Below are 115343 nucleotides of genomic sequence, written 5' to 3' on the forward strand. Positions count from 1 at the left end.
AGAAGCTTGCTAATGACTAAGCGAACACATGCATCACCCAAAGCCCCACAACGAGGAATACGATTAACCACACTACTTGCAACGTTCTGTTCGGCTTGTCTTGCTGACGAGTGGGGTGATCTTTAAACGCACGGCCCTTCATTTTGCCCATTAAGCTCTTCCCTAGAGCACGTCGATAAAATTCACGTCTCTTATGAGCGGCGTTGGCAACTTCGGTAAAGCGCTGTCTTTGCTCATTGGTGAGATCTTTATCCTCGTAACGAGGAGGGAGATCAGAATGCTTGCGTTGTACTGCCATCACTTCCTCCCTGGTCGATGGGTACATTTTTATTAAGTATATACCCAAATAACCAAAAAGATGCGTTATAAGTGAAGCACATAGACGAAAAAACCACCCGAAGGTGGTTTTATGACGAGCAACAAATGAACGCTAGAAGTACTCACATAAATACGCAGTCGCTTCTTTCACTTGAAGCTCAAATGAAGAATTACCTTCCACTTCAAAAAACTCACCACTTTGATAAGTCGTCCAATCGCTCTCGCCAACACGCTTGACCACAAGCGCACCTTTTACAACCGTCATACGCTCTGGTGCTTGAGTACCAAAAGTGTACTCACCAGGAAGCATCACACCAACGCTAACATCCTGATCTTTCTGGTTAAAGCCTAGTGATTTTACACTACCAGCAAAATAGCTATTTTCCTTAATATTCATTATTGGTTTCCTTATCAAAAGTCCGCTCTTTTTTACCTTGTTTCTTTCCGTTACTCAAGCTTTGAAAGCCATTAAACTCAACGTAGTAACGCACATCCTTTGCTACTGAGCGAGAACCTCTTTTCGCGAGGATTAATCAGGCGACCTAAACCGAGCAAGAAAACCTGCGAAGTAATGAATGTGAGCAAACAACAAAACCATCAATAAGATGTGTATCTGAATGTAAAAGTGGACATTAGATCATAGTTTCGTCGTCTCAATGGCGGGATTGTTTGTTTTTAAAAAGGAAGGTTTCCACCATGTTAAAAAAGTGGAGAAAATTAGATCTATGACGGACTCAACTCGCCGAAGGCGAAAAGCACGACAAGAACCAAAACTTTCATTTTTGGCTCGCCACCAATCCAAAATCTTCAAGAGTACATTTGTCTGCTTCGGGATGGGTCTGTTGACGTTTTTTGGCTATCAAATCCACCTCTCCTATCAACACCACATTGATCCGGAAAAGGTGTACGGCGAATGGATTGAGATTGGCGCGCCACCCTACCAAACAGAACGTCTCGTTTTCACTGAAGATGGGGTATACCGAAACCATCGACTTATTACGACGGAATTTGAATTCGATGGCAAGGTCATCACGTTGAATACCGGATTAGGAAAGACAGCGTATCAGATCTCGGGTTCTCATCTTTCACCTCAAATACGCCGTATTGAGCCTCTTATTCCAGATCAGCGATTCATTCGTAAAGGATTTGAGCATACCGTTCAGGGCTCAGAAACCGGCGCAGCCTCTAAACGTCGTGCCGCGTTGAGTGAACACTTCAGCCGTGACTAGTACGTCTTCACGGCTATTTTTCCTTTCAATTCTCTTTCTATATCAATGAAACAAAACCTTAATAAACAACAAAATAAGGCCTTCATCGCATTTAACTAACTCGTTACTGAGTAAACAATAATTTTAGTTTCTGCTGAGATTTTATAAATTATTGACTCAGTCTGACACTTTCTGTGTAACAGAGTGCGAGTTTTAGTTAAGTTCTCTCAAGTGCCTCGAAAACCGTCTTAATTTTTTTTGACGAAAAAAAACTCTCTGAAATGCTGAGTGTGATGCTTTTGCACGTGGAGTAAATCCAATCATCTTATCTGGTGCAAGAGCAGCCTATGTTCTAGGTAGAACATGAATCCAAGGATTGAGAGAGAAGTTATGATTCGATTTAACCTATGTGCAGCTGGAGTTGCTTTAGCGCTATCAGGTGCTGCAGTTGCGGCTCCAACCGCACCAAGTATCGATATGTACGGTTCCAACAACCTTCAGTTTTCTAAAATTGAACTCGCGATGGAAACCACGTCAGGCTACTACGACATGGTGAAATACCATGAGCAAGCGAAGATCACTGTTAAATTTAACCAGTGGAGTGGCACACCTGGTGACACTTACAACGTCTATTTTGATGGTGTAAAAGTAGCAAGCGGCCCTATCACTGGTAGCCAAACGACAGCTTCGTTTGAATACGGCCAAGGTGGCTTATACCAAATGGAAATCGAAGCATGTGATGCGACAGGTTGTGCGAAAAGCGCACCAGCTGAAATCACGATTGCAGATACCGATGGTTCTCACCTGAAGCCACTAACGATGAATGTTGATCCAAACAACAAAACCTACAATACCGATCCAAGCGTCGTGATGGGTACGTATTTTGTTGAATGGGGCATCTATGGCCGTGACTACACAGTCGATAATATGCCGGTCGACAACTTGACTCACATCCTTTACGGTTTTATCCCAATTTGTGGCCCAAATGAGTCTGTGAAGTCTGTTGGCGGCAACAGTTTCAACGCGCTACAAACTGCTTGTACAGGTGTGCCTGATTATGAAGTCGTTATCCATGACCCTTGGGCTGCTTATCAGAAGAGCTTCCCACAAGCTGGTCATGAATACAGCACGCCTATCAAGGGTAACTACGCAATGCTAATGGCATTGAAACAACGTAACCCTGATCTAAAAATCATCCCATCGATCGGTGGTTGGACACTGTCTGACCCATTCTTCGATTTCGTGGACAAGAAAAACCGTGACACATTCGTCGCATCAGTTAAGAAGTTCCTGAAAACTTGGAAATTCTACGACGGTGTTGATATCGACTGGGAATTCCCTGGCGGCGGCGGTGCAGCAGCCGATAAGGGCGACCCTGTAAACGATGGCCCAGCATACATCGCACTGATGCGTGAACTGCGCGTAATGCTTGATGAATTAGAAGCTGAGACAGGCCGTACTTACGAGCTAACGTCCGCTATCGGTGTCGGTTACGACAAGATTGAAGACGTAGACTACGCAGATGCAGTTCAGTACATGGATTACATCTTCGCAATGACTTACGACTTCTACGGTGGTTGGAATAACGTTCCTGGTCACCAAACTGCGCTTTACTGTGGTTCATTCATGCGTCCTGGTCAGTGTGACGGTAGTGGCGTTGATGAGAACGGCGAACCGTACAAAGGTCCTGCTTACACAGCAGATAACGGCATCCAACTTCTTCTTGCTCAAGGCGTTCCTGCAAACAAGCTAGTACTTGGTACAGCAATGTACGGTCGTGGCTGGGAAGGCGTAACTCCAGATACGCTAACCGCTCCAAACGACCCAATGACAGGTACTGCTACAGGTAAACTGAAGGGCAGCACAGCGCAAGGTGTTTGGGAAGATGGCGTAATTGACTACAAAGGCATTAAGTCATTCATGCTAGGTGCAAACAACACTGGTATTAACGGCTTCGAGTACGGCTACGATGCACAAGCTGAAGCACCATGGGTATGGAACCGTACTACGGGCGAGTTGATCACATTTGATGACCACCGTTCAGTGCTAGCAAAAGGTAGCTACGCGAAGTCTCTTGGTCTTGCTGGTCTATTCTCTTGGGAAATTGACGCGGATAACGGTGACATTCTAAACGCGATGCACGAAGGTATGGCTGGTGGTGTGGTTCCTCAACCAAACCGTAAACCAACCGCAGCCGCTGGCGCAGATCAATCGGTAACAGGTCCTGCAAATGTGGTTCTAGATGGCAGCCTGTCAAAAGACTCTGACGGCACCATCGCAAGCTACGCTTGGGAACAAGTATCTGGCACAGCAGTGGTACTAACAGGTGCAAACACAGCGAAAGCAAGCTTTGATGCAGCAGAAGTTACTGTTGAAGAGCAATTAACTTTCAAGCTGACGGTGACTGATAACGAGGGTGCAACGGCATCTGACCTCGTTGTAGTAACAGTGAAACCAGCAGGTGTTGTTGACCCAGTGAACAGCGCACCAGTAGCACAAGTTGTTGCTCCAGCAACAGCAAACGCTGGTGACGTTGTGGTTGTAGATGCATCTGCGTCTAGCGATGCAGACAACGATACCCTGACATTCAACTGGACTCTACCTCAAGGTCTGAATGCAACGGTTGAAGGCTCTAAAGTCACGTTCACTGCTGCGGAATACCCGCAAGACACAAGCTTAAGCTTCACTGTAAGTGTGAGCGACGGTAAAGCGTCTTCATCGGCAAGCGCGACAGTGGTTGTTGCACAGCACACAACCGATCCGAACCCTGGTACTTGTGACAACGCATGGGATGCGAGCGCAGTGTACACAGGTGGTAACCAAGTGACTCACGCAGGTAAAACGTGGGAAGCGAAATGGTGGACTCAGGGTGACGATCCTAGCCAATCTGGCGAATGGGGCGTTTGGAAAGAAGTTGGCGTAGCTAACTGTAACTAATTTCAGCCTTGCAGACGTTCTGCTAAATAAACAAAGGACAGCTTCGGCTGTCCTTTTTGGATTTAACCTCTTAACGAGGAGAGCAACACCAGAGACGAAAAAGTCTGAGGTGTTACTTTCAAACCGAATTAGCGCAAAACGGAGCGAATCAATCAGTAAAAGTAAGGGTTACCAAGCACTATCGAGCAAACGGTCAAAACTACTGAAGACTTGCTCACACTTCATCACTCGACCATGCCCCTGACCTTGTGTTGTCACTAACTCAACGTTTTTAATCTCTTCAGCCGCTTTTGCCGAGACACTGTATTTGGTGAACTTGTCTTGCTCATCATGAATAATAATGGTGTGAGACGGACGCTCAGACAAACGCTTCATCGGATCAATGGACTGTAACGGATAACCAAATTGGTCTTCAACTTCTGAAACCACAGCATTAAAAAGCTTCATCGAGTAACCGGAACGTGCAATGCTACCGAATAAGTTCTCTACGTAATTTAATACCGGAGCAATAAGCAGCAAAGGCTTGTTTTCTAACTTACTGTGCCTACACTCAAGAGCAGAAGCGGTGCCCATGCTGTGCCCAACTAGGCCAACAATATCCTCGACCGTATCCAACACATCTTCTAATCCTCTGACAAACCCCGGAATGTGCCCATACTGCCCCTCACTCTCACCATGTGCCGGATGATCGTACGCCAAAGCAGTAAACCCTTTCGACGCAATATGTTCCATCAGTGGATAAAACTGACTTGCCGTGCCAGACCAACCATGAGTTAGCACCCAAATAGGTCCAGAGCCCAAAGTATAGGTTTTGATGATGCCTGCATGCCCTTTAATTTCACCTTTGATAAGCCCTTGAGGTTCAATATTTTTAGGTTGCGTACGAGCAGGTGTCAGAAGAAGCTTGCGCGCGGTCTTCTTTGCATGTGACGGGGCCAGTGTATGGTGTAACCGAGTACTAATGTTCACCAAACTGCGCTTAATACTGAAACGTTGCGATGTATTAAAGTAAATTTTTTCACTCATAATCATGTCCTTAACTATCAGCTTTGCACAAAATAGAACGGTCGTGCTTTTTATGCTGATAAGAAAGAGCGAACTCAGCCGCTCTTGTGATTTTATGTCTACGAATCTGGGAAGCGATTAACCGATATTAGTCTTTCCAGCGAGAAAACAAGTTGTCGATCCCTTGCCAAAACAGACGCAAGCTTTCTTGCTCACCTTTAATTGAGTAAAAAACATGCGCACTCAAATAGAGACCGTACAAATCAAACGTTGCTTGGCGTGTATCTAAGTCTGCTGCAAATTCTTGCTTCTCTTTGCCTTTCGCTATTTGGATCTCCAAATAACTCAGCCAAGTGTCTATGGATTTACGCAGTCCGGCCTGAAGCGGGCAATCTTTATCTGCCGTATCATTCCAAGCGTCAAGAAACATACAACTTCCTTGGAATGCGTGATTCCAAGTCATCCAAGAGTCGAGCAACCCTCGAATTTTACGCTCGATATTGCCATCCCCGAGTTCTCGAGCAGGCTCAATAACCCGATCAGCGAACACTTTATTGGCGTGATCAAGCACCGATAGCTGTAAATTCAACTTCGAATTAAAGTGGGCAAACAGACCACTTTTCGACATACCGCATTGCTTGGCTAACTCTCCAATCGTAAGACTTTCTAATCCGTCTTCGCTGGCGATCTCAAAAGCCCGCTGCAGAATAAACTCTTTTGTCACTTTTCCTTTTTGCATAATCTTATTTTTAGCACGATCGTTCTTTTTTGCAATCTCGAGTTAACTGGTCTAACCATTATTCAGTGCTATTTTCGACTCACGAATCAGGTATTAATTGCGTTAATAGGTTAATAATTAAGAAGTTTGAAGTAAGTCTTAATTTTCAAAACAGCTTCAATGTAAGCGCAAGTCTGTTGACTTTTTCACGTATTACTTCAGTAACAACCTGCTATTTTCACCTAAGTTTTTTATTTAGGTAAACAATGTAATGGCAAAGAAACAAAAAATAGCCAGCTTAGAGTTTGCACGTATCATTGCGATGCTTGCGATTGTGGGTTTGCATTGCCAGATGGCACTGACTTACTGGCAGTGGAATGGGATACCATGGGTTGGCTATATGCTCAACCAACTGGCTCGTTTTGCTGTTCCGCTGTTCTTTCTCATCTCGGGTTATCTAATCCAGCCGAAGTTGAGTCACTCACCTATCGATACTCTTAAGAACTACGCCAAACCGTTAATGAAGGTTTGGCTCATTTGGAGCATGATCAGTTTACTGATGCCATTCCAATGGCAGACGGTCGCTGAGGCAGGGTATCTCGCCGAAAGGCAAGGTTATTGGGGGTACTTAATGTCAACCCCGATCAATTCACTCATCGAAGGCGGACTCGTTCATCTGTGGTTTATTCCGGCTCTGGTCATTGCCGTAGCGTTAATTGCCTTTCTCGTGCATATCAATATGGCGCAAATGATACTGCCAACTGCAGTATTGCTATACATATACGGGGTCTTTGCTGGCAGTTACGCGACCATTACCGACCTGCCAGCGCCTTTCTTTACTCGTAATGGGCCTTTTTTCAGCACGTTGCTAGTTGTTCTGGGTTATTTCGCACGAGAAGCGCAGTGGCGGTGGTCGCGAAACAATACGGTTCGATGCATTATTCTTGGCATGGCACTGCATTTTGGTGAAGCTTACTGGCTGATGCAACATGACATCGCTTTCAACTCGCACGACTTCCTATTCGGTACCGTTATCTGGGCTGTAGGTGTCTTTATGTGGCTTTTGGCTCACCCTCATTTTGGCGACATGCCTTGGATCTTCAAACTATCTCCTAGCGTGTTAGGGATATATGTTAGCCATCTGCTTATCATAATTGTCATGATGAATGTCGCTGGATTTATCGGGCTGCAACACCTCGCAAAAGATGTGTTTATTTATCCTGCAACGATTGTTGCAACCATACTGCTTGTGAAAGCAATCGACGCTTCACCGTTGAAAAAATGGCTCCTACGCTAAATGCATTCAGCTCTAGATATAGCTAGCTTTAACTCAAAAGGATTAGAGCTAGCCAGTTAAAAATGAGATTTCTCTCTCACTGACCAATTTTTGACTTTCTAATCCTTCAGAATTTGCTTTCACTCACAAAAAACATTGTTCATTTCCTTTAAATTGGCTCGACTATTACAACATTGCTCATTAAACGGAGGCTGTATGTGGGCAGGTCAAGGACTCGTTCCTTTTTTAGAGATTAGTCACTGGTTAACTTACGGTTTATATGCCGCTGCGGTTTTATTCGGCGCAGCAAGCATTGCGTCACTCAGAAAATAGTGGCGCACACTATCATTTCCTAACTCCTACTGTTAATTCGAGCTCTCTCACAACTAACTCATTCATTTGTGGCTAATATTTCTCCAACCAGACAAAGGAGAAATGTCTATGCCAATCTATCCAATTGTGGCTTTCTGCTGTTTGTTGTTCTCTAGCGCCACCTTTGCTGCATCAACCAATGAACTGAACCTTGTTAATTCTGGTGTCGGTTACGCGGCTCTGATTATCTTTTCGATCGCTTACATACTGGTTATGTTGGAAGAGTATCTGAAAATGAGAAAATCCAAGCCAGTGCTGCTCGCTGCAGGATTAATTTGGATTCTGATTGGCTACACCTTTGCTCAGCACAACCAGCCTGAAATCGCCAAATCCGCACTAGAACACAACTTGTTGGAATACGCCGAGTTGCTGCTGTTTTTGCTCGTGGCGATGACTTACATCAACGCAATGGAAGAACGCAAACTCTTCGATGCCTTACAGGCGTGGATGGTTGGTAAAGGTTTTGGATTCAAAAAGTTGTTCTGGCTGACGGGGTTTCTCGCTTTTGTCATTTCACCGATTGCCGATAACTTAACTACGGCCCTTTTGATGTGCGCTGTAGTGATGAAAGTCTCTGGTGATAATCCTAAGTTCGTCAATCTTGCTTGTATCAACATTGTTATCGCAGCCAACGCTGGCGGTGCATTCAGCCCATTTGGGGATATTACAACCCTGATGGTGTGGCAAGCTGGTCATGTCAGCTTTGCTGAGTTCATTCCGTTGTTTGTACCGTCATTGGTGAACTACTTGGTTCCCGCGTTTTTGATGTCACTGTTTGTTCCAAACACAAAACCGAATACGATTCACCAACACGTTGAGCTAAAACGCGGGGCAAGGCGTATTGTCGCGTTGTTCATTCTGACGATTGCCACCGCAGTCTCTTTCCACGCCTTGCTGCACTTCCCACCCGTTATGGGCATGATGATGGGCTTGGCCTACTTACAGTTTTTCGGATATTTTTTGCGTCAAACTCTTAAACACTCACTCGCAAAAAAAGCAGCTATGGCAATTGCCAATGGCGATGATCAGGCATTGAAGCGCTTAGGCTCAGTGGTTCCGTTTGATGTGTTTCATCGTGTGTCTCGAGCCGAATGGGACACCTTGTTGTTCTTCTACGGTGTTGTGATGTGTGTTGGCGGTTTAAGTTTACTTGGCTACCTCGAACTGGTTTCAAACGTCATGTACACGCAATGGAACCCAGTCTGGGCAAACGTAATGGTTGGTGTCCTATCTGCAATTGTCGATAACATTCCGGTTATGTTTGCTGTACTGACCATGGAACCAAGCATGTCGATGGGCAACTGGCTACTCGTCACATTAACCGCAGGTGTCGGGGGCAGTTTGCTTTCCATTGGCTCCGCGGCAGGCGTCGCTTTAATGGGAGCCGCGCGTGGACAATACACCTTCTTTGGCCACCTAAAGTGGGCTCCCGTCATCGCCTTGGGTTATGCCGCCAGTATTGCGGTACACTTGTGGATGAATAGCGGTTTATTTACTTAAAAACACCTAGAATTAGTCACTTAACTTGCAATGTAACCTAACGGTCGGATGGATGGTTAACGCCATCCATCACTTCAATCGCTCCCAACTCATATGGGTTGACGCCCTCTAAGCAGCCGACATTATAGCCATACTCACTCGGGTCAGAACGACGCTGATGGTGCGTATAAATACCGCACTCGCCACAGAAAAAGTGCTTCGCAGTGTGTGTATTAAATTGATACTGCTTCAAGACTTCTTCGCCTTGCACAATACGAATACCGTTCAAAGGTACAGACGCGACAATCGCGCCACGACGTCGACACATAGAACAGTCACACCGTCTCGGCTTCTCAATACCATTGGGTAACGCCAGTTCCAGCTCAACTTTTCCACAGTGACAACTCAGTCGATGTAATGTGCTGATTTGGGTGTTGCCAACTTTCTTAATCATAACTTTTCCTTGTTGTTTTTCTATCTGTGTACATTATGTTAAACAGGTTAATATCATCATAATCTCGTCCAAAAACTCGACATCCATCACTTTTCGCGACATTTTATTGGCCGATTTGTTAGTTGCTATTTTGGCGACTGTCTATCGCGTCCGTGAGACGTGTTATCTCCGGCGCGGTTTTTAAACCAAGGAAATTAATTTATGGACAAAGATCATAGCCTAAGAGAGAACCTCTTGGCTCTGACGCTCGGCAGTGCGTTGGTGTCACTTGGGGTGATATTTTTTAGCAAAGTAGGATTGCTCACTGGCGGTACGGCTGGTTTGGCGATCTTCCTAACCAAAGTGAGTGACTTCAGTTTTGGTCAGATATTTTTCGCGCTTAACCTCCCTTTTTATATTTTATCTGTGATGCGCATGGGTTGGCGCTTCACTATCAATACCTTTATTGCGGTTTCGATTGTCTCTTTTGCGGTCGATCATCTGCATCATGTGATTGAGATTTCACGAATCGAACCTTTCTATGCGGCACTTTTGGGTGGTGGGCTGATTGGAATCGGTATGTTGGTAATTTTCCGTCACAAAATGAGTTTGGGTGGCTTTAACATTCTAGCGTTGTACCTTCAGGAACGTTTTGGAGTTCGAGCGGGTAAAGTTCAAATGGCGTTAGATTGTGCCATCGTGGTGATGTCACTGTTGATTGTAGATGTGCACCTTATCGCTCTATCTGTTCTAGGTGCCATCGCTACGAACTTGATTTTGGCGATGAACCATAAACCAGGACGATACCAAGCAAAAGCGCAAGCAGCATAATCATCGCTGCATAGTCAACAACCCTAAAGCCCCCAGCCAGTCGCTCGGGGCTTTTTTCATTCAACGCGAAGATCACGTCAACGAGCTCGTTTTGCAGTGCTGCTGCATCTCTTCATCCAATTTAGCTTTATATTTCTGGCTAAGATGGAAGTGTACTTGCATCAGCAAGTCATGTGCGTGGAACAGCTCAAGCGCGTCGCTACCATGTTGCTGACAAATATCTTCACAGCGCTCAGCATGCACTTTGGCTTCTTGCGGTTTATCCGCTTTAAGCAAGCTCATCGCTAAGCGATACTCTGCGCGCTCTTCTTGCATCCAACCCCCAGCCACTTTCCAATAGTCTAGCGCGAGTGTTGCTGCTTCTAACATCTTCGATTTTTCCATGGACGTGCGCTCAGCCAGCGCTTCGTACTGACATGCTAAGTTGTTTGCAGTGATCGCTATAGCGCGCGCTAATGGCCCTTCTGCATCGTTCGGCGTCATTCCTAACGCTGCTTTCACCAACCATTGACTCGCCAGTTCAAGCTGAGCAAGTGCAGAAAGTTCATTCGAAATCAAAGCGTAAACTCGGCGTTGTTCTTGCTCTTCCAATAATTCCATATTGTCAGTGCCATCTACGAAATAGCGCGCAACGGCAATACTGCGTTGAAATGCCAAACTCTCAGCAACCTTGCGTTCATCAAAGTGCTCTAAACAAGTAAGAAACTGTTCTGGGCACTGGAGATGCCCAATAGCGGTATGCAGCATCAATGCGAATATTCGCTCGATTTGGGTAACGTCTTCCACCTCGCTCAGAGCCGTTTCTAGCTGAGCATAAACTTGTTCGGGATTTTCCTCGTGATGCTGCCAACACTCACTCATGAAGGCATCAAAATCCGTTTTGAAAGGCATGTCCTTATTGTCCTTTTTCTATTCGTATAACGAATATGAAACTCTATACTATCGTTACCCCTGTGTAGCACGCTTAATCCCAATATGAGAATCGCCTCACTTAAAGCGGTGTACCTTGCTCCAGCGCGAGCAAACGTTGCTTGCGCTCCACTCCACCTGCATACCCAGTCAGTTTTCCGCTTTTGCCAATAACGCGATGACAAGGTACCACGATAGAAATCGGATTCTTCCCGTTTGCTAACCCAACAGCACGCACAGCTTTAGGGTTACCTATCGCATTCGCGAGATCTTGATAGCTCCACGTTTCCCCATATGGAATGGTCGTTAGTGCCTGCCAAACTTGATTTTGAAAATCAGTGCCTGTCGCTGCAAGGGGCAAGTCGAATTCGTTGCGCAGACCAGCAAAGTATTCATCCAGTTGGGTGACAGCTTGGCGCAAGACCGGATGCTGCTCGTCTCGCACCCCCAGCTCACTCGGCTTAGTGGTGCATGTTTCAAACCAAATGCCAAGTAAGCCCTCAGCGTTCGATTGGATAGTCACCGTTCCTAGTGGACTCGGCATTTCGGTATAAAATGTTTTCATGATTGATTCCATAAGTGAAACGTCGCGTAGCTTCCCCAAGGGGCCGCAGTGTGCGTATTCAGTGATGGGTAACGCTGCATCGCCTTTTTCACCACTAAGTCTTTATCTAGAAAGCAATCGGGTTGAGATTGCCCTCGCAGTTGAGCATAACTGACGGTCCAAGGTCCAATGCCTTTCAAAGCTAGCCACTGTTGGGGGTCAGCTTCTGAGTTGTCCTGCATAAACTGGGCGAAGCGCACTAGCGTCTCTTTACGGCTTTGCGGCATGCGCAAAAAGCTCACGTCGGCGTTCGCAATATCACTGGGAGTCGGGAAAAAACGTTTTTCTGACTCTCCACTAAGTGTGGCCACCAATAAGTTAAGTTGACCAATCGCAGCTTTAACCGACACTTGCTGGCCTAAAATCGCTCTAACCCCTGCTTCCCATGCACTCCATACACCTGGAATACGAATACCTTTACTCGACACGAGCCCAGGCGCGACATACTCCAAATGCTGCTCAACAGTACAAATATCAGCGTCAAGATCGAACATACGACGAATGTCAGACACCAAGTTTTGCAGCTTCGTTACGTCTTCAATTTCAAACGCCAGTTCTAAGTATCCTTCACCTTTTGTCGCTTTAAACCAGGCTTTGCTGTTATCCAAAAAAACGTTGCGCTGATAACTCTCATCCCTCACCAGCTCAACCCCCTCAACCGCTCGCAAACGATAGAAGTCCAACATGTGCGACCAATTCAACTCACCTCGATAAGGTAAGGCAATTCGATTGCAACCCGCACCATCAAACTCTTTACGGCGTACTTGAGAAGGCGTTAGTTTGAGAAACTTTTGAAAAGCATCGTTAAAGCGGCGCGTACTGTTAAAACCTGACGCAAACCCCACGTCGGTGACCGACATAGAGCTGGAGTGAAGCAACTGTTTGGCGAACATTAGTTGCTGATATTGCGCATACTGCTTGGGTGACATTCCTAGATACTGCTCAAATAACATACGTAAGTAACGGTCAGAAATCCCAACACGCTCAGCCAACTCAGACACCGAATGGTGATGCAACTCCCCTCTATCAATTAACGAAATCGCTCGTTGAAAGGTCGTCTCGACACCTTTCCATGCCCAAGATCCAGGCGCGCTATCAGGTCGACAGCGTAAACACGGACGGTACCCTGCTTGAAGGGCTTGCGTCTTATCAGCGAAATACTCAACATTTTCTTCTTTAGGCAAATTTGCCGGGCAAATCGGACGACAAAAGATTCCCGTTGTTTTTACCGCCACATAAAATCGCCCATCAAAACGACTGTCTCGCGCGACTCGCGCCTTGTGACACTGCTCGAAGGTCAGTGAGGTATGGGGGTGAATAAACATAGTGCTTTCCTTGCTCATGCCTTTTGTCATTTATTGTTCATAGGCATCGTTCAATATAGTGTTATTGTAGCTTGCTTAAGCGCCCACAATTAGCCATTTTCGGAACTCAATATTGAGATTTATTGGCATTAGCGCTTTTGTACACTAAAGTTAGATCCAGAACATCACAACAACGTCGGCTAAAGGGAATTGGCATGGACTTACATACTTGCGTAATTGTATTAAGAAACCAAAAGGTTATTACCAGTAAATCCGTAGATCATTCTATTGGAATTATCGAACGAGACTCAGATAACGAGATCTCAGAAATTCAGATTAATGCGACGGATGGACGTAATATTCGAACTTATCACTACAACAATGTAGAGGAGTCATTAGAGAGCTTAATGAACCTCTGACGGTTTTCTTTAACACACCTTTCTCCCTTGTTAAAAGCGAAAGCAATAGAGCACAGTACATGTGCTCTTTTTTTGTTTAACAGAAAAAATGTTTATCGAAAATAATGACAGACCTTGATTTAAAACAGACAATAATCTGCAAATAAACACTCGAATATAAAAATCAAGGCATTGATTTAAATAAATAAAAACCAACTATTCAATTTTTTAGAACGAGTTTATCAAAATCCTCCCGTTATTTTTATGTTCGCCTCTACCTAAACTGTTCTCAACAGCACGGGAGCACACGCTTCCCACTCATTGAAAAGAGTCAGAGGACAGAATCATGAAAGCACTATTACAGAAAATTACCACGTCAAACGCAGGTTACAGCGCACTATCACTTCGCGTTCCAATCGGCATTATCTTTATGGCGCACGGCGCACAAAAACTATTTGGCTGGTTTGGTGGCTACGGGCTAGAAGGCACAGGTCAGTGGATGGCATCTATCGGTTTAGGTCCTGGCGTGCTCATGGCGTTACTTGCGGGCAGCGCAGAGTTCTTTGGCGGCTTGTTCATTTTACTTGGTCTGCTAACTCGACCAGCAGCGGTTGCTTTGGCGTTCACGATGGTGGTAGCGATATTCTCTGTCCACTTTGAAAATGGCCTATTCATGGCAAACAACGGTTACGAGTTTGGCTTAGCATTACTGGCAGCAAGCGTTTCTCTGGCGTTCTCTGGCGCAGGTAAAGCAGCGTTAGATAACTTTTTAAACAAAAAGCTCTCTTAAGGAGGCCTTATGATTACGGTAAGACATGCAGCAGACCGAGGTCGAGCAAACTTTGGCTGGCTTGATAGCAAACATACGTTTTCTTTTGGTAGCTACTACGATCCTCAACATATGGGCTTTTCTGAGCTGAGAGTCATTAATGACGATGTAGTCAAGCCTGGCGCGGGTTTTGATACACATGGCCACCGTGATATGGAGATCATCAGCTATGTGTTGGAAGGTGTTATCGCACACAAAGACAGTGAAGGTAACGTCAAAACACTACCTGCAGGTGAATTCCAACTCATGTCGGCAGGGAAAGGGATTTACCACAGTGAGTACAATGCATCGAACCAAGATACGCTGCGGTTTCTACAGATTTGGATTCAACCGAACACATTTGGAACCAAACCAGGTTATCAGCAAAAAGATTTTGGTCGCAATCCTGGGTTAACGACTATCGCAACTCCAACTGGAGAAAACGGCACGCTACTTATTAAGCAAGATGCGACTTTGCATCAGTTAATTCTTGAGCCAAGTAGCGAACTAAACTTTGAGATTGAGTCGGGCCGAAATCTATTCATCCATCAAGTGACTAGGAGCCTTAGTGTCGACAATACCACTTTGACGGCTGGCGACGGCGCGAAGATTGAACACCAGAGTAAGGTTGTTTTGCGCAATACATCAAACGAAAGCACAACAGCCCTGTTGTTTGACTTACCATAACTATCGATTCATCGAGATAAAAACAAAGCCGCCTTGATTTCTCAAGGCGGCTTTTTCGTTTTTCTGACTTTTCATTCAACGCTATTCGTCGGAAGTGCCAGAACCAATTTGCTGAAAACTGTAAGCGGTCAGTGGATCGATCTCTTTGACAATTTCTTCCACTTGCTTAATTGCGTCTACAGACGAGCTAGCTTTACGATAGCTCAAATAGATAGGGCGACACCAATCTTCTACTCCAGACACCTTGTGAAGCTGCCCATTAGCGATAAATGGCTCCACGAGAGAGATTGGTAAGTACGCGGCTCCACCCTTCTCTAAAATAAAGTCCAATGCGATACGCGCTGTTGAAGTGCGTAAATATGGAGCCGGAATCTTAGGGTGACGTTCAGAATGCTCCGAGGAGAAACGCGTCCCCCAGTCAACGTACACATATTTGTTTTCGAAAACGGTGTCTAAAGAATCTTTCTCAGTTGATACCAGAACGAGAACAACATCTGCCACTTTTTTACAGTTAAGCTCATCAGCTTTGATCTGATCGAACGCAAATGCCATATCTAACGTGCGCTCTAGCAAGCTACGACTGAGCACCTCACGTCCCATCACTTCTGCCATGAAGCCATAACCACCAAACGAATCTGTGACGACACTTAAACAATTCTGTAAATAAGCGTCCCAAATGTTTGGCGTGCCACCTAACGTTAGTTGCAGCGCTTTGCCATCTTCAAGCGATAATTCTAGCTTCGCTTGTTGCAATGTAGTGACCATTACCTCGGCATAGCTGATTAAGCGCTCACCTGCAGAGGTCAACTTTATGTTATTTCGATCACGAATAAACAATTGCGTATCGAAGTAACTTTCCAATTGTTTGATACGTGCGCTCACAGCGGCTTGGGTAATATAAAGGTTCTCAGCAGCACGTCCGAAGTGACGAACTCTTGCCAGCTCTAAAAATGTTCGAAAGACTTTTACATCCATAAACCATCTCCTGGTTAATATAAAACCAGATTAACAACTAATTAAAATCATGACGACAAAAAAGTTTTGTTTTTCTTTTGTTAGATTTAAGCCTAATTTTCGCCGTAAGTTCACTACATTCATCAATAACGGTTACAGAGGCTGTTGACATGTCTGACACTGAATTCCGTCATGGCAAAAAACGTTTTTACGATAACGTAAAATTCCCACGCGGCTTTGCAAAGTCTGGCGATTTTACTCTTTCAGAAGAGGAAATCCTAACAATTTATGGGGATACAATGCTTGGCTTAGAGTCAGGCGAATTAACACCTGAAAACAGCGAAGAGAAACACTTCATCAAGGTGTTAGAAAACCCGGGCAAAGCAAAAACAAAACTTGAGCGTACGTGGCTAAAGTACACCCAACTTGCTCGTGGTCGCAAGCGCTTCCATACGCTAAATGGTCGTAACAAGCCTGACGCCACAGAAGAATACATTGAAGAGAGTTTGGTTGAAGACGATTAATAACCAATAACCTAGTTCTCGCCTTTTTCTAGCAGTAGGCGAAAGCTCGTTTGACTTTACTGAGCGAGCAAGACAAGCTCATTTCTTCTCCTAAAGCCCAAGGGGGCATTCTCCCAAGGGCTTTTTTAATATTTGGGTGATGACCGTTTACTTGGCGAGCGTCGCAACCTTTTTCAGAAAGCTCTCTTTCAAATGCTCTTGGTCATATTCCAAGTGATAGGTGTTGTGGAAGCCAATTTTTAGCTCAACACCATTCCCTCTCAAGAAAACGTTGTACCCATCGTAGTCAGAAAACGCTTCTACACCTTCATACATTTTACCAAATTCGGTTGGTGTACCGTTGTTCATCACACATTCGTAAGCCTGTAGTACTTTGCTCGGATCTAACTCATTTTTCATACCGAATTCCTCACTGGTTTACACATTTCAATTATGGTTAAAGAATGAGCGCCATGCCATATCTAACCCATAATATTTGAAGTTCGTGTGCGATTTCGCACTCTGTAGGTTGTTAAAAAACAAGGTTAAGTGCGAAGGCAGAACTTAATTTAGATCATAAATTTTATCTATTGATTCGTCAGTTTCATAATGCAATTTCTTTGTAAAAAATCGTCTTATAAAAGCATTTAGATATAAAAATCGTCGACAAAACCAACATTGGTTAAAGAAAAAGCAAAATTTTGACCTAAAACAATAGCAGTTCGCCATTACTTATTTTATAATGCGAATTAATGTTTCAGTACATCGTCAATTCCAATAACTAGGGGCACAAAATGAGACTTATCCCGTTAACTCGAGCAGCACAAGTAGGTAAGTGGGCAGGTGCGCATATCGCTAAGCGTATCAACGACTTTAAACCTACTGCTGAGCGTCCATTCGTTCTGGGTCTACCAACTGGTGGCACTCCTCTAGCAACCTACAAAGCCCTAATCGAGCTTTACCAAGCCGGCGAAGTCAGCTTCAAAAACGTCGTGACTTTTAACATGGATGAGTACATTGGCATCCCTGCGGATCACCCAGAATCTTACCGCTCGTTCATGTACAACAACTTCTTTAATCACATTGATATTCAAGAAGAAAACATCAACCTACTGAACGGTAACACAGACGATCACGACGCAGAATGTAAGCGTTACGAAGACAAAATTAAGTCTTACGGCAAGATCAACCTGTTCATGGGCGGCGTGGGTAACGACGGTCACATCGCGTTCAACGAGCCAGCGTCATCTCTTTCTTCTCGTACTCGCATCAAGACCCTCACTGAAGACACTCGCATTGCGAACTCTCGCTTCTTTGACGGCGATATCAACCAAGTGCCTAAATACGCGCTGACTATCGGTGTTGGTACGCTTCTAGACTCAGAAGAAGTGATGATCTTGGTCACTGGTCATAACAAAGCTCAGGCACTTGAAGCAGCCGTGGAAGGTTGTGTAAACCATCTATGGACAGTTTCTGCACTTCAGCTTCACCCTAAAGCGGTGATCGTATGCGACGAACCAGCTCAACAAGAACTGAAAGTGAAGACAGTGAAGTACTTCTCTGAGCTAGAAGCAGAAAACATCAAAGGCTTTTAACCCATAGGATGGCAGCCTAGAAACACACTAAAAATACAAAACCCGTGTTGAACACGGGTTTTTTCTTATCTGAACAGCGGGGCTTAAGTCGTTAATAAGCTTTAATACCAAACTGACGAAGACGCTTAGGAAGCACTTCATCCAACTTGTCTAGTTCACTCGGTTCGACTTCGATAAGGTTGAAATGATGCTGCTTATAAACAGTACGAATGGTCTCACGGTCGGCCTGAGCCATCTCCCCATCGTCACTTCCCCAAAATTGCAAATAGACTTTACCGCCTGGTAAGTAAAAATCGCTAGTGACATCTTGGTCAATCGGCAGCTGACGCTCATAAGCGTGCACTACACCAGCCAAGTACAGCCAGTTGTCAATGAGCAACTCACCCTTAGAGCGTACGTAATGCCCATCTAATGTTCGGTGCTTGGCTTCAAATTTTTGGCGAAAGCTTGAGTACGATTTATCCGTAGAATGTGACTCCGCGTCTTGCCCTAAAAACTCAATGACAGACTGCTTAAGACGCTTGTTACGCAGCACCACATCGTGCCATACGACAAAGGTATTTTGTGTTTCTTTATCGGTTCTTTGCTGCCCACCAGCGCGCACACCAGCTTCTGTGACACTCCATCCCTCTTCGGATTTGGTCAACCAACCCAGTTCACTCAAAAGCTGGTTCATGCGCTTCGCATTCAATTTCAGCTTTTCACCCAGTTGTGTCGCGCTCAATGTTTTCCCTGAGCTGGGAGTCAGCTCAATATGTAAGTTGGTCGGCCAGACGATGAACTGGCCAAATTTAGGGTGATCCACATACTCACCGCCAAACTTTGCCCCTTCTTCGGTCAAAATCCACTTTTCATCTTGGCGAACGATGTAGCCTGCACGTTTGAGATCGGCAAACAGCAGCTTAGCTTCTACCTTGCGCATTTTCGCTAATGCCGACGTCGATATTTTTTCAGACATGTGGGTACCTCATGCTGCTGCAAAATTGAACACTATGTCGTCATAGTAACGCATTGATTTCACGGCTTGAAGTCAGGCAAACAAGATTTCGTGTTACAAATAGCAAAGCCAGCGTATAGGTGCTGGCTTTGTTATTTCGGTAAAAAAGCGAATGTTATTTAATAAAAGCGATGCATCCTTGCAAAATCACTAAATTCACAATGTCGATGAAGAATGCACCGACAATTGGAACCACCATAAATGCTTGTGGTGATGGACCATATCGACTCACGATGGAGCCCATATTCATGACTGCAGTCGGTGTAGCACCTAACCCAAAACCGCAGTGTCCGCTAGCGATCACCGCCGCATCGTAGTTGCCTCCCATCATGCGGAATGTTACGTAGTAAGTGAACATCGCCAACACTGCCGACTGAATAGCAAGAATAATAAGGAATGGGATCGCAAGATCGAAAATATTCCACAATTTCAAACTCATCAAGGCCATGGCAAGAAATAGAGATAGTGCAACCGTGCCAAGAATATCAACGGTTTCTAAATCAACCTTGCGCGCCTTCGTCACTTCCATGATGTTAGTGATAACAACACCAATAAACAGCGCATAAACAAAATCGGGAATCATTAACCACTTGATGTCAAAACTGCTTACCCAACTCTCGAGATATTTCGCGCCTGTCACGCAAAGTAGAATGATGGACAAGCTTTCAACGACTCTTTTCGCTGTGACACGATCTTCCTCATGTTCGTTGTACGTCACCAGTTCAGGGAAACTCTGATGACTTTGATTGGTGCGTCCGTATTCCGATTCCAAGTTGTGTTTGTTTAGTAGCTTTTGTGCAACAGGGCTGCCAATAATCCCTCCCATCACCAAGCCAAATGTAGCAGAAGCCATTGCCACCTCTAGAACATTATGCAAACCATACATTTCTTGAAAAGTTTGCGACCACGCAGCTCCAGTTCCATGTCCGCCAGAAAGCGTAATGGATCCGGCGATCAACCCCATGAGTGGATCTAACCCCAACGCTGTTGCTAAGGACACGCCGACCGCATTTTGGATAAGAATGTAGACCGATGCCACAACTAGGAAGATGAAAACCTTCGCACCGCCTTTAATCAGTTGGGTGTAATTTGCCGCTAAGCCAACGGTTGCAAAAAACATCAGCATAAAGACGTTTTGCAGTGGTAAATCAAAGGAAACATCCACACCGTTTAAGTGCATCGTCGTGATGACGCAAGCGACCACTAGACCACCAACAATTGGCTCTGGAATATTAAATTTTTTTAAGGTTGGTAACTTGGTATTGATGAACTGCCCTAAAAACAACACGCAAATTGCGACGAGGAACGACTCCTGTGGGCCGATAGATATTACCTGATTCATGAGACCTCTTTACTCTACTCTTTCTCATTCATTGAGCACGCGCTCAACGTGAGATAGGTGCCTAAGCCAGTCAGATTGCCTCTCGAAACTTTTGTTTTCTAGGCCTCTTTGACCATCAATTCTCATCAAGTAAGAAATAGGCAGACCTAAAATTATGCTAATTATCATTCAGTGAGAATATTCATTTAGAACAGGTGATAAGTGTATTGATGGGAAGAGAAAAACAACACTTCTCAACTTATGAGAAGCAATTAATTTCCATATAAAACAAAACCTCAAAACAACGACCACATAGGTGGATATTTAGAGCGAATGAGACAGGCGGATACACTAGGTTTTAAATTATTACTTTCTCTCTAATGCACTAGGTGTTATACATATATATAACACCATCTCAACCAAGAGATTCACTCATGACTAATTGGCATGATCGCCAACCGATATTTCGACAGTTGGCAGACCAGATCACGCAGCAAATACTGCAAGGTGTCTGGCAAGAAGGCGATGCTCTGCCCTCCGTCCGTAGCATCTCTGCAGATATGAAAATTAACCACCTCACCGTTATGAAAGGCTATCAATTGCTTGTTGATGACGGGCTAGTGGAGAAAAAACGCGGTCAAGGTATGTTTGTCGCTTCAGGAGCAAAGCTCAAATTACTCGCAGACGAGAAGGCACGTTTTCTTCAGCAACAAATTCCGCAGATAGCCGACACAATACAGCGTCTGGATATGTCACTCGACGAATTCATTCAACAACTAAAACCACACTTGAAAGGTGACCAATGAGCGCATTAGTCAGTGTAAACAACGTCTCCAAGCAATATCAGCAACAAGGAGAAGCACTGCATGAAGTGAGTTTCGACCTACATGCAGGACAAGTACTTGGCTTACTCGGCCATAATGGCGCAGGTAAATCAACGCTTATTAATGCCCTACTCGGTGCACATGAATATCAGGGCACTATTCGTATCAACGGATTTGAACCTATTATGCAACGCGACAAGATAATGCAGAGCTTATCCTACATCTCGGATGTCAACGTTCTGCCAGATTGGATGACCGTTGCTCAACTGCTTAACTATACCGAGGGCGTGCATCCAGGGTTCAATCGCGCCCAAGCAGATACGCTACTTCGTCAAACGGACATCAAACCTCGTGCGCGCATCAAATCTTTATCCAAAGGGATGAAGGTGCAATTACACCTCGCGATTGTGATCGCGACCAACACCCAAATCCTCATATTGGATGAACCGACACTCGGGTTAGATCTCGTGTATCGCGAGACGTTTTATCGTCACTTATTGGAATGGTTTCACGACGGCGAGCGCGTGTTGATCATCGCCAGTCATGAAGTATCAGAGATTGAGCACTTGCTGACAGATGTTCTGATTCTTAAGCATGGTCGCCCCGTTCTGCAAACCTCGATGGACAGTATCAGTGAAGACTATTTCATTCTTGAAGCCAACGACGAGCACCGCACACAAATTGAAGCGATGAACCCACTCTCGTCACAAAAAGGCCTCGGTTCAACGAAATGGTTACTCAAAGCCCAGTATGCCCAACAAGCAGAAACAATGGGTTCCATCCATGGGGTGAAGTTAGCGGATCTATTTTTAGCATTGCAGAAGGAGGCAGCGTAATGCGTTCAGTTGTCGCGATGTTGCAAAAAGAGTGGTTAGAAAACCCTCTTGTTTTACGTATTCCACTGTTTGTGTTGGCGTGTGGAGTTATTCTCTTTGTGAGTTTAATGAGTAACGATACTCTACAACACAATATGTTTTTCCAAATGAGCTTTGGTGGCGATGTCAGTGACATTCACAAAGAGCTTGGTGATGACGTCAATATGTTGATTTCCGGAGGAGCAGGGCTGCTGTCTATCTTGTTAGCCGTTCAGTACTTCCCAAGAACGCTACGCAAAGAACGGGCGGAAGGCAGCATTATGTTTTGGCGCAGTATGCCTGTCAGTGACATAAAAACCCATTTAGTGAAGCTAGGATTTGGCTTATTGGTGATTCCGCTTGTCTGCTCGGTGCTCGTACTCGCTGCAAATTTAATGTTGTGGTTGCTGAACATCTCTACTGATCACCAATTGGCTTTATTGTACCGCCAAGCCTCGTTAGGTTACGTGCTGCTGCATTGGGGAGAGTTTTTAATCAGAATGTTGTTCACCGGTATTCTGCTGTTACCGCTGGCATTAACTGCGATGGCTATTTCACAAAAAGTGAACTCACCACTGGTCATTTTGTTTATCGCCATTTATGCGCTGCGTTGGATGCCTATCGCACTTTTTGGTTTCTACGGGCTAGATCAGTTTTTCTCCGAAGTGCTTTACCTTCCGCTGCACGCCATTATTACACCAAACCCATTCAATGCCATTCCTCAAGCGGGTTGGTTAAACGTTGGCATTTACGCCTTCATTGGTATTCTTGGTTGGACAGCTAGCCTCAAGTTCAGCCGAACTATCCAATAATGCTTCGTTCAATAAACGACCAAACCAAGTCATAAAAAAACGGTCACAACCAGTGTTGTGACCGTTTTATTTCGCCTCTAGGAGCTCATCCACTTAACTTTAACCAAGGAATGAAATGTAGCCTTGCAAGATAATTAAGTTGACGATGTCGATAAAGAAAGCGCCCACAATTGGCACCACCATAAATGCTTGTGGCGACGGGCCAAATCGGTTAACGATCGAACCCATGTTCATTACGGCTGTTGGGGTTGCCCCCAAGCCAAAACCGCAGTGCCCCCCTGCAATAACAGCAGCATCGTAGTTGCTTCCCATCACTTTGAACGTAACATAGTACGTAAAGATTGCTAAGACGACAGACTGCACAGCTAAAATAACCAAGAATGGAATCGCTAGATCGAAGATATTCCATAACTTCAAGCTCATCAGAGCCATCGCTAAGAACAGAGATAGCGATACCGTACCTAACATATCGACCGTTTCGGCATCTAACTTACGAATCTTGGTCACTTCCAAGAAATTCGTAATGATCACACCAATGAATAGCGCATATACGAAGTCTGGAATCATCAGCCATGAGATTTCATACGTGCTTACCCATTGCTCGACATACTTGGCCCCAGTAACACAGATCAGTAGGAAGAAGAGTTTCTCCACCACTTTTTTCGCCGTTACTTTATCTTCTTCGTATTCATTGTAAGTCACCAACTCCGGGAATTTCTCGTGAGTTTTGGCATCTCGACCACCACGACCATACTCAGACTCTATGCTGTTCTTTTCGACTAGGCGCTGCGCTACAGGGCTACCAATGATACCGCCGATGATCAAACCAAAAGTCGCTGATGCCATTGCAATTTCTAAGACGTTATCCAATCCATACACGTCTTGAAAGGTTTGTGACCACGCAGCACCTGTACCATGACCACCAGACAGAGTAATCGAGCCAGCAATTAACCCCATCAAAGGATCTAAACCGAGCGCCGCCGCAAGTGAAACGCCAACGCCGTTTTGTATGATGATGTAAAACGATGCGACAGCTAAGAAGATAAAAACCTTCGCACCTCCTTTCATCAACTGAGTGTAATTTGCGGCCAAACCAACTGTCGCAAAAAACATTAACATAAACGTATTTTGTAATGGCAAGTCGAACTCTAAATCGATGCCGTTGAAATGAAGAGCAGTAATCATGCAGGCTACAATAAGACCACCTACAATCGGCTCAGGTATGTTGAATTTCTTTAAAATCGGTAGCTTAGCATTAATAAAATGCCCCAGGAAAAGCACACTAATTGCGACCAAGAAGGACTCCAGTGCACCTACAGATATTAAATGATTCATATCGCCTCTTATTATTGTTCTCTTCATTCTCCGTAATGAATGAGTGTTAGTTTAACCTTCGTTCAATAGCAAATTTTCTCGCTTTATTGTTTCGAAAATACTCAAAAAGTTGGTGTAGATGCGCCTTAGGCTAGTTTAAGGGGCGCTCCTTAAGCGATGTGTCAGTTTTTACGCTGTTAGCAAGCCCTTAAATGTGAAAGGAGCTGATACAGCTCCTTCAAATGGCCCCTCGCAATACCTGTGCGTTATCGCTTGGGCTGTCGTGTTGTGAGTAAATTCTGGGTGACACTTTCTGAACCACTTCGGGCTCCCTTACTTAAACAGAATGTGTCAATTACTATCAAACAAAGTTCCTTCCCGTTGTAACCGCTAAACGCCGAGAGCGCGTTCAAAACAATTGGGTTTGCCTGTTCCTGTCGTAGCTTTTCAACTCTGGCTCATGGTGTATAAACGAGCCGAATCCAAGGAAACTCTCAGGCTGCAACAAACGTTTTCGTCACAACGGAGCAGGATTATAACATATCGCTGATAATTTTCTTCAATTCAGTGACATTCACCAACCCCATAGTTAAACCTTGCAATGATTAACTGCCTATTATCATTTTCACAGATAAAGATCGAAGCACAGTTACTCAGTAAGCTTCTTAGAATACGATGCATCGCTAATAACTTCACCGCCGTTCTTATCCAGGAGGTCTTGATAAACGCCCTAGAGAACCAAGCAGCCGAAATATGCGATGTTATCATGATTGCTTTTCGAGACCGACGTCCCGACTTTGGCTAATGAGTACAACCCCAACTATGCATCAGACAAAAACATGTATAATTTTTTATACAAGTTATTCAATAACAAGAGTCCCACATGAACATTCATTCGCTTTGCCCTGCACTATTACTCAGCGTCGTCTCATCAGCTACAGCAGCTGAAAACATTCGTATTCAATATTCTCCCGTAGAGACAACTCATGAAAAAATCGCCCAACAATCTATTCAAAGCAGCGATGTAAACACCATCTTTGCTGAGCTATCTCAGGCCTACTTTCCATTTGATAAAGCTCTCACGCTGGTTTACGGCGGAGAAGATGGTCCAATGTATGATCCTGATACACACACAATATACGTTCCTTACACTTTTTATTTGGAGTCGCTCAATTACTTCTCCAATAATCAGTATGAAGAACGCTTCGGAAAATCCCCAAAAACAGGGGCGCTAGATACGTTATTGCACACTTTACTTCATGAAGCTGGACATGCTTACATCGAAGATCAAAGCATCCCTGTTCTCGGAAAAGAAGAAGATGCGGTCGATAATTTTGCCACTATTTTAATGATTGACTTCCTAGAAGATGGCGCAGATATGGCCATTAGCGCCGCCGACATGTTCGCATTCGAATCCGACGACAGACCGGACTACTACGATTTTGGCGAGTACATTGACGAACACAGCTTTGATTTGCAGCGTTACTTTTCAACGTTATGTTTGGTGTACGGTAGTGATCCTAAGCAATACAAAGCCTTACTCGATGAAGTAGAAAAAGACTACCTGCGTGATCGCAAAGAGTTCTGCCAATTCAATTACGGCAACATTCGCGACAATTGGCTGCATTACTTGCAAAACAATGAACCAAAAGAAAATTCGCCACGTAAAAGCGATTAGAAAATCTCAAACAAGAAGACCGCAATGACAAAACTCACCATATTTTATGACGGAACCTGCCCGCTTTGTGCCAAAGAGATGAAGGCGCTAAAACAACGCGATGCCAAGCAGCACATCAAAACCGTCGATATCTATAGTGATGCATTCGCAGATTATCCTCAGATCGCTCCTGAACAAGCCAACACCATTTTGCACGCCCTCAACGAAAAGGGGGAGCTTCTGCTTGGGTTGGACGTGACTCATCGTGCGTGGCAATTAGTTGGTCGCGGTTGGCTCTACGCTCCACTGCGTTGGCGCCTCGTTAAACCTGTTGCTGACTGGCTTTACCTCAAATTCGCAAAGAATAGGTATCGCGTCTCATATTGGTTAACAGGGACTTCTCGTTGCAATAGTGGGTCGTGTTCACGTTAATTGTGATCCCGCTTAAAAATGCTACGACCTTCGTCTAGATTTACAAATTTCCAGTACTTCTGATTGATTAACTCGGTTAATCTCTAAGCATTACAACAATAAGTATTAACACTTTTATCAGGCAAGCTTATTCAGCTTGTCACTTGTAACGCTGCGCCGAGAGAAGGACGTCTCTATGAATCTGACGATCAGAAAACGACTATATATCCTTTCAATAATTCCAATTCTAACTATGGCAATAGGCATGATGTGGTTCACCTACGTACAAACCACGGCCTACAACGAGCACGAGATTGAGCAAACTCGAAGTCGAATGATGGAGATGAAAAAAGCCGAACTCAAAAGTTACGTACAAATGGCGCGTTCCGCTGTCGAACCGCTACTCGCACAAAATGCCCCACTGGAAGAGGCTCTGCCTATCTTGAAACAACTAGAGTTTGGTCAATCCGGCTACATCTTTGGTTATGATTCAAAAGGCGTTCGCGTCGTAGTGGGTAAAAACACCAAAGGCATCGGGGAAAACTTCTATAACTTGCAGGACAAGAAAGGCAATTACCTGATTCAGGATTTGCTAAAAAATGCCAAAACTGGTGAGTTCACGACTTATTACTTCCCGAAACTCGGTCAGAGTGAAGCACTACCGAAACTCAGCTACTCAGTCTTTATTCCTGAATGGGACTTGATGTTAGGAACGGGTTTCTACACGGACGATATCGACGCCATTGTGGCAGACATGGAAAAAGCCGCACACGAAGATCTCAACACCACACTAACTGCGATAGCCCTGTTTTGTGCCTCGATTACAGCGATAGTTGCAGTCTTTGCCGTGTTTGTTAACCGCAGCATCATGAAGCCTATTGAGCAGTTTGATGCTTCAATTCACTCTTTCGCGCAAGGCGATGCAGATTTAACAGCGCGCATGGAAGAATCGAGCGTGCCGGAGTTCACCCAACTTAGCCGTAACTTCAATATCTTCGTTGAAAGCCTACAAGGCATAATCAAGAGCGTTAGCCACGTAGGACAAGAAGTGGTTTCAGAGACCAACGAGATGTCACAGCGTGCATCGCAAGTGGATGAATTAGCTTCTGGTCAACGTGAAGAGACCGAACAAGTCGCAGCAGCAATGACCGAGATGACGGCAACGGCGCACGAGATTTCAAACAACGCTAACCAAGCGGCGCAATCCGCCAAAGACGCCGATGAAAATTCACAGCAAGCGAAACACATTGTTGATTCCGCAGCAAACTCCGTCGAAGCGCTCGCGCTAGAGGTGTCGGAAGCCAGCACGGTAATTTCTCGTTTAGAGAGCGACGTACAAAACATTTCTTCTTCGCTAGAAGTGATTCAAGACATTGCCGAGCAAACCAACCTATTGGCACTAAACGCAGCCATTGAAGCAGCCCGTGCAGGCGAACAAGGTCGAGGCTTCGCAGTCGTTGCCGATGAGGTTCGTAAACTGGCAAGTCGCACTCAAGACAGCACAGGCGAAATTCACCAAATGATTGAGCAGTTGAAGTCTGGCTCGGATGCAGCAGTGAAAGCCATGGGCTCAAGCCAAGCGCGTGGTGAAGCAACGGTTGAGGAAGCACGAGCTGCCTCTGCCGCACTGCAAGAAATCCAAGCCGCAATTGCTAACATCATGGACATGAACACCCTGATCGCAACAGCAACCGAAGAGCAAAGCCAAGTTGGCCAAGAGATTTCACAACGCATCGAAGTCATCTCTCAACAAAGCAGCCAATCGGCACACCTTGCGAATCAAAACCGCGCAGGTAGTGGCAACCTAAACCACAAAGCTAATGAGCTGTACGACTTGGTCGGTCGCTTTACGGTTTAACGCTTTCCTCACCCATTCTCCATGCAAACAGCGACGCCAAAACGTCGCTGTTTTTATTTCTGCTATCCTCATACGACTTAGCTATAATGCCGCCAACTTAGCACCCATAAGGGCAAACCAGATGATTATTATGACCACCAATTTCGGTGATATCGAGATTGAACTGAACCTAGAACGAGCGCCAGTTAGCTCAAAGAACTTCAAAAAATACTGTGAAGATGGCTTCTACAACGGCACCATTTTCCACCGCGTTATCGATGGCTTTATGATTCAAGGTGGCGGTCACACCGAAGACATGGCAGAAAAGCCAACACGCGCACCGATCGCGAACGAAGCAAACCGTGGTCTTAAGAACCTTGTTGGCACTATCGCAATGGCACGAACCGATGCACCGCACTCTGCAACGGCACAGTTCTTCATTAACTTGGAAGACAATGATTTCCTAGACCACACTGCAACTACCAACCTAGGCTGGGGCTACGCCGTGTTTGGTAAAGTGACCGCGGGTATGGATGTCGTAAATCGCATCGCGAAAGTGAAAACGACCTCTAAACTTGGTCACGATGATGTGCCATGCGATCCAATCATTATCGAGAAAGTGACGATCAGCGAATAAGCCCATTCACCTCTGCAGAGAAATCGTCGCTACAAAACGAAGAAAGCGCCTAACGTCTGATGACTTAGGCGCTTTTTGTTTTTGTTGCTGAAAAAATGAGCAGCTAGTTTACAGTGTAAAGAGTGAGCAGTTCTAGCGATTACATCCCTTTGAACAAACTTTGAGATGCACGGCTCACAGGAAGCTTAGTTTCTCCAACGTGAACAAACATTCTGCCTGCAAAGTCTTTGTTTACTTTGCTAATTTTGCACACTTGCACCACGCTTGAACGGTGCACTTGCCAGAACTGTTCTGGGTTAAGCTGCCCTATCAACTCTTTCAACGATGTACGAATCAAATACTCCTGCACTTTGCCTTGTCCTTGCTGGGCATACACAGAAACGTATTTTTCTTCCGCTTTGAAATACAACACATCAGACGTGGCGATCAGATGAATGTCTTCCCCTTGCGTCGCTTTGATCCACTGAAGATATTGCGGAGTTTGTGGAGCGGATAATTGCTGCAACTGTTCTAACAGGCTGCTCATCTGCACATTACTGCTTTCTTGCTCTCGCTTAGCAAGGCGTGCTTTCACTCTTTCACACGTCGTCAGGAGGCGCTCATCCGAGATAGGCTTAAGCAAATAATCGGCAGCATTTTGCTCAAAAGCTTTGATGGCGTAATCATCGTACGCGGTGACAAACACAATCAAAGGTGGATTGGCGAGTTGATTGAGCTTTTGTGCTAATGTCATGCCATCCAAAACTGGCATACGAATATCTAGAAACGCAATGTCAGGTTGACTTTGCTCAATGGCTTGCAACGCTTGTTCACCATCGGCGACTTTGGCTATCACCTCTAACTCTGGCCACACTTCAGCTAGGCTTTTATCAAGATGACGCCTCAATAGCGGTTCATCATCAGCAATAATGGCAGTAAACCCTGTATTCATTCCTTTCTTCCTTGATTACGATTCCATTGGCCAACTTAGGCGAACACAAACGCCACCCTGAACAGACTCACTGATAGAGACCTCTCCTTGCCCTGCGAACAAAGCTTCAACTCGCTGCTTGAGATTACTTAGACCTACACCAGAGCCCATGTGACCACTCACGTGATTCAAGCCAACACCCGTGTCTCTGACTTCAATCTTCAAGTTCTGTTGTTCGCGCTTGATGAGCAAGCTGACTTCACCACCCTCTCGCTTCGGCTCAATACCATGGATGATGGCGTTTTCGATTAAGGGTTGTAGCATCATCGGCGGTAACTCGGTTCTGCCTAGTCCCTCTTCAACCTCAATCTTGTAACTGAGTCGTTCACCCAAACGAGTTTGTTGAATACCCAAGTAAGCTTCAATTAACACCGTTTCATTGTCTATGGTGGTGTGCTCTTCGCGTGAGCTTTTTAGCGTTGCACGCAACAGCGCGGTTAACTGTTCTAGCATCAGCTTGGCTTTATCGACATCTTGCGACATGAGTGCACTGATATTCGCCAAGGTATTGAATAGGAAATGCGGTTCAATCTGGCTTTGCATCTGCTTAAGCTGACTTAGCAACAGCGCACGCTCTTGCTCAGCTTTCTCGCGCTTGATGGCTTCCAACTCTCGTTGAGCAACCGCCTCTTTCTCACGCGAGTAAAAATAGAAATAACACATACCGCTAAACAGTAATCCCATTAAGCCAACAGGGATCATATCGGAGATACCAAAATACTCTCCGAGCCAAAATTGCGCATTAATCACCCCAAACAATAAACAGGCAACAAGCGAACACACCACTTCTATCATACGTGGGATGGTTGGAAATAAACGGTCAATCAACCATGAGAAGAAGATAGCCGAATAGCCAAATCCAAAGCTAACCGCCACATGAATGTAAAATGGACCGCCCCAAACCGAGAGCGTCATTGCTGCGATAAAGAGACAAAATGCCGTGGTCACTAATAAGCTACGCGGCCATCCACTTTTCACCACTGATTTTGCTGAACACATTTAGAGTTTCCCTTTGATGTTAAATACAATCATATGCTTATCATTGATTTGTGCGTAAGCAGATTGGTCGTCTCCGGTTAAAAAGCGTGCGGCAACTTCCACTTCTACACTTTGATCGCCGGTATCAATCCACTGGTAGTTAAGCCACTGCGTGACAATCACACCACCATCTTGTGGCGACAGCATCACATCCAACGTGGGGGTTACATCACTTAGCCAGCCCATATCCGCTTCGCCGTTCCATGCAGCCCATGCTTCTACATCCCAACTCCAGTGCAGCATTAGGCTATGCTGAACGATATTGGCATGCTGAAACCCTTGGGCGTAGCTTGTCGCAAGTAGAGCGCTGCTAGCCAACAGAGAGTTGTTAGGTTCAGGGATCTGAGAGAGAAACTCTCCACGCTCTATTGCTTGTTGCCATTCGTTTTTCGACCATGCTCGGCTGTCGTACCAATATTCAGCAATCACGTTGTGTCCGGCTTGGTTTGCCCAGTTCAATCCAACTAAGGCTTGGAATGCGCTGCCCTGCTCCTCAACTGAAACGGGTTGGTAAAGGTCATCTTGCTGAAACTGATAGCCGACACTTTGCTTTTGCCACAGCATGGAACCGTGCATGGCGATGGATTCATCCCACACAGCAATGGCACTGGCGCCAAGTAAACCTCGGCGCACATCATCGTAATAACCAATAAGTTGATACTCGGTATCACCCACCAGCGCATAACGACGAATACCAACACCATGCTGCTCTGCGGCTTGATCCAGTGCACTTTGGTCTTGTTGCCCCCAGCTTGAGTCCGTCGCAATCACCGTCCACTCGCCTGCCATATCGTAGTGTGAGAGTGAAAACACACCCGCACCTTCTTCTGCTACTAAGCCAACAGGATTTTGTCGATAAGGCTTAAACAGGTCCAAAGGTCGGTAGCCATAACCCACGCCCCAATCCACGCGCAACTTACCCAAACTCACATCAAGTGTAGTGTCACCGACTTGCCACTCCCCTAGCCAAGCCAACTCTCGAATCAACAGTTGGTGATCAGCTTCACTCCACCAATCACTCTCTCCTTGTTGGTTGAGATACAACCCTTGGCTGTACAGAGCAAACAAGCCACTGAAGTTTTGATAATTCATCTGCACATCCAAGAGTGCATTAAGTGAATCGCGAGAACTGCCCTGCGCCTGCATAAATGCGCTGTCACGCTGCTTGGCAGTTTCGTAACTGACAGCCCAATCCCACTCAAAACTCAGCTCATCATTGGCAAAAACTGGGGCTGCTGCGCCCACACACAACGACGCAGCAATCAACAAACTGGTGCTTTTGTTAAGGTTAGGCTGGTGCGATTTCATGTGACTTCCTTGCTCGTTTTCATGGTTCTATTTAAGGAGTTCAGGCTAAAGCTGAGTCGTATTGGCTTTCGGCAAATAGCTTGGGTTGTAGAACTTGTTGTCCAGTTGCCAAGGCACGATTTCTTGATACTCGATAACGGTCTTTTTGCTCGGCTGAATGCTATCAAGCAAGGTCATCTCACTGACATAGTCTTCGCCATTGTCGCTTGCACGTCCGTATTGCGCTTGCTTGGCGAGTTTGCCAGAGCGTAAGTAGAGATCAGCTTTAATTGGAAACGCATCTTGCTCAGACAACCATAAGTCGATCTTCTGATAACTCGCCCCTTTGGTTTTCGCGGTTAAAGCAAGATGATAAGCTGCGACACTTTCCCCGTTCACCGAAACGGTTTCTGTCGCTTTCCATTCACCTTGATAATCTTGGCTCCACGTCAGGGTTGAGATGTCGCCGATAGACGCTTCCCCAAGCAACTTCTGCATTGGCGTAATGCGAATCGGGCGGCGGCTCTTTGGCATTTGCAGCCAGTAGTTATCGCCCATCATCAACATCTTTTGCCCTGCTTCAACCGCCGATTTGAATACCACCAGCGATTCACGATTTGGACGCGTGTACACGTGGTAAAGGCGAGTTTTATCTAACTCTTGGTCTTGATATAAGCGCACCAGAGACACCACTTTGGAGGAATCATCTTGCAAGCGGTAGCTGTCGGCTTTTTCAATCAATTGCGCAACTTGCTGTGCATCTAGTGCTGTTTCATTCGCACTGACATTCATGCTTGCAACGCCATTTACCGTTAGCAATGCAATTGGTAATAGTGATTTGAAATTAAACATAAATCAGTGCCTCCGTAATTGGCTTGTTCACCCCTTTGCGTGCCGAGAAAAACGCCGCAACCAAACAAATCATCAATACTGCGAGTCCAGCTATAGCCACCAGCTCCCAAGAGAAGTAAATCGTTAATGGGTAACCTTCTGTTCGTCCTGGCGGTGGCGGCATTTGCACATCCACGACCATCAGTAAGACGGTGACTAGCGCCGTAAACAAAGCACCGATTAAGCTGCCAATCACGGCAAGTAACCCTGCTTCGCGCAAGAACCCAGCAATAATTTCGCGAGGGTAGCTCCCAAGTGCCGACAAGGTGCCGATTTCACGAGTACGCTCGGTGACCGACATGGTCATGGTGTTGAACAGCGCGACAAAGACCACCAACGCCATTACTGCGCCCATGATGCCGAAGATGCGGTCGTACAAATCTTTCACTTTGAGATAGAAGAACGCACGTTCTTGCCAAGGCGTGATCTCAATATCTTGATCACCAAAGTTCTGCTTTTGCTTACTCAGAACCGAAGCCACTTGTTGCTCGACTTGGTTAGTTAAACTGGTGTCGAACAGGAAGACAGATAACGCACTGACTTTGTCTGAACCGAGCAGCGATTGCGCGCTGTTGATGTGCACGTAAAGCTGGCGTTTATCAAGCTCTGGCACGCCAGTTGAGTAGATGCCACGAACTTTGAAGTCATACGCGTTCAATGCACCGTCGGTTGTGGTCGCCAGCAAGGTAATCCAATCGCCAACGTGTACGCTTAAGTTGTTCGCCAAATCAACGCCGAGCATCACTTCTGGCTCTGCAGGGTCATAACGCGATGCATGAATGTTTGACAGCGTCTGCCCTTCACGCACATCCAAAAACGGCCCTTTCATATCGAATTCGCGCTCGTTCACGCCAATGCCGATAAAGATCGATGACTTGTTGCCGTTGGAAATCAAACCACTGAATTCAACTCGTGGCTGCACGCCTCGCACTTCATTCAACCCAATCAATTGCTTGGTAATGTCGTCTGCATGAGTTAAACCGTTACTCAGTGGCATCTCTTCTTCTTTGGCGAAATAACCCGGCGTGGTTAACGTCAGATGCCCCGTGTCACGCGCTGTCGACTCTTTCAAACTGTCGTAGGTGTACAGACCAAAACCGCCCGCACAGGTTAAGGCAAACACAGCAATGGCGATAATCAGCATCGACAATAAACTGCGGCGGCGATTGCGTTGCAGATTCAACCAAGCAAGGCGAACCGAAACAGGAATTAGCTTGCCCATGAAACCTCCTCCACACTTGCGTGCGTTTGGGTAATCTTGCCGTCCACCAACTCAATGGTGCGGTCACAACGGGATGCCATGCGAGGGTCGTGAGTGGCGACGATAAAAGTAGTACCAAGCTCGTGTCCGAGCCCTTTCATAATATCGATGACCTTGTTGGCAGTTTGGCTATCAAGACTTGCGGTTGGCTCATCAGCAATCACCAACGCCGGTTTGTGCACTAAAGCGCGCGCAATTGCCACTCGCTGTTGCTGACCGCCTGATAGGTTGTCTGGCATGTGATGAATAAACTCGCCTAAGCCAACGTGCTCTAGCATTTGTGTGGCGAGCTCGGTTTGTTCCGCTTTTGAAAAACCGTTGAGATGCAGCGGATACGCCACGTTCTCTAGTGCCGTCATCACGGGGACAAGATTGAATTTTTGGAACACAAAACCAAGCTTTTCACGGCGCATTTTCGCCGCCTGCATTTGTCCGGTTGGGTATGGGCTGCCTGCAAATGTCACCTGACCTTGGTATTGAGTATCCAGCATGCCAAGCACGTTAAGTAAGGTGCTTTTGCCTGAGCCAGACGGTCCGCATAATGCCACCATTTCGCCGGCAAACACTTCACCAGACACATCTCGCAATGCACGCACCGTTTGGCTGCCAAGGGCGTAATCGCGGCTAAGTTGATTAAAAACGATCATGACGCCTCTCTAATATTTCGCTAGCAGCGCTTTCGCGGTTTGCGTTTCTAAATTGCTGTCACCCAACTGCTCCATTTGTGCTAACCATGTTTTGGCTTGTTGGACATCTTCAGCGCGCAGTGCCGCTTCAATGGCGTAGCGATAAATCCAAGACGTTGCGGCGAAAGGTTGCTGGCTAAAACTCGGCTCATCGAGCAATGAAAGGTACAGCTCGTAGCCACGCTCAAAGTGATTGAACATGTCTGGCAGAGAGGTAAACGTAGTGGCTGCCATGGCGGTGGCTAATTGGTATTCCGGCAAGCCTTGTAAGCGCTGTTGCTCTTGCAGTGGAACTGGCTGATTCGCCATTAAATCCAAACCTTTTTGGATAGTGGCAAGACCGCGCTCGGTGAACTTCATCTTGTTCCAAGGCATAAACGCCTCACGACCTTGCAACGTCTCCGCACTGCCCAAGTAAACCAAGGTCACCGGCGTTGCGCCTTGCTCTTCGAGTTGTTTGGATAATTCGCCGTAAACGGTATCAACTAAGCCAGAGTCACCTTGCGCTGCTTGGTTGAATTGACTGAGTGTGCGCTCACTTGGATTAGCCAGAGCCAGATTGCTGCTAAGTGCAAATGCGGCGATAAACGTACTTGCCAGTTTAAGAGCTTTGATTGAGCGAGATTGAGAAACCATCATGTACTGTCCTTAGTTGAACGTGATTTGATGGTTTCAGATTAAGGGAGAAGGTCGCACGCTGCTTTTGCATGCGACCAATGGCAGTTATGCAGAGTGAATGGTATTGAGAGAGGATGAATGACATTCACTTAAACAGAAAATACAATTCCGCTCATTCGTAACGCTACATTTTTACGGCAGTAACAATAAAAACACTGGCTTAAAATCTGAGGCTAGTGTATTTATCCATCCCACAGCTACCCATAACAGACAGTGTCGCACTCTCCTTTCTTACACACCTTTGCATGGTGTCTGTTGTTTCCAAATCGAGATTCTTAGCATCGGAATAGTTTGAACTCTTCGAGTTTTAGTTGTTTTCGCACTCAAAATAGGTGCGTTATTAGGTCGTTGAAAATGAATAAGCGTTATTTCCCAAGAGTTGATTTGCCACTACTCATGGCGATCATTCCGATCATGCTGTTAAGTTCGCTCACTCTCTGGAGTGCCAGTAGCTTTAATGAGGCGATGCTCTTCAAACATTTGGCGCGCTGCGGACTGACATTAGTTTGTATCTTGGTCATGTCCTCGATTCCAGCGTCCAGCTATCAGCGCTCAGCTCCATATCTCTACATTATTGCGGTTGCGCTACTACTTGCTGTCGCTTTATTTGGTGATAGCACCAATGGCTCTCAACGTTGGCTCGATATCGGCTTCTTCCGCTTTCAACCGTCCGAACTAATCAAACTTTCCATTCCAATCATGATCGCCTGGATGCTTCATATTGAAGGAGGTCGACCAGACAGTCGGAAAATTGCGTTTTGCTTACTTATTACAATGATTCCTGCCGGGTTAATCGCGCTACAACCGGATTTAGACGGTGCAGTTTTTACCATCATTTATGCATTGTTCGTTTTGTTTTTGGCTGGCATGAGCTGGAAAATAATCTGCGGGTTTATTGCGAGCATTTTAACGTTAGCACCTATTTTATGGTTCTTCGTTATGGAAACCTATCAAAAGAGCCGTGTAACACAGTTCTTGCACCCTGAGTCCGATCCACTGGGTTCGGGTTACCAAATCATCCAATCTTTGATTGCGATTGGCTCAGGCGGTATGAAAGGCAAAGGTTGGATGAATGCAACGCAGGGAACACTTGGCTTTATTCCAGAAAGTCATACGGACTTTATTTTTTCGACCTATGCAGAAGAATGGGGCTTTGTTGGCAGTTTAGTCTTACTCGCATTGTACTTGTTTATTACTGCACGCGTTATGTTGCTTGCATGTCAGTCTGACCACTTTTTTAGTCGGCTGGTAAGTGGCGCATTAGCGATGAGCTTTTTTCTGTATGCTTTTATCAATACGGGCATGGTGAGTGGCTTGTTGCCAGTAATGGGTAGCCCACTTCCCTTCTTTAGCTATGGCGGCACGGCGATGCTAACTCAAGGTATCTGTTTTGGTGTAATCATGTCGCTGTGTTATTCCAAATATCGTAACGCATAGCTCTGCTTGAGAAAAAGCGATCAAAAAAAGGCTTCCCTGAGGAAGCCTTTTTACAACGATATGAGCGAGTTAATTACAGCTCTGCGTTGTGGTAGACCTGCTGAACATCATCACAGTCATCTAGAAGATCTAGGAATTTCTGGAACTTCTCAGCATCTTCACCCGATACAGGCGTATGAGTTTGCGGAACGAATGTGATTTCTTCAACATCGATCGTTAGATCTGGGAATGCACCGTTAAGCGCAGTTTTTGTTTTGAAGAATTCTGTGTGAGGTGCGAATACAGTGATAACACCGTCTTCTAGCTCAACGTCAGTAACGTCTACGTCTTCCATCATTAGCGTTTCTAGGATGATTTCATCATCGTCGCCTTTGAACTGGAATACCGCTTGGTGGTCGAACATGTGAGAAACCGAGCCCTCAACACCAATTTTCGCACCGACTTTCACAAAGCATTGGCGTACATCTTGGAAAGTACGGTTGCCGTTGTCTGTTAGACAGTCAACGATAACGCTAGTACCGCCAGGGCCGAAGCCTTCGTAACGTGCAGGAGTGTAGTCTTCACCACCGCCACCGTTCGCTTTGTCGATCGCTTTATCGATAACGTGCGCAGGAACTTGGTCTTTTTTCGCTTTTGCGATCAGGTGTTTCAAAGACAAGTTCATGTCTGGATCACCACCACCGTTTTTCGCGCACATGTAAATTTCTTTACCGTATTTGGAATAAACTTTAATTTTCGCGCCTGCAGTTTTCGCCATAGAGGCTTTGCGCACTTCAAAACTTCTTCCCATCGGGATGTCTCTCTAAATTCAAATTTAATGCGAAGGATTTTAGCAAAAAGCGAAACCTTTTCAATTTCGCTTAGCAAAGGAATAGGGAGGTTACCTCATTCGTCGCATTGGATTGAACCATTGCCACGGTTCGCGTTAAGCGACACCCATTACTCGTTTGTACTTTTCGACCGATTGCTGGAAAAACGCCTTTTCATCAGCATCGTTAATCTTGGACAACTGTTCTTCTATTGCTTCAGGACCAGATTTGGCCTCTCTGAGCTTCCAAACCAAAAACGACGCCTGCTTATCCAGTTCGATTTTGTTTTTTTCGTCAGGCGGCAATAGGGATAGATTAAACGACATTCACAGCCTCAAGGTACTTTAAATACTAGCCGGGCACTATATCACACAGAGTTACAATTACAGAATAGAAACGCACTTAACTTGATCGATTTCAAGTTAACTATTTAGGCACAGCGCTGATTTTCAGTGCTTTTGGTAAATGCTGTTCGAATATTTGTTGTAATCGAGTCTTGGTAACGGGTTTAGCCACGAACTCGTTCATCCCAACATCGAAGCAATGTTGCTGATCCTCTTTAATGACATTGGCACTTAGCGCAATAATTGGAACGTGTTTCCCCCACTTTCCCATTTTTCGAATTCGTTCCGTAGCAATAAACCCATCCATCACAGGCATTTGGCAGTCCATAAAAATCAAATCGAAAGGCTGCTGATCACACAGCTGCAATGCTTCTTCGCCATGGTTGGCGACACTCACTCGCACACCCAGTTTTTCTAACATGATGCGAACTACCTTCTGATTGACGATGGTATCTTCAACAACCAGTACCCAAGGTTTATCGTTATCTTGAGGGCTGATTTCGTTGTCTTCCGCTTTCCGGAAATCTAATACATTAAGTTGGTCGGTATAGGTCGATTGCGCATTTATTACAGCAACAGGAATCGAAAATTCAAAACAGCTTCCCAGCCCAAGCTCACTTGTTAGTTGTATTTCCCCTCCCATCAAGTTAACCAACTGTGCAGCTATCGCCAAACCAAGCCCTGTCCCACCATACTTTCTGGTGGTACTACCATCAGCTTGTTGGAAGCGTTCGAAGATTGCTTGTTGGTGCTCTTTCGCAATACCAATACCAGAATCCACAACTCGAAACCGGATATGAGCGGTCTCTCCATCAAGTCGAGATAACGCTACAAGAAGCTTCACATGGCCGCGCTCGGTAAATTTAATCGCGTTGCTCAACAAATTGTTCAGAACTTGTTTCAATCGTGTGGCATCACCTTGCACTTCCATTGGCAAGTGAGGATCAATATCGCTGAGCAGCTGTAAGTTTTTCTGCTTGGCTTTGACACTATGTAAACTGATGACATCGTCAAGTAGCTCGCGAAGATCATAGCTCGTGTATTCCAGCTCTACTTTGCCAGCTTCAACTTTAGAGAAGTCCAAAATGTCGTCGATTATCGTCATTAGTGAGTGAGAAGAACTGTCAATGATCTCTACAAACTCTTTTTGCTGGGGATCGAGGTCGGTGTCATTGAGCAACGACGACACACCAATAATGCCATTCATCGGTGTGCGGATCTCATGGCTCATAGTGGCAAGAAACTCACTTTTTTTACGATTAGCGACTTCTGCCCTATCGCGTTCAGCCTCTAACTCAGTCTGGTGCTCTTTCACTTTCTCAACACTTCGGTTGTATTTCTCTGCCAAAACACTCACTTCATCAAAGCACCATCGTTTAGGGAGAGTCACTTTACTCGGCACTGTACCGCCACGAAAATCGCTCACCGCACCAGACAGCAATTGTAACGGATTGACCAACAAGCGAAACGCCACCCAAAGAACACCAATGATGAGGACAAGAATTTTGATCGCTTCTGTCGTAAGTAGAAAAAAGAACTGCTGCCAAAGATCTTCATATATCGCGCTAAGATCCGATTGAACCGTTAATATCGCGAGATCATACGTTTTATCGCCGACCCGATACTGCATCGGCCAGCTTCTCTCGACAACATCCTCAGAAAGCGCCGAACCTAATTCAATGATAACTTCGTCTTCACTAGCAATACGTAAGTAGTCCACCGAGGGCATACGCATTGCACCTTGAGCTTGTGTCAGCAACAGCTCCCTATCCTCTACCCACAAACTCGCAGAAAAGCTCGATAAATAGCTAGACTCAACCTGCTTTAATTCAACATCTAAATGGGCTAAATCTTCGTGAAAAACTCGATATAAGCTCACTGTAGAAATGATGACCGTAAAGATTAAACTCAACGTTAATACCGCCAACATAAGTTGGTTGCCGATACTAAAACGACGTTGAGATCGCTCTTTTTCATCCATATGAAACCGCTCCGATAAACTTGCGCTACTCTAAATATAGCTACGCACAAATAATAATCGAGGATACGATGAAAAGACTTCTACTTAGATTGGCTTTTAGCTTAATTGTTGTAAGTTCTCATGTGACCGCAAATCAAGTGAACTATTACGTCATTGCTGAACAAGCTCGACCATTTCAAATTGAACAACAGGGACAAATGCACTCCGGAATTGTGACCGATATCGTCAGCGCTATCTTCGCGGAGTCGGATTACCAAGTGAATTATCATACTTATCCATTTAAACGTATGATTTCCATATTGGAAGAAGGCGCTGAGCCAAACTGGTTAACTTATGGCAGCCCGAACTGGGGCAAGGTGCAATCGGAAAATTTATCTGAGGAGCCCATTTACACTGTAAAACATGTACTGGTGTCGAGTAGCGAGAAGCCTTTAGAATTCAAAAATATGGATACGATGCATGGTCGTTCTATTGTATTACTGCTGGGGTTTGATTATCCAAATTTAACACCGTTCTTTGAAAATGGCAGTGTCAATGAAATGCGTGTGAAAGACTACAACGCCGCATACCGAGTGATAAGCCGAACCCCTGGAGATACAGCTTTTGTCGAGATGGAATCCCGAGTCCTTTACAACTTAAAACGACTCAATTTGCCGTTAGAGAATTTTCAGATACAGCCTTTCAGCTCGGTTATTCCTGACTACTCAATCTACCTAGCTTTTTCACCTCAAATGCAACCAGAAACTCAAAATTACATCAATACACGACTCGTTGAATTAAAAGCCTCAGGGGAAATTGATGAAATCATTCAAAAGTATCAATGAATCAACTCATTAACAAAAACGCCAACGATGATACGTTGGCGTTTTTGTTTCTGGGAAATCTGTAGCACTTACTTAATGTGGTTAACAAACTTAGGATCAAACATGTGCCCCAATTTACTCGCCTTGGTTTGCAGGTAATGTTGATTACTTGGGTTATTCCCTTCTTGTAATGGCACTCGTTCAATGACGTTAATATCAACCGCTTTTAAGGCGGCGAGCTTGCGTGGGTTATTCGTCATTAGACGCACAGCGTCAATCCCCAAATGCTCTAGCATTCCTTTACAGAACGCGTAATCACGCATATCAGCGGCAAAACCTAAACGCTCATTTGCTTCCACGGTATCTGCGCCATCATCTTGTAAGTGATAGGCACGAATTTTATTAATCAAGCCGATTCCACGCCCTTCTTGACGTAAATAAAGCAGCACGCCACATCCCTCTTTGACGATGTTTTGTAGCGCTCTATTAAGCTGAAAACCACAGTCACAACGCGTGCTAAATAGAGCATCTCCGGTAAGACACTCCGAATGCAACCGAATAAGTGGAGCTGCACTTTTTGTTGGCTCACCATAGACCAGAGCAAGATGCTCTTTATTTGTCGCGGCTTCAATAAAGCCGTACATCATAAATGTGCCCCACTGGGTGGGCAATTTGGCTTTATCGATAAACTTCACGAGATTGTAAGGCTCAACATGTCTCAGCTCTGCCCGCACATTCATCAGAATCTCTCCTAGATGATTTTCTCCTTTACCATCTCCCCCGTCTCCCCAAAAGGCATCTTTATGAGAATGCTCTGTTAGGCAAGCGTTACCCGTTCTCATTAATTGCTGCGCTAATGGTGGATTTTGTAGAAACTTTTCCCTAACGATGAAAGCCATAACAGCCAACTTTATATCGTCCCAATCGCTTCTGACAAAGTGTTCGTATTTACGGCTTAAAGCAAACGCTTCATCAGGGGTGCTTGCGTGCTGAATTTTACTTTGCAACTGAGCATCGAGAAACTTTTGGGCTTGGTAATAATGTTCACTGGTGGGCCAAGTTTGGGAGGATATATTGACTGGGGCATGGCAAAAATTTGAGAGAAAACCGTGGGGCTCATCGGGCTCATAAAAAAGGATTTGATCAACCATACTTGCGCTCCTTGCTTTGTGGTTGCGATAATCAACAAAAAGCATATCGCTACTGATATATCTAGTAACACAAGGTCAGATTGTCAAACTTCTTCGGGACGGGACGGGACGTGAGTGTGAAACTCGTGCTTTTGAGGCGCAAGACAGATAAATGGAGGGTTTGAATAAGAGAATAATAGAGTGAAAAAATAAAAAGGGCAGTCCGTCGACTACCCTATGGGTTGCTAAACCAACCTGAGGCGATCAGTGTATCAAGCCAAGCTCCCTTGCTTCTTCAATGGTCAACCCACTTTCACGGATCTCACGTAACGCTTCAATGCGTCTTCTGGCTTCTGCTGATTTCACTGTTTTCTCTGGCTTCACAACGGTTTCCTCATCAGGTAATTCCCATTTGTGAGCGATGTTGGTCATCTCGTCATGGTCGATAGAATTAATGGACATATTTCCTCCGAACACACCATGTTTTCGATGCGTAATCTATAGCAAAACCGGAACAAGGTGGTAAGAAAAACTGTAGGGAAATGTGACCCCTCCCGCCCTTTCGTTAACTCCTTAATAGATTCATCATTTAAGTTTTGCCAAGGGACAAATTTACGATTAAATTTGAGTAATTCCCCCTACGAAAAGTGTGCTGATCTAGCTCTCAATTCTGCTCTTCTTTAGCTTTATCAACGACGAATTACACCACTTCCTGTTTCATCTAACTTTCGAGTCACTTCACTGATTCATAGCTTGATACTTTCTAAAAACCGCCACACCTGATAATGATAATAATTATCTTTTAGATTGGTTAGGTGTTTATATGGATGGTATTAACTTAAGTCATGCATACCACAATGACCCGGTCATCCAGATCCGAGATTTGTGCGTCGATTACATCACTGATAATGGTGATTTTAATGCGGTAAAGTCCGTCAGCTTTGATATCGGCAAAGGCGAAGTATTTGGTCTTGCCGGTGAATCTGGATGTGGTAAAAGCACAATCGCATTCTCAATAAATCGTCTTCATAAGCCGCCAGCGTTCATTTCTGGCGGTAAAATATGGTTTGATGGCAAGGATATCCTTAGTATCTCAGACTCTGAGCTGACCGCTCTAAGGTGGAGTGAAATCGCCATGGTGTTCCAGAGCGCGATGAACTCACTCAACCCTGTCTTAACGATACAAGAGCAATTTGCAGATGTGTTACGACACCATCAAGGCCTCACTAACGCTCAAGCAAAAGATAGAGCAGAAAAGTTGTTGGACTTGGTCAATATTCCTCGAGAACGCTTAGCAGAATATCCTCATCAATTTTCAGGAGGAATGCGTCAGCGGTTGGTGATAGCCATTGCTTTGTCTCTAAATCCAAAACTGATCATTATGGATGAACCCACAACAGCATTAGATGTAGTGGTACAGAGAGAAATTTTACAGCAAATTTATCAGCTTAGAGATGAGTTCGGTTTTTCAGTCCTCTTTATCACTCATGACCTGGCACTCATGAGCCAACTATGTGATCGAATTGCAATCATGCGTCACGGAGAAATCGTCGAAGTCAATCGAGCATACGATATACGCAATCATCCTCAACACCCCTACACGCAAAAGCTATGGGCTTCTTTCCCAAACATCCATGACGTCCACAAACAACCAGAGTTACAAGGAGCGTAACCATGAGCCAGCCTATCATCCAAATGAAAAATGTGATTAAAGAATTCAAAGTGGGCGGTGGTTTAGCGAAAGAGGAAACCTTTCGTGCGCTTCAAGGAGTGACTTTTGATCTGTACGCAGGAAAAACCTTGGCTTTGGTTGGAGAATCAGGCTGCGGTAAGAGTACTTGCGCTCGCTTAATAACCAAAGTCTACCCTGCAACGCAAGGCGAGATCCTTTTCAATGGCACTGACATAAATGAGATCACGTCACGATCGGCTCTACAAGAATATCGCAGTAAAGTACAAATGGTGTTTCAAGATCCGTTTGGCTCTCTCAATCCAACTCATACCATTCGCCATCACCTAACACGTCCTTTAAAAATTCATAAACAAGTCAAAAACGAGCGCGACATCCCAGCCCGCTTGGAAGAGCTCCTAAAGCTGGTGGAACTACCAGAAGAGACACTGAATAAGTTCCCTCACGAACTCAGTGGTGGGCAACGTCAGCGAGTAAACTTAGCAAGGGCTTTAGCGGTAGGTTCGCAAATCATTCTTGCGGATGAGCCTACGTCTATGCTGGATGTTTCTATTCGCTTGGGAGTGTTGAATTTAATGCAACGAATGAAGCAAGAACTGGGAATTGGTTTTTTATACATCACTCATGATCTGGCGACTGCGCACTACATCGCGGAAGAAACCGCAGTAATGTACAAAGGGCAAATCGTTGAATGGGGCGACACTCATTCAATACTTAAGAACCCGCAGCATCCTTATACTAAGCTGTTGATTTCTGCCGTTCCTGATCCTGACTTACCTTTTGGTAACTTAGTGAAAAATGAGCCAAACTATTCGATAGATGCCGATGAAATTCGTCAACGTAGCAGCATAATTGTCGACGAATTTGATCAAATAGGGCCAAATCACTATGTAAAACAATGGACTGAGGTAGCGTAATGGATTTGAGTACTTGGCAAGATCAAATCGCCATGTGGTACGAACAGCGGAAACATGATCAAGTAGAAAAATTGGAAACGATCTTATATCAGGTGCCTGATGACGTGTTTGGACCCGAATTGAGTGATCTTCAAAGTAAAGCGATTGCTTGCTGGTTGGATGGATGTTTACGCGTGTTTCAACATGCAAGGTACCAAGACCCTCAGAAAGCATATCAAACCTTGCTTTATACGAGTGCAAAGCTTGAACAAGCAGCATGCCAAGTCTCGACTGATATTCTGATCAAAGATTGGTGTTTGAGACGACTTCAGCATCTCACCGTTGTGGCGTTAGAGTTTTGTAATCAGCAGTGTGATCAAAACAAGTGGCAGGAACAAGCCCATAGCTTAATCGAATCACATGTTGCGTTGATGCGTTCATTACATTGGAATGAACCTAAGAAGCATGATCAAGGTTTGCCTCATTAGTCCGGAAAAATGATCAAGGCTTAATTAGCGGAATTTTAGGTAAAAAAAAGCGAGTTTCCTGAGGAGAAACTCGCGAAGTCTATTCAGAATGAATGTAACAATATGAGCCAATCTATTAATCATCAGAAAGGACAAAAGGTTGTCTATTCGGGATAAATAGTAGTATTAGGCTTGGCTTCTAATGTCAGTGGTTTGTAAGAGTTAAGTCTGTTTTTTATCATCGAAAGACATTGTTACATTTCAAACCGATACATCACACCTATAGCTTGATACACATCAAGCGACACTTTTAAATCGCCATTTCATCCAAGGCACGAAATACCATTTCATCCATGTGACCATCGAAGATTTGACGACAAACTTTCCGACGCACCGCTAACCCCGCAATCAAGCGCTCGATGGTAAGATGCTTAACATCGTTCTGGGTGTTAAACAGCTCGACGGTTTTACTTAATGTCTCATAAGGAATCGGCTCATCCCCTACCCTTAGCCAATCGAGCTTCTCTATGTAATCTGAGCACTCTTCTTTGATTGAGGCATAGGAGTGCCCTGTCATCGCAGACAAAGCCGTTATACTGCGTTCTAGAGCCTCTGGTGAGGTATATTTAGATAGAGTAATGGTGATCTCATCAGCATTGATCTCTACCAAATGTTTTCTTTGCTTCACGCGTCGCCCTAAATTTCCTCTTGGAGACGGTGCTTTGCGTTGAATGGGCTCAAATTCGCCGTCTATGATGCCTGAGAGCTCCTCAAGCTGTTGTCGGGTTACCATCTCATTACGAAGTGGATTTGGCAGCGTAGGCGCCATGTTACGCTTTCCTGCGTTGGTCGTTCGCGCTCGCGAGTAACGTAAGACCTCTTCGACATCACATTTGATGTCGATCTGGTAGTCCATCACTTTGTCATTTTCGATCATGGTTTCGATCGTCAGGTGATAACCCCACAAATTAACGACGAATAGATCATCATTCCCTTTTCCATCAGACAACCGCTTTAGTTCTCGGATCAGATCCATGGAGAAACGTCGCCATTCAATGTTACGTGCAAGTTTCTGGTTTAACTCACTCAGTAGCATGCAATCCGTGTGACGACGAACCATGCGACTACGGAAGAAAGAGTACAGTTGAAACACCAAAGTATGTTGTTTCAAGATCTCTGGTGGGAACAAGAAGAAATAATCGCGTGTTAGTAGTTCTTCGTAGAACGACGGTTCCCACACCAAGATGTATAAGTTGGGTTTAATACGAATTTCGCCATCACTGCCCTCAACGGGCGCTTCTTCTGAAGCCGTGATGGTACGGGCTAAGAAGCGGAAGCGGTCACTCTTAAAGCCTTCGGGCATGTTTTCACTTAGCCAACGTCCAGTAAGTTCATGGAGCTGAAAATCAGTGAATTCAATGCGATCAATGCTATCGCGAATGGAATCACGAGCTGGGCCACTGTCTTTTTTGCCTCTGAGCGACAAAATATCAGTGATGTATAGCGGCGTTTTGTTTGGTACGTGAGCCGCATCAAGCTGATACTGATCTTTGTGATGATCATGGTACTGAACTGTTAACGTGAAGAGAGCGAACAGGGTCATGAGATCATCCACAGTCATGATATTTTTGGATGATCGCGTCTCAATAACGGCTTTTGTGCCAGAGATCGACACCATGGATTTCTGATAACTTTTTCGAGTTCTTGGTGGCGCAAGTGCTTGGTCAATTATCCCAGCCCAATTTGTTGGAGATACAACAAATTGATCGGCTTCATCTTTCATCGTGGGAGGTGTGTTTAACCCGTGCTCATTCAACAAACGTTTGTTTACTTGAGTCTGAGCCAATGCTTTCGAACGTTTTTGTTTCTCGTTCTGGCGAACTTTGTCGGTAACAAGACTTGTTGCTCCCAACACAGATATAAGCTGATTGGGATTCACAAATTTGTGTAGCATCGTTTTACCAGCAAGTCCCTCTTCAAAACGCACTGGAGTTTGAGTAAATAAACCAATATTTACTGCCGCGCGCAAACGTTGTTGCAGGGCTGCACGTGTGAGTTGCCCATCTGTTGCTTCCACAATCTCTGTGGTTGAAACCAAACCATCCTTGCTGCTGAAGCCTCGTAATGAGATCAGATTAAGCAACTCTAAGATGCTTTTAGTCACCCCTTTGAAATGTTGGTACTGCTCTACCCAATCCGCAGAGGATTCATGTACCTCAAAAAGATGGCCATCTTTGTGGCTTCTCGGTGCTTTAATCAGAATTTTTTCATCAGCCGTCATTTTAGATCCAGATCACACTAGCCGTAGTTGTGCTATGGTTCCGAAGAATAAAGAAAAACAGATCATAAATAAAGAAAAAAGATTGTTTTTTAAATAACTGATCTTTTTGATTAATCTGATCTTAATTGATTATATGATCTAATGATCTGGCTTGGAATTTTCCTCTAAGTTTTTGTTCTATAAGGCTATTATTTTCATGTATTTCGGAACTATGATCATAAGAAGTCTGAAAGTATGATCAACAATAACCTGAAAGCATGATCATATTTATTCGTAAGCATGATCATTAAGGTTATGAAAAGATGATCAAAAGAGTCTTGAAACGATGATCATGATGTTTTTACAGGTTATCCACAGATGCAGTATTTAATAATGATCTTCACGATGATTATATTGTGCATTGGTAATGTTATTTATACTCGGATCGATGATCAAGAGCCAATATATCTATCGTTCTGGCGCCCATATTGATGAGATATCACTCATCTGATTAAAATACATTCAAGTCGCTCATATTTAGAAGTAAATCCTAGTCTCTGCTTATTTACAGGAAGCATGATCATGAGAGTGTGATTTATCATAGCAACTTGCGCAATTTCATTGTTCCGGCTTCTATACCGTCAATTTCTGCTCAATCCCCCATTCTGTCTGCACTCAACCGTAAATCAGAGAAGAAAACTCATGCTTCCGAGAGATTCTAAGGCTTGATCATATTTCCGATTAATGGATCTTATTTTATTTGCGTGTTTACACCGTACTCTGCTCAATTTTGCCATGATCATGCTTTCGGATTTGTTTATTAACACGGAAGCATGATCATAAGTATACCTTGATCATACTTCCATAGATGTTTCGCTGGAACTACCCTATTTTGTTCGGAGACATGATCAAGGTGTTCAGGTCTTTATTGTTCCGATATTACTTACTATTTTTCGTTTAAATTAGGTTGGTCTAACATAATCCGTAATTTAGCTTAAGATTATAATCGTTCCGGTAGAAAATTGATTTACATTGTAAATGAGTGACGCTGTAACACTTTTTATTTTTAAGTTTAGGTGTCCACTTATGAGAAGATTATTTGATTAAAAATAGTTATCTTTTTGACCATAAATCATAAAAGCGTCGATTTGGGTGTTTTTTTATGTGATGGTTATTCAAAATGTTCGTGCACCTTTTTGTTGTTTTTGGTCTTTACTGCTGTACAATTGAAATTATAAATCCTTCCAACGGAATTTGGCATGAAAAGAGAAAAAACGATTGAAAACCTTCTTGAGTTAGCGGAGCTGACTCAGCAGGTTCAAGCTGACCGTATTGAAATTGTTTTAGAAGAGCGAAGCGATAACTACTTCCCACCAATGTCGAAAGCGATGATGGAAACCCGTTCTGGTCTAACTCGCCGTAAGCTCGACGACGCGATTGGTAAAATGGAAGCCGCTGGGCATCAATTTACCAAAAACAACGCGAATCATTATTCAATTACGTTAGAAGAAGCACACATGCTCATGGATGCGGCTGAAGTGCCTAAATTTCATGAGCGTAAAAAGAATTCAGGTAACAAACCTTGGATTATTAATGTGCAGAACCAAAAGGGCGGTACAGGTAAATCAATGACCGCGGTTCATTTAGCGGCATGTTTAGCGCTAAATTTGGATAAACGATACCGTATTTGTTTAATCGACTTAGACCCACAAGGCTCGCTACGTTTATTCCTCAACCCGCAAATCAGCATGGCAGAGCATGATAATATCTATTCTGCGGTAGACATTATGTTGGGTAACGTGCCTGATGGTGTGGAAATTGACAGTGAATTTTTACGTAAAAACGTATTGCTGCCAACGCAATATCCGAACTTAAAGTCGATTTCAGCATTTCCAGAAGACGCGATGTTTAATGCGGAAGCATGGCAAACGCTATCTGAAGACCCATCACTCGATATCGTCCGTCTGCTGAAAGAGCAACTGATTGATAAAATTGCTGATGACTTCGATATCATTATGATTGATACCGGTCCACACGTTGACCCATTAGTATGGAATGCGATGTATGCATCAAATGCCTTGCTAATTCCTTGTGCGGCTAAGCGTCTGGACTGGGCTTCAACAGTAAACTTCTTCCAGCATTTGCCTACGGTATATGAAATGTTCCCGGAGGACTGGAATGGTCTTGAGTTTGTTCGCTTGATGCCAACCATGTTTGAGGACGACAATAAGAAGCAAGTTTCTGTTTTAACTGAAATGAACTATCTTCTAGGTGACCAAGTTATGATGGCTACTATTCCTCGTAGCCGTGCGTTTGAAACCTGTGCCGATACCTACAGCACAGTATTTGATCTGACAGTAAGCGATTTTGAAGGCGGTAAGAAGACACTAGCTACCGCGCAAGACGCTGTTCATAAGAGCGCACTGGAATTAGAGCGTGTGCTGCACTCTAATTGGCCGTCATTGAATCAGGGGTAATAAGTAAATGGCTTTGAAAACGTCTGAATTAAACGCGAAATTATTTGGCAAAACGAATAAGCGTCGTGTTGTGACTCCGCAAGAGGCGCAAACTGCGGCAAAAGAGAAAGCTCAAACGATTGAACTAGCAGTTGCAGGTGAAAATATTGTTCAGTTTGAACTTGTGCGTATTCCTGCAAATAAAGTTGCGACAGAAACAACAGTATTTGTTGATAACGCTCGTGAGCAATCGTTCTTAAACGAACATGCTTTATCTGATGTTTTAGTCACACTCAAAGAGCGTGGCCAACAATATCCAGCTGTGGGTCGTAGAACTGAAGATGGCAAGATCGAAGTTTTAGATGGTAGCCGTCGTCGCATGTCTTGTATCCTCGCTGAACAAGATTTTTTGGTTTATGTTGCTGACAACATTAATACTGACCATGCTAAGTTTTTGTCTGATGTGGCAAATGCTCACAAGCCGCTCTCTTTATATGAAAAAGGGAAAGAGATGCAGGCTAAGCTTGATAGTGGTGAAGCTGAGGATCAGAAAGCATTGGCAAAAATGTTCCAGTGCAGTGAAGCGTTGGTAAGTGGCGCTTTAAAAGCCGCAGCATTGCCGTTAGAACTGCTTCAAGCGTATCCGAATGTTGGCGATCTCGGTCGTCCAACTATCGTGAAACTTCACAAACAGTTTTCAACGCTGACGCCAGAGCAGCAGCAAGAGCTGTTAGATAAATGTCGCTCTAGCGAAGGTTTTTTATGGCAGCGAAGCACAGCTCAAGGCGTTGCTCGTCTGACAAAAGAAGTCACGGAAAGCATCGAAAATTGGATTACTGAACTTGCACCAGCAAAACCTGGCAAGAAGACGGAAAAAGTCGACTTAGTAAAAGGTCGAGCAAGCTATAGCCGAAAAGGTAGCAGCCTGGCGTTGAACTTGAAGAAAGTTGACGACAGCTTAATGGAAGAGATTCTTGCGTTTGTACAAACCAAACTGCAATAACAAATGATGATTGAATCAACCGCCTCCGGGCGGTTTTTTTATATCTGAGAAGCGTCAAATTAAAGATGTGATACCATTACGTCAGTTCAACGTTGGATAGACAAAATGCAGACACAATCTGATTTCCTTTCATCACTTCAACATCAAGCTCACCAATCTTTCCAAAGGATTGGTGTAGTCATTCAAGGCGAGGCTCCTTGGCAAAATGCGTTGATGTCAGAGTTCCATAAAACGCAGCACCATCAACGTTGGTTTTCTGTTGGTGATTTTGGTTTGAAAAACGTATCCAGTGTTTCGTCTAAACAAGGGCACATGTTGCTAGGCAGAGAGTGTGACGTTCTATTGTTTGATGCTCGAAATGACTTTGACGCAAATAGTTTTACCGCTGCGCTTGGCTCATTGGTTGGCGGCGGTTTTCTTATTGTCATTACTGAGCCGCGACAAACTGCGAATTTTGCTCAGCAATGGATGCACAAACAATGGGAGAAGCTCGTTGTTATTGAGCAAGACAAACCATTGCCAACGGCTCCAGACATCAAGCAAGCAGAAAAAGAAAGCCACTACACGGAACAAGAACATGCCATTTCTCTAATTGAAAAGGTGGTAACTGGACATCGAAAGCGACCGTTAGTTTTGACCGCTGATCGTGGGCGCGGAAAAACAAGTGCCCTCGGCATTGCGTGTGCGAGCTTATTACAGCAGAAGCCACTTAGAATCTTAATTACGGCACCATCTATAAAAGCCGTTGAGCCTGTTTACCTGCATGCTTTGCGGCTACTTCCTAATGCGCAGCGTATTAGGAAGGACAGATTAGAATCAGGGCAGGGATCCATTCAATTCATTGCTCCAGATGAACTATTATTGAGTCGACCTGAATGTGATTTGTTACTTGTCGATGAAGCGGCTGCAATTCCAGTTCCTATGCTCAAAAGCATTACCGAACATTATCATCGACTCGTTTTTTCTACGACTATTCACGGTTATGAAGGTTGTGGCCGGGGCTTTACGATTAAATTTGTTGATTGGCTTCAGAAACAGCGTTCGGGAATGAAAACATGGCACATGACACAGCCCATCCGCTGGAGCATGAATGATGCGCTTGAATCATGGCTCTATGACGCGTTTTTGTTGGATGCGGAGTTAACGCACCATCAACTTAAACAGGTCGACTCAATTTCCCTTTCTAAAGCCGATAAGAACTATTTGATATCGCAGCCTAGTTTGCTGCGTGAGTGCTTCGCTCTTTTGGTGAATGCTCATTATCAGACCTCGCCGAATGATTTGATTCACCTTTTGCAAGACGACAACATTCAGCTCTATTTTGCTAAGCAAGATAATGCGGTTGTGGGGGTGATATTAGCGGTCGAAGAGGGGGGCCTTGACGATGAATTGATTGAAGAAATCCAGCTTGGTAAGTGTCGTCCTAAAGGACACTTAGCCCCCATTACGATTGCAAACCACCTAGGATTTCCGAATGTCGCGAATCTATCGACGCTACGAGTCATGAGAATTGCGGTTCATCCAGCATTGCAAGGAAAAGGTATTGGTCAAAAAATTCTGCAGCAACTTGAGCAAATGGCTGCTAAACACATTGCCTACTTATCCACGAGTTTTGGTGCGACGGAAGAGTTGCTCTATTTCTGGCGACAATCGAACTTCCGTACAATTCGCTTAGGGTCAATGCGCGATGCTGCTAGCGGTTGTTATTCAGTCTTGATGGTCAAACCTTGTGATTCCCAACAGACGGCTTGGGTCGATGAATCTCAGGCGCTATTTGAAGAAATGTTGTCTAACAATGTGGCTGACGTCTATCCAAAATTAGAAGCCTCTATTTTTCGAGCTCTATTACCGCAACCTTTGGGAATGAGTCCACTTCATCCCGCTAAGTTATTACTAATTGAATGCTATGCTGATGGTGGTAACAGTTATGAGTCCGTGTCTGCTTGGCTTCAGCAGTGGTTACTTAACTTAGGTTTGAACTCCGCTTCCGACTTGATGATCAGTAAGCTTTTTCTTAACCGTAGTTGGACTGAATGTGCTCAGCAATTTGGTTTACCTGGAAGAAGGCAAGTTGAGCAGCAGTTAAGGGACGAAGTAAGACATATTTGGAACGATTTACACTGTAAACACTAAAGGGAAATTTACACTGTAAATGAAATTATTAGGAGCTGATTTTACACTGTAAATCCAGCTCCTTTTTATTTCAGCGTGTATTTTGATTGAGCTTTAGGTTAAATCGAAATGCTCTCTTAATATCTGTTTAACCGTTATTGATGGATTACTTTCTTTAGTGACGTGAGCCCTATAATAAGAAATGCGAGGTTTGTTCAGAAAACGGATTTGGGTAGACTGAAAGTGTTGATGGGAAGCAAAGTGGTAAGGGTATGTGGAAGCTGTGTCTTGAGTTATCTGAAGATAAGACCAAGGTGATAGCCCGTCTTCCGGGAGAAGTGGACCTCGGTGGTGAGCTAAATCAAAATGAATTAAACGAGCAGCTCGTCGCAATGAACGCTGAAAAGATGTTTGTTGTTGAGGGGGAAGTCGTGAGATTCATTAACTGCGCCAAAGAACGTAAAGCCGAGGCCTACGAAGGCATCGTCATTGCGGAAAAACGCAACGCGCAAGTTGAGGTTGAATTATCGAATAATGACATGCTCGCTAGTATGAACGTTGTCGGCGCGTACGGAGGCCGAGGTTTACGTGGCCCCGAGATTGTTCAAGCCCTTGCTCAAGCGCGAGTTTCGAAAGGCATCAACAAACTGGCTTTGAAGAAAGTGTTGGTTGTCAGCACTCAGCTCAAACCCGGCGAAACTTTTTCTCAACCTGTAGCGGTTGGTAAGCAACCTATCAAAGGCAAAGACGCTCTTTTTACTCCTCTTGTTAAAGACATCACCAAACGCATCCTCAAACCCAAAGACGGCCAATCTGCTAGCGACAAAATTGATTTACGTAACCTCGGTGAAACTATCGCGGTTGACGTAGGCGATGAGGTGATGCGCCGCACGCCTGCGACCAAAGGTACGCCTGGTTTTACTGTTCAAGGGCGAGTGATTCCTCCACAAGCCGGAAAAGACAGCCCAATGAAGCCAGGCAAGGGCACCGAGATAAGCAAGCAAGACCCAAACCTATTGATTGCATCGGTATCCGGTACGCCTCTGATTAAAGACAAAACCATCGAAGTTGATAACGCACTCTGCCTCAATAGCGTTGGCGTGAATACAGGCCACGTGAAATTCAAAGGGAATGTGATTATCGGTGGCAACATTGAATCTGGCATGATTGTTAAAGCGACGGGTTCTATTGCTGTAGGCGGCTTCATTGAATCGGCTGACGTACAAGCGCAAGACGACATCCAAGTTGGTAAAGGGATCATTGGCCACACCGTGAGTGATGGCCAGCCAAAGAGTTGTCACGTCAAAGCCAAAGGTTCGATTCGTGCCAGCTACGCCCAATATTGTGATTTGCAAGCCGGCGAAGATATTGAGTTGGCGGTGCACAGCATGAATAACGATATTGTTTGTGGGCGCAATCTGACGGTGCTAGACGCGAACGGTAGGAACGGCACGCTCAGCGGCGGAGATGCAAAAGTCGGTGGCAAAGTGGTGTGCTTACAATTGGGCGTAGAAGGCGACACCGCCACTAAGGTAGAAGCGTTCGCACGCTATTCTGCATTTAAGGAACGATTAGCAGAGCTTAAAGAACAATACAAACGCGCTCAAGAAGGCACGATGGATGTGATTCGTAAAGAGCTCGAATTTAAGAAACGTCCTAAAGCCGAACGTACCGACGAAGAACAAGCTCAGATTGACGTGATGAAAACACAAAACAACGAGCAGCTTGAAGCGATAAAGCAAAAGCTAGAACAAACGGAACATGACTTTGAAGTCGCGTTAGAAGAAAATATTGTCGAAGCCAAAGAGCGTGTCTTCACTCGCGTGACGGTGCAGTTTGGCGACGAACAAGTAACGACAAAGCGCACTCATGGCGGTTGTTCGTTCCGTTTCAATCAATACGAAATTAAAGTCTCGGCGAACTTGGAAGAAGAGGACGTCGCTGCGGTTTAAGCTTTCTTACTCACTGAGCCCACACGTCGCAACAAGATGTGTGGGCTTTTGTTTATCTACAAATCGACAATGTGCTCTTGATAGTAGTCCGCAAGCGCACCGACTTGGCTGCTACACATTACTTTCATTGCTTGTTTAATGTGTTCTATTGGCCAGTTCCACCATTGGATATTGAGTAGAGTTTCAATCTCTTTATCGCTGAATCGCTGACGTACGACTTGGTTGTTTCCAACCACTACCGAATAAGGTTGCACGTCTTTCGTCACTACGGTGCGTGCTCCGATGACGGCTCCATCACCGATGTTTACTCCGGGCATGATCATCGCCTCGCTGCCAATCCAAACATCGTTCCCCACCACTGTATCTCCGGCACGCTCGAAACCGTCTTGTACGCCTTCTCCAAATTCTTCAGGAGAGAAGGGGAAGGTCGAAATCCAGTCAATGCGATGACCTTGGTTTCCTGCCATCATGAAGGTGGCTCCAGAAGCGATGGAACAAAACTTGCCAATGATTAATTTGTCGATGCTATTGGGTTCTCTACTTTGCCATTCTTGAAGTGTGACGGGGTCACCCAACAAGTAGCGTACTGCTTGCTCTTCGAAGCTTTTTTGATGATAGAAGCCCGAGTAATAGCTGTAATCGCCAACGATGATATTGGGATTAGTGATGTGATCTTTAATGACTTGACCTTTTAACCACGTGTCGAAAACACTCATAACTCATCCTTTCAAATTTAGGTTGTACAGAGTTTAGAGGCTTTCTATTATTTCCAGTAGTTTGATTTTAGAGATTCAGAATTACTGTATGGAAATAAAATGGCTCAGCTACGTACCACTTTACGTCGCTTTGTGCGAGGAGCGAAGTATTGCTGGCGCAGCAAAGCGCCTGAATTGTTCGAATGCGCATGTAAGTCGGCAACTTAAACAGCTTGAAGACATATTGTCGGTGCAGCTTATTCAGCGAACTACGCGCCAGTTTAATTTGACCTACGATGGTTTGCGGTTTTATCAGCAGGTAAAGAAACTGCTCGAAGGCGCTGAGCAGATCAATGAGCAAGTCATGGCAAACGAGATCGTATCGGGAAAATTGAGAATAGCGGCGTCCGCTTCTTTCGGAGCTGCGTTACTCAGCCAAACATTGATCGAGTTTCGATTGCAACATCCACAAGTGAGTGTTGAAGTGATCTTCACAGAGACACCTCTCGACTTGATTGAGGCTGGGTTTGATATCGCATTCTACTTTACCGATACTCCCCCAGAGGGATACGTCGGCCATCAGCTACGCACTTTACACTGTAAACCGATCGCTCATCGCTCGTATTTAGCTGATAAACCAAATGTAAGTACGCCAGAGGAGCTTGGTGACTTAGAGCACATCCTTTATAAAAGTCGTGACTTGGTGTTAGACAAGTGGACGTTTACGCATAAGCAAACTCAACAGCAGTGCAGCATTGAGTTAGAAAGTACGCTGAGTTTTAATCTTGTCCAGTCCATGTTGGATGCTACTTTGACTGGCTGTGGTGTAGCCATGTTAGATGAATTTGCACTGGCTAAACTCGACCCTGCACAAAAAGAACAACTCGTGAGTTTGCTGCCAGAATGGCAAACGGATGCGATTTTGCCGCTTTATCTGCTTTACCCAAAACGTGAGCACTTACCAAGAAGAACGCGAGCGTTCATTGATCACTTTAGGAACATATATTCTGTCGGAGAATAGCGACAACAAACTTAGCAACAATTGAGGAAGCAAAGGAATGCGAAAACACTGTATTGCGATTGGCGGTGGGGGCTGGATGATGGGAGAGAATCCGAGCCCGCTCGATCAATACATTTTGTCTTTGTCTGGTAAGGATAATCCAAACATTTGTTTTCTACCTACAGCCACGGGAGATGCCGATGAAGTGATTGAACGTTTTTACGATGCGAAGCTTAGTGAAAACGTGACCCATTTTCCGCTGTTTAAGTTTGAAGCTGGTTGGAAAGAAACGCTATTTGAACAAGACATCATTTACGTCGGTGGCGGTAATACGCGTTCGATGTTGGCCATTTGGCGCGAATGGGGAATCGATAGAATACTCAAGCAGTGTTATGAACAAGGCATCATCATTTGTGGCATGAGCGCTGGTGCAATTTGTTGGTTTGAGTTTGCGGTGACAGACAGTGATCCCGAAGCATACCAAGTTATGCGTTGTCTTGGATTTATTGACGGTTTGGCTGCGGCGCATTTTTCTCATGTAGGTGAGAAGTTCGAGGTTTTCCAAGCCTTTGCTCGTTCTCAACCGAGCATCACTTGTTATGGCATTCACGATTATGCGGCATTGCACTTTGTTGATGGAAAATTGTTAGCTACTGTCACCAGCTTCCCTGATGCAGGCGTGTTTGTTAAAACAGGTAACGAAGAAAACATATGGCGAGGGTGAGCTTCTTCAAATCAGCATTAAAGGCAATAACTACTGACCGGACACAGAAGAAGCTCATGGATTCAGCTAACTTACATTAAGTATCGTGCTTACAGCTCGTAACGCAGACCTAAGTGGTAGTAGCTTTCGTCTGCGTGCGCACCGCCAAACGAGACTTCTTGTCCATTGCTGTAGCCACGCGAACCGTTACGATCAACGTAGTTTGTGTAGATAGAAGAACGAGGCGTCAGTTTGTATTGCACTTCTAGCGTTGTATCTTTCAGCTCTAACTCGTCACCCTCACTGTTTTCTAAAGAACGATAACCAGCACGCAGTGCCCATTTGTCATTTACACTGTAAACCGCCGTCAATTCCATCACTTTGTCGGTACTGGTTTGCGAGTAATAGCCCTCTAGTTCATCTTCCGAGTACAACGCACCCAACATTAAATCACCTAAGTAGTAACGCGTACCTGCGCCCCAGAATGTGTAATCGGTGTCGTTGCTTTCACGTGTATCACCTTTATTTTTCTGCATCGCCACCACTGGTGCCAAGGTACCCAAATTCCCCATGTCTAGCGTATAACGCAGTGCAGCGTTGTAACCGTAGTCGAGCTCAGAAGTGTTGTTTCCTAAAATGTACGCGACAGAAAAATCGACATTACCTAGGCTGTTTTGGTATTGCAGCGTGCCATCTTGACGGAAAACTTGCGTCGCGGTTTTGTCGACCTTATTCGCTTGGCGCGCCATAGAAACATCGGAAGAGGCGAACACATCACCAATGTCGGTAAACATAATCAATCCAGATGCCACGCGACCACCAGTAATGCGACCATAATCTTTCGCATCAATACCCGCCCATACATAACGTGCGGTCAGAGACGGTTTGTCGTTTACTTGGTTTGCGTATTCAGCGGCACCCACTTGGTATTGCGCTTGGCCGATGATCGACGCGTACTCGTTGATGGTTTGTGAACCGTTTAAACCAATACGGCCATCAAACTCGCCATTTGCATCGCCGTGCTCGTCATTTTTACTGGTGACATTGAAACCAAGACGAGAGTATATATTTAAAACTGACCCATCTTCCGCTTGATACAGCTGCGCTGCCATTGTGTTTGATGCCATCAATGTTGGGAGAAGTAGAGTCAAAATGTGCTTTTTCATGATTAACGACCTTTCATTTCTATTGTTTTAGGTACGACAAAGCCCCTTCCGAGTAACGGAATAAGAAAAACTGTCGTGAAGTAGAGAGAGGGGGCGCCCTTGTTTGCCAAGGGCGCGAGCTAGTCCATTCCTATAGGGGAAGAATGATTTAGCTTAAATCGACGTCTTTGCAGCCAAAGAAGTAAGTCGCGAGGAAGCCGACGATGTAAGAGATAAGCAGTCCGGCAACAAACACCATCATGCCCGGGAAGATGCCATTTTCAGATGTCATGAGAGGAATCGCCACGATACCGGACGGGCCAAACACCGTATTAAGACCAACTGGTAAGCCAAGGTAAGAAACTAAACCGATAAAGAAGCCGCCCGCAGCACCACCAATACAAGCGGTAACGAATGGTTTTACGCGTGGTAATGTCACGCCGTAAATCAATGGTTCGCCAATGCCTAGAAGGCCCGGAATAATAGCGCCTTTAACTTGAGTGCGCAGTAGAGCGTCTTTTTTGGCTTTGAAATACAGCGCCATTGACGCGCCAACCTGACCGCCACCAGCCATCGCTAGGATAGGGAATAGCGAGTTAAAGCCCTGTGCTTCCATCAATGCGAAGTACACTGGAACAAAACCCTGGTGGATGCCAAATACCACAGAAATTAAGAACAAACCTGCCAAGATTGCAGCGCCTAATGGGTTATCGTTCAAGTTGAGGAACAACCAAGACATCCCTTTAAATAGCTCGCCGCCGATCGGCATGATGATCAAGAAGGTTACCGCGCCCATGATCAACAGAGTGATAACGGACGTTAAGATCATGTCCAGATCATCTGGCATGTATTGACGAACCTTACGCTCGACTTGCGCACCGATGATCGCCGCCAAAAGTACGCCGATAATGTTGCCGCGCGGATCAATTGCAAAGCCGAAAAACTCGTTCATGCCAGAGTAAATACCGGATGTAGCCTCTGGGTTGTAACCCAGCACGAACAAAGAGGCGAGAATGGCACCATTAACACCAGAGCCGCCAAACGCTTGCTGCGCGTTGTAACCAATCAGAATACTTAGGAAAGCAAACAGACCCTTACCAAAGACTTTCATGTAGGCGATCAAATCCAGCATAAACTGGCTTGGTGTCTGGTCGAGAACAAACATCTGTTCCAATAACGTCGCAAAACCGAGCAACAAACCAGCGGCAATAAAACCAGGGATCAACGGCGTAAAGATGGTAGCAAACTTGCTTAAAAAACGCTGAACCGCACTGGTTTGTTTGCTCTTCATCTGCTTTTTTTGCTCGGCCGCGACGGCAGAAAGATCTTGTTGCGGCATATCTGGTTCTTCACTGTCACCAGAGGTTAAGCTGTCGATCAATTGATTCATCATCTCAGCCGCTTGTTGAGCTTTTCCGGGACCGAGAATGATCTGAAACTGCTCATCGCTTTCCACCACACCCATTACGCCGGGAATTTGCTTGATAACAGACTGGTCAGCCAAGCCATTGTTGGCGAGCGATAAACGCAAACGCGTCATACAGTTACCACATTTGCTTACGTTGCTGCTGCCACCCACTGCGGACAGCAACTGCGATACTGTGTTTGAAGTTATTTTTGCCATAGGGTCTATCCTTCAGAACTCGGATTATTTAGTTATTATTTAGTGCTGCGCGAATAAAACCGTTGTGCGCGGCGAGGCGTGATTTGGCTTGTTCGGCATCCAAATCGGCCAAAATCATTAAGATGGCAGTTTTGCAGTGTCGATCGCAGGCATTTAATGCTCGCTCTGCTTCTTCTTTTGATGCGCCAGTTGCTTCTACAACAATGTTGGTTTGGCGTTGGATGAGCTTGGCGTTGGTAGCCTCTACATCCACCATTAAGTTGCCAAATACCTTACCGCTACGAATCATTGCACCTGTCGTGAGCATGTTTAACACCAGTTTTTGTGCGGTGCCGGCTTTCATGCGAGAAGAGCCAGTAACGACCTCTGCGCCAACAATCGGCAGAATCGCGATGTCGGCCGCTTTTGCCATTGCACATTCCGGATTACAGGCGATAGATGCGGTCGTAGCTCCAATGGATTTAGCGTACTCCAAACCACCTAGTACATAAGGTGTACGGCCACTCGCTGCAATGCCTACAACCACGTCATGGCTGGTGAGGTGAAGCGCTTTTAAGTCGTCTTGACCCATTTGCGCGTCGTCTTCGGCGTTTTCTACCGCTTTCAAAATCGCTTGGTGTCCACCAGCAATTAATCCAATCACCATGTCTGGATGCGTGCCGTAGGTTGGAGGACACTCGCTCGCATCAAGAATTCCTAAGCGGCCTGATGTGCCAGCTCCCATGTAAACTAAGCGGCCACCATTGGCGAACGCTGCAGTAATTGCATCAACCGTCTTTGCAATTTGTGGTAGCACTGCTTTGACCGCGAGCGCGACTTTTTGATCCTCTTCATTAATGACTTGCAGCATCTCGATGGTCGAAAGCGTATCAATCTCTGCACTGGCTGGATTACGGCTTTCTGTCACCAATCGGCTTAAATCAATTTTCATGTTTTACACTCTTCGTAATGTTCAATCTGAGGGCGATTCTATGGAATAAAATATTCTGTTTTGGTGATAAAAATCACACTTGAGGTTATTCTTTGTGCAGGAGAAATTTGGAATAATGAGAGAAAATATACGTCCATTACATCCGGTATAAACTGGCTTGGTTAGAACAATCATGGAGTTAAATCAAACTCCAATTATTTTTGTTTTGGAATAATTTATTTAAATTTTTTGAGGTTTTTGTTGTGTCAGTTGTCAATAAGATAGTCGCGAGGCGTACTCAGCTTTCGCAAAGTGGTCGTTTGGTCGGCGATTGGATTGTTGAAAACGCAGAAAAGGCAGCGCTGCTCACTAGCCAAGAACTTGCGGCGCAAGTAAAAGTGAGTCAATCGAGCATTGTGAAATTTACTCAGCGTATTGGCTTTAAAGGCTACAGCGAGTTTAAGTTAGCTCTGAATGAAGAGATTGGCCGTAAGCATGCGATGCAGTCGACACCGTTGCACAGTGATATTTTGGCAGATGATCCGATCGCGGTTATTTCACAGAAACTGGTGAAAGCAAAAACAGATGCTATGTTTCAAACTACCAATGCGCTGTCTTATGAAGCTTGTCACCAAGCGGTGAAATGGTTGAGTGAAGCGCGTCGAGTGCAAGTGGTCGGGATTGGGGGCTCAGCCCTGACCGCGAAGGATTTAAGCTTTAAACTGCTTAAACTCGGTATTACGGCGCTTTCCGAACAAGACAGCCACGTGCAGATTGCTGTTGCTCGTACCCTCTCTTCAGAAGATGTGCAGATTGCGATTTCGTATTCAGGCGAACGCAAAGAAATTCTCGTCGCGGCAGAAGCGGCAAAAGAGCAGGGCGCGACGGTAATTGCGTTATCTGCTCCTGGGAGAAGTCGCTTGCGCGGTATTGCCGATATTACGTTTGATACGATTGCCAATGAAACGGAACATCGCAGCTCATCCATTGCTTCGCGCACCGCGCAAAACGTGATCACCGATTTGCTGTTTATCATCTTGGTTCAGCAAAGAGACGAAAGTGCACGTCAGTTGATCAGCGATATCAGTACCGACATCAAACAGATCCTCACATGATCGCTTAACCAACAGCGAACTAAAGATCCGGATCGTGCATCAGTAAAGCAATAAAAGCGGATAGATGCTTTTCAATGGTGAGATCGGCAGAAATTGCCGGTAACTCCAACGTGATGCAAGGTAAATCACGTTCACTACACCAAGTGCCGAATGAGCCGGGTGTTTCGTAGTCGACATCGTCCACGATTGGCAGCTGAAACTGCTCGCCGAGCCATTTGGCGAGGTTGGAATGTTTGGGATCATCTACAAACGCAAGCGGTTCATGAAACGACACTACAAACTTTGGCCTGCGCAGTTCAATCAAGTTAATTAATGCGCCAACTTCTGGCTCTAGCTGGTTTTTAGTGCCAGTTTTCACCTGTACGTCTCGAACGGGTGTGTGAGAGCTCCATCGATACACTGTGCCATGCTCAGTCCAATTTGGGGTTGGAAACGCGCGATTGAGGTCCACTTGGTTTGCGTTTGCGCGTGTGCCTAGCTGGTTGCCGTCAGGATTCATTGACAGAATCACATCATGTCGTAAGTTATCAGCAGGCAAGCTTCTTAGCGCGCAGGACAAACCTGCAATCGAGGCCGTCTCGTCCCCGTGAGTGCCTGCCAAAATCAAACCTCGCGAAGCACTTTCGACTTGAGCCGGAAAATACAGTAATGGCGCACCAAGCACGGATTGACCGTATGATGTTGGCCGAATTAAAAATGCCGCTCTTTCCGTTCTTGGAATTAGACTCACCGTAATCTCCTGATTGATGAAGTAGTATCAATATCTAAGCTAATTACACCTAGCTAAACTGAACCGTTTAAACTCGTCAACGGTTGAAATGTTAATTGTGGCACTTGCTTCACAAGACGCGTTAGGAGAACGAAAAAAGATATGGATTTTAAAAAACATTCAACGGCGTTGCTGATTTCCTCTTTATTCACCCCTTTTCTTGCTACATCAGTTGCTGCGGAGACCTTACCTAAAGGTATTCAACTTGCCGCAGAACAGCATTTAGTACGTGCGAATGACGCAGAGGCGGCGACGCTTGACCCAGCGAAAGCCGAAGGTCTGCCAGAAATGCATGTGATTCGTGACTTATTTGAAGGGCTTGTGATTCAAGATCGTGACGGAAACATCATTCCCGGTGTGGCAGAATCATGGGAAACCAAGGACAACCAAACCTTTACTTTTCACTTGCGCAAAGACGCGAAATGGTCGAATGGCGAGCCTGTGACGGCGGATGATTTTGTCTATTCACTGCGCCGAGCGGTGGACCCGAAGACCGCTTCTCCAAATGTTTGGTATCTCAAACTCACCAAGATCAAAAACATCGCCGATGTAGCAGAGGGCAAAAAGCCTTTGGACGATCTCGGTATCAAGGCAGTGGATAAATACACCCTACGTTTTGAGTTGGACAGTCAAGTGCCGTACTTTGTTGCTATGACTGGGCACACGTCCATGATGCCAGTGCATCAAGCGACAGTGGAAAACCGCGACAAGCCGTGGAGCGATCCAGACCAATTTGTTAGCAACGGTGCATTCACATTGGATAAGTGGGTCGTGAATGAACGCATTGAACTGGTTAAGAGTCCAAGTTACTGGGACAGCGCAGATACGCATCTAAACAGAGTGACTTACATTCCGTTTGAAAACCAAAACGCGTCTATCAATCGCTTTGCGGCAGGAGAGCTGGATATCACGTCAGATGTGCCGACTCATATGGCGCAGAAGCTTAAACAAGATTACAAGCAGGCTTACACGGTGGTGCCATTACTGTGTACGTATTACTACGCGTTCAATACCACTCGTCCGCCATTTGATGATGTGCGAGTGCGTCAAGCGGTGTCGTACTCCATCATGCGCGATGTGATTACGAATGGTGTCACGCAAGTGGGCAACCTTCCTGCTTATACTTTTGCGCATCAGTACACCGCAGGGTTTGATGCGACGCCGCCTGAATACAGTAAGTGGAGTCAGCAACAACGTGACGAGAAAGCGCGTCAGTTGTTAAAAGAAGCGGGTTACAGCCAAGACAAGCCGCTCGATTTTAAATTGCTGTACAACACCAGTGAGGCAAACAAATCGATCGCGGTTGCGATAGCGTCGATGCTACAAAAAAATCTCGGTGCACACGTGGAGTTAGAAAACCAAGAGTGGAAGTCATACTTAGTGGCGCGTAAACAAGGCAATTTCGATGTGATGCGCGCTTCCTGGTGTGGTGATTACAATGAAGCGTCTACTTTCCTGAGCTTACTTCGCTCAGGTTCCTCGGGTAACTTTGCACGTTACAGCAGTGAAGCGTACGACAACGCGATGAACAGTGCATTGGCCGCAACCAATGAGAAAGCGCGCCAAGGTTTCTATGATCAAGCCGAGCAATTGTTGGCGGCGGATATGCCAATCGCACCGATTTACTACTACATGCAAGCGCGTTTGGTTCGTCCTACGGTTGGCGGTTTTGCCAAGAACAACGTAGAAGGTCGTATCTACTCGAAAGACCTCTACATCAAGAAGTAGCGCTCAAAACAAGCGATAAATATGAAGCCCCGAAGATGTATCTTACGGGGCTTCTTTTTATTGTTAGCGAGTGGAGAGCTTGTTCACGAGCATAGCGACTCGTTTGCCAAGATACTCCGCTGTTGCAACATCAGAAGCATGCAACTGACCACCTTCACCACCTTGTGCAACAATACCACCTTGTACACCATAACGATTCAGGTTTTGCTCCCCAGAATTGCTGATCTTATCCAACCCGACCCACATCATGCCGTGTTGGTTAGCGAGCGTTTGTAGATATTGTAATGTGCAAGATTGGTCGCCATTCATTGCCCCACCACTGGTAAAGCCAGCCGCGATTTTGCTCGCCCATTTTTGGTAATACCAAGATTCACTGCTTGCATCTGCAAATGCTTTAAACTGCGCTGCTACACCGCCCATATAGGTCGGTGAGCCAAAGATAATCGCATCACACTCAGCAAGTTCATCCATTAGTTTAGGGTTCACAAAACGTCCCTCAATAATCTCACTGCCTTCAATTCGGTGAGAGAGGATTTCACATTCATCTTGCTGCTTAATGCCTTGTTGTTCAACACCTGCGGCAATCGCGCGAGCAAGCTGACCAGTAACGTCGGTTTTAGAGAAATAAATAATCGCAATTTTGGACACAATGGTTCCTTTTTTCATTGTTGATTTTTAATCGTGCGACTAAGGCTAAAACCTCAAGATAAGTTGAGGTCAAGAAGAGATTTGAGATAGATAAAGTACGAATTGGTATCTAAAGAGCTTTCTTATAGGGTAAGTCGACGGCATAACTACAGTGAATGCAACGACGATGAATGTCGTGTATAAAAGCGTTAAAGGAAGATCTTAAAGATGTAGAAAACTCTCTTGGAAACAATGATAAAGGTACCGATGCTAGTGATGATTAATAGGCGGAAAAATAGATTAAAATATGTAAACTCAGACCTGATCCAAGGCGGGAAAAGTACATTTCATCGTTTCTTAAGGCGAGGGATTATTATCATTATGGTAGGAGGCCTTTCTACAGCCTCTTCCACGGTATTTGCACACTTTATAGCGGGTGTGTTTGATGTGGATATGAATGTTCATCCAGAGAGCTTAGAAGAAAAAGTGCATGCACTACTTTTTGTTTCGGTCAGTCTTGTTTTTTACCTCTTTTATGCCCTTATCTCGCTAAATATTAGTGGGTGGCTCATAATGAAGCTAAAAATATAAGCTTAACTAAAACCATGTCCTTGTATTTTAAGGAAGATGGAACTAGTGACGATTTTTTCTTTGCTTGCACCATCTCTATTTTTGTATTTATTTAAGGTTCGTAAATAAGAAGCTTCCTTTGGTTAAAGTGGCGCTTTTGGTTTCGGCGATGTGTCATGTTTTTATCATGAAAGAATACAGTGGTGACCTTCAGCTTATACGTTTTGTCTCTTCACTGTTTTTCGCCATTAACTTTGGGTTATTTGTGACCACCAAGTGATACTAAAAAGCCGATGTAGATACATCGGCTTTTTAGTGGGTTATTTCTTTCTGCGAGTATAAATCCGAGATTTTACTTTACTTGGCTCTGGCTTGTTTTTCGCCAGCTTTAGCACTGCTTTTTGCAAAATCTGGTTGTTTGGGTAAGTGATCAAGTTACCGTTGTCGTGCTTAATTAACACGTGAAACATGCTGATTTCTTGAATCTCACCGCAGATGTCTTCATCTTTGTCTACGACTTTAATTCGGTCACCCACTCGGTACGGGAAGACAAAAAAGATCAAAAAGCTGGCAGTGATGTTGCTCAGAATTGACCACTGCGCAATAAACGCCACACCTAATACGGCAAAAATGGACGATAGGAACAAAGACACATCGCCATAGCCAATACCTGTGATAATGGCAAAAATAGAGGCGGTCAAAAATAGCAGCGCGACATTGAAACAGCGCTGAATAAAACTCAAACGAGCCTTTTTTACACCTTTCGTTGTTGCCAAATTTAGGATGGCTCTATTTACAATCCTCTTCAGGATGCGATACGCGATCAGGACAAAAATGCCCATCAATAGTTTGTAACCGAGGGAGCCCGTAGTGAAATACTGGCTCACTTGCTCTAATTGGATCCAATCATTCATTTCTTCATCTCGACGATATCTAGAAAGCGGCTTTTATAGCTGATTTTTTGCTGTAAGTAATCACAATTTTTCTTTACACCATTTGTCTCTGTGTTGAGGTACTACAGAGTACTATATTGGTTAATCAAAGACTTAGTGAGCATTGCGAACTCTTTGGCTTTATTACTTATATTCAACCAAAGCTGACGTGATTTTGAAAAGAGCAATCTTTGAGCTGTATCCCATATCCGACATTCTATGACGCTAGTTCCTTATAAACGAGCTGAATATGACTTTTGTCCTGATAACCTAAGGTGTATTAATTGAAATAGCTTTTAGGGCGTTGAAAAATGGAAGAAGATGAAAAGGCGATTATGATTTTATTCGTGATTGTTGGCCTTGTACTCGTTTGGGTCGCGCTTGAAGAACTTAATTATCTCGGGCTCCCAATAAAATAAGCCCCGTTAAACACAAGTTAAACGGGGCCCTTGCTTTTATCAATGTGAATTCAGGCTAGCTAACCGCACGCACTTTGCCTTGTTTCAAATCGTTCAGCACTTGCGCTTTAGGGCCATCTGCAATGATGCTGCCTTTTTCCATCACAATTACGCGATCAACGATGTCGAGCATAGACGTTTTATGCGTAATCAGAATCAGCGTTTCACTAGGTTTCAACTGTGCTAATTGATGTTTAATGTGCATCTCTGAGCGATTATCCATCGCACTGGTTGGTTCATCCATTAGTAGAACAGGAGGACGACCCAAAAATGCACGAGCGATCGTGACTGCTTGACGTTGACCACCCGAAAGCATTGCTCCACCTTCACCAACTTGGCGTTCTAAGCCCGCTGGGTCAGATTGCGTAAACGCAGTAACACCGGCACGATTTGCTGCGTCTAGTACGTCACGGTCATCGGTTAATGGGCGACCTAGCGTAATGTTGTCGCGGATAGAACCAAAGAACAGATTCGAATCTTGCGGCACACAACCAATATTACGGCGAATGTCGACATGATGCAGCTGTGCGATGTCGGTATCATCAATGCGAACATGACCTTCCGTCGGCTGATACAAGCCCATGATGAGACGTTCTAACGTGGTTTTACCCGAACCGATACGGCCTATGATCGCTACTTTTTCGCCTGGGTTAATGGTCAAGCTCAAATCTCGAATCGACGCCACCGGTGAATCTGGGTAGTGGAAGGTCACGCGTTCAAGTTCAATTTTGCCTTGTACTATTGGGCGGTGAATGTAACGTTTACCTTCTTCTTGTTCATCCGGCATTTCCATGACTTGATTGATAATTGTCATAGAAGACTTCGCTTGGTTGTAGCGCGTAGAGAGTAAGGATAACTGAACCAAAGGACCAATCGCGCGGCCGCTAAGCATGGTTGCGGCAATCAAACCGCCCATGGTTAAGTCGCCTTCTGCAATTAAGTAAACGCCTAGGATGATCATCCCTACGTTACTACTTTGCTGCACAAAACCTGCTGCGTTTTGAATGCTATCCGTAATTCGGCGGCTTTTTATATTCCAGTTCGCCATGTGCGCAACTGCCTCTTCCCAGCGGTATTGGAATTGGCTTTGCGCACTGAGCATTTTTACGGTTTCTAACCCAGCCAAGCTCTCTATCAAATTGGCATATTTTTGCGATGCTAGGCGTGAACCCTCCTCAATGGAGCGACGCAGCGGCCCTTGTATAAGTAGCGAGTGAATAATCAAAATGACCACGCCCACCATCGGTACATACACAAGATCGCCAGCCATTAACCATATAATCACTAAGAACAAAATGGCAAAAGGCAAATCAATGAGAGCACTGACGGTCGCTGAAGTAAAAAACTCTCGAATAGATTCGAATTCTTGTAAATGGCGAGCGAAGGCACCGACCGAAGGCGGCTTCGATTCCATTCTAATCCCCATCACTTTGCTGAACAGTTTGGATGAAATCAGAATGTCAGACTTCTTGCCCGCCACATCAATGAAGTAATTTCTCAGCGACTTGAGAATGAAGTCAAACAGGAACACGACAAAGATGCCACTTGCTAGTACCCATAGGGTTTCAAACGCAAGATTCGGAACCACTTTGTCGTACACCAAGCGAGTGAATAGCGGAGCGGCAACCGCAAAGAGGTTGATGAGAAGTGATGCGATTAAAACATCACGGTAGATGCGTTTTGACTGCCACAAGGTTGACCAGAACCAGTGGCCTTCGTTGGTTTTGAGCACTTCGGGAGAGCGCTCATCGAAACGGAATTGCTTTTTAACTAAAAAGTACCGACCAGTGTATTGCTCAAGTAGGTCTTCTAATGGAATAGAGATCGGCACCATTCCACTTTCTAGGGTGGTGACTTCGGCCTCGCGTTTCTCCATATTGATGCTGTTGAGAACGCAAGAGTCACCGCCTTTAAGAACTAAGATTGCCGGCAGAATTAGGCTGGAGATGCTCTCCAGCTCTGCGCGGTTTTCCTTGGCAACCAATCCGGCCCTTTCCGCTGCTCTTGGTAGCAAAAATGGGGTCAGTTTACCGTCAGATAGCGGTAGTCCGTTGACTAGCGCTTCTGGCGAGTTAGCTAACCCATAGTAACGGCTAACGTAGATGAGCGAATTCAGTAAAGGGTCTTTCATCGTTGATAAACCTTTTTATTCCTTGTCGACGATGAATCCTTGGAATACCTCAACAAAATGTTCAGTGAGGAAATCCAACTGGATTTGAGTTTCGATACGCGATGCGATAGTCGTAATACCAAGGTTGTGGGCAGTACGAGAGATCGACGTTAGCGTGAATTTCTGTTTTTCGTCGTGCAAGTTGTGTGTGAATAGGTAATCGAGCTTCACATAGTTCGGGCGGAACTCTTGGATGTATTCCAAAGATTGGAAGTTACGTCCGTAGTTATCTACGCCGAACTCAGCACCTGATTGGCGAATGGCATTACATAACAGTGCTGTGTGGTGAGGCTGATCGATAAAGCATTCCTCTGGAATTTCAAAATGTAGCTTAGAGGCCACTTTGGCGTGTTTCTCTAGCATGCTAGTTGTCCAGCGAATAAACGATGGTTGAGACAAGCTGCTTTGCGCGATGTTAATCGCGACTGGGTCATTAAGTTCACCATTTTCTAGCATCTTAATCATTGATTCAATGACATACTGGTCAAAGATGTTGGTGGCGTCTAACTGTTCTAGTGCGAATAGGTATTGATTCGCACGATACGTTTCACCATCTTTTTCGATGCTTGAAAATACTTCGTTGTGGAATACTTTACCCCATGTGTTTTTCGCAGCTTGGAAACGGAATTTAACCCAATCACTATGAATGGCTTCTTCAACCAACGCTTTCCATTGCTGTTTACCCATCAAACTAGAAGGTGTATCACTGCCAATGAAGCCGTATGGCTTGTCTGGTTGCGCTTTGGCTTTCGATAGTGCGTTGTCCACCATCGAGAGGATTTCAGAGCGCGTTTTCTGATCTTTGCTGTGTGCAACCCCTAGTGACGCTTTAGGTTTTGCTAAGCCTGTTGGGTCAGTATTTAGGCCGTTCACACAATTGACGATGCTGTCCGATAAAATGCGTAACTCGCTCTCATCCATATGAGGGAAAAGCAAACCGAACTCATCACTAGATAAGCGAGCAATAGTGGCACCCGGTACATCAATGGTGTTTTTCAAACGTTGAGACAGTTCTTTAACGTGGGCATCTGCGCGTTGGTAATCTTTGGTCTCGTAAATGTCCCCAATGTATTCAGCATGGAGTAGCGCGATACCCCCTTGCGTTTGCTCTGCAAGCCATTGGTCGATTTGGTTGATGTAGAATGAGCGGTTACCCAATTTAGATATAGGATCGAGGTAAGCCTGAGCACGCAGACGTTGCGCCTCTTTGGCTTGCTCTTTGAATGATAGCTCGATTTGAGCAGACATCATGTTAATGCCATCTACCACCGCGATAAGATCTTTGGTTCTTGGACGAGCAAGCGGTTCACCAAATTGGTTATTCGCGATTTCATGCATTTTATTCACGATGGCCGTTAACGGCTTTAGCGAGCGACGTAGGATATATGAAATTGCCACTAAACCAGCCAGAAAAATGACACTGAATACAGACAGCAACCCAATAAAACCTTGCCAGAGCTGCTCGTAAGCTGCGCCTGGGTGGCTAATGATTTCTACTTCGGCGAGCTGCATCCAACCACTGGTCACAACACGCTTATCGTGAATCGCTTTAAATAGATTCATGTCGATAAACCATTGTGGCACCGTACTTGGTTTAACTGGGTAGGTACGCACGATCTGGTAGTCAGAATCTAATGCTGTAAGACGAACAACGGAGTAGGTGCTGCCGTCAAACAGAGCATTAATCACGGACTCAACCGCGACTTTATCTTTGTCCTTTAGGTAAGGAGCCAGTGCCAAACCTACGGTGTTAATAGTGTTGTTGACCTCTGAACGTTGCTGTTGCTCCAAGCTGTCTCGAGTCGTGTTGAATTGGATTACGAATACTGATGCCAACAAGAGTATAAAGACCGTAACCATCCCCACCACAAGCTTCTTATATAGGGTCATGTTTCTCACTCGTCATAGTTAATTTTAGGTTTATTTAACTGCAACTTACGTTCGCGCGAGCGTAAGTCATTCCAAAGGCTCAACCGTGATGCTTTCCCTGCCAGCTCTCCAGTGCTAGCAGATGACTTCATCAACCACAGGTTTGTACCATTAAAACTGTATATCGGTAGCAAGTCGCTACGCTTAGAGGCTCGGACAATGTCAGGATTGATATTATCGAGAATGAGCGGCTCAGAACTTGGGGTAGGGTAGTAAGCTAATACCATGTGAAACTGATTCAGTTCGATGGCTTTTACGTATATTAAGCGCATCTTTGAATCTGGTATTCCTAGCTCGAGTAAAGAGAAGTACTTAGCAATAGTGAAATCTTCACAGTCTCCTGCGTTACTCCCTAAAAATTCGAGTGGCGTAGCCCAATAATCTGTCTTTCCCCACAGTTTTATGTCGTCAACGAAATACAGCTGATTAAAAAAGTCGTTAACGCCAGCGAGCTGTTCATGAGTCTCTAATTGTTTAAATAAGTCGAGGTTCTTTCGCCATGTATTTACGCGCAATCCCGCACGTTCGCCGTACACCGCTGTGACCGTATTGACCCATCGTTGTTCTTTACTGTTCAGCGCACCAAGTTGGAACGACAAACAACTTAAGCTGATTAATAATGTAACTTTACGCTGCAAATTGGATCGCATATTCGACTCGTATCACAAGTATACTCTTCTAGAGAGTTCGTCAGTGAGAAATAAGTGCTTTTTATTTAATCACTTATCGCTCAATACTCTCTATCGCGAGTATCTTAATGTGGTTTACTCCTTCAAGGCGTTAGTTTTGGCACTTAAGATAGGCTTAAGTAGATACTCCAAAACGGTTCGCTTCCCTGTGATGATATCGACCGATGCTGTCATTCCTGGAATGATTGGTAAATCTGCATCTTGACCAAAGTTTGTTTTTTCGGTGCGTACACGAACAATGTAGAAGCTGTTGCCTTCTTCATCTTGAGTGGTATCCGCGCTGATATGTTCCAACTCACCCTCTAAACCGCCGTACTTTGTGAAGTCGTAAGCTGTAAACTTCACGATAGCATGAAGATCTGGGCGTAAAAATGCGATGTCTTTTGGCGCAATTTTCGCCTCTACCAATAGTGTGTCTTCTGTTGGTACGATCTCGACGATATCCATACCAGGTTGGATAACACCACCGACAGTATTGATGTTCAGTGTTTTGATTTTGCCTGTTACTGGCGAATTCACAACCGTTCGGTTTACTCTATCTTCCAAGCCCACCGCTGATTCAACCAAAGCAGATAATTGGTCTTGGGCGCTGTTGAGTTTCTCTTGCTGTTCAGAGCGGAATTTGAGTGCAACATCAATACGGTTGAGCATGGATTCTCGAATCGCTGATTGCAATACGGGAATCTTGAGCTCACTGGACGTCATTTCACGACGGGTATCGTTGACTTGGCGCTGTAATTTGAGCAGTTCAATACGAGGAACAACGCCCTCGTCTGCCAAAGGTTTGGTGATATCGAGTTCTTTTTTCGCGTATTGGTAGCTTTGACGCAAGTTCCTTACTCGTGCTTGGATCTCTACCAAGTCCTGCTGCTTTTGCTGCACTTGTTGGTCAATAACAGAAAGTTGGTTGCGCAAATTATCTAGATCTTCGCGATATTCTGCTTTTTGACGCTGTGTGAGTTGAGGTCGAGTCTCTTCCAAGGTTGGTGGGAAGGTCAGTTTACCGTAATCAAGTAGTACACTTTGACGCCAGTTTTCCGTTTCAAAATCACGATTAACGGCAACACTGTTAATAGAAGCGGATAGTTGCAGCACAGATGCGGTAAGGTTGGCAACTTGTTGCTCACGTTCACGAAAATCTGAGCGAAAGCGGGTGTCATCAATAAGCAGTAACTGTTGGCCTTTTTCAACCAACTGACCTTCTTTGACCAAGATTTCTTTGACTAAGCCACCTTCTAAGTTTTGGACTACTTGTATCTGTGAGGAGGGAATCACTTTGCCTTGACCAACCGTGACTTTGTCGATTTCAGCCCAAGATGCCCAACCTATTGCTGCAATGAAAAATAGCACCATAACCCAGAGCATAAAACGCGCGCTGTTGGGGGTATTGAGGAGCAATGCTGCAGTTTTGTCATCAACAAAATCCAACTCTTCATCGTTGAGTTTGTTGTAGTTATCTCGGCTCATCACAGTCCCTGCTTATATAATTACGGATTATCTTTTTGATCTTATTATTATTAACCGATCATGTCAGCATGCTCGGCTAATAAAATATGAGAAGAGGGTTATTCTCTCTTCAAATGAGCTTTCTTACACTTTCTAAATCAAACAAAAGCATAATTAGCGCCGGAGTATAGCTATTACGCCTTGAACTTGGCTTTATCCAACTGATGTTTTTTTAGTTTGTCGTACAAGGTTTTGCGTGATACCTGTAATTCTAGTTGAACCTCTTTGAGTCTGCCGCGATGTCTTTGCAATGCATCGAATAACAAGCAATATTCAAAGTATTCTGTGCGCTGAGTCATACTCTGAATTTCAAGACTTTTCTCACTATTCCAATCTTCCATTCTAAAAGTATCTGGCTTGAGGGCACGAAGTTCAGCAAATTGGCGTAGCTGCTTAACGTTTTCTGGCCATTCGAGATTGGTGAGGTGTTTGACTTCTTCTAGGCTGATATGTGGTGGCTGTAACTGATATCGGCTCGCGGTGTGGCGCACAAAGTGCTTGTATAAAGGCCCTATATCTTCCTTTCTTTCATCGAGCGTTGGTAAGTGAATTAGAGTCGCCAGGGATTTTAGAGGCGGCTCGGCTTGGGTGGTCGCGCCAAAAACACGTTCAAGTTTTGGGTGCTTGAACAAGTATTCCCATTGCTCAAATGATACATGCTCTGCGCTATGTAAGTACAAACTGCAGTGGCGTTTTCCTTCACTTAAGCGGTGTATGGCTTTGTCGAGCGCTTCTAATGAAAGCTCATAGAGGTCTTCACCAGAAGCGGCGATTAGCTCACTATCTGGTGTTGCATGTATGTCGTGGGCAAATTGTGCAGCTAGTCGCCGACCCGTACCATCTTGACCTACAAAAATGAGCGGCTGGCTTGTAGGCGCACTGATCAAGGCGCGACGAATACTAACCATGGCCTTACTGTGACCAATCATTTTCGGACCAACATGAGTTTGCATGTCGAGCTCTTTCTTAAGCCAGATGTTTTCTTGCAACAAGTTCAGTTTATCGCTGGCATTGTTGAGCGATTTCATGAGCTGTTCCGTTGAAAACGGTTTTTCTAGAAAGTCGTACGCGCCGCTTTTCATCGCATCTACCGCGGTTTTCACATCTCCATGTCCAGTAAGTACGATGAATTGAAAGTGATCGTTTTTGCTTCGCAAAGTTCGCATAAACTCCAAGCCATCCATCACGGGCATATGGATATCGGTAATGATAATCGCAGGCGTATTTGAGTCGATTACGCGTAAGGCTTCTACTGCGTTTGGTAAGCAGGTGACGTCTATCCCTTCAATCAGCAGGGCTTGAGACACGGCATCACGAATGTGTGGTTCGTCATCAACAAAGAAAACTGAGTTATTCATGGTCGTTTTCCACTTCTGGAGTACGTTTATTCTGATTGACTATTGGTAGCGTCACGATAAAGGTCATGCCTCCTGCTTGTTGTTCTGTGTTCTGATGTTTATAGGCACAGAGGGAGCCGTGATAGCTCTCTAAAATGCGTTTGGAGATGGTCAAACCTAATCCTAAGCCCTCTGGCTTAGTCGTAAAAAATGGGTCGAACACTTTTGCTAGGGCTTCGTCTGACATCCCTGGTCCGTTATCGGAAACAAGAATGTCGCAACTGTCATCATGACACTGAACAGCAATGGATATTTGCGGATCGATACAGTGGTTTTCCATCGCTTGTGCCGCGTTGTGGAAGAGATTGATCAGCACTTGTTCTAATTCAACGCTGTGAATGGCCAGCTTCACATCATAGTCGATGGCCGGAACTTTTAGTGTTACTCCTTGCTTAATAAGCTTATTGCTCAAAATGCTGGTGGCAGTATGTACCGCGTCGTGCAGTACTGAGATTTCATTGTGTGAATCGTGCGTGGCTTTCCGAGTAAAGACTTTTAAGCGGGCAATGACTTCCGAAATGGTGTCATTGAGTGTCAGCATTTTGCCCAAATTGTCGGCGACCATTGGGTATTTTTCCATTGCCAACAAACGCTGCGAGTTTTCGGTATAGGTTCTTAGTGCGGAAAGTGGCTGATTTATCTCATGATTAATACTGGCTGATAGCTCGCCCAACAATGCCAATTTCGCGGCTTGCGTCAGTTCTTGTTGTGTTTGTTTAAGCTCTTGTTGGCTTTGCTCATATTGGCGGATGGTCTGTTGTAGTTTTTGGTTGGCTTCACTCAGAACTAGTGTCCGTTGCACTACTTTTTCTTCTAGGCTCACATTGAGATGGGCAAGGCGTGCTTTGTTAACTAGGGTTTGGAACCACGCTAACGCAATTAGAGCAATGAGCGCATATAAGATCAGGAAGACGATATCGGCCTGTAAAACGGCGGCAAGAACGCTGTTGTGGTTAATTAAGGCAACGACGCGAAACCCTTTATCCAATAAGTGTGTTGCGTATGCGAGGTAATTCGGTGATAGAAGCAATTGATTGTCATCAAACTCTGTGACACCACTGTGTGCCGTTAACTCACCAAAATATTCGGGTAAGGTATCGCCATATTGACGCGTTTCGGTAAGTTCATTTATTGCACTCGATGACAGTGGGAAAAGTGCACGATAGCGCCAGTCTGGTAAATTGCTCATAAACACGACATTGTGTTTATCTGTAATGAGTACGTCAGTCGTGGTTTGCGAAAGGCGCTGTTCTAATTGCTCCAAATTCACTTTTACTGTGATCACGCCAACGACTTCCTCATTTACCCACAGCGGAGATGAGAAGAAGTACCCACGTTTATTCGAGCGTACGCCTAATCCAACGTATTGAGCGGGCTCACCGCGTCGCGCATTTTTAAAATAGGGGCGATAGCTAAAGCTAGAGCCGACAAACGTATCTTCTTGCTGAAAGTTACTTGAGGCAATGACTAACCCGGTGCGGTCATGAACGTAAATCGTATCGGCCAAACTTTGCTTCAACCAATCTGATAACAGTAGGTTGAGCTCTTGAGAGGGCGTTCCGCGCTCTACTGCTTTGAGTAGTCTTGGGTCGTGACTTAATAGGTTTGGTATCTGTTCAAACTTTGCCAGTTCGTAGTCCACTTCTTGTGACACTTGCGCGGCTTGTCTCTCTAGCTTTTGTTGCCATTGATCATGTTGGTATTGAGTTGCGTAATGATGAGTAAGCGCAAGCCCTGAAATGCCAACGGCACACAGTAGCAGTAAAAAATGACGTAGGGCTTTGGGGTTGAGTAAGTTCACGATCGGCTCACTGGTTTTTTGTGTCATGGTATCAAATGACGCACTGTGATGCTGTGAGCGGCAACGATAACAAGCACAATGATGTCCTTGTATTTCCTCAGTATCGGGAGCACAATCGACAAAAACGAGTGAAGGAGTAAAGATGGAACTTGCTGATATTCGTCGTGAGTACACCAAAGGTGGGCTGCGTCGTAAAGATTTGAAAGCTGATCCTATTGATCAATTTAATCTGTGGCTAGAGCAAGCAGTTGAAGCGGGTTTAACGGACCCGACTGCGATGACAGTTGCAACGGTTGATGAAAATGGCATGCCGTTTCAACGCATTGTTCTATTGAAAAACGTCGACAAAGATGGTTTTGTGTTTTACACCAACCTAGGCAGTCGCAAGGCCCAGCAGCTAGAGCATAACAGCAATATTAGTTTGCACTTCCCTTGGCACCCGTTAGAGCGCCAAGTTCATATTACTGGTGTGGCTGAAAAGCTTACCGCCGTAGAGAATATGAAATACTTTACTTCTCGTCCTAAAGAGAGCCAGTTGGCCGCAATTGCGAGCAAACAAAGTAGTCGTATTTCTGCCAGAGGTGTGTTGGAAGGTAAGTTTTTAGAGCTAAAACAGAAGTTTGCTAAGGGTGAAATACCAGTACCAACCTTTTGGGGTGGCTTTCGCGTAAAACCAAAGAGCATCGAATTTTGGCAAGGTGGCGAACATCGCCTTCACGATCGTTTTCTTTTCTCCCAGCATGATGGAAGTTGGGACATTGATCGTTTAGCGCCATAGGCTTATGGTCCCTCATGAATAAACAAACACCGCCGAATTGGGGCGGTGTTTTTGTAGGTGGAAGCGATGTGAATTATCGCTCTCCATTCAACACAACCGATAATTGATGCTTAAGCAGGGTTTTGGGTACAACAGAGCCGTAGCCTGCTTCCATTGCTTTATCTATTAGTTCGTTCTTGCTGTTCGCTGCAAACTTATTACGTAAGCGTGCGACGTGACCTTCAACGGTTTTTGTTGATATGCCCATGACCTGAGAGATAAATTGAGGCTTTTTGCCATAGAGCAAGAGGAAAAGCGTTTCTTGCTCGCGGCATGTGAGCTTCTCTGGTTTTGGTTGTAAGTCAGAAAAACGAAAGATGGATTGTTGATTTGGGTTGGTACTGATTGCACGACAAACCCAATACCCGACTTCAATCACGGCGGTGTCGGTGAGTTCCCTTCCGTAGAAAATGGTGCCTACGATGTCGCCTTTGTCATCTCGCCACGGTGTTTTAGTAAATATATGTGCTCGCCAGCGGCCATCTGGATAAGGGTGGATATCCAGAATTTTTAGTGACTCGCCAGTTTCGAGAACGTGTTTATCTTGGCGTTGAAATTCTTGCGCGCATTCAGTGGTTGGGCTGGCCATATCAAAATCAGTTTTACCCAAGCACTCCTCGGGCGACGTGTGCCCTAACAGTTCTGCGTATTCCTGGTTTACGTATAGGAATACCGAATCTTTATCTTTGCATCCCCAACAACCTGGTAGCTGTTTAAGGAGGGATTGTTCTATGGTATCGACTGAAATATTCACAAAAGGACTCACTACATACTGCTTTTACCAATACAGAGACGTCCGTGTTACATGGCTCGTATTGATGTTGCCAAGTAGGCAGTTACGTTGCTAGAACACGTTCGTTGATTGGCGCTCAATCCAATTAAATTCGTGGTGTTCGATGTTTTCGTCAGGTAGTCATAGACAACGACGAAATGGAACGAAGAGTTTAATTGGGAAAATGGTCTGTTTCATTACAGATATGTGCGCTCACGGATGTCCGCCAATGTTCGGCTTACAACTCGTATCGTCCTTGATCATGCTTCCTACAACTCAGTTGTAATGTGGTTGACGTTCATATCACTTGTGAGCGAAAGAGCAGCACCTAAGCATATGAGAGGGACAGTGAGACAAACGCTATGATATCAGCTTATGCCATTGTTTTCATTGTTGAGAAGCGAAAAAAAAAGCCAGCCTGAAGACGGGCTGGCAACACAAGATATAATCTTGTCGACGTGTAGAAGAGGTTCTAAATTACCTAGCGAGGGTCTGCTAAGTAAGTTAGAGGTATCAATGAGATACCGAGAGCTTTAGATCGTATGCATCTTAAAGCTCGATAACTAATGTATTGAATCAGAAGCATATTAGTAAGGGGGGAAATCCCTCTATGTTGAGTTTAAGAGTGGGTTTCGATCCGTTTCAGGGACGAGTTATCTAATATGGAGCACGGTGTTTTACAAAATAACAGATTGTTCGGTAATAAGGATCTTTACATTGATTGATTATGTATACGTAAGGTGTTGCCTATCTATCCGTTTTTGTTAATAAAATTGGTTGCTCACTGACCGTAAATTAACCTCGCATGATCATCGTTCCGGAACTATGATCATGTAAATGAACTTGAGCATGCTGATTTGATCTTGTCGATTGAGTTGGGTAAAAGTTGCAACCCAACAAAGAAGGTATATGATGCGAAGACGTAAGCTGACCGTGTAAAGACGACTGTTTAAAATGAGTGATTCAGATAACCAAAAAATCCTTTCATATCAAGAGATTATTCTGCCAAAGCCGGCGGAGCTGATCACACTTCCGTCTTATATGGATTGCCACGATCATTCTTATACGCAGATCGTGATTGGTTTAAAAGGGCAAGCCGAATTTGAAGTGCGCGGGCGAGGTAATCTTGTCGGCCCTGGTCAAGGTTGTGTGGTTACCGCATGCTCTGATCATGCTTTCGGTGGCGTCATCAATCAATCGGATATTTTGGTGCTGAATATGCCCAAACCGACAAATGATGATCCTGAAATGCTTGAAAAAATCAATAACCTGGAGAGAGACCATGTCTACTTCCAGTTAGATAGTCAAATTCAGAAGCTGATACAGATGTTGGTTCAGGAAATGCGAAACCATCCGGATGACCTGCTGTTAAGTCGTGCGTGTAACGACACTGTGATTGCATTAATGCAGCGCCATATCTCGGCATTTGAGACCAGTCGAAAAGAGTCGCGCTTTGATTTGGAGGCGATTGATCGTTACATTGAGCAGCACCTGAGTCATAAGATTAGTGTGGCTCAATTGGCCGGGCGAGTGTTTCTTGGGGAAAGTCAGTTCCATTGCTTGTTTAAAGAGCAGATGGGGATTACACCTCATCAATATGTTCTCGGAAAGCGTATCGACATGGCTCGTGAATTAATCGAGCAAGGGCACCTTTCTTTAGGGCAAATTGCCGAGTTTACTGGCTTCTCAAGCCAGAGTACTTTTACTCATACTTTTACTCGCTTACAGGGAATATCACCTTCCCGTTATAAAAAACAAGTTGGATAACAACGCGTTTTTTTAGGTCAAATAATCATCAATCAGAATAAAGCCATGCACTATGCATGGTTTTTTTATGTTTTATTCACGTGACCTATCTCTCGTTTTTTTAAATTCTCTGTTCTTTGCAGTGGTTGATATGCCACTTGATCCTACATTTTCTCTTAGAACGAGCTCTTCACAAAAATCTTATTGATATTCTTGATATTTTGTTGTGAATGCAATGAAAAAATTAAAATTTACAACACAAAATATTACCTATTTGAATGTGACTATGTGGATGTTTTGTTATAAAAGCGAGTTTTTGGCAAAAATGTCGTAGTTTTTGACAAGTATTCTTATCGGCCTCAAAATACACTGCCAGCCATTGATAATCCTCGAAGCGGTTTTCGAGGAGTGAGATTGAGGAACACACATGTTTACAGCTACGAACGTGTTGACACCGGAATTTATCGGGCAGCCGCTTGATAAGTTGTGGTCACTGATCTCGCCATTATATATGGTGGACGAGTCTCAATGGCTAGAGCAACTATTGCCACTAGCGACGCCGACAGAGGATGAAAAATCGGCGATCACTACCCAAACGACCCACCTTATCGAAGCCATTCGTGCCGATAAGAAGTCAATCCAGATGATTGATGCTTTATTGCTGGAATACAGCTTAGATACTCAAGAAGGTATCTTGCTGATGTGTCTTGCAGAAGCATTAATGCGCATCCCAGATGCCGCGACAGCAGATTCTTTGATTAAAGATAAGTTGAGTGTCGCAGACTGGAAATCTCACCTGAAGAACTCTGACTCTGTGTTTGTTAACGCATCAACATGGGGCCTCATGCTAACAGGTAAAGTGGTTGGTCTTGGTGAGCAAGGCACCCAGAGCCCAGGTCAGGCTGTAAACCGTCTGGTAAATAAATTCTCTGAGCCTGTGATTCGTAAAGCCATGTATCAGGCAATGAAGATCATGGGTCACCAGTTTGTTCGTGGTCGTACGATCGAAGAAGCGCAGAAGAACGGTCGTCCAATGCGCGACAAAGGTTTCACCTACTCGTTTGATATGTTGGGTGAGGCGGCGTTAACTACAGCGGACGCGAACAAGTACTTCAAAGATTACCTAATGGCGATCGAAGCGGTGGGTCGCGAGACTTACGGTAACGACATCAGCCCTGCGCCTTCGATTTCCATCAAGCTTTCTGCATTACACCCGCGCTACGAAGTCGCAAATGAAGAACGTGTAATGACAGAGTTGTATGACTCACTAATGCAGCTATTGAAACGTGCAATTGAAGTCGACGTTGCAATCACAATCGATGCAGAAGAAGCGGATCGCCTTGAGCTTTCCCTGAAGCTATTTGAGAAAGTATACCGTAGCGATCTTGTGAAGGGTTGGGGCAAGTTTGGTTTGGTTATTCAAGCCTACTCAAAACGTGCGCTACCAGTCTTGGTGTGGCTAAATGCACTCGCAAAAGAACAAGGTGACGTTATTCCTCTGCGTTTGGTTAAAGGCGCGTACTGGGACAGCGAAATCAAGTGGTCTCAACAAGCGGGTTATGCAAATTACCCAGTATACACTCGCAAAGAAGCGACGGACGTTGCATACCTAGCTTGTGCTCGTTTCCTACTTAGCGAAGGTGTTCGCGGTAATATCTACCCACAATTTGCAAGCCACAATGCTCACACGGTGACGGCAATTGCTGTCATGGCGGAGCACAAAGAATACGAGTTCCAGCGCCTGCATGGTATGGGTGATTCACTGTATAACCATGTTATGAAAATGTACGGTCAGCCAGTACGTATTTATGCTCCTGTCGGTAGCCATGCTGATCTTCTTCCGTACTTGGTTCGTCGTTTGCTTGAAAATGGTGCGAACAGCTCGTTTGTACACCGTCTAGTTGATGCGCGTTGTCCGATTTATGAGTTGACCCATCACCCTGTGGATGTGTTGACGGGTTTTGACACGATACACAACGACAAAATTCCATTGCCTGCCGATATTTTCCCTGAGCGTAAGAACTCATATGGCGTCAACATTGATATCGACAGTGAGGCGAAGCCATTTGAAGCGCAGGTAGAAAGCTTCATGGACAATCAGTGGGTTGCAGGCCCGATGATCAATGGTGAGCGTTTTGCCGAAAGCATGATCAAGGAAAATGCGGCTGAGATCATCACCGCACCGTACGATCGCCGAATTGAAGTCGGCAAAGTGGCATTTGCAACACTTGATCATGTTTCCGCTGCAATTGATGCGGCGCAAACTGCTTTCTCTGATTGGAAAACCGTTCCTGTTGAGCAAAAAGCGGCTTGTTTAGAAAAGCTTGCTGACTTAATGGAAGAAAATCTGGCTGAGCTGGTGGCGATTTGTCACAAAGAAGCGGGCAAGACGATTCACGATAGTATTGATGAAGTTCGTGAAGCAGTGGATTTCTGTCGTTATTACGCGAAACAAGCGCAAAACCTACAGCCATTTGAGCTAGAAGGCTTTGACGGTGTGAAACGCATTTCTAGCCGTGAAGGTCTTGGTGTGTTTGTGTGTATCAGCCCTTGGAACTTCCCGTTGGCTATCTTCCTTGGTCAGGTAACGGCAGCACTGATTGCAGGTAACACTGTGGTTGCAAAACCTGCTGAGCAAACAAGCTTAATTGCCGCTCGTGCTATTGAATTAATGCTTGATGCGGGTTTCCCTGCTGGTGTGATTCAGTTACTTACTGGTCGCGGCGCTGAGATCGGTCATGCACTGACTTCTCATGATGCTATTGCTGGTGTGGTATTCACTGGCTCAACGGCAACGGCGCAACGCATTAACGTCACGCTCGCGGAGCGCAGCGCGAAACCAGTTCCGTTTATTGCGGAAACAGGTGGCCAAAACGCAATGATTGTGGACAGTACTGCATTGCCAGAGCAGGTGGTGCGTGATGTGATTCGTTCGGCGTTTGCATCTGCTGGTCAGCGTTGTTCTGCCCTTCGTGTTCTATTTGTACAAGAAGATGTAGCAGACCGTATGATCAACCTGATTCAGGGTGCGATGAATGAACTGCATGTTGGTTTACCTTACCTACACAAAACAGATGTTGGTCCGGTTATCGACAGCAATGCAAAACAAAAACTCCTCGCTCACCTTGAGCAAATGAGCAAAACACAGACTAAAGTCGCTCAGCTACAGCTGGATGAATCGTGCCAGCATGGTGACTTTGTCTCACCAAGTGCGTTTGAAATCTCGGGCATCGATGTGCTGAAAGAAGAACAATTTGGTCCAATCTTGCACATTATTCGCTTTAAAGCGTCTGAATTACCGAACGTGGTTGCGCAGATCAACAAAACGGGTTTTGGCTTGACGATGGGTATCCATAGCCGTAACGAAACCACGTACCGTTGGATTGAGAAACATGCACGAGTAGGTAACTGCTACATCAACCGAGACCAAGTTGGCGCTGTGGTTGGTGTACAGCCGTTTGGTGGTCAAGGCTTGTCAGGTACTGGCCCGAAAGCTGGTGGTCCACACTACCTATTCCGATTTACTCAACATCTTCTTGCTCAAGCAGAAAACGCATAAGGAGTCGCATTATGGTTCATCAGATCACCTATTTTAAAGATGCATTCTCTGCGTGGGAGCAGTGGAATCTGACTGATTTTGATTACAAATGCGAGCATGTTCTGGCATTTAAATCTGCACTAGAAGGGCAGCAGTCTACCGTTGCCAAAGTGGTTTCTTACCACTTGCAACAAGCATCAGCTCTTCTTGCAGAAACTCACCAGTTAGTTGGCCCTACAGGGGAAACTAACGAACTGTATGCCGCAGGACGCGGTGTGGCTTTGGTGATTTGTGAAAACAACATCGAGCCTGCTGATAATGCGTTATACAGTGCTTTTGCGATGATCACCTGTGCCTTAATTGCCGGCAACAGTGTGGTCGTTTGCAGTGACAATGCAGAGCTAAACCAATTGGTTAAGCAAGCTGTAGCGTTGGCAAACTTCCCATCTAACTTAGTCCAGGTTGTTGCGTACGATGCGTCTGCCCCGTTGCTTGAGAGCGATGTACGTAGTGTGGGTTATGTTGGGCGTTCACAGGTTGAGCATGCGCTCAATCTTCAACTAGCTAAGCGTGACGGTGCAATCGTCGGCTTAGTTTCTGAAACGGATTTAGAGTCACCGAAATTGGCTCATGATCCTCATCTCTCGTTGCGCTTCATTACTGAGCGCACTCGAACGATAAATATTACCGCGGTGGGTGGTAACGCAACTCTACTCGAGCTGGGGAACGAAACTCACTAACCTGACTTGTAATGCCAATCTGGAGTAACTGGACTGAGAGCCGGTCCAGATTGGTTTTTTATACTCTGATGTATTGCTGAGACGGTAAAATATCAGGGCAGGCAAGGAAGGAAATAATTATAACGAGGACTATCTAATGATAGAAAATAGCTTTGCTATCACGTCCACTTTTGTGGCGTATTTACTGATTATGGTTGCTATTGGCGTTTACGCGTATAAGAGGACTTCCAATTCATCTGACTACTTCCTAGGTGGCCGTAGCCTAGGTCCGTGGCCTGCTGCATTATCTGCAGGTGCTTCAGACATGAGTGGTTGGCTGCTGCTAGGCTTGCCTGGCTATGCGTACGCTGCGGGTATCGAGGCCTTCTGGTTAGCCGGCGGTCTACTTCTTGGTACATGGGCAAACTGGCTCATCAGTGCAAAACGCCTCCGTACCTACAGTATCCAAACTGACGCGCTAACGTTGCCAGAGTTCCTGTCACGTCGCTTCAACGATAAGTCGAAACTGATTCAGACAATCTCTGCGTTTTTCATTCTTCTATTTTTCCTTTTCTACACCAGCTCAGGTTTGGTCGCAGGGGGCAAACTGTTTGAGACGGTATTCGGTCTAGATTATACCTACGCTGTTATCATCGGTACGGTGTGTGTCGTTTCTTACACACTATTCGGTGGTTTCCTAGCGGTATCTTGGACTGACTTAGTGCAAGGTCTGCTAATGGCGGCTGCGCTAATGATTGTTCCTATAGCGGTAATGGACGGTGGTTTAGGTCAGCTAAGTTCTGATCTACATGACATCAACCCAGAACTTGCAACGCTATGGAATGACGCGAAAGGCGAACCATTGTCTGCGATTGCCATTATCTCTCTAGCGGCGTGGGGCCTTGGTTACTTTGGTCAGCCACACATCCTAGCGCGTTTTAAAGCGTCTCGTTCAAACAAAGATCTAACGACTGCACGTCGTATCGCAGTGATTTGGACGGCACTATCTATGGTTGGTGCAATGCTTGTTGGTCTTGTTGGTCTGGTTTGGGTTACGGGTCATCCGGGTACTCAACTAGAGGACGGTGAGAAGATCTTCATGCTATTGGTTAACGCAGTATTCCATCCTGTCGTTGCGGGTATGTTGTTAGCAGCAATCCTAGCGGCGGTAATGAGTACCGCTGACTCACAGCTCCTTGTTTCATCTTCAGCGCTTGCAGAAGACTTCTACAAGCAAGTATTCAAGCCAGAAGCGTCTTCTGAAGAAATCGTAATGATTGGTCGTATCGGTGTTATCGTTATTTCGCTTGTTGCGCTATTCCTAGCGATGACGCCTGATAGCTCAGTACTTGGTCTTGTATCTTACGCTTGGGCTGGTTTTGGTGCGGCATTTGGTCCTGCGGTTGTACTTAGCCTTTACTGGAGCGGTATGAACCGTAACGGCGCGTTAGCAGGTATTCTTGTTGGTGGTATCACTATCGTAGTTTGGAAGCAGCTAACTGGCGGTTGGTTTGATGTGTACGAAATCGTACCGGGCATCATCTTCTCTACGCTTGCCATCATTGTGGTAAGTAAAGCAACGGGCGGTGCTGCGCAAGACGTGTTAGACCAACACCAGTCGTTCGAGAAAAAACTGGTTGAACTAGACTAGTAACTTCCCGTATATGAACACAAAGCCCGCTATTTTAGCGGGCTTTGTTTTATCTGAAACTTAATTAACGTTAGTGGCGGTAGCTTGAGATCAGAGCTTAGCATTGCTCGGTTAGATTGGAGTGTTAGTCGCGACGAATTTTGGCGTAAATAACGGTGTTACTCAGCTCTCCCGATGTAGTCAGACGTTCGTTTCTGAGCTCTCCTTCGAACTCATAACCACAGCGCTCGGCTACAGCCCTGCTCTTTTGGTTGGTGCTATCAGCATGAATTGCGATTCTCTTTGCGCCCAAGTCATCAAACGCATAGCGCTCAACTTCGAGCACAGCCTCGGCAACATAACCATTGCCAACGGCAGCATTATCTAACCAATAACCTATCTCAAAGGACGGTACGTCGGGATCTCGAATCATCAGGCCGACCGCACCCAGTAAGCGATCGCTTTCCTTTTCAATCATGTAGTAACGCAGCTCTTCTTCGAAGTTTTCAAAGTTTGCGATGGCTTTCTCTGTCCCTTCTATCATCGCTTCTAATGTCAGCACATGAGGCACCCACGGCAGATAGACTTCGAGAGTTTTTTGGCTGCGAACGACAGCTTGATGCGCCTCTTCGGCTCGTTCTAAACAAGCAGGGATGAGTTTGAGACGTTTCGTTTCCATGCCGACTCTCCTATGGGTGAAAAATGAACGGAAAATCATTTAAACAGATGTACTTAGAATGATCTAGTCAACGCCGTCATATTATTCACTTGGTTTGCCAGAGAGAAACTGAGAGAATCGAACCGTTATCAAACCAACTAGGTTCATTATGAAACTTTTAGTAAGAAACTTGGCTCGTCACATGACCGAGCAAGATATCCGCAAATTATTCTCAGCGTACGGCAAAGTAGAACTGTGTTCGCTAGTGCTTGATCAAGACACGGGTTTGTCGAAAGGCTTCGGTTTTGTCATCATGCCGGACGAAGCAGAAGCCATTTCTGCTCTTGAAGCACTGAATTTGACGAACGTAGAAAAAAGCAAAATTCGCGTGAAAGTCGCACAAGACTAATACAGAGAAAAGCCAGCGTTATTGCTGGCTTTTTTGTCTTTCTATTTAGAGACCAAATTGGCAACATTCTAGAATGTCTTCTCTTTTCGTTTTAGCGAGATTGATCATCAATTCTCTCTTCAAGTTGTTTCATTAAATCCTTTAACTGTAGAGAATCGAAATTGTCTGAATTCGGCACTTGGTAAGCGTCGTTGACTGTGTAGAGCATCAAACTTTTGCTAGAGAAGAACTTTTTCTGTATTTGGACTTTGACAATGTCATCAAGAGGTAGACGGAAGTAAACCGTTGAGCCCTGGCGGTACTTCAAGGTGTTGGTGCTTGCATCGATATCTAGCGTTTTAGGATTGAACGCGCGGCGCGTGAAGTACGTTGAGAGCAGTTTCAATCCTATTATTGTGAGTGCTACGAGTCCAAACTCGACGATCTTGTCTGCTAGGTAGGAAAAATAGAACAGCGACAACAATACAGTTCCTAGCAAGAAAGGGTTGTTCTTGGGCAGATTTTGTGAAGTTTCATGGATGATCATCCGACATATTCCTCGACTTTATTCAGAAGCGACGAACGTGAGTTGGTAGACACAAACCTTTCGTTCTTTGCCTTGCATGCGCAATGTTTTGTCACCGATGTAAGGGATATTTAGTTTTTGGATCACCGATTTAGAACGCTGATTGTCCACCAAATGCATCACGGTTATTCCGTTTAACTCAAAGTGCATTCGAGCAAATTCGAGTAAGGCTTTGGAGGCCTCGAATGCATAGCCTTTCCCCCAATGTGGCACGCCAACCCAGTAGCCTAATGTACCGTAGCCCTCTTCGATACGCGGTAAACTCACTGCACCAAGTAACTCCCCAGTGTTTCGCAAGGTAATAGCGTACGCCACGCCTTGATGCTGCTGATACATCGGATCGTGCCTATCTATCCATGCTTGCGCCATCGGTCGCTCATAAGGATGAGGGATGTTTGCTGTCATGTCGGCAATTCGCTTATCTCCAGCGAGTAAAGCCACTTGTTGGCAGTCATCGATATTGAATGGCCGGAGGACGAGTCTTTCGGTAGTGAGAATCGGTTGTATCGTCATGCATTTCTTCCTTGATGAGACGGCTATAGCTGCTAGCAACTGGTTTGCGGGGTAAATCGAGATAACAAGGCGTCTCGAAAGCTCGATCTAGCCAGGCGTGTAGTTGTCATGCGCCTTACTAAATAATAAGCCCGAACAATTGCTTATGTGTAATGTGTCGTATTATTACACACATAAGCACGTTTGCTCATATTGATGGTGCAAAAGTTGAGGTCTGACCAATGTCTCAGTTTTTTGATACTTTCGTTCAATTTTTTGAAGATAGGGCACAAAAAATTAAAGGAGCTTTTTAATTGTGGAATTATTTTGAACAAAATATGTCAATTGTCAGTAGGACGAAAAAGTAGGGAGAAGAGAAATGCCGGATATATATTGCGCAGCTTGTAGAAAATCAACGCAACATAAAGTGATTATGAAGCGTTGCGAGCCTCAGTCTGTTGACTCGTTAACAGGCAAAATGGTGAGTTTTACACAGCTGATGGCGAAATTTGTATCAGGTGAACATTATTACGAGATGGAGCCTCAATACTACTGCCGTTGTTGTAATCATCGTGCAATTGGAGAGGTTGTTCCACATCCTACACGGCATACATCGGCCGCACTCTAATTCTGAGTGATAGCCATGATTAATGGCTAAATAGGGCAGTGTTGCCCGAACGACATATCTATACAGGCGTGTCATGCGCTTTCAAATTTGCGACTCCGCGGGAGCCGCTAGGTTGCTTTTTCTCTTCATATCACGGTTACTAAGTGAGCGGCAATAATCATAGCTCTTTCCCTCCTTCGTTGTTTTCTGGTTATTCTCTGCTGAATTTCACATGCTGTGCATTTGATGGTTTGCAATTGTTTGAGCAACGATTAATGTGATGCTTTCTAAGTGGTTACAAGGAAGCGGGTTAATGAGTTATCAATTGGACCGGATTGATTTACATATTTTGAGAGTGCTTCATTCGAGAGGCAGAATTCCGGTTGTAGAACTAGCAAAGCTGATTAACTTAACGACTTCTCCATGTTCTGACCGTGTAAAGCGGCTAGAAAAAGAAGGGTATATCAATGGTTACCATGCAGAGTTGAATGCGGAAAAGTTGGGGCTGGATGTGCAAGTATTCATCCATATTCGTTTAGACCAAACCAGTTTTTCTATTTTTGAAAAGTTTGCGAAAGCGGTGGAATTGATGCCTGAAATTGAAGAGTGCTACTCGCTCTCTGGAGATTTCGATACCATGATAAAAGTTCGTGTTAAGAGCATGAAAGCGTATCAGGAGTTTATGTCGAGTAAGTTAGGCACGCTTCCGGGCGTGATTCAAACTCGTAGTGAAGTGGTCATAGAAGAACATAAAACGGGATTTGGTGTTAATCCCGAGCTCCTTGGTTAGGCGAGGCATGTGTTGAGCCTCCTTATTTAGCGTGGCTTGGTATATTACTTTTTCTCGATTAAAAAAGGAGCCGAAGCTCCTTTTTTAATAAATCGGTGAGCGATTATGCCCCGATAAAGGTACTGATAACGCCAATTAAACCACCAAAAACACCGCCCCAAACGACTAGCCAGCCAAGGTGTTCTTTGATCATCTTTTGCACCATTTCTTTAACTAATGCCGGTGTTAATTCGCTTAAACGTTGATCGATGATACCTTCAATGTTCTGCTTTATCTCATCCATCATTGCAGGAGATTCGAATTGCTCTTTCAGTGCTTCTTTGATGTTATCGCTCTTGCTCAACTCAATGATGGATTCTTGCATCTTTTCGACGAAAGGTTGGCGCATGGGTTGTAGCGCTTCCGAGCCGCCAAACATCGCTAGCATGCCACCAAACTGAGAGCCTTCAATTACTTCCACTAGGGAATCAAATGCTGGATTTAAATCTACTTTCTCAATTACTGGTTGAAGATCGATGTTCACACCGCCCGCCATTTCTTTATTCAAGAATCGGTCAATGTTCGCTTCAGTAAAAAACTGTTCCATCATCAGGTTTTTGATAGCCAGTTTAAACTCTTCAAATCGCGCGGGGATCACGCCAGAACCGTATAATCCAGGCACTTTCTCAAACAGCATATGGATGGCAAGCCAGTTGGTGATGGCGCCTGAGAACGCAAACAGCCCTGCATACCAAAGATAGTCGTTTTGTAATTGATGACCTCCAGCCATCAAAGCGATAGCGAGGACATTCGTTAGCAAACTTTTGTTCATAGTGACCAGTTATATATGAATATCGGAAAGAATAAGTGGGCCTGATTCTATACCTAAGTCACATTAAGATGCTAGGTTTTGCCGTGATGAGCAATCTTGTAGCGAAGGGAAAAAAATGAATGCTCGGAAAAACAAAACCCGACAATCATTGTCGGGCCACTGCTTTTTCTTAGAAAAACTAAGATTCTATTTTTAATTTTAGATGCGGTAGATCTTACAACAAAGTTGGCATTTCCATCTTTCTGAGTAGCCAAATAGCTTGTCAGCCCAACTTGGTTTGAGTTGTACGATCTGCATTGAACCACATTTACACATAAGCTAATTACCTTATTGTTAATATAATAACTAAGCCATCTATTGAGTATAGCTGTTTCTCAAAAAGTGAAATGACAAATGAAGACGGCTCAATACTCTGTATTGTGTTCATTGCAATGGATACGCAACGAGGCGGTATATTAGCAGAAAAAGTGTGAGCTTTATCATGGAGAGTGTTTCATATATGAGAAACCACAATGGCTATATGAGCATCTAGCCATGGATTTAAATAAAAAACGGCGCTTAAAGCGCCGTTTTTATTGAGCTTATCACTCGTTAAGAAGCGTGTTGATTGTCTAGTTCTTCAGCGATAAATCCGCCAGTTTGATGCGCCCAAAGCTGGGCGTAAATGCCGTTATTCGCAATGAGTTCTTGATGAGAACCTTGTTCAACGATGCTGCCTTTATCTAGCACGATGAGGCGATCCATTTGTGCGATGGTCGATAATCGGTGAGCGATAGCAATAACCGTTTTCCCTTGCATTAATTCATTCAAGCTTTCCTGAATCGCTGCTTCGACTTCTGAATCCAGAGCCGATGTGGCTTCATCCAGTACCAGCAATGGTGCGTCTTTGAGTAGCACACGAGATATTGCGATACGCTGACGTTGGCCGCCAGACAGTTTTACACCACGTTCACCAACTTGCGCATCGTATCCGGCATTACCAAATGGGTCGGTCAGAGTTTCGATAAACTCATGGGCATGCGCTTGCTTAGTGGCTTTCAGCAAATCTTCTTCTGTCGCATCTGGATTGCCATACAAAATATTGTCTCGAATTGAACGGTGTAGCAGAGAAGTATCTTGGGTCACCATACCGATCTTTGAACGCAAAGAGTCTTGTGTGACTTCTGAGATGTTCTGTCCATCGATCTTAATGCTGCCGTCTTCGACATCGTGGAAACGAAGTAACAAGTTCACCAGAGTTGATTTTCCGGCGCCGGAGCGCCCAACCAAGCCGACTTTCTCTCCTGGTTTGATGTTGAGATCGAGATGGCTAATTACGCCTTTGTTCTCACCGTAATGGAAGCTGACGTTATCAAAGTGAATGCCTCCTTCAGTGACAACCAAGTCTTTTGCACCTGGTTTATCTTTAATATCAATAGGCTTAGAGAGCGTTTTCATTCCATCGACAACGGTTCCCATGTTTTCAAAGAGGGCGCCAACTTCCCACATTATCCACATCGACATACCGTTTACGCGCAATGCAAGACTAACAGCAATCGCAATCGCGCCAACGCTAATGGCACTATCCAACCACAGGTAAATCGATAAAGCAGCAACGGAAAACACCAAAATATAGTTTGAGATCTCTACAGCGACGTCGAAGCCGGTCACTAGGCGCATTTGACGATAGACCGTATTCAAAAATCCTTTCATGCCTTGCTCGGCATATTGGGTTTCGCGCTGGCTATGAGAAAACAGTTTGACGGTTTGAATATTGGTATAACTGTCGACGATGCGCCCTGTCATTGTCGAACGTGCATCGGCCTGCGCTGAAGCGACGTCTTTGAGCTTAGGGACAAAATAGATTTGGATAGCGATGTAAGCGAGTAACCAGACGATCATTGGGATCATCAAACGCCAGTCTGCCGTCGCTAACATAATGATCATGCTGGTGAAGTAAACCGTAACGTAAACAAACACATCCATAGCTTTCATTACGGTTTCGCGCACAGCTAATGAGGTTTGCATGACTTTCGTTGCGACTCGACCTGCAAAATCATCTTGATAGAAGTTCAAGCTTTGATTGAGCAAATACCGGTGTGCAAGCCAGCGGATAGACATTGGGTAGTTGCCCAATAACGTTTGATGAACGAGCAACGAGTACAAGATCACCAATATAGGCATGACAACCAGCAATAAGGCTCCGTAGAAAATCAAATCCGATTTGTTGTCTTGTAAGAACGTTTCTGGATTGCTGGTAGACAACCAATCAACCAATTGTCCCATCGCGCCAAACAACATTACCTCAACAACAGCCACAATTGTGGCCATCAAAGACATGATGATCAAAGGCTTTTCATAACCACGAGTGTAATAACGCAGAAAAGCGAACATCCCTGAAGGAGGCTGATCCGGTGTAGATTTGGGGAACGGCTCTGTAAAGCCTTCAAATCGTTTAAACATAACTCATCCTAAAGTTAAAACAGTGCCATTTGGGGTGGCTAAATCCATCGATTCACGCTGCTTTGGACGAAACCGCGTGTATGAGAGTTTTTTGCCTGCTCCTCGATAAAGCAGACCGATTGACGAGAGGGGCGAAAAAATAGTCTAACCGATTGTGTCTTAAATGTAACTAGTTGGTTATGAGTGTGATTGTCTATGGTTCTGATTCTTATGATGAATTCTTATCATGTTCATCGTGGTGCCATAAAAGCTTAAACCTGCAAAGTGACAATAAAATTTAAGGAAAAATGAACTTAATGCAGCAAAAATTACTTTTGTGCAATTAAATTAATTGTCAAAACAGCAAAACTGAAGTTAACAATAAATTTACAATCTCCTCATTCTAGTGATAAGGAATGTATTGGATGCTATTACACGAATCAGTGACCCAATTTGCTAATGGGAAAGAAGAAAGCACGCAAAGTGCTCAGCGCCAAACCGCAAACTGCGTAGTGATGGTGCCACCGAAAGAGTTTCGTTTTAATGAAGAAACCGCACAAGATAATGAGTTCCAACATAAAGTGTCACTCAGCCAAGAAGAAGTCTCACGTCGAGTAATGGCCGAGTTCGCGAGTATGGTTGCAACGCTGCGTCAAGAGGGCGTTCAAGTTGTTGAGTTTGATTATCCAACTTCAGATGTTGCGACGCCAGACGCGGTATTTCCAAACAATTGGTTTAGCACTACGCCAGATGGCACGTTGTACACCTTTCCAATGGCCTGTGAAAACCGTCAAAAAGAAGTACGTCCCGATGCGCTTGTGGCAGCACTAGCGCAAGCTGGGCGAGAAGTTCATCGACGCAGCAGTCTAACTGAATATCTTGATGAGCAAGCGTATTTAGAAAGCACGGGTGTGATGGTGTTTGACCACCTAAATAAAACGGTCTACGCCGCACTCTCACAACGTTGTGATCGTCTGGTTTTAGAAGATTACGCCGATCGTATTGGCTATGAACGAGTGATTTCTTTCCAAACTCGTTTGCCGTCTGGTGCGCCGATTTATCACACCAATGTGATGATGGCGGTTGGCGAACAGTTTTGCGTGATTTGTGACGAAGTGATCCCAGAATTTGAGCGTCGTTTTGTAATGAAGTCACTCGCCAAAGACAAGCAAGTCATCTCAATTTCGCTTGAGCAGATGAACCAGTTCTGCGGTAACATTCTGCAACTGGAAACGATCAACGGCGATAAGGTGATTGCGATGTCGCAATCGGCGTACGATGCATTTTCACCAGCACAAAGAAACCAATTGGCAACGCACGGTAAATTGCTGCCATTCGACGTTTCTACCATAGAATCTATTGGTGGTGGTTCGGTTCGTTGCATGTTGGGTGAAGTGTTCTTACCGAATCGTAAAGCTGTGCTTTAATAAACTGCACATTTCTTTTCAGCCGCAGTGAAAGGCTGATGAAGCGTTCTCTTCAAGGGTTTTTAGCCGTTAGCTCTGTGGCAGTACAGACTAACGGCTTTTTTGCGCTTTTTAGTTTTCTGACGATTTGCGTAGGCGACGCTTGGTTTAAGCGCCTAAAATAGGATGGTTCACCTAGCAGATTGTGATAAAGTCCGCGCCTGCGTTTTACCGCATCTTCATTGTTTTTATTGCTTCTTCAACCAAAAGTACAAGGTTTCGCTAATGCCATTTTCTACTCTCTCATTGAGTTCTGAGCTGATTCACGCACTGCCAAAAGACTTCAAGAAACCGACCGATATTCAAGCGTTGGCCATTCCTGAGCTGTTGGCTGGTCAAGATCTATTGGCTTTGGCAAATACAGGCAGCGGCAAAACCCTTGCTTATGGTTTGCCTTTGTTGGAAAAGCTGGGTGTCAATCCAGAGCAAAAGGCGCTGATTCTTGTGCCAACGCGTGAGCTGGCAATGCAAGTGAGTGAAGCAGTTAACCAAGTTGGTCAAGTTATTGGCATTAAAACAGTGTGCTTGTGTGGCGGCGTTGATAAAGAGCAACAACAGCAGGCGCTAGCGACAAATCCTCATATCCTTGTCGCGACGACAGGTCGTTTGGTTGACCTAGCAAACAATGGCCTGGATTTGAGCAATGTTCATTATCTAGTATTGGATGAAGCGGATCGTTTGTTGGATATGGGCTTTTGGCCTGACGTACAAAAGATTTCGATGCAAACCTTCAATCAGCGTCAAACCGCGATGTTCTCGGCAACGTTTTCAGATGAGTTGAAGGGTAAAGCGAAGCTGCTTATGCAGGCACCAAAGCAAGTTGCAGCGCATCAAGAAAACAGCACCAACCAAGATATTGCTGAAACGCTGTACCTCGTCAACAAAGGCAGTAAAACCAAGGCATTGATTGAACTGATTCAAAAAAACGCGTGGGCTCAGGCATTAGTCTTTATTGGTGCGAAAGAGAACGCCGATGGCTTAGCGAAGAAGCTGAATAAAGCGGGCATCTCAACCAATGCGCTGCATGGCAATAAGAGTCAAGATGAGCGAGAAGAAGCACTGGCGCAGTTTAAATCTGGGCAAATTCAGGTGTTGATTGCCACCGATCTACTAGCGCGTGGCATTCACATTGAGCAATTACCTGTAGTGATCAACTTTGAACTGCCAATGCATGCAGAAACTTACGTTCACCGAGTAGGACGTACCGCTCGCGCAGGCCAACAAGGTGTGGCGGTGTCATTGGTTTGTCATGGTGAAATGGACGCACTAAACGCGATTCGTCACCTGACTCAACGTGCATTGCTAGTGCAAGATCTGGTTGGTTTTCCAGTAACGGATAAGCCATCAACTGGCGAGAGCAAACGCGCGCCACGCGATAAAAAAGCCAACCGCCGAACTCATGCTAAGAAGAGCATTAAGCAGTTCCAAGGTAAGTCGAAACGCCCAGCCCCGAGTGCGAAGTAAACCAAAAAAACACGCTCTTGACGGCATAGTCGGTTCAGAGCATGGCTTACAAATTTTACTTTTGAGTATTAACGGCAGTTGGGACAATCAAGCGCATTTCCCAATCTTCGACTTCACCAGTTTCTAGACGGCGCTCGACCAGCTTGCCCCAAGACTCGACTAACGGCAGCTCAGACAGCTTAGTGAGTTCTTTTCTATCTAAACAGCCAGTGAAAACCGCACCCATGATACGAGCCAATGGCCATTCTGGATAAGGTCTTTCGCACAGAATAATCTCGTCACCTGCACCGATATCGCCTTCTTCCAGCACTCGGAAATACCAGCCTGTTCGAAGCGTATCTTGCAGTCTTCTCGCCATGTCGTGTTGGTCAAAGCGTACGTTAAGTTTCCAACAAGGCATGCGACCTTGCGACACTTCCAGTAGTGTTGAGCCGATGCGAATTTTATCTTTCAAGCAAATCGTGGATTCGGTGACGCTTTCGGAGCTGATGTTTTCGCCAAAGCCGCCGGCGGATTGGAAAATTGGTCTTTCGCCTAATTCTTGTTGCCAGATTGGGTAGTGTTCGCTTGGGTAAATATGAAGCGCTTTTTGAATGCCACCATGAAAGCGCGGATCACCTTGCTCATCACTGATAAAACCGAGCTCTGTTGCATGCTGGCGCTCAGGCAGCACTTGTTTGTTGATTGCGCTTTGCGCACCATGAGCATAAGGGACGGTTTTCCCTGCTAGCACTGCTTTTACGACGCCGATTTTCTTCATGTAACCTCCTTATTATTTGAATGAGAGATAAAGTGTTTACCTTCATTCGCGATGCGGAGCATGATAGCCTAGTAAACTTGTGTCGGTGTAGGGATGAAAAGACAACTAACAATGCTAACTCGCCAAATTGATTCGAAGTCAGGCGTCGTCACCTCCAATAAGATGATGGACGCGAATCCCCATTCTCCTGTTTTGGTGAAAACCATCGACATGCCAAAAGGTTACATTGATGCGCTGCATCAACACACTTGGCATCAAATCATCTTTCCTATCAAAGGGTTATTGCAAACACAAACGGAGCATTATCAGCATTTGGTTCCGCACACCTCTGCGTTATTTGTTCCTGCGGGTGTTCAACACGAGTCGATTGCTCTAAGCAACACGATATTTGTTGGTATTTACCTCAACCCTGAGTTTGGCGCAACGTACGAGCCACAAGTGAGAACCATTGCTTTAACGTCGTTTTTAAATGAGCTTTTACAAGAGATCCGCAGACAGTGTGAAGGTGAGACAAGCCACGAAGAAGTGCTGCATTTGCTGGCGGTGCTGCATGATCAAATTTTGAAACGCAACGTGCAGACATTTCAGTTATTGCTGCCACAAGACAGACGACTAAAACTGATTTTCGAGCGACTGACTGACGAGCCAGCGTTGAGCTGTTCGCTAAAAGAGTGGGGGGAGAAAATTGGGGCGTCTGAGCGTACTTTATCACGGCTGTTCGCCAAGGAATTCAACACTTCATTTCTACTTTGGCGGCAACAAATTCGGCTAATTTACTCGCTTTCTTTGTTAGATGAATCGTTGTCAATCCAAGCCATTGCAGACCTAGTGGGTTATCAAAACGACTCATCCTACATCAAAGCATTTAAAGCCTATTTTGATATGACGCCACAACAGTTTAGAGTGAACGGCGCATCGCGCAGGTAGAAGTACAGAGTTTCGACTTCACTTAATGCTTTTGAGTAGAAGTTACGAAACTTCCTTTTTGAATTTCAATTACATGGTATGAATAACAATGGCACCAACGATAAATACTCGAGTGAATCAATTCTGTTTTGGCCAACCCAAAACGTCGCTGTCGTTGGAAAAAGAGCCCCTCAAACCGCTTGCTCAGGGCAAGGTTCGGGTGAGACTCGAAGCTACAAACATTAACCCAAGTGACTTGCTTTCCATTCATGGTGTTGGGCAATACCGCCGCGTTCACGTACCACCTCGCGTGCCGGGATTTGAAGCGGTTGGGCGTGTGGTGGAAGTCAGTGCAGTCGGTCAAACTGACCTTCAAGTTGGGCAAAAGGTGTTGGTGGCGATGAGTGGTACTTGGCAATACTACATAGATGCCGCGCCTGAGAATCTTTTTCCGCTACCTGAGAGTTTGGAGAACGGCTATGCCTGCCAATTGTACATCAACGCGCTAACCGCGTGGGTTATCACCACTAAAGTGGCGAAGTTGAACAAAGGCGATGTGGTGATCATCAATGCGGCAGGGTCAGCGATCGGTAAGATATTCGCCCAGCTTGCTCACTCACTGGGTTTTACACTGATTGCTGTGACTTCAAAGCCAGAAAAGTATCCGTACGATACGATTCCAGTGTTGGACGCAAAACAAGACTTACACGCGCAGCTGCAAACGCGCCAACTGCCACAACCAACGGTCGCTTTGGATGCGATAGGCGGTGAGGCTGGCACGGATCTCATTCGTACCTTGAAAGAAAACGGCCAATACATCAACTACGGAACATTGTCGTTAACGCCTTATACGCCTGAGTTTTTTGAATCGATGAAGGCCAACAACATCGACTTTAGTACATTCTTTTTGCGGTATTGGGAAGAATCGGTAGGTAAAGGCGGGAGAAAGACGGTGTTCGCTGAAATGTTAGAACACTTTACTAGCAGCGACATAAAGTTAAACGTTGCATATGATCTGTCGTTAGAGGACTTTCAAACAGCGATTGAAATGGTTGAGCGACGCTCGTCAGCAGTGTCAGGTAAAATCATTTTGACGCTATGATTTACAGTGAGTCTGTTGAGAAAAGGGAGGATAAAATCCTCCCTTTTTTATGGGTTTATTTGTAATGATAGGGCTATTTTAGATGGAAGATTTGCTCTGTTTCGAGCGATGTCATCGCACGTACTTGACGCCAAATGTAATAAAAAATACCGAACATCATCAACATACTTGGGATGGCAATCATTGGGTAACTGTACAGCGTCATTTTTCCTAACTCTTCGTTAAAGGCAGCAGTACCAGAAGGGCTAGTCACAATCCAAGTCGCAAGGAAGTAGTTCATTGCAGATGAGAACGCAAAAGTACTTGCAAACAGGTAGTTAGAAGACATAAGGCAACGTTCGAACGCATCGGTTTTATCATTTTCTTTTAAACGTTGGTTAATCAACGCGAGGTTCAACACTGTGTCATTCAGTACTAACTTCTGCATCAGCGGGTAGCGGGTAAACGTTGAACCCAAAACCGCTAAACCGATCAGGCCAGGAATCAGGGCTTCTTTTAGTGCTAACCAGCGTGTATCAAGCTCTAACAAGCCGATGCCACCAGTTAGTAGAACACTGATAAAGCCCAGAGCAGAAATAAAGTTAAATTTCTTGTTACGGACAAGGTCCATACCGCCATAAATGATAGGAAATAGCAAAGCGACAACCAGCGCCATTGCTGTCCCTAGATGCTCATCGCCACTAAACTTCATCAAAATGAAGGAAGGGATAAATACGTTGAAAAGGATTTCAAATAAGGGATTCGGCTTTTTCGCCGTCGTGTTACTCATAATGTTTTACTGACTCTACTCTATGTCGGCTGTTATTGTACTTTGACAAGAAGTGTTCATCTAGTCGCGCTTGATGTAAAGCGTTAAAGCGTCGAGTTGTGTAACGACTTATGAAATAGACCGGAGCATAGCCAGTTAGTTTACATGGTTGACTACTTTTTGTGTCTTAATGACTCTCCTTCTGTGCGATGATCTGATTACGCGCTCTGAATAATCGAGTCGCCACTGTGTTGTGGTTGAGCCTCAAGGCTTGGGCAATTTCATCATGATTCAACCCAGCCACTAAGCTCAAGAGCAACGGCTCTCGGTATTTGGGTTCGAGAATCATCATTTGTTTTTGAAGCCAATCTTGGGCCATGTCGTAGTCACTGCCAGGGTAGGTTTTTGTCTGTATTGCACACTCATCAATGTCGACAAAATCGTACTGTTTTCTATCAAAGCGCCGAGCATTCTCACGACGCAAAATAGTAATGAGCCAAGACTTCGCGGCGTTGGGGTCATTTAATTTATCAAAGAATCGCCACGCTTTCAGAAAGGTTTCTTGCGCTAAATCTTGAGCAAGGTGGTGATCTTTGCATAACCAATACGCGAGACGGTAGATCTCTTGGTATCGATCTTTCGTCAGTGCTTCGTAACGTTTATGTTTTTCCATAGCATTAAGATAAAAAGTTTGGAGAGCACGTTGTGTCTGCCAGATGAACGACAACCCTTTTTATCGCTTTTACAGTGATAAAAAGGGTTGTTCGATTAGGAAGATAAATTCGAAGAGTTAACCTTCGAAATATCGAAGGGTGGCTCTGATTACTTTCTTACACGCTTAAAATGGTTGGTTGGAAAAACGTGAGTACTGGATGGCATCTGCGACTTCCTGAGCTTTAGACTCTGAAGTCATAAGGTGAAGTAGCTTAAGAGCAGCTTGATAGCTAACTAGGCTACCGTTCGAAGTGATAACGCCATCATCAATGACAAAATTCTGGTCGACTTGTACTTTGACTGCTGGGTAATCTCTTTGAAAGCCGTTTTCACCTCCGGCCCAAGTTGTTGCTTTTTTGCCGTTTAAAAGGCCAGCTTCGGCTAACAAATACGCGCCAGAGCAATTACTTGCCATCCAATCTGCCGCCTTTGAGGTAGTTTTAATAAAGTGAATGAGATCTTTATTTTCGATTAGTGCATCCATGTCATAGCTGGATGTTAAAACCAATACGTCGAGTTCCGGCAGATCACCAATCCAAGCATCCACACCAATTTTTAATCCTTCTTCAGTGGTGATGGTTTTCTGATCTGAGACGGAAATGGTGAGCACGTCATAATCACTAAACCAAGTGAGACGACTTGCGACGCCAAAAACCTCTAAAGGAGCAGTAACATCAGAGGTCAGTACGCCATCGTAAACCAGAATACCAATTCGTTTATCTGCGGCATGTGCTGTTTGAAGCACCCCAAAGAATAGGACTAGTGTCGCTATCAATAGTTGTAGTGCATTCTTCAATCCGTTTTTACCCATGGTTTTTTCCTCGCTAACAGAGCATCAAGTTATTGAGGTTCATTATATTTAGGCTAATTAGTGATTGAAGAGCCACTTGGTCTTTACTAAAGTGAATAAAATTCATGAATAGAGTTCATTGGTTATATGGATAAGATACGGTCCCTACGATTTTTTATTGCCACTTTAGATGGCGGTAGTTTTGCTGCGGCTGCCAAAGTGTATGGCACTGACCCTTCGACCGTGAGTAAAGCCATACATCGTCTTGAAAGCGATTTGGGTATACAGCTTTTTCAACGTTCTACGCGACAGAGCCGCCTGACAGAAGCTGGTCGTAGGTACGCAAATACTGCTAGGTTTGTACTGGAGGAGCTGGCGGCATGTGAGGATTCATTAAAAAGTCACAATGATGCGCTTTCAGGGCAGCTTAAGATTAATGTGCCAGTCTCGTACGGTCGCCTCTATATTCGTCCTTTATTAAAAGAGTTTTGTCGCCGCTACCCTAACATCACTATCGATATTCATTACGATGACGCCTACGTTGATATTATTGAGCAAGGTATTGATGTGTCGATTCGCTCTGGTGTCGTTCACGATAGTCAATTGATTGTGCGTCAGCTGAGCCCTATCGATTTTATCATTTGTGCCAGTCAGGATTACTTAGCGCGCCATGGTGTTCCGAGTGGCCCGGATGTATTCAATGACCATTCTTGGGTTCGTTTTCGTTTTAAACAAACGGGGAAACTGTTGCCGATTCGGATGCCAGAACCAGACGGTGCGAGTGAATATGACCCCGAAAGAAACTACATTGTAAATGACGGTGAATCCATGGCAGAGCTTTGCGCAGAAGGCTTAGGATTAACTCAGATCCCTCATTTTATCGCGAGAGACTGGCTTAAAGCGGGGCGTTTAGTGCCGATATTTCCGAGCATGCGCCAAGCAGGAAATGGCGTGTATCTTCTCTATGCCAACCGGGATTATGTGCCTGCACGAGTTAGGGTGTTCATCGATTTTATCACTCAAGCAATACAGGATATGGATGAAACGCCATTCCATACTTGGGCTGAAACGTTGCCGATTTATCGACCGAACCAAGGCGATTGAAAACTTCATGTGAGTCTTTGGTTAAAACCCCCTAAGCTATATGACGCTTTTATTGGTTTTTGTTAGTTTATTGGGCGTTATTATCGAAAAGCGCAGTTTGCTCTTCGTCACTCATAAAGGAAAGACAATGCCAACTAAGATCTTAGTGCCTGCTTTGGCCCTACTTCTCAGCGCATGTGGCGGCGATGGGGAGTCGTCAGCCCCAGCAGAAAGCGGCTCACAAAACACAGGTTCCACATCGTCACAAGGCACATTTGCCGAGCAGATGCTTGCAGCGGTCAACAGCGCTCGCTCTACTACACAACAGTGTGGCGCAACCACCATGCCACCTGTTGGGGCCCTGACTTGGAGCTACGATTTGGAAAGCGCCGCTTATCGACATTCAAGCGATATGGCGAACAGCGATTTCATGAGCCACACAGGCTCTGATGGCAGCAAAATGTCAGATCGAGTTAACGCAACGGGTTATGCTTGGAGCGCCATTGGTGAGAATGTCGCCGTAGGGCAAAGCACCATTAACGCCGTCGTGAATGCTTGGTTATCGAGTGAAGGTCACTGCCTTAATATCATGAGTGCGGATTTTGATCAGATGGGCGCGTCGCTTGTCGAAAATCACTCTGCACGTTACGGGTATTACTGGACTCAGGTTTTTGCCAAACAGCGCTAATGCGATAAAGAAGCCCGATAGATAAAAAATAAAACGCCAGCAGTCACTATCTGCTGGCGTTTTATTATTTACATCTCTTTTAGCTTGTCAGGTTACGAAGTTTTGGGTCATCCGCCAGGTATTCAACAAATTCAATCTCAAAACCTGCAGGGTCAACAAAATACACATTTTTGCGATATGGTTCATCAGCACCAGGTTGGGCAATCGGATAACCTGCATCGGTTAGTCTTTTGATGATTGCATCGACGTTGTTGGTCACATAAGCAAAATGCGCTAGCCCAACTTGGTGCCCGCTCAACTCGCGGTTTTCTCCTTCGCCATGGTCACTCATGGCTATGTATTGATACTCGTCGCCAAAATGTAGCCAGTTTCTTGGCTTGCCACTCCATTCGCCTTTACCTTCATCACGCACGTACCAATGTGGAAATGCAGTTTGGTAAAACTTCAGCATTTCAGGGATATCTTTCACGACTAAGTTAATATGTTCTAGTTGGATCATGATGTGCTCCTTTTTGTCATTTTCTAGCCAACGATGAATATGCTAAAATCTCAAGTTAAGTTGAGGTAAAGGGCTTTTTTAAAATTTTTTAGGGTTGATATCTTTGGATCTGGATACATTGAGAGATTCGGTGGGTTTGGTACTTTGAATCTGAAAGCTGGGTTAGGGGCTTGCAACCTTGTTTCACCTTTTGTTTGTTCGTGTTCTTGCTAATCATTTTCGATCGAGTTTGTGGTGAGTAGATTCCCAGTCTCACCTAGGTTCGCGGGAATGACGGAAAGAGAGTGCTAAACGAAGAGCGTCATTCTGAAAGAGCCTAAGCGAGTATTCAGAATCTACTTTCAGTGTGTTGTTATGTTGCGTTGTGAATTGAACTATCCGCGAGCACAGAACCAGTTCCTCCCTTTTGAGCTCTGCGTGTTGAGAGCTTCGGAGTTTGATACAAGGGGAGGTTAGGTGGGGTTGCTGGTTGAATGTTGGGTAAGGTGCTTGCAACCTTGTTTCACCTTTTGTTTGTTCGTGCTACTCATTTTCGATCGAGTTTACGGTGAGTAGATTCCGAGTCTCACCTAGGTTCGCGGGAATGACGGGGAGAGAACGCTAAACGAACAGCGTCATTCTGAAGGAGCCTAAGCGAGTATTCAGAATCTATTCGCAGCGCGTTGTGATGCTGGTGGAGTGAACTGAATTATCCGTGATTGTAGAGCCATTCCCTCCAGTTTGAACTCGGAGCGCTGAGAGATTTGCTTACACCTCTCCCCAAACCAAAAAAGCCAGCAGTTAATATCTGCTGGCAAAGTCTTTGGGCTTCTAGGTTTTTTGATTGTATTTCTTGTTACTCATCGCTGTCACGGTGCCCCGATTGGTTTTCCGGGGAAGAAAACACAGCACCGTGCGCTTTGTGCTCAAGAAATTGGAGATTAACCTTGCTTACGGATTAGGTAGTCAAATGCGCCTAAGCTTGCTTTTGCACCTTCACCCATCGCAATGATGATCTGTTTGTAAGGAACGGTTGTTGCGTCACCGGCTGCGAACACACCTTCTAGGCTCGTATCGCCACGGCTACCGACCTCGATTTCGCCGCGCTCAGATAGCGCTACTTCTGAATCTTTTAGCCATTCTGTGTTTGGTACTAGACCGATTTGAACAAAGATACCTGACAGTTCAATCTCTTTGATCTCATCTGTGTTGCGGTCTTTGTACTTCAAGCTTGTTACGCGAGTACCGTCACCCACGACTTCTGTTGTTTGCGCCATCGTGATGATGTCTACGTTTGGTAGTGAGTTCGCTTTGTCGATAAGCACTTGGTCTGCGCGAAGTACGTCTGCAAATTCAAGAACCGTTACGTGTTCTACGATACCAGCAAGGTCGATAGCTGCTTCGATGCCTGAGTTACCACCACCGATAACTGCGGTTTTCTTGCCTTTGAACAGTGGGCCGTCACAGTGTGGGCAGTACGCGACACCTTTGTTGCGGTACTCTTGCTCACCCGGAACGTTCATTTCACGCCAGCGTGCACCTGGGCTTAAGATGACACTCTTACTTTTCAGCGTTGCGCCACTTTCAAGCTGGATGTGAATCAAACCATCTTCTGTGTGTGCTGCGCCCATTAGCTTCTCAGCTTGTTGCTCAGTTACTACGTCTACGTCGTATTCTTTTAGGTGTTCTGCTAGGTCAGTTGCTAGTTTTGGACCTTCAGTGCGTTTTACCGAAATGAAGTTCTCAATTGCCATGGTGTCCATAACTTGACCACCAAAACGCTTAGCAACAACGCCAGTACGAATACCTTTACGAGCGGCGTATAGAGCAGCTGCGCTACCACCAGGGCCACCGCCGACAACAAGTACGTCGTATGGGTCTTTTTCGCTTAGTGCTTTCGCCGCTTTCTCGCTCGCGCCGTCATCCACTTTGTTTAGGATTTCAGTCAGAGACATACGACCTTGACCGAATAGCTCACCGTTCACGAATACGCTTGGTACTGCCATGATGTCGCGTTGTTTCACTTCATCTTGGAACAAACCACCGTCGATCATGGTTGCTTTTACTTTCGGGTTGATCGCCGCCATCATGTTGAACGCTTGAACCACGTCCGGGCAGTTTTGACACGACAGTGAAATGAAGATTTCTACGTCTAGATCTTTGTCTAGCGCTGCGATTTGCTCAATCACTTCTGGTTCTAGTTTGATTGGGTGACCGCCAGAATGAAGCAGTGCCAATACTAGAGAGGTAAATTCGTGACCCATTGGCAAGCCTGCAAAGCGTAGTGCTGTGCCTTTTGCTGGGTTAGTTACCGCCATCACTGGTTTACGTGCGCTTGCGTTGTCGTCACGTTCAACGGTGATTAGGTCGCTCATCTCTGCGATTTGGTTCGCTAGAGACAAAATGTCATTCGATGCTTTGCTTTCATCTAGACTAACCACTAAACGAACTTCTTCTTTTACATTAGCCAGATATTGTTTGAGTTGTTGTTGGATCGCTTGGTCTAACATAGTTGTTACTACCTTAATTAAAACTAAAAGTGGTTACTGTAGATAAAACCTGAGGGGGAGAGAGCAAATCAGGCAGAAGGTCGTCAAGGTATCTAACCTGAAGTGCTCTCTAATTCAGTTCTAATCAGAAAAAGGAAATCGGAACTGATTAGAACTTAAATTTCAGTGGCTTAGATTTTGCCAACTAGGTCTAGTGATGGAGCTAGAGTCTCTTCACCTTCTTTCCATTTAGCTGGGCAAACTTCGCCTGGGTGCGCTGCTACGTATTGAGCTGCTTTCACTTTGCGTAGTAGGTCTTCTGCGTCACGACCGATACCTTCAGCAGTGATTTCCATTGCTTGGATAGTACCTTCGGGGTCGATTAGGAACGTTGCACGGTCTGCAAGACCTTGACCTTCACGCATCACACCGAAGTTGTTTGTGATGTTGCCTGTTTGGTCGCCAAGCATGTAGTACTGAATCTTACCGATTGTGTCTGAGCTGTCGTGCCATGCTTTGTGAGTGAAGTGTGTGTCAGTTGATACTGAGTAAACTTCTACGCCACGTTTTTGTAGCTCTTCGTAGTGGTCTGCTAGGTCGCCCAGTTCTGTTGGACATACAAACGTAAAGTCTGCTGGGTAGAAGAAGAATACTGCCCATTTACCTAGGACGTCTTGTTCTGTTACTTCAACGAATTCGCCGTTTTTGTACGCTGTAGCTGCAAATGGTTTGATTTGAGTATTAATCATAATTTACTTTCCTTTGAATGTTTTAAGCTGAGCTGTTGTTGCTTTCGGAAAGTATATTCTCATCGGAGTGTGTTTAAGGAAAATCGCTTATAACTATCCTATTGATAGCCATTTCCTATTTCACTTGATAGGGAAATCCGATGTAAGTGAGTTTGCATTGATAAGTTTTATTGAAGATGAAGGCAGATTAGCAATAGAGAATACCGATGATTACTTTGAGTAGATCTTCTCGCTAAGATCGAAGGAGCCTGCATCTCGGCAGGCTCTTTCTAATAGGAAGTGGTGAAGCGGATGCTTCTATCTTGTTAGCTCAGATTTTCGAGCACTTTGCCGCACAGTTTCTTCAGCATGATCATTTCATCCAGCTCTAATGTGATTTTACACATCATGGCGTTTGGCACCGACTTAGCTTGTTCTTTAAGTTTACGACCTTGCTCTGTTAGGTTGAGTACGCGAACGCGTTCATCGGTTTCACTTCGGCCGCGCTCCACATAGCCTTTTGCTTCTAAGCGTTTAAGCAGCGGCGTGAGTGTGCCTGAGTCCAAATGCAGTTGAGACCCCAATTCTTTTACGCTGGCACCGTCTTTTTCCCATAGCACCATCATCACTAAGTACTGCGAATAAGTCAGATCAAGCTCGTCCAGCAACGGGCGGTAAGCTCGGATCACTGCATTTGCTGCGCTGTAGAGCGGGAAGCAAACTTGGTTTTCGAGTAAGAGTTTATCGTCGTCGGTCATGGTGTTGTCGGTGTAACACTGGCTCATTGGTGTTGCCTACCTGCTTACAGAGAAAGAGAGTTATAAAATAAATTGTGCACAATATAGTTGCAAACTATCTTCACTTCGATATAAGATTGCAAGCAATTAAATTGCGCGCAACTTAAATTAAAAAGGACACTCGCATGACTACTCTATACAAAACTCAAGCTACCGCTTTGGCTGGTCGTAATGGTCAAGTAAAAACTGATGACGGTCTTCTCGATCTAGAGCTGTCATACCCGAAGGAAATGGGCGGCACAGGCGCAGCAACTAACCCAGAACAGCTTTTTGCAGCGGGTTATTCAGCGTGTTTTTCTAACGCGATTTTGCACGTAGCACGTGAAGGTAAAGTAAACCTGAAAAGTGCACCCGTAACAGCGGAAGTGGGCATCGGTCCGAACGATAACGGCGGCTTTGCACTAACAGTGAGCCTAGCGGTAGAGCTAGGCATGCCACAAGAACAAGCGCTAGAACTAACGCGCATCGCACACCAAGTTTGCCCATATTCAAACGCAGTTCGCGGCAACATTGATGTGGTAGTAACGGTAAACGGCGAAGCAATTTAAGCGGTTCTTATCACTGTACAAAGACAAGAAAGCCTGCAAGTACGCAGGCTTTTTCTATATTTGAAGTAGGAGTCTAAATTTAAACTTAATTTGGTTTGTTCGAAATGCATAGGTATAGTTGGCAAAATTAGGTCAAAATCTAAACGAAAAATAGAATGTGATTAGCACTTTCTATTGATTCAAATATTTCGGTCAAACCTGCAGTATAGCTCGGCTGGTTTCGCTTGTTGTTACACCAGCGAGGTTGCCGATAGGAGTCATGTGATGAGCACTGAAACGGTAAGTTATCTAAAAAAGAATGCTGCGAAGCTTGAACTGGATGAACCAATGACGATTACGCAAAATGGTAAGCCTATTTATGTCGTTGAGTCTTATGAAGAACGTCAGAAGCGTGATGAAGCCATTGCTTTAATGAAGTTTGTTAGCTTTGCTCAAAATGATGTTGCGAATGAACGTGTAAAGTCATCAGAAGATATGAAGAGCACGTTAGCAGCACTCAAAGATTGAGTTTGATAAGAGCATGGAAGCAAAAGTTCTCTATACACAAACCTTTGAAAATACAGCTATTCAGAGTATTAACTATTTATCGAACTGGAGCGCTCGCAACGATGTGATTGATAGATTAATTGCGGTTCAGCAGAGGTTTGAACTCAACGTTTTGAATAACCCGTCTATCTATCCTTCTTGTTATGAACTGACAACAATCGGTGTGTACGACATTCGGCAATTTAGCTTTGATGGATTCAAGCTGCTTTACCGAATTGGTGACAAAAATACTATCTATGCTCTAGTGATTCTGAGTGACAAACAAAACCTACAAAACGCATTGATTGACCATTGCATCATGTTCAAATGATTCTATGAGAGACCGCATTAACGCGGTCTCTTTTGCTTTCTGGCTCTAGTGTATTAACGCGACTCTAGCGGGTAAGAGCGGTAGCTCCACATGCCGTAAGTACGCAGTGCATCGCGGTAGATACCAAGCAGTTCGCCATCGCTGGCTTTGGCTAAGTCTTTCAGTGGCTTGTCTGGGTAGCTCACTGTGTCAAAAGTGATGTCTTGTGGTCCAGTTTGCCAGCTTGCGATTTCAAACAAGGTTTGACCACGGCGTACGTGGCTCGCTGAGCTGATGATGGTCGCGTGTTTAATGTTATGACGTGCCAATGCGTAGCTGCTGAATAGAGCGTTACCTACCGTGCTGGTGGCGTAGTTTTCTTCAATGATGCGATCTTTGCTGATGCCTTTTTCAATCAGCCAATCCGCCATTAACTTGCCTTCGGTTTTGTGGTTCTTTGGTACGCCGCCCGTCAATACGATCAACGCGTCTGGGTTTGCTTTTGCCATGGCTAGCGTGGTTTCCAAACGCTCAACCAAGATTTGATGCATTGAACCATCTGGGTTCAGCGCGTATCCCAATGTGACGATTGCGCCTTTGTCATCCAATTTACCTTTGTCGGCTTTCTCTTTTAGTGGCGTGGCAAGTACGCGGTCTACGGTGTCGAAGATGCGTTGGATGTCTGCGGCTTTACCTGCATTGAGCTTAGTGAGCGTCGCCATGTGTTTCGCTGATTCCGCTTGGTTGCCCTCAAAGCGTTGCCATACCGCTAAGTAAGCGTGCAAATCCACATCATCTGGTGCAACAGAAAGGGCTTGTTCAAACAGTTCAATCGCGCGGTCTGCATTCTTGTTGTAGATCTGCGCGTTTGCTGCAGAAATCAGTAGGTCAGTACGGTACGGCTCAAGTTTGTACGCTTCTAATAAGCGGTCGGTAACAATCTCCATGTTGCTCGGCATTTTGGCGGTAAAACCCGCATGTGAGATACGCGCAGGGGATTTGAATGCTTGTACCGCGTCGTTGAGAAGTTGGTCGACAACCTGACGTTTAGTGACGATTTGTGAGTAATCGGCGGAAGATTGGACGGCAGCATCGTTAGCCGCGATAGAGTATGGGGCAGTAGTCAGCGCAATCACGCTACCAAGAGCAATGGCAAGTAAGTTCTTCTTCATGGAATGTCCTAGAGGTGCTGTAGCACCTAGTTTTTATTGTGCCTAGCGTTGTAGGTCGAACGGGGTCGATGGAGTTTTTTTCAGTCTAGGTTCGCTTCATGAATAATCTGTGAAATGAATCCCAACTCAGTCGAGCGAATGAACGCGCGTAGTCAAAACGCGAAGTAGGATCACGAAAATAAAAAGGTATTCGTTCGTATTCTAAGTAATTGGATTAAAAGATAAACAGCGTTTAGAAGAAGGGATTTAAGCGACCAGAGTAAGAAATGAAAAAGCCTGCAACGATGCAGGCTTTTGGTTTATTTGATCGCGGTGCAGAAGCTAACGTCTGCATGATGCGTTTGTGGGTCGAAGCTGTGGTAAAGCTCAAAGCAAGGACGGTCATCGTTCTCAATACCGGATTCAATTACCTTGCTCATGACATCATCCCATGCTTTTGAGTATTGGCTCGGGTCAGTAATGTGCTGGCGCATCACCGCATATTGACCACCGGGGAAGTCTTGCAGCTCAATGCCTTTTGGAACTTCCGTATCTTCTGGCACCATCAAGCAGATATCAGTGCGACACTTCTCGTCTGGCGTGATTTCTGGATTGTCATGGTAGATGAAGATGCAGGTATTGCCTGCTAAACCTTTCATTCCTGCCCATTGATACAAGCGACCTGATGGCTCCTCATAGCCTTGGCCGTAAGGGCCGTTTACGCGAATGTAAGCCAGTTTTGCTTTTTCAAAGTTTTGCGTTTCCATTGTCATGCTCCATTTGGTGAGTTCAGAGCCAGTATATGAATCGCTTGGTGTTACTTCGTTTCCATTCTTGCGCAACGTGTGTCCAATCTTGCTGTTTCGTGCTAATTCAGAAAACTGCTGGTAGTTTTCGCAGTCGCGAAAGGCCGTAGGTGTAACGCCATAATGTTGCTTGAAGGCTTTGGCTAAGCTCTGTGAGCTAGAAAATCCGTACTCTAAGGCAATGTTTAATACCGGTTGCTTGGATTTGAATAAGTCATCGGCGGCGGCTTCTAGACGCAAACGTCGAATGAAATCAGCCAATGTCTCGCCTTGCACGGCTTTGAAGGTGCGATGAAAGTGATAAGGAGAAAGGTTCGCCAGCGCGGCCACTTCTGGCAGATTGAGTGGTTCATTAAAGTGTTGTTCTAAATAACGAATCACAGGAACCAGTCGTTGGTGGTAGTCGACGCGCATCGGGGGATTTCCTTGTTCTGTTCAGCTTGTTTTCTCTGCTCAAAGCCTACCGCAATCCAACAAGCTTGCAAGGGAGCAGCGTGAGAAATGCGTGGCGAGATGAGCGTCAATCAGTCACACTCAACGAGCAGATGTTTAAGCAAAAACGTTGCGCCCATTATCTTTACTAACCGCTAGGACAATCATGATAGCTTGGAAACAGTCTCTGCCAGAGTACGAATGGCTCATTCATCAAGTTTGGTACTTGGAAGTGCCAGAGGGTGAAGTCATTGACCCCAAGCCGCACCTTATCCCAAACCCGCGTGCTCATTTACTCTTTACGCCACCAGAGCAAGGCTACAGCTACGACACGGGACACACAAAGCTTGCTGGCAAAGGCTGCCACTTGTTAATGGCTAACGAACATTTACTGTTGTTGGAAGATACGGCTCCCATCAAGCGTATTGGTATCACCTTTCGCCCAGAGGGTTTTTATGCCATTGAATCACGGTTTAGTGATGCATCCCAAGTTAGTGCAATTAACCAATGCGAATGGTTTGATTGGCTTAACGCGGCGTTTGATGAGCGCTTTCAACAAGGCTTATGGCAGTTAGAGTTGCAAGGTTCATCGCAATGTTTGCTGAACTACATCAAACAACATTTAGATGCGTTAGATATCGAACCTTGCCGTACCAAACGGTTTTTGGCGTCACAAAAAGCGGTATCCGTGATGGACGCTCAAGCGCTACGTTCACCTGAGTTAGCGATGGATATTGATGAGATAGCCAAACAGTGCGCCTGTTCTCGCAGAACGCTTGAGCGCAGTTTCAAACAAGTGGTGGGGTTGAGCGTTAAGCAGTATCAACAAATGGCGCGTCTGGAGCAGATGATTTTGACTCTCTACAAGCAACAAGAAGCGATTGATTGGGCGAGTTTCTCACAACAATTTGGTTTCAGTGACCAATCGCATTTGATTCGTACCCTCAAACAGCAGCTAAGAAAAACGCCGAGCAAGTACTTGAAAAAGCGTGACTTAACCATCGATATCTATGGCGACTTTGAGTCGTAATACATTACCAATCAGCCTGAAAGTTGTCGCAAAAATCCAATTTTTCTCTTATCCGCTGGGCTACTATTTTCAGCAGATAACGAGGTAACACATGTCATATCAAAAACTAAAACAAGGCGAAGCCATCCCATTTAACGAATCGTTGACTATCCAACTGATTCAAGGCTCTGATCTACAAGATATTATCGAGATGTTGAACGACGATAAGGTCAATCAATATCTGTTCTTCGCACCTGCTGACAACAGCCTATATGAAGGCTTCTTTGGCCCTATTATTGAAAATACGGCACAAGCGATCAAAGACGGTGTTTGGCCAGATAGCCCAACGTTCGTGATTCGTGACCAACAAGGTCAGTACATGGGAATGTGTGCAGTGACCGCAGTGATGTTCTTAACTGGCAACTACGAAGTGGGTTATCAGTTACCAACTTGTGCATGGGGCAAAGGCGTTGCGACTCGCGCTTGCCAAATGATGACCGAGATTGGATTTACTGAGCTAAACGCCCATAAAGTCAGTGCCGATTGCTACGCTTCTAATGCTGGTTCTTACAAGACGTTAGAGAAAAATGGTTTTACTCAAGAAGGACGTCAGAAAGACTACTATAAACTAGAGCAAGGCTTTGACGACAAGCTCTACTACGGTATGACCGCAGAGCAATTCGCGTCTTTAAATCGCTAATAATTAGCCGACAAAAAAGTAGCTAACAACAACGTAGCGAACAAAAAAGGCCGTTAACCCACATGCTCGGGTTAACGGCCTTTTCTATATTCAGCGCTAAATGGCTAAGACTTAGTTGCCTTGGTTTTGGCTTTGAAGCTTCTCTTTTGCTTCTTCAACCTTTGAGAAATCCAATCCCAACTCGTCTACGGCTTCTTTGATTAGCGCAGGGTTTTGCATCACTTGCGCCATCAGCATTTGTAGCTTGTCTTGTGGCAAACCTAGTTGGCTGATTGTTGCCATTGCCGCTAGAGGGTTTTGCGTCAGAGTCTGAAAAATCTCGTTGATTTGCTCATCGCTGATGTTGTTCTCTTTCAGCAAGGCGATAATTGGGTTCATCATATTTCCTTTCAATCAGTGTATGACTTGGTTGCCAGTATTTGTTCTAGTAGAATAATTGGGGCTCCCGCTCAACATTTCAATACCCCGTTAGCTCCATGTAACCAGTCCCAGAATGAGAGCCCTCAATACGTACTGGGCCTTCCCAATAAGGTACCGAAAGCGGCATTTTCGCGTTCGGGTTGAGAGCAGAAACGGTAAGCTCAATTTGCTGATTTGGAATCGACACTTGCCACTGGGTTGGATACTTTCGCCCTTGGATTTCTGTTTGCTTGGTTGCTATTAAGCGAATGTCTTTTTGAGAAATGGCGATGCCAGAGCCATCTTGCTGCATCAGCTTTGCGCTGGCGTAACTAGCTTGTCCGGTTTTGGAATCCCGCAACTGGAACACCACCAAGCTGGTTTTGTCACTCAACCTCAGAGCAAACCAGTCCCAGCCTTGTTGTGAGTCGAGTAAGAATTGCGAGCTCCACTCTCGATCTATCCAGCCTTCACCCGACACTTGATGAGTTTCGCCGTCGATGGTGACTTCACCGGAGACATCAATAAACGGTTGGCTGTAGTAATACGAAGCCACCTGACCATCGGCACTTTTGGTGCTGTAACCTTGCTCGCCTTGCTTTTGATAAGGTGCGCTGCTGGTCAGTTTTAGTGAGTAGCCAAACTGCTCTGAATTGGCATTTAGCGTGGCAGGGAAGAGGTCGTTGGTTGAAGAGGTCCACTGCCAATCATCGAGGTAAACACGAAATGGAGAGCTATCGACGCCGGCTAAGGACGCTTGAGCGCGTGACCATTTTTCATCTGCATAGTGTTTGTCGGTTGTCGTGACTGCGCTGTGCGCCATGTAGATTTGCTGAGTTTGCCACTCGGTTTTCTTCACGTCATCTTCGCCCGTTGGCGGCGCAGCAGCAAAGCGAAATTGTGTCCATTGAACGCCAAGTGGGTTGCCTTCTTCATCAATTAAGTTAGCGGTTAAGTACCACCATTCATGACGAAAGTTTGGGTGCGCTTGATGATCGGTAGGAAAGGTGAGTTCAACCCCTTTTTCTACGGGTGTGAATAGGTTGCTTTCGCTTTGCATATCTCCACTGCCCAGAAAAGTTCCCATATTTTGTTGCTGCGCATCTTCACAACCGAATAGGAATAAGCTGCTTATGAGTAGAGTAAGCTTGCTTGCCAATCGAACCATCACAAGACCTCGCTTTGCAAACTGGAGACGACAGGCTTACTGACCAATCGCCACAGCGGAATCAAGGTTGCGATCACTGCCACCAAGATGGTGATTGCCGCAATGCTCAGCGCATCACTCCAATTCCACAGATAATTTAAGCTCCAACCAAAAGCACGCAAGGTGACGATATCTGTCAACACATATCCCACCATGGCACCGAGGGGCAGGGCGATAACCAGAGTAAAACTCACCAGAGCGACGATCTGTCCGACTACCATGGTCATTAATTTACGACGGCTGACGCCAAGTGCGTACAGCCTTGCAATGGCGGCTTTGCGCGCGTCGAGTAACATAAAACAAGCACTGAACAAGCCAATCACGGCGACCATCAAAGTTACGCCGTTGAGCGCGCGCGTAATGGCGAAGGTCTGTGAGAATATATCCAACGCGATGGATTTGATTTGCGCCTGATCGTAGAGCTGACTTGGATGCAGATTCAATTGCTCGCGCAGTTGCTCGTAGACGATTTGTGGGTCACCAGATACTTTAATGCCAAGGCTTGTCGGCAAGTCGGTAAATCCGCTCTCTTGCCATAATTTAGGTGCCAATAACACTTCACCGTTGGGTGAGCCGTAATCATGGAATACCGCACCCACAAGCAGGTTCTTATTTGGAGCGGCATCAAGCGTGAGCTCACTACCCAGTGATAAACCCAGTTTGACCGCGGTTGGTTCACTGATGGCAACCAGCTCACCTTGGTAAAAGCGGGACCAGAAGTTCTCCAAATGCGATTTGAACACCATTGTTTGCTCTAAGGTGTCTTTGTCTTTGGTGCCAAGCAAAATCGGTAAGCCTTGTAGGTTATCGTCGACGTAGTATTGCTTGTAGACGGTCTCAACATTGTCGAACTGTCCTAATGCGCGCTCTATATCTGCGATTTCCCCTTGCGCAGGGCTGACGTAAATATCGGCGTGTAACCTTTGTTCTAACCACTGCTTTAGGGTGGATTCAAAGCTGCCCACTAAGGTGTTCATCCCCATATTGGCTGTAACAGCGAGTAGCAGTGCCATCATGGCGAGAGAAAGCGGAGAAATCAGCTCGCGCAGCTCAGCAAACAGATACTGCATCAAACCGGAAGTGGTGCGCTTTTCACACCAATTGGCTAAGACGCTGAGTGTTTTAGGTAGATACAAAGGAATCGAC

109 protein-coding genes (2 of these 109 running past the window's edge) are annotated in these 115343 nt (G+C 45.1%); 51 read left to right on the top strand and 58 right to left on the bottom strand.

Features of this window, described 5'->3' with window-relative positions:
* Positions 1-13, top strand: partial view of a GGDEF domain-containing protein gene (locus tag R7F07_RS06390; protein WP_171342393.1) — the end only. Its footprint begins 1136 nt before the window's first position; only the last 13 of its 1149 coding nucleotides appear in the window; the start codon falls outside the window, past its left edge; it ends in the stop codon at positions 11-13.
* A gap of 3 nt (positions 14-16) precedes the next feature.
* Here R7F07_RS06390 and R7F07_RS06395 read toward each other — a convergent pair whose 3' ends face one another.
* Positions 17-298, bottom strand: a complete 282-nt coding sequence (locus R7F07_RS06395; protein ID WP_005374405.1) for a hypothetical protein — start codon at positions 296-298, stop codon at positions 17-19.
* A gap of 132 nt (positions 299-430) precedes the next feature.
* On the bottom strand, positions 431-715 hold the full coding sequence (locus R7F07_RS06400) for a pyrimidine/purine nucleoside phosphorylase (RefSeq protein ID WP_005383244.1): 285 nt from the start codon (positions 713-715) through the stop codon (positions 431-433).
* Between the two features lie 328 nt (positions 716-1043).
* Between R7F07_RS06400 and R7F07_RS06405 the strand changes: the two genes are divergently transcribed.
* Both R7F07_RS06405 and R7F07_RS06410 read left to right on the top strand, forming a co-directional pair.
* A complete protein-coding gene (locus R7F07_RS06405) occupies positions 1044-1547 on the top strand; it encodes a DUF2850 domain-containing protein (protein WP_171342394.1) in 504 nt (167 codons plus the stop codon).
* A gap of 369 nt (positions 1548-1916) precedes the next feature.
* Positions 1917-4463, top strand: a complete 2547-nt coding sequence (locus R7F07_RS06410; RefSeq protein WP_318110465.1) for a glycosyl hydrolase family 18 protein — start codon at positions 1917-1919, stop codon at positions 4461-4463.
* A 168-nt stretch (positions 4464-4631) separates the two neighbouring features.
* Here R7F07_RS06410 and R7F07_RS06415 read toward each other — a convergent pair whose 3' ends face one another.
* Both R7F07_RS06415 and R7F07_RS06420 read right to left on the bottom strand, forming a co-directional pair.
* Positions 4632-5489: an alpha/beta hydrolase gene (locus R7F07_RS06415; RefSeq protein WP_017633823.1), complete on the bottom strand. Its 858-nt coding sequence runs from the start codon at positions 5487-5489 to the stop codon at positions 4632-4634.
* A gap of 127 nt (positions 5490-5616) precedes the next feature.
* A complete protein-coding gene (locus R7F07_RS06420; protein WP_086047588.1) occupies positions 5617-6207 on the bottom strand; it encodes a TetR/AcrR family transcriptional regulator in 591 nt (196 codons plus the stop codon).
* A gap of 250 nt (positions 6208-6457) precedes the next feature.
* Between R7F07_RS06420 and R7F07_RS06425 the strand changes: the two genes are divergently transcribed.
* Complete coding sequence (locus tag R7F07_RS06425; protein ID WP_104980304.1) at positions 6458-7483, top strand: acyltransferase; 1026 nt, start codon at positions 6458-6460, stop codon at positions 7481-7483.
* A gap of 420 nt (positions 7484-7903) precedes the next feature.
* The gene (gene nhaD, locus R7F07_RS06430; protein WP_017633821.1) at positions 7904-9334 is read left to right on the top strand and encodes a sodium:proton antiporter NhaD; all 1431 of its coding nucleotides are present in this window, start codon (positions 7904-7906) and stop codon (positions 9332-9334) included.
* Between the two features lie 37 nt (positions 9335-9371).
* Here the strand turns inward: nhaD and R7F07_RS06435 are convergent, their stop codons facing one another.
* A complete protein-coding gene (locus R7F07_RS06435) occupies positions 9372-9767 on the bottom strand; it encodes a GFA family protein (RefSeq protein WP_033907219.1) in 396 nt (131 codons plus the stop codon).
* Between the two features lie 201 nt (positions 9768-9968).
* Between R7F07_RS06435 and R7F07_RS06440 the strand changes: the two genes are divergently transcribed.
* The gene (locus R7F07_RS06440) at positions 9969-10577 is read left to right on the top strand and encodes a YitT family protein (protein WP_033907220.1); all 609 of its coding nucleotides are present in this window, start codon (positions 9969-9971) and stop codon (positions 10575-10577) included.
* 72 nt (positions 10578-10649) lie between these two features.
* Here R7F07_RS06440 and R7F07_RS06445 read toward each other — a convergent pair whose 3' ends face one another.
* From R7F07_RS06445 to R7F07_RS06455, 3 genes are all read right to left on the bottom strand, one after another.
* The gene (locus R7F07_RS06445) at positions 10650-11468 is read right to left on the bottom strand and encodes a hypothetical protein (RefSeq protein WP_064376354.1); all 819 of its coding nucleotides are present in this window, start codon (positions 11466-11468) and stop codon (positions 10650-10652) included.
* A gap of 100 nt (positions 11469-11568) precedes the next feature.
* Entirely contained in the window at positions 11569-12051 is a 483-nt protein-coding gene (locus tag R7F07_RS06450; protein ID WP_005374431.1) for a methylated-DNA--[protein]-cysteine S-methyltransferase, read from the bottom strand.
* Positions 12048-13415, bottom strand: coding sequence for an AlkA N-terminal domain-containing protein (locus tag R7F07_RS06455; RefSeq protein ID WP_171342395.1), 1368 nt, complete (start codon positions 13413-13415; stop codon positions 12048-12050). Before R7F07_RS06455 ends, R7F07_RS06450 begins: the two co-directional genes overlap by 4 nt.
* Positions 13416-13609: 194 nt before the next feature.
* Between R7F07_RS06455 and R7F07_RS06460 the strand changes: the two genes are divergently transcribed.
* The 3 genes from R7F07_RS06460 to R7F07_RS06470 all read left to right on the top strand — a co-directional run bounded on the left by R7F07_RS06460 (position 13610) and on the right by R7F07_RS06470 (position 15287).
* Entirely contained in the window at positions 13610-13813 is a 204-nt protein-coding gene (locus R7F07_RS06460) for a hypothetical protein (RefSeq protein ID WP_017633816.1), read from the top strand.
* A gap of 325 nt (positions 13814-14138) precedes the next feature.
* Positions 14139-14582 (top strand): DoxX family protein, encoded by a 444-nt coding sequence (locus R7F07_RS06465; RefSeq protein ID WP_005374434.1) that lies wholly within the window; start codon positions 14139-14141, stop codon positions 14580-14582.
* Between the two features lie 9 nt (positions 14583-14591).
* Positions 14592-15287, top strand: coding sequence for a pirin family protein (locus R7F07_RS06470; protein WP_170897408.1), 696 nt, complete (start codon positions 14592-14594; stop codon positions 15285-15287).
* Positions 15288-15368: 81 nt separating this feature from the next.
* On the opposite strand, the gene R7F07_RS06475 is transcribed toward R7F07_RS06470, so the two are convergent.
* The gene (locus R7F07_RS06475; RefSeq protein ID WP_170897407.1) at positions 15369-16262 is read right to left on the bottom strand and encodes a LysR family transcriptional regulator; all 894 of its coding nucleotides are present in this window, start codon (positions 16260-16262) and stop codon (positions 15369-15371) included.
* Between the two features lie 149 nt (positions 16263-16411).
* On the opposite strand from R7F07_RS06475, the gene R7F07_RS06480 reads away from it, so the two are divergent.
* Positions 16412-16765 (top strand): DUF413 domain-containing protein, encoded by a 354-nt coding sequence (locus tag R7F07_RS06480; RefSeq protein WP_005374439.1) that lies wholly within the window; start codon positions 16412-16414, stop codon positions 16763-16765.
* Positions 16766-16912: 147 nt separating this feature from the next.
* On the opposite strand, the gene R7F07_RS06485 is transcribed toward R7F07_RS06480, so the two are convergent.
* Positions 16913-17164, bottom strand: coding sequence for a DUF3081 domain-containing protein (locus R7F07_RS06485; protein WP_170897406.1), 252 nt, complete (start codon positions 17162-17164; stop codon positions 16913-16915).
* Between the two features lie 374 nt (positions 17165-17538).
* On the opposite strand from R7F07_RS06485, the gene nagB reads away from it, so the two are divergent.
* Positions 17539-18339 (top strand): glucosamine-6-phosphate deaminase, encoded by an 801-nt coding sequence (gene nagB / locus R7F07_RS06490; RefSeq protein WP_318110466.1) that lies wholly within the window; start codon positions 17539-17541, stop codon positions 18337-18339.
* A 91-nt stretch (positions 18340-18430) separates the two neighbouring features.
* Here nagB and R7F07_RS06495 read toward each other — a convergent pair whose 3' ends face one another.
* Both R7F07_RS06495 and gltS (R7F07_RS06500) read right to left on the bottom strand, forming a co-directional pair.
* The gene (locus tag R7F07_RS06495; RefSeq protein WP_025768733.1) at positions 18431-19297 is read right to left on the bottom strand and encodes a hypothetical protein; all 867 of its coding nucleotides are present in this window, start codon (positions 19295-19297) and stop codon (positions 18431-18433) included.
* 154 nt (positions 19298-19451) lie between these two features.
* Positions 19452-20678, bottom strand: a complete 1227-nt coding sequence (gene gltS / locus R7F07_RS06500; protein ID WP_025768732.1) for a sodium/glutamate symporter — start codon at positions 20676-20678, stop codon at positions 19452-19454.
* Positions 20679-21091: 413 nt separating this feature from the next.
* On the opposite strand from gltS (R7F07_RS06500), the gene R7F07_RS06505 reads away from it, so the two are divergent.
* From R7F07_RS06505 to R7F07_RS06515, 3 genes are read left to right on the top strand one after another with little or no spacing between them, the layout of a single operon-like run.
* Positions 21092-21463 carry a GntR family transcriptional regulator gene (locus tag R7F07_RS06505; protein ID WP_005374444.1) on the top strand — a complete coding sequence of 124 codons (372 nt, stop codon included), beginning with the start codon at positions 21092-21094 and terminating at the stop codon, positions 21461-21463.
* Complete coding sequence (locus tag R7F07_RS06510; RefSeq protein WP_005383221.1) at positions 21460-22317, top strand: ABC transporter ATP-binding protein; 858 nt, start codon at positions 21460-21462, stop codon at positions 22315-22317. The genes R7F07_RS06505 and R7F07_RS06510 overlap by 4 nt, the downstream gene beginning before the upstream one ends.
* Positions 22317-23147, top strand: coding sequence for a hypothetical protein (locus R7F07_RS06515; RefSeq protein ID WP_171342396.1), 831 nt, complete (start codon positions 22317-22319; stop codon positions 23145-23147). The genes R7F07_RS06510 and R7F07_RS06515 overlap by 1 nt, the downstream gene beginning before the upstream one ends.
* Positions 23148-23246: 99 nt before the next feature.
* Here the strand turns inward: R7F07_RS06515 and gltS (R7F07_RS06520) are convergent, their stop codons facing one another.
* A complete protein-coding gene (gene gltS / locus R7F07_RS06520; protein ID WP_005374448.1) occupies positions 23247-24482 on the bottom strand; it encodes a sodium/glutamate symporter in 1236 nt (411 codons plus the stop codon).
* A gap of 862 nt (positions 24483-25344) precedes the next feature.
* Between gltS (R7F07_RS06520) and R7F07_RS06525 the strand changes: the two genes are divergently transcribed.
* The 4 genes from R7F07_RS06525 (at position 25345) to R7F07_RS06540 (ending at position 29003) form a co-directional block, all read left to right on the top strand.
* The gene (locus tag R7F07_RS06525; protein WP_104976353.1) at positions 25345-26139 is read left to right on the top strand and encodes a DUF4344 domain-containing metallopeptidase; all 795 of its coding nucleotides are present in this window, start codon (positions 25345-25347) and stop codon (positions 26137-26139) included.
* A 24-nt stretch (positions 26140-26163) separates the two neighbouring features.
* On the top strand, positions 26164-26550 hold the full coding sequence (locus R7F07_RS06530; RefSeq protein WP_025998548.1) for a thiol-disulfide oxidoreductase DCC family protein: 387 nt from the start codon (positions 26164-26166) through the stop codon (positions 26548-26550).
* A gap of 175 nt (positions 26551-26725) precedes the next feature.
* Complete coding sequence (locus R7F07_RS06535; protein WP_171342397.1) at positions 26726-28387, top strand: methyl-accepting chemotaxis protein; 1662 nt, start codon at positions 26726-26728, stop codon at positions 28385-28387.
* Positions 28388-28508: 121 nt separating this feature from the next.
* Complete coding sequence (locus R7F07_RS06540; protein WP_020195057.1) at positions 28509-29003, top strand: peptidylprolyl isomerase; 495 nt, start codon at positions 28509-28511, stop codon at positions 29001-29003.
* Positions 29004-29142: 139 nt separating this feature from the next.
* On the opposite strand, the gene R7F07_RS06545 is transcribed toward R7F07_RS06540, so the two are convergent.
* The 7 genes from R7F07_RS06545 to R7F07_RS06575 are packed head-to-tail and all read right to left on the bottom strand — an operon-like array spanning position 29143 to position 35775.
* Positions 29143-29934 (bottom strand): LytR/AlgR family response regulator transcription factor, encoded by a 792-nt coding sequence (locus tag R7F07_RS06545; RefSeq protein WP_053303980.1) that lies wholly within the window; start codon positions 29932-29934, stop codon positions 29143-29145.
* Positions 29935-29949: 15 nt separating this feature from the next.
* The gene (locus R7F07_RS06550) at positions 29950-30972 is read right to left on the bottom strand and encodes a sensor histidine kinase (protein WP_171342398.1); all 1023 of its coding nucleotides are present in this window, start codon (positions 30970-30972) and stop codon (positions 29950-29952) included.
* Entirely contained in the window at positions 30973-32319 is a 1347-nt protein-coding gene (locus R7F07_RS06555; protein WP_171342399.1) for a hypothetical protein, read from the bottom strand.
* Positions 32320-32364: 45 nt separating this feature from the next.
* A complete protein-coding gene (locus R7F07_RS06560) occupies positions 32365-33150 on the bottom strand; it encodes an outer membrane lipoprotein-sorting protein (protein WP_054575276.1) in 786 nt (261 codons plus the stop codon).
* A complete protein-coding gene (locus R7F07_RS06565) occupies positions 33143-34411 on the bottom strand; it encodes an ABC transporter permease (RefSeq protein ID WP_171342400.1) in 1269 nt (422 codons plus the stop codon). Before R7F07_RS06565 ends, R7F07_RS06560 begins: the two co-directional genes overlap by 8 nt.
* The gene (locus tag R7F07_RS06570) at positions 34399-35097 is read right to left on the bottom strand and encodes an ABC transporter ATP-binding protein (protein ID WP_005374479.1); all 699 of its coding nucleotides are present in this window, start codon (positions 35095-35097) and stop codon (positions 34399-34401) included. Before R7F07_RS06570 ends, R7F07_RS06565 begins: the two co-directional genes overlap by 13 nt.
* Before the next feature lie 9 nt (positions 35098-35106).
* Positions 35107-35775, bottom strand: coding sequence for a hypothetical protein (locus R7F07_RS06575; RefSeq protein ID WP_017189795.1), 669 nt, complete (start codon positions 35773-35775; stop codon positions 35107-35109).
* 393 nt (positions 35776-36168) lie between these two features.
* Between R7F07_RS06575 and rodA the strand changes: the two genes are divergently transcribed.
* A complete protein-coding gene (rodA, locus tag R7F07_RS06580; RefSeq protein WP_065275570.1) occupies positions 36169-37251 on the top strand; it encodes a rod shape-determining protein RodA in 1083 nt (360 codons plus the stop codon).
* 73 nt (positions 37252-37324) lie between these two features.
* Here rodA and R7F07_RS06585 read toward each other — a convergent pair whose 3' ends face one another.
* The 3 genes from R7F07_RS06585 to R7F07_RS06595 all read right to left on the bottom strand — a co-directional run bounded on the left by R7F07_RS06585 (position 37325) and on the right by R7F07_RS06595 (position 40385).
* Positions 37325-38041, bottom strand: a complete 717-nt coding sequence (locus R7F07_RS06585) for a YebC/PmpR family DNA-binding transcriptional regulator (RefSeq protein WP_005374482.1) — start codon at positions 38039-38041, stop codon at positions 37325-37327.
* Between the two features lie 135 nt (positions 38042-38176).
* Entirely contained in the window at positions 38177-38386 is a 210-nt protein-coding gene (locus R7F07_RS06590) for a DUF3283 family protein (RefSeq protein WP_005374484.1), read from the bottom strand.
* 100 nt (positions 38387-38486) lie between these two features.
* Positions 38487-40385 (bottom strand): ATP-binding protein, encoded by a 1899-nt coding sequence (locus tag R7F07_RS06595; protein WP_171342401.1) that lies wholly within the window; start codon positions 40383-40385, stop codon positions 38487-38489.
* Between the two features lie 68 nt (positions 40386-40453).
* Between R7F07_RS06595 and R7F07_RS06600 the strand changes: the two genes are divergently transcribed.
* Positions 40454-41209 carry a substrate-binding periplasmic protein gene (locus R7F07_RS06600; protein ID WP_005374490.1) on the top strand — a complete coding sequence of 252 codons (756 nt, stop codon included), beginning with the start codon at positions 40454-40456 and terminating at the stop codon, positions 41207-41209.
* Between the two features lie 68 nt (positions 41210-41277).
* On the opposite strand, the gene ribA is transcribed toward R7F07_RS06600, so the two are convergent.
* Both ribA and R7F07_RS06610 read right to left on the bottom strand, forming a co-directional pair.
* The gene (gene ribA, locus R7F07_RS06605) at positions 41278-42339 is read right to left on the bottom strand and encodes a GTP cyclohydrolase II (RefSeq protein ID WP_005374492.1); all 1062 of its coding nucleotides are present in this window, start codon (positions 42337-42339) and stop codon (positions 41278-41280) included.
* 243 nt (positions 42340-42582) lie between these two features.
* On the bottom strand, positions 42583-42780 hold the full coding sequence (locus tag R7F07_RS06610) for a PA3496 family putative envelope integrity protein (RefSeq protein ID WP_005374493.1): 198 nt from the start codon (positions 42778-42780) through the stop codon (positions 42583-42585).
* A gap of 361 nt (positions 42781-43141) precedes the next feature.
* Between R7F07_RS06610 and R7F07_RS06615 the strand changes: the two genes are divergently transcribed.
* Genes R7F07_RS06615 through R7F07_RS06625 form a run of 3 tightly spaced genes read left to right on the top strand, consistent with a single transcriptional unit; the run spans position 43142 to position 45392 of the window.
* The gene (locus tag R7F07_RS06615; RefSeq protein WP_005374497.1) at positions 43142-43990 is read left to right on the top strand and encodes an ABC transporter ATP-binding protein; all 849 of its coding nucleotides are present in this window, start codon (positions 43142-43144) and stop codon (positions 43988-43990) included.
* Between the two features lie 2 nt (positions 43991-43992).
* The gene (locus tag R7F07_RS06620; RefSeq protein ID WP_171342403.1) at positions 43993-44925 is read left to right on the top strand and encodes an ATP-binding cassette domain-containing protein; all 933 of its coding nucleotides are present in this window, start codon (positions 43993-43995) and stop codon (positions 44923-44925) included.
* Entirely contained in the window at positions 44925-45392 is a 468-nt protein-coding gene (locus R7F07_RS06625; RefSeq protein ID WP_005374501.1) for a hypothetical protein, read from the top strand. The genes R7F07_RS06620 and R7F07_RS06625 overlap by 1 nt, the downstream gene beginning before the upstream one ends.
* Positions 45393-45681: 289 nt before the next feature.
* On the opposite strand, the gene R7F07_RS06630 is transcribed toward R7F07_RS06625, so the two are convergent.
* Complete coding sequence (locus tag R7F07_RS06630) at positions 45682-47652, bottom strand: replication initiator protein RctB domain-containing protein (RefSeq protein ID WP_017635223.1); 1971 nt, start codon at positions 47650-47652, stop codon at positions 45682-45684.
* 1238 nt (positions 47653-48890) lie between these two features.
* Between R7F07_RS06630 and R7F07_RS06635 the strand changes: the two genes are divergently transcribed.
* From R7F07_RS06635 to R7F07_RS06650, 4 genes are all read left to right on the top strand, one after another.
* Entirely contained in the window at positions 48891-50108 is a 1218-nt protein-coding gene (locus R7F07_RS06635; RefSeq protein ID WP_005374503.1) for an AAA family ATPase, read from the top strand.
* Positions 50109-50115: 7 nt separating this feature from the next.
* Entirely contained in the window at positions 50116-51090 is a 975-nt protein-coding gene (locus tag R7F07_RS06640) for a ParB/RepB/Spo0J family partition protein (protein ID WP_005374504.1), read from the top strand.
* A 105-nt stretch (positions 51091-51195) separates the two neighbouring features.
* Positions 51196-53223 carry a tRNA(Met) cytidine acetyltransferase TmcA gene (locus R7F07_RS06645; RefSeq protein ID WP_171342404.1) on the top strand — a complete coding sequence of 676 codons (2028 nt, stop codon included), beginning with the start codon at positions 51196-51198 and terminating at the stop codon, positions 53221-53223.
* A 251-nt stretch (positions 53224-53474) separates the two neighbouring features.
* Entirely contained in the window at positions 53475-55154 is a 1680-nt protein-coding gene (locus R7F07_RS06650; protein WP_062730868.1) for a DUF342 domain-containing protein, read from the top strand.
* A 56-nt stretch (positions 55155-55210) separates the two neighbouring features.
* Here the strand turns inward: R7F07_RS06650 and catC are convergent, their stop codons facing one another.
* Positions 55211-55870, bottom strand: a complete 660-nt coding sequence (gene catC / locus R7F07_RS06655) for a type C chloramphenicol O-acetyltransferase (RefSeq protein ID WP_031847126.1) — start codon at positions 55868-55870, stop codon at positions 55211-55213.
* A gap of 88 nt (positions 55871-55958) precedes the next feature.
* On the opposite strand from catC, the gene R7F07_RS06660 reads away from it, so the two are divergent.
* Both R7F07_RS06660 and R7F07_RS06665 read left to right on the top strand, forming a co-directional pair.
* A complete protein-coding gene (locus tag R7F07_RS06660; RefSeq protein ID WP_062730869.1) occupies positions 55959-56870 on the top strand; it encodes a LysR family transcriptional regulator in 912 nt (303 codons plus the stop codon).
* Positions 56871-56907: 37 nt separating this feature from the next.
* The gene (locus R7F07_RS06665) at positions 56908-57573 is read left to right on the top strand and encodes a peptidase E (protein WP_062730870.1); all 666 of its coding nucleotides are present in this window, start codon (positions 56908-56910) and stop codon (positions 57571-57573) included.
* Positions 57574-57662: 89 nt separating this feature from the next.
* Here the strand turns inward: R7F07_RS06665 and R7F07_RS06670 are convergent, their stop codons facing one another.
* The 3 genes from R7F07_RS06670 to murQ form a co-directional block, all read right to left on the bottom strand.
* Positions 57663-58718 (bottom strand): porin, encoded by a 1056-nt coding sequence (locus R7F07_RS06670; RefSeq protein ID WP_062730871.1) that lies wholly within the window; start codon positions 58716-58718, stop codon positions 57663-57665.
* Positions 58719-58866: 148 nt separating this feature from the next.
* Positions 58867-60321: a PTS N-acetylmuramic acid transporter subunit IIBC gene (gene murP, locus R7F07_RS06675; protein ID WP_005500182.1), complete on the bottom strand. Its 1455-nt coding sequence runs from the start codon at positions 60319-60321 to the stop codon at positions 58867-58869.
* 28 nt (positions 60322-60349) lie between these two features.
* Positions 60350-61252: an N-acetylmuramic acid 6-phosphate etherase gene (murQ, locus tag R7F07_RS06680; protein ID WP_025532940.1), complete on the bottom strand. Its 903-nt coding sequence runs from the start codon at positions 61250-61252 to the stop codon at positions 60350-60352.
* A 242-nt stretch (positions 61253-61494) separates the two neighbouring features.
* Here murQ and R7F07_RS06685 point away from each other — a divergent pair, with 242 nt between their 5' ends.
* Complete coding sequence (locus tag R7F07_RS06685; RefSeq protein ID WP_054394753.1) at positions 61495-62346, top strand: SIS domain-containing protein; 852 nt, start codon at positions 61495-61497, stop codon at positions 62344-62346.
* 19 nt (positions 62347-62365) lie between these two features.
* Here R7F07_RS06685 and mpaA read toward each other — a convergent pair whose 3' ends face one another.
* The gene (mpaA, locus tag R7F07_RS06690) at positions 62366-63076 is read right to left on the bottom strand and encodes a murein tripeptide amidase MpaA (RefSeq protein ID WP_171342405.1); all 711 of its coding nucleotides are present in this window, start codon (positions 63074-63076) and stop codon (positions 62366-62368) included.
* 141 nt (positions 63077-63217) lie between these two features.
* On the opposite strand from mpaA, the gene R7F07_RS06695 reads away from it, so the two are divergent.
* Entirely contained in the window at positions 63218-64843 is a 1626-nt protein-coding gene (locus R7F07_RS06695; RefSeq protein ID WP_062730875.1) for an ABC transporter substrate-binding protein, read from the top strand.
* Between the two features lie 63 nt (positions 64844-64906).
* Here the strand turns inward: R7F07_RS06695 and R7F07_RS06700 are convergent, their stop codons facing one another.
* Positions 64907-65491 carry a flavodoxin family protein gene (locus R7F07_RS06700; RefSeq protein ID WP_017821885.1) on the bottom strand — a complete coding sequence of 195 codons (585 nt, stop codon included), beginning with the start codon at positions 65489-65491 and terminating at the stop codon, positions 64907-64909.
* Between the two features lie 231 nt (positions 65492-65722).
* On the opposite strand from R7F07_RS06700, the gene R7F07_RS06705 reads away from it, so the two are divergent.
* Positions 65723-66061 carry a hypothetical protein gene (locus R7F07_RS06705; protein ID WP_017821886.1) on the top strand — a complete coding sequence of 113 codons (339 nt, stop codon included), beginning with the start codon at positions 65723-65725 and terminating at the stop codon, positions 66059-66061.
* Between the two features lie 299 nt (positions 66062-66360).
* Here R7F07_RS06705 and R7F07_RS06710 read toward each other — a convergent pair whose 3' ends face one another.
* From R7F07_RS06710 to R7F07_RS06740, 7 genes are all read right to left on the bottom strand, one after another.
* Positions 66361-66954 carry a mechanosensitive ion channel family protein gene (locus R7F07_RS06710; RefSeq protein WP_042522270.1) on the bottom strand — a complete coding sequence of 198 codons (594 nt, stop codon included), beginning with the start codon at positions 66952-66954 and terminating at the stop codon, positions 66361-66363.
* Between the two features lie 492 nt (positions 66955-67446).
* Positions 67447-69561 (bottom strand): type I secretion system permease/ATPase, encoded by a 2115-nt coding sequence (locus R7F07_RS06715; protein ID WP_005374556.1) that lies wholly within the window; start codon positions 69559-69561, stop codon positions 67447-67449.
* A gap of 15 nt (positions 69562-69576) precedes the next feature.
* On the bottom strand, positions 69577-71490 hold the full coding sequence (locus R7F07_RS06720; RefSeq protein WP_005374560.1) for an EAL domain-containing protein: 1914 nt from the start codon (positions 71488-71490) through the stop codon (positions 69577-69579).
* A gap of 5 nt (positions 71491-71495) precedes the next feature.
* Positions 71496-72179: a transglutaminase-like cysteine peptidase gene (locus tag R7F07_RS06725; RefSeq protein ID WP_005374561.1), complete on the bottom strand. Its 684-nt coding sequence runs from the start codon at positions 72177-72179 to the stop codon at positions 71496-71498.
* 114 nt (positions 72180-72293) lie between these two features.
* Positions 72294-73685: an HlyD family type I secretion periplasmic adaptor subunit gene (locus R7F07_RS06730; RefSeq protein WP_005374562.1), complete on the bottom strand. Its 1392-nt coding sequence runs from the start codon at positions 73683-73685 to the stop codon at positions 72294-72296.
* Positions 73686-73858: 173 nt separating this feature from the next.
* Positions 73859-75082: a sigma-54-dependent transcriptional regulator gene (locus R7F07_RS06735; protein WP_171342407.1), complete on the bottom strand. Its 1224-nt coding sequence runs from the start codon at positions 75080-75082 to the stop codon at positions 73859-73861.
* On the bottom strand, positions 75075-76949 hold the full coding sequence (locus R7F07_RS06740) for a sensor histidine kinase (RefSeq protein ID WP_005374564.1): 1875 nt from the start codon (positions 76947-76949) through the stop codon (positions 75075-75077). The genes R7F07_RS06735 and R7F07_RS06740 overlap by 8 nt, the downstream gene beginning before the upstream one ends.
* 115 nt (positions 76950-77064) lie before the next feature.
* Here R7F07_RS06740 and pdxH point away from each other — a divergent pair, with 115 nt between their 5' ends.
* Positions 77065-77700 carry a pyridoxamine 5'-phosphate oxidase gene (gene pdxH, locus R7F07_RS06745; protein ID WP_005374570.1) on the top strand — a complete coding sequence of 212 codons (636 nt, stop codon included), beginning with the start codon at positions 77065-77067 and terminating at the stop codon, positions 77698-77700.
* Between the two features lie 73 nt (positions 77701-77773).
* Here pdxH and R7F07_RS06750 read toward each other — a convergent pair whose 3' ends face one another.
* Entirely contained in the window at positions 77774-78493 is a 720-nt protein-coding gene (locus R7F07_RS06750) for a PAS domain-containing protein (protein ID WP_017820063.1), read from the bottom strand.
* Positions 78494-79465: 972 nt separating this feature from the next.
* Here R7F07_RS06750 and R7F07_RS06755 point away from each other — a divergent pair.
* From R7F07_RS06755 to putP, 4 genes are all read left to right on the top strand, one after another.
* Complete coding sequence (locus R7F07_RS06755; protein WP_171342408.1) at positions 79466-80278, top strand: AraC family transcriptional regulator; 813 nt, start codon at positions 79466-79468, stop codon at positions 80276-80278.
* A 406-nt stretch (positions 80279-80684) separates the two neighbouring features.
* Positions 80685-83816 carry a bifunctional proline dehydrogenase/L-glutamate gamma-semialdehyde dehydrogenase PutA gene (putA, locus tag R7F07_RS06760; protein WP_171342409.1) on the top strand — a complete coding sequence of 1044 codons (3132 nt, stop codon included), beginning with the start codon at positions 80685-80687 and terminating at the stop codon, positions 83814-83816.
* 11 nt (positions 83817-83827) lie between these two features.
* Positions 83828-84535, top strand: coding sequence for a 1-pyrroline-5-carboxylate dehydrogenase (locus tag R7F07_RS06765; RefSeq protein WP_005383557.1), 708 nt, complete (start codon positions 83828-83830; stop codon positions 84533-84535).
* A 136-nt stretch (positions 84536-84671) separates the two neighbouring features.
* Entirely contained in the window at positions 84672-86165 is a 1494-nt protein-coding gene (gene putP, locus R7F07_RS06770; RefSeq protein WP_005374582.1) for a sodium/proline symporter PutP, read from the top strand.
* Between the two features lie 124 nt (positions 86166-86289).
* On the opposite strand, the gene R7F07_RS06775 is transcribed toward putP, so the two are convergent.
* Positions 86290-86823 carry a GNAT family N-acetyltransferase gene (locus R7F07_RS06775; protein ID WP_042522265.1) on the bottom strand — a complete coding sequence of 178 codons (534 nt, stop codon included), beginning with the start codon at positions 86821-86823 and terminating at the stop codon, positions 86290-86292.
* A 148-nt stretch (positions 86824-86971) separates the two neighbouring features.
* On the opposite strand from R7F07_RS06775, the gene R7F07_RS06780 reads away from it, so the two are divergent.
* Entirely contained in the window at positions 86972-87211 is a 240-nt protein-coding gene (locus tag R7F07_RS06780; RefSeq protein ID WP_005374587.1) for an RNA recognition motif domain-containing protein, read from the top strand.
* Between the two features lie 91 nt (positions 87212-87302).
* Here R7F07_RS06780 and R7F07_RS06785 read toward each other — a convergent pair whose 3' ends face one another.
* Positions 87303-87737 (bottom strand): hypothetical protein, encoded by a 435-nt coding sequence (locus tag R7F07_RS06785; RefSeq protein ID WP_171342410.1) that lies wholly within the window; start codon positions 87735-87737, stop codon positions 87303-87305.
* Positions 87738-87755: 18 nt separating this feature from the next.
* A complete protein-coding gene (locus R7F07_RS06790; protein WP_085569453.1) occupies positions 87756-88289 on the bottom strand; it encodes a GNAT family N-acetyltransferase in 534 nt (177 codons plus the stop codon).
* 358 nt (positions 88290-88647) lie between these two features.
* Here R7F07_RS06790 and R7F07_RS06795 point away from each other — a divergent pair, with 358 nt between their 5' ends.
* Positions 88648-88896 carry a hypothetical protein gene (locus R7F07_RS06795; protein WP_005374593.1) on the top strand — a complete coding sequence of 83 codons (249 nt, stop codon included), beginning with the start codon at positions 88648-88650 and terminating at the stop codon, positions 88894-88896.
* Between the two features lie 292 nt (positions 88897-89188).
* A complete protein-coding gene (locus R7F07_RS06800; protein WP_005374595.1) occupies positions 89189-89665 on the top strand; it encodes an Lrp/AsnC family transcriptional regulator in 477 nt (158 codons plus the stop codon).
* 103 nt (positions 89666-89768) lie between these two features.
* Here the strand turns inward: R7F07_RS06800 and R7F07_RS06805 are convergent, their stop codons facing one another.
* Both R7F07_RS06805 and R7F07_RS06810 read right to left on the bottom strand, forming a co-directional pair.
* The gene (locus tag R7F07_RS06805; RefSeq protein WP_005374596.1) at positions 89769-90476 is read right to left on the bottom strand and encodes a DUF445 domain-containing protein; all 708 of its coding nucleotides are present in this window, start codon (positions 90474-90476) and stop codon (positions 89769-89771) included.
* Between the two features lie 591 nt (positions 90477-91067).
* Positions 91068-92918: an ABC transporter ATP-binding protein gene (locus R7F07_RS06810; protein ID WP_054578587.1), complete on the bottom strand. Its 1851-nt coding sequence runs from the start codon at positions 92916-92918 to the stop codon at positions 91068-91070.
* Between the two features lie 404 nt (positions 92919-93322).
* On the opposite strand from R7F07_RS06810, the gene R7F07_RS06815 reads away from it, so the two are divergent.
* Positions 93323-94324 carry an arginine deiminase-related protein gene (locus tag R7F07_RS06815; RefSeq protein WP_005383547.1) on the top strand — a complete coding sequence of 334 codons (1002 nt, stop codon included), beginning with the start codon at positions 93323-93325 and terminating at the stop codon, positions 94322-94324.
* Positions 94325-94588: 264 nt separating this feature from the next.
* Entirely contained in the window at positions 94589-95827 is a 1239-nt protein-coding gene (locus tag R7F07_RS06820) for a DEAD/DEAH box helicase (RefSeq protein WP_025768699.1), read from the top strand.
* A gap of 55 nt (positions 95828-95882) precedes the next feature.
* Here the strand turns inward: R7F07_RS06820 and R7F07_RS06825 are convergent, their stop codons facing one another.
* Positions 95883-96587 carry an MOSC domain-containing protein gene (locus tag R7F07_RS06825; protein ID WP_025768698.1) on the bottom strand — a complete coding sequence of 235 codons (705 nt, stop codon included), beginning with the start codon at positions 96585-96587 and terminating at the stop codon, positions 95883-95885.
* A 111-nt stretch (positions 96588-96698) separates the two neighbouring features.
* Here R7F07_RS06825 and R7F07_RS06830 point away from each other — a divergent pair, with 111 nt between their 5' ends.
* Together R7F07_RS06830 and R7F07_RS06835 are read left to right on the top strand one after the other, a co-directional pair.
* The gene (locus tag R7F07_RS06830) at positions 96699-97514 is read left to right on the top strand and encodes an AraC family transcriptional regulator (protein WP_054575376.1); all 816 of its coding nucleotides are present in this window, start codon (positions 96699-96701) and stop codon (positions 97512-97514) included.
* A gap of 88 nt (positions 97515-97602) precedes the next feature.
* A complete protein-coding gene (locus tag R7F07_RS06835) occupies positions 97603-98595 on the top strand; it encodes a zinc-dependent alcohol dehydrogenase family protein (RefSeq protein ID WP_158155576.1) in 993 nt (330 codons plus the stop codon).
* Between the two features lie 73 nt (positions 98596-98668).
* Here the strand turns inward: R7F07_RS06835 and R7F07_RS06840 are convergent, their stop codons facing one another.
* From R7F07_RS06840 to R7F07_RS06850, 3 genes are all read right to left on the bottom strand, one after another.
* Positions 98669-99364: a VC0807 family protein gene (locus R7F07_RS06840; RefSeq protein WP_053303949.1), complete on the bottom strand. Its 696-nt coding sequence runs from the start codon at positions 99362-99364 to the stop codon at positions 98669-98671.
* A 166-nt stretch (positions 99365-99530) separates the two neighbouring features.
* Positions 99531-100061 carry a sigma-70 family RNA polymerase sigma factor gene (locus R7F07_RS06845; protein ID WP_255209459.1) on the bottom strand — a complete coding sequence of 177 codons (531 nt, stop codon included), beginning with the start codon at positions 100059-100061 and terminating at the stop codon, positions 99531-99533.
* A 120-nt stretch (positions 100062-100181) separates the two neighbouring features.
* A complete protein-coding gene (locus R7F07_RS06850) occupies positions 100182-100868 on the bottom strand; it encodes a DJ-1/PfpI family protein (RefSeq protein WP_005374612.1) in 687 nt (228 codons plus the stop codon).
* 126 nt (positions 100869-100994) lie between these two features.
* Between R7F07_RS06850 and R7F07_RS06855 the strand changes: the two genes are divergently transcribed.
* Both R7F07_RS06855 and R7F07_RS06860 read left to right on the top strand, forming a co-directional pair.
* Positions 100995-101951 (top strand): LysR family transcriptional regulator, encoded by a 957-nt coding sequence (locus tag R7F07_RS06855; protein ID WP_054576541.1) that lies wholly within the window; start codon positions 100995-100997, stop codon positions 101949-101951.
* Positions 101952-102078: 127 nt separating this feature from the next.
* The gene (locus tag R7F07_RS06860; protein WP_005398264.1) at positions 102079-102618 is read left to right on the top strand and encodes a CAP domain-containing protein; all 540 of its coding nucleotides are present in this window, start codon (positions 102079-102081) and stop codon (positions 102616-102618) included.
* Positions 102619-102697: 79 nt separating this feature from the next.
* On the opposite strand, the gene R7F07_RS06865 is transcribed toward R7F07_RS06860, so the two are convergent.
* The 4 genes from R7F07_RS06865 to R7F07_RS06880 form a co-directional block, all read right to left on the bottom strand.
* Positions 102698-103117, bottom strand: a complete 420-nt coding sequence (locus R7F07_RS06865; protein WP_005374615.1) for a VOC family protein — start codon at positions 103115-103117, stop codon at positions 102698-102700.
* A gap of 920 nt (positions 103118-104037) precedes the next feature.
* On the bottom strand, positions 104038-105606 hold the full coding sequence (ahpF, locus tag R7F07_RS06870) for an alkyl hydroperoxide reductase subunit F (RefSeq protein ID WP_005374617.1): 1569 nt from the start codon (positions 105604-105606) through the stop codon (positions 104038-104040).
* Positions 105607-105776: 170 nt separating this feature from the next.
* On the bottom strand, positions 105777-106334 hold the full coding sequence (ahpC, locus tag R7F07_RS06875; RefSeq protein ID WP_005374632.1) for an alkyl hydroperoxide reductase subunit C: 558 nt from the start codon (positions 106332-106334) through the stop codon (positions 105777-105779).
* Positions 106335-106639: 305 nt separating this feature from the next.
* A complete protein-coding gene (locus tag R7F07_RS06880) occupies positions 106640-107098 on the bottom strand; it encodes a MarR family winged helix-turn-helix transcriptional regulator (RefSeq protein ID WP_130545668.1) in 459 nt (152 codons plus the stop codon).
* A gap of 137 nt (positions 107099-107235) precedes the next feature.
* Between R7F07_RS06880 and R7F07_RS06885 the strand changes: the two genes are divergently transcribed.
* The 3 genes from R7F07_RS06885 (at position 107236) to R7F07_RS06895 (ending at position 108514) form a co-directional block, all read left to right on the top strand.
* On the top strand, positions 107236-107658 hold the full coding sequence (locus R7F07_RS06885) for an organic hydroperoxide resistance protein (protein ID WP_171342412.1): 423 nt from the start codon (positions 107236-107238) through the stop codon (positions 107656-107658).
* A gap of 264 nt (positions 107659-107922) precedes the next feature.
* Entirely contained in the window at positions 107923-108165 is a 243-nt protein-coding gene (locus R7F07_RS06890) for a type II toxin-antitoxin system Phd/YefM family antitoxin (protein ID WP_005383516.1), read from the top strand.
* A gap of 13 nt (positions 108166-108178) precedes the next feature.
* Positions 108179-108514, top strand: a complete 336-nt coding sequence (locus tag R7F07_RS06895) for a type II toxin-antitoxin system RelE/ParE family toxin (protein ID WP_132936218.1) — start codon at positions 108179-108181, stop codon at positions 108512-108514.
* A 53-nt stretch (positions 108515-108567) separates the two neighbouring features.
* Here the strand turns inward: R7F07_RS06895 and R7F07_RS06900 are convergent, their stop codons facing one another.
* Together R7F07_RS06900 and R7F07_RS06905 are read right to left on the bottom strand one after the other, a co-directional pair.
* Positions 108568-109665, bottom strand: coding sequence for a YdcF family protein (locus R7F07_RS06900; protein ID WP_171342413.1), 1098 nt, complete (start codon positions 109663-109665; stop codon positions 108568-108570).
* Between the two features lie 299 nt (positions 109666-109964).
* A complete protein-coding gene (locus R7F07_RS06905; RefSeq protein ID WP_009706616.1) occupies positions 109965-110864 on the bottom strand; it encodes an AraC family transcriptional regulator in 900 nt (299 codons plus the stop codon).
* Between the two features lie 184 nt (positions 110865-111048).
* Between R7F07_RS06905 and R7F07_RS06910 the strand changes: the two genes are divergently transcribed.
* Positions 111049-111912 carry a helix-turn-helix domain-containing protein gene (locus tag R7F07_RS06910; RefSeq protein ID WP_258495473.1) on the top strand — a complete coding sequence of 288 codons (864 nt, stop codon included), beginning with the start codon at positions 111049-111051 and terminating at the stop codon, positions 111910-111912.
* 91 nt (positions 111913-112003) lie between these two features.
* Complete coding sequence (locus tag R7F07_RS06915) at positions 112004-112591, top strand: GNAT family N-acetyltransferase (RefSeq protein WP_171342415.1); 588 nt, start codon at positions 112004-112006, stop codon at positions 112589-112591.
* A gap of 111 nt (positions 112592-112702) precedes the next feature.
* On the opposite strand, the gene R7F07_RS06920 is transcribed toward R7F07_RS06915, so the two are convergent.
* From R7F07_RS06920 to R7F07_RS06930, 3 genes are all read right to left on the bottom strand, one after another.
* On the bottom strand, positions 112703-112969 hold the full coding sequence (locus R7F07_RS06920) for a DUF2999 family protein (RefSeq protein ID WP_004746427.1): 267 nt from the start codon (positions 112967-112969) through the stop codon (positions 112703-112705).
* Between the two features lie 79 nt (positions 112970-113048).
* A complete protein-coding gene (locus tag R7F07_RS06925) occupies positions 113049-114158 on the bottom strand; it encodes a lipocalin-like domain-containing protein (protein ID WP_017820081.1) in 1110 nt (369 codons plus the stop codon).
* Positions 114158-115343 carry the 3' portion of an ABC transporter permease gene (locus R7F07_RS06930; RefSeq protein WP_318110467.1) on the bottom strand. Its footprint extends 1340 nt past the window's final position, so only the last 1186 of its 2526 coding nucleotides appear in the window; its start codon lies off the right edge, out of view — the gene reads right to left on this strand; it ends in the stop codon at positions 114158-114160. Before R7F07_RS06930 ends, R7F07_RS06925 begins: the two co-directional genes overlap by 1 nt.

Origin of the sequence: Vibrio sp. YT-16 (assembly GCF_033337405.1) — a bacterium.
GTDB lineage: Bacteria > Pseudomonadota > Gammaproteobacteria > Enterobacterales > Vibrionaceae > Vibrio > Vibrio alginolyticus.

Coding starts and splice junctions, on each gene's coding strand:
- R7F07_RS06395 (WP_005374405.1), bottom strand. CDS start 298: ATGGCAGTACAACGCAAGCATTCTGATCTCCCTCCTCGTTACGAGGAT.
- R7F07_RS06400 (WP_005383244.1), bottom strand. CDS start 715: ATGAATATTAAGGAAAATAGCTATTTTGCTGGTAGTGTAAAATCACTA.
- R7F07_RS06405 (WP_171342394.1), top strand. CDS start 1,044: ATGACGGACTCAACTCGCCGAAGGCGAAAAGCACGACAAGAACCAAAA.
- R7F07_RS06410 (WP_318110465.1), top strand. CDS start 1,917: ATGATTCGATTTAACCTATGTGCAGCTGGAGTTGCTTTAGCGCTATCA.
- R7F07_RS06415 (WP_017633823.1), bottom strand. CDS start 5,489: ATGAGTGAAAAAATTTACTTTAATACATCGCAACGTTTCAGTATTAAG.
- R7F07_RS06420 (WP_086047588.1), bottom strand. CDS start 6,207: ATGCAAAAAGGAAAAGTGACAAAAGAGTTTATTCTGCAGCGGGCTTTT.
- R7F07_RS06425 (WP_104980304.1), top strand. CDS start 6,458: ATGGCAAAGAAACAAAAAATAGCCAGCTTAGAGTTTGCACGTATCATT.
- nhaD (WP_017633821.1), top strand. CDS start 7,904: ATGCCAATCTATCCAATTGTGGCTTTCTGCTGTTTGTTGTTCTCTAGC.
- R7F07_RS06435 (WP_033907219.1), bottom strand. CDS start 9,767: ATGATTAAGAAAGTTGGCAACACCCAAATCAGCACATTACATCGACTG.
- R7F07_RS06440 (WP_033907220.1), top strand. CDS start 9,969: ATGGACAAAGATCATAGCCTAAGAGAGAACCTCTTGGCTCTGACGCTC.
- R7F07_RS06445 (WP_064376354.1), bottom strand. CDS start 11,468: ATGCCTTTCAAAACGGATTTTGATGCCTTCATGAGTGAGTGTTGGCAG.
- R7F07_RS06450 (WP_005374431.1), bottom strand. CDS start 12,051: ATGAAAACATTTTATACCGAAATGCCGAGTCCACTAGGAACGGTGACT.
- R7F07_RS06455 (WP_171342395.1), bottom strand. CDS start 13,415: ATGTTTATTCACCCCCATACCTCACTGACCTTCGAGCAGTGTCACAAG.
- R7F07_RS06460 (WP_017633816.1), top strand. CDS start 13,610: ATGGACTTACATACTTGCGTAATTGTATTAAGAAACCAAAAGGTTATT.
- R7F07_RS06465 (WP_005374434.1), top strand. CDS start 14,139: ATGAAAGCACTATTACAGAAAATTACCACGTCAAACGCAGGTTACAGC.
- R7F07_RS06470 (WP_170897408.1), top strand. CDS start 14,592: ATGATTACGGTAAGACATGCAGCAGACCGAGGTCGAGCAAACTTTGGC.
- R7F07_RS06475 (WP_170897407.1), bottom strand. CDS start 16,262: ATGGATGTAAAAGTCTTTCGAACATTTTTAGAGCTGGCAAGAGTTCGT.
- R7F07_RS06480 (WP_005374439.1), top strand. CDS start 16,412: ATGTCTGACACTGAATTCCGTCATGGCAAAAAACGTTTTTACGATAAC.
- R7F07_RS06485 (WP_170897406.1), bottom strand. CDS start 17,164: ATGAAAAATGAGTTAGATCCGAGCAAAGTACTACAGGCTTACGAATGT.
- nagB (WP_318110466.1), top strand. CDS start 17,539: ATGAGACTTATCCCGTTAACTCGAGCAGCACAAGTAGGTAAGTGGGCA.
- R7F07_RS06495 (WP_025768733.1), bottom strand. CDS start 19,297: ATGTCTGAAAAAATATCGACGTCGGCATTAGCGAAAATGCGCAAGGTA.
- gltS (WP_025768732.1), bottom strand. CDS start 20,678: ATGAATCAGGTAATATCTATCGGCCCACAGGAGTCGTTCCTCGTCGCA.
- R7F07_RS06505 (WP_005374444.1), top strand. CDS start 21,092: ATGACTAATTGGCATGATCGCCAACCGATATTTCGACAGTTGGCAGAC.
- R7F07_RS06510 (WP_005383221.1), top strand. CDS start 21,460: ATGAGCGCATTAGTCAGTGTAAACAACGTCTCCAAGCAATATCAGCAA.
- R7F07_RS06515 (WP_171342396.1), top strand. CDS start 22,317: ATGCGTTCAGTTGTCGCGATGTTGCAAAAAGAGTGGTTAGAAAACCCT.
- gltS (WP_005374448.1), bottom strand. CDS start 24,482: ATGAATCATTTAATATCTGTAGGTGCACTGGAGTCCTTCTTGGTCGCA.
- R7F07_RS06525 (WP_104976353.1), top strand. CDS start 25,345: ATGAACATTCATTCGCTTTGCCCTGCACTATTACTCAGCGTCGTCTCA.
- R7F07_RS06530 (WP_025998548.1), top strand. CDS start 26,164: ATGACAAAACTCACCATATTTTATGACGGAACCTGCCCGCTTTGTGCC.
- R7F07_RS06535 (WP_171342397.1), top strand. CDS start 26,726: ATGAATCTGACGATCAGAAAACGACTATATATCCTTTCAATAATTCCA.
- R7F07_RS06540 (WP_020195057.1), top strand. CDS start 28,509: ATGATTATTATGACCACCAATTTCGGTGATATCGAGATTGAACTGAAC.
- R7F07_RS06545 (WP_053303980.1), bottom strand. CDS start 29,934: ATGAATACAGGGTTTACTGCCATTATTGCTGATGATGAACCGCTATTG.
- R7F07_RS06550 (WP_171342398.1), bottom strand. CDS start 30,972: ATGTGTTCAGCAAAATCAGTGGTGAAAAGTGGATGGCCGCGTAGCTTA.
- R7F07_RS06555 (WP_171342399.1), bottom strand. CDS start 32,319: ATGAAATCGCACCAGCCTAACCTTAACAAAAGCACCAGTTTGTTGATT.
- R7F07_RS06560 (WP_054575276.1), bottom strand. CDS start 33,150: ATGTTTAATTTCAAATCACTATTACCAATTGCATTGCTAACGGTAAAT.
- R7F07_RS06565 (WP_171342400.1), bottom strand. CDS start 34,411: ATGGGCAAGCTAATTCCTGTTTCGGTTCGCCTTGCTTGGTTGAATCTG.
- R7F07_RS06570 (WP_005374479.1), bottom strand. CDS start 35,097: ATGATCGTTTTTAATCAACTTAGCCGCGATTACGCCCTTGGCAGCCAA.
- R7F07_RS06575 (WP_017189795.1), bottom strand. CDS start 35,775: ATGATGGTTTCTCAATCTCGCTCAATCAAAGCTCTTAAACTGGCAAGT.
- rodA (WP_065275570.1), top strand. CDS start 36,169: ATGAATAAGCGTTATTTCCCAAGAGTTGATTTGCCACTACTCATGGCG.
- R7F07_RS06585 (WP_005374482.1), bottom strand. CDS start 38,041: ATGGGAAGAAGTTTTGAAGTGCGCAAAGCCTCTATGGCGAAAACTGCA.
- R7F07_RS06590 (WP_005374484.1), bottom strand. CDS start 38,386: ATGTCGTTTAATCTATCCCTATTGCCGCCTGACGAAAAAAACAAAATC.
- R7F07_RS06595 (WP_171342401.1), bottom strand. CDS start 40,385: ATGGATGAAAAAGAGCGATCTCAACGTCGTTTTAGTATCGGCAACCAA.
- R7F07_RS06600 (WP_005374490.1), top strand. CDS start 40,454: ATGAAAAGACTTCTACTTAGATTGGCTTTTAGCTTAATTGTTGTAAGT.
- ribA (WP_005374492.1), bottom strand. CDS start 42,339: ATGGTTGATCAAATCCTTTTTTATGAGCCCGATGAGCCCCACGGTTTT.
- R7F07_RS06610 (WP_005374493.1), bottom strand. CDS start 42,780: ATGTCCATTAATTCTATCGACCATGACGAGATGACCAACATCGCTCAC.
- R7F07_RS06615 (WP_005374497.1), top strand. CDS start 43,142: ATGGATGGTATTAACTTAAGTCATGCATACCACAATGACCCGGTCATC.
- R7F07_RS06620 (WP_171342403.1), top strand. CDS start 43,993: ATGAGCCAGCCTATCATCCAAATGAAAAATGTGATTAAAGAATTCAAA.
- R7F07_RS06625 (WP_005374501.1), top strand. CDS start 44,925: ATGGATTTGAGTACTTGGCAAGATCAAATCGCCATGTGGTACGAACAG.
- R7F07_RS06630 (WP_017635223.1), bottom strand. CDS start 47,652: ATGACGGCTGATGAAAAAATTCTGATTAAAGCACCGAGAAGCCACAAA.
- R7F07_RS06635 (WP_005374503.1), top strand. CDS start 48,891: ATGAAAAGAGAAAAAACGATTGAAAACCTTCTTGAGTTAGCGGAGCTG.
- R7F07_RS06640 (WP_005374504.1), top strand. CDS start 50,116: ATGGCTTTGAAAACGTCTGAATTAAACGCGAAATTATTTGGCAAAACG.
- R7F07_RS06645 (WP_171342404.1), top strand. CDS start 51,196: ATGCAGACACAATCTGATTTCCTTTCATCACTTCAACATCAAGCTCAC.
- R7F07_RS06650 (WP_062730868.1), top strand. CDS start 53,475: ATGTGGAAGCTGTGTCTTGAGTTATCTGAAGATAAGACCAAGGTGATA.
- catC (WP_031847126.1), bottom strand. CDS start 55,870: ATGAGTGTTTTCGACACGTGGTTAAAAGGTCAAGTCATTAAAGATCAC.
- R7F07_RS06660 (WP_062730869.1), top strand. CDS start 55,959: ATGGAAATAAAATGGCTCAGCTACGTACCACTTTACGTCGCTTTGTGC.
- R7F07_RS06665 (WP_062730870.1), top strand. CDS start 56,908: ATGCGAAAACACTGTATTGCGATTGGCGGTGGGGGCTGGATGATGGGA.
- R7F07_RS06670 (WP_062730871.1), bottom strand. CDS start 58,718: ATGAAAAAGCACATTTTGACTCTACTTCTCCCAACATTGATGGCATCA.
- murP (WP_005500182.1), bottom strand. CDS start 60,321: ATGGCAAAAATAACTTCAAACACAGTATCGCAGTTGCTGTCCGCAGTG.
- murQ (WP_025532940.1), bottom strand. CDS start 61,252: ATGAAAATTGATTTAAGCCGATTGGTGACAGAAAGCCGTAATCCAGCC.
- R7F07_RS06695 (WP_062730875.1), top strand. CDS start 63,218: ATGGATTTTAAAAAACATTCAACGGCGTTGCTGATTTCCTCTTTATTC.
- R7F07_RS06705 (WP_017821886.1), top strand. CDS start 65,723: ATGATAAAGGTACCGATGCTAGTGATGATTAATAGGCGGAAAAATAGA.
- R7F07_RS06710 (WP_042522270.1), bottom strand. CDS start 66,954: ATGAATGATTGGATCCAATTAGAGCAAGTGAGCCAGTATTTCACTACG.
- R7F07_RS06715 (WP_005374556.1), bottom strand. CDS start 69,561: ATGAAAGACCCTTTACTGAATTCGCTCATCTACGTTAGCCGTTACTAT.
- R7F07_RS06720 (WP_005374560.1), bottom strand. CDS start 71,490: ATGACCCTATATAAGAAGCTTGTGGTGGGGATGGTTACGGTCTTTATA.
- R7F07_RS06725 (WP_005374561.1), bottom strand. CDS start 72,179: ATGCGATCCAATTTGCAGCGTAAAGTTACATTATTAATCAGCTTAAGT.
- R7F07_RS06730 (WP_005374562.1), bottom strand. CDS start 73,685: ATGAGCCGAGATAACTACAACAAACTCAACGATGAAGAGTTGGATTTT.
- R7F07_RS06735 (WP_171342407.1), bottom strand. CDS start 75,082: ATGAATAACTCAGTTTTCTTTGTTGATGACGAACCACACATTCGTGAT.
- R7F07_RS06740 (WP_005374564.1), bottom strand. CDS start 76,949: ATGACACAAAAAACCAGTGAGCCGATCGTGAACTTACTCAACCCCAAA.
- pdxH (WP_005374570.1), top strand. CDS start 77,065: ATGGAACTTGCTGATATTCGTCGTGAGTACACCAAAGGTGGGCTGCGT.
- R7F07_RS06755 (WP_171342408.1), top strand. CDS start 79,466: ATGAGTGATTCAGATAACCAAAAAATCCTTTCATATCAAGAGATTATT.
- putA (WP_171342409.1), top strand. CDS start 80,685: ATGTTTACAGCTACGAACGTGTTGACACCGGAATTTATCGGGCAGCCG.
- R7F07_RS06765 (WP_005383557.1), top strand. CDS start 83,828: ATGGTTCATCAGATCACCTATTTTAAAGATGCATTCTCTGCGTGGGAG.
- putP (WP_005374582.1), top strand. CDS start 84,672: ATGATAGAAAATAGCTTTGCTATCACGTCCACTTTTGTGGCGTATTTA.
- R7F07_RS06775 (WP_042522265.1), bottom strand. CDS start 86,823: ATGGAAACGAAACGTCTCAAACTCATCCCTGCTTGTTTAGAACGAGCC.
- R7F07_RS06780 (WP_005374587.1), top strand. CDS start 86,972: ATGAAACTTTTAGTAAGAAACTTGGCTCGTCACATGACCGAGCAAGAT.
- R7F07_RS06785 (WP_171342410.1), bottom strand. CDS start 87,737: ATGATCATCCATGAAACTTCACAAAATCTGCCCAAGAACAACCCTTTC.
- R7F07_RS06790 (WP_085569453.1), bottom strand. CDS start 88,289: ATGACGATACAACCGATTCTCACTACCGAAAGACTCGTCCTCCGGCCA.
- R7F07_RS06795 (WP_005374593.1), top strand. CDS start 88,648: ATGCCGGATATATATTGCGCAGCTTGTAGAAAATCAACGCAACATAAA.
- R7F07_RS06800 (WP_005374595.1), top strand. CDS start 89,189: ATGAGTTATCAATTGGACCGGATTGATTTACATATTTTGAGAGTGCTT.
- R7F07_RS06805 (WP_005374596.1), bottom strand. CDS start 90,476: ATGAACAAAAGTTTGCTAACGAATGTCCTCGCTATCGCTTTGATGGCT.
- R7F07_RS06810 (WP_054578587.1), bottom strand. CDS start 92,918: ATGTTTAAACGATTTGAAGGCTTTACAGAGCCGTTCCCCAAATCTACA.
- R7F07_RS06815 (WP_005383547.1), top strand. CDS start 93,323: ATGCTATTACACGAATCAGTGACCCAATTTGCTAATGGGAAAGAAGAA.
- R7F07_RS06820 (WP_025768699.1), top strand. CDS start 94,589: ATGCCATTTTCTACTCTCTCATTGAGTTCTGAGCTGATTCACGCACTG.
- R7F07_RS06825 (WP_025768698.1), bottom strand. CDS start 96,587: ATGAAGAAAATCGGCGTCGTAAAAGCAGTGCTAGCAGGGAAAACCGTC.
- R7F07_RS06830 (WP_054575376.1), top strand. CDS start 96,699: ATGCTAACTCGCCAAATTGATTCGAAGTCAGGCGTCGTCACCTCCAAT.
- R7F07_RS06835 (WP_158155576.1), top strand. CDS start 97,603: ATGGCACCAACGATAAATACTCGAGTGAATCAATTCTGTTTTGGCCAA.
- R7F07_RS06840 (WP_053303949.1), bottom strand. CDS start 99,364: ATGAGTAACACGACGGCGAAAAAGCCGAATCCCTTATTTGAAATCCTT.
- R7F07_RS06850 (WP_005374612.1), bottom strand. CDS start 100,868: ATGGGTAAAAACGGATTGAAGAATGCACTACAACTATTGATAGCGACA.
- R7F07_RS06855 (WP_054576541.1), top strand. CDS start 100,995: ATGGATAAGATACGGTCCCTACGATTTTTTATTGCCACTTTAGATGGC.
- R7F07_RS06860 (WP_005398264.1), top strand. CDS start 102,079: ATGCCAACTAAGATCTTAGTGCCTGCTTTGGCCCTACTTCTCAGCGCA.
- R7F07_RS06865 (WP_005374615.1), bottom strand. CDS start 103,117: ATGATCCAACTAGAACATATTAACTTAGTCGTGAAAGATATCCCTGAA.
- ahpF (WP_005374617.1), bottom strand. CDS start 105,606: ATGTTAGACCAAGCGATCCAACAACAACTCAAACAATATCTGGCTAAT.
- ahpC (WP_005374632.1), bottom strand. CDS start 106,334: ATGATTAATACTCAAATCAAACCATTTGCAGCTACAGCGTACAAAAAC.
- R7F07_RS06880 (WP_130545668.1), bottom strand. CDS start 107,098: ATGAGCCAGTGTTACACCGACAACACCATGACCGACGACGATAAACTC.
- R7F07_RS06885 (WP_171342412.1), top strand. CDS start 107,236: ATGACTACTCTATACAAAACTCAAGCTACCGCTTTGGCTGGTCGTAAT.
- R7F07_RS06890 (WP_005383516.1), top strand. CDS start 107,923: ATGAGCACTGAAACGGTAAGTTATCTAAAAAAGAATGCTGCGAAGCTT.
- R7F07_RS06895 (WP_132936218.1), top strand. CDS start 108,179: ATGGAAGCAAAAGTTCTCTATACACAAACCTTTGAAAATACAGCTATT.
- R7F07_RS06900 (WP_171342413.1), bottom strand. CDS start 109,665: ATGAAGAAGAACTTACTTGCCATTGCTCTTGGTAGCGTGATTGCGCTG.
- R7F07_RS06905 (WP_009706616.1), bottom strand. CDS start 110,864: ATGCGCGTCGACTACCACCAACGACTGGTTCCTGTGATTCGTTATTTA.
- R7F07_RS06910 (WP_258495473.1), top strand. CDS start 111,049: ATGATAGCTTGGAAACAGTCTCTGCCAGAGTACGAATGGCTCATTCAT.
- R7F07_RS06915 (WP_171342415.1), top strand. CDS start 112,004: ATGTCATATCAAAAACTAAAACAAGGCGAAGCCATCCCATTTAACGAA.
- R7F07_RS06920 (WP_004746427.1), bottom strand. CDS start 112,969: ATGAACCCAATTATCGCCTTGCTGAAAGAGAACAACATCAGCGATGAG.
- R7F07_RS06925 (WP_017820081.1), bottom strand. CDS start 114,158: ATGGTTCGATTGGCAAGCAAGCTTACTCTACTCATAAGCAGCTTATTC.